This is a genomic window from Azospirillum largimobile, assembly GCF_977007025.2.
In genome coordinates, this window is record NZ_CDRMUA020000001.1 from 402,950 (window position 1) to 511,434 (window position 108,485).

At 67.6% G+C, this 108,485-nt stretch carries 116 protein-coding genes (2 of these 116 running past the window's edge); 76 read left to right on the forward strand and 40 right to left on the reverse strand.

Annotated elements, in window-relative coordinates; genetic code table 11:
- The 26 genes from rpsG to ACWPKK_RS02000 form a co-directional block, all read left to right on the forward strand.
- Positions 1–444: the 3' portion of a 30S ribosomal protein S7 gene (gene rpsG, locus ACWPKK_RS01875; protein ID WP_012973202.1), read on the forward strand. The gene continues 27 nt to the left of window position 1, outside the view; 444 of the gene's 471 nt are visible here — the last part of the coding sequence; its start codon lies off the left edge, out of view; it ends in the stop codon at positions 442–444.
- A 27-nt stretch (positions 445–471) separates the two neighbouring features.
- Positions 472–2,544, forward strand: coding sequence for an elongation factor G (gene fusA, locus ACWPKK_RS01880; protein WP_452000686.1), 2,073 nt, complete (start codon positions 472–474; stop codon positions 2,542–2,544).
- A 38-nt stretch (positions 2,545–2,582) separates the two neighbouring features.
- On the forward strand, positions 2,583–3,773 hold the full coding sequence (gene tuf / locus ACWPKK_RS01885; RefSeq protein ID WP_014246875.1) for an elongation factor Tu: 1,191 nt from the start codon (positions 2,583–2,585) through the stop codon (positions 3,771–3,773).
- A 538-nt stretch (positions 3,774–4,311) separates the two neighbouring features.
- Positions 4,312–4,620, forward strand: a complete 309-nt coding sequence (rpsJ, locus tag ACWPKK_RS01890; protein WP_012973204.1) for a 30S ribosomal protein S10 — start codon at positions 4,312–4,314, stop codon at positions 4,618–4,620.
- 59 nt (positions 4,621–4,679) lie between these two features.
- The gene (rplC, locus tag ACWPKK_RS01895) at positions 4,680–5,390 is read left to right on the forward strand and encodes a 50S ribosomal protein L3 (RefSeq protein WP_044549480.1); all 711 of its coding nucleotides are present in this window, start codon (positions 4,680–4,682) and stop codon (positions 5,388–5,390) included.
- 5 nt (positions 5,391–5,395) lie between these two features.
- Positions 5,396–6,016: a 50S ribosomal protein L4 gene (gene rplD, locus ACWPKK_RS01900; RefSeq protein WP_044549482.1), complete on the forward strand. Its 621-nt coding sequence runs from the start codon at positions 5,396–5,398 to the stop codon at positions 6,014–6,016.
- Positions 6,013–6,330, forward strand: coding sequence for a 50S ribosomal protein L23 (locus ACWPKK_RS01905; RefSeq protein WP_012973207.1), 318 nt, complete (start codon positions 6,013–6,015; stop codon positions 6,328–6,330). The genes rplD and ACWPKK_RS01905 overlap by 4 nt, the downstream gene beginning before the upstream one ends.
- 16 nt (positions 6,331–6,346) lie before the next feature.
- Positions 6,347–7,174, forward strand: coding sequence for a 50S ribosomal protein L2 (gene rplB / locus ACWPKK_RS01910; protein WP_012973208.1), 828 nt, complete (start codon positions 6,347–6,349; stop codon positions 7,172–7,174).
- A 12-nt stretch (positions 7,175–7,186) separates the two neighbouring features.
- Complete coding sequence (rpsS, locus tag ACWPKK_RS01915; protein WP_012973209.1) at positions 7,187–7,465, forward strand: 30S ribosomal protein S19; 279 nt, start codon at positions 7,187–7,189, stop codon at positions 7,463–7,465.
- Positions 7,466–7,468: 3 nt separating this feature from the next.
- Complete coding sequence (gene rplV, locus ACWPKK_RS01920) at positions 7,469–7,864, forward strand: 50S ribosomal protein L22 (protein WP_014246892.1); 396 nt, start codon at positions 7,469–7,471, stop codon at positions 7,862–7,864.
- A complete protein-coding gene (rpsC, locus tag ACWPKK_RS01925; RefSeq protein ID WP_014246893.1) occupies positions 7,864–8,613 on the forward strand; it encodes a 30S ribosomal protein S3 in 750 nt (249 codons plus the stop codon). Before rplV ends, rpsC begins: the two co-directional genes overlap by 1 nt.
- Positions 8,614–8,625: 12 nt before the next feature.
- Positions 8,626–9,057 (forward strand): 50S ribosomal protein L16, encoded by a 432-nt coding sequence (gene rplP / locus ACWPKK_RS01930; protein WP_012973212.1) that lies wholly within the window; start codon positions 8,626–8,628, stop codon positions 9,055–9,057.
- On the forward strand, positions 9,054–9,260 hold the full coding sequence (gene rpmC, locus ACWPKK_RS01935) for a 50S ribosomal protein L29 (RefSeq protein WP_012973213.1): 207 nt from the start codon (positions 9,054–9,056) through the stop codon (positions 9,258–9,260). Before rplP ends, rpmC begins: the two co-directional genes overlap by 4 nt.
- Before the next feature lie 12 nt (positions 9,261–9,272).
- A complete protein-coding gene (gene rpsQ, locus ACWPKK_RS01940) occupies positions 9,273–9,527 on the forward strand; it encodes a 30S ribosomal protein S17 (RefSeq protein ID WP_042694099.1) in 255 nt (84 codons plus the stop codon).
- Positions 9,528–9,546: 19 nt separating this feature from the next.
- Positions 9,547–9,915 (forward strand): 50S ribosomal protein L14, encoded by a 369-nt coding sequence (gene rplN, locus ACWPKK_RS01945; protein ID WP_012973215.1) that lies wholly within the window; start codon positions 9,547–9,549, stop codon positions 9,913–9,915.
- The gene (rplX, locus tag ACWPKK_RS01950) at positions 9,915–10,232 is read left to right on the forward strand and encodes a 50S ribosomal protein L24 (protein ID WP_014246896.1); all 318 of its coding nucleotides are present in this window, start codon (positions 9,915–9,917) and stop codon (positions 10,230–10,232) included. Before rplN ends, rplX begins: the two co-directional genes overlap by 1 nt.
- A gap of 10 nt (positions 10,233–10,242) precedes the next feature.
- Positions 10,243–10,785 carry a 50S ribosomal protein L5 gene (gene rplE, locus ACWPKK_RS01955; protein ID WP_014246897.1) on the forward strand — a complete coding sequence of 181 codons (543 nt, stop codon included), beginning with the start codon at positions 10,243–10,245 and terminating at the stop codon, positions 10,783–10,785.
- A 15-nt stretch (positions 10,786–10,800) separates the two neighbouring features.
- Positions 10,801–11,106 (forward strand): 30S ribosomal protein S14, encoded by a 306-nt coding sequence (rpsN, locus tag ACWPKK_RS01960; protein WP_149197556.1) that lies wholly within the window; start codon positions 10,801–10,803, stop codon positions 11,104–11,106.
- Positions 11,107–11,119: 13 nt separating this feature from the next.
- On the forward strand, positions 11,120–11,518 hold the full coding sequence (rpsH, locus tag ACWPKK_RS01965) for a 30S ribosomal protein S8 (RefSeq protein ID WP_042694090.1): 399 nt from the start codon (positions 11,120–11,122) through the stop codon (positions 11,516–11,518).
- A 13-nt stretch (positions 11,519–11,531) separates the two neighbouring features.
- Complete coding sequence (gene rplF, locus ACWPKK_RS01970; RefSeq protein ID WP_324871669.1) at positions 11,532–12,065, forward strand: 50S ribosomal protein L6; 534 nt, start codon at positions 11,532–11,534, stop codon at positions 12,063–12,065.
- 5 nt (positions 12,066–12,070) lie between these two features.
- A complete protein-coding gene (gene rplR / locus ACWPKK_RS01975) occupies positions 12,071–12,433 on the forward strand; it encodes a 50S ribosomal protein L18 (RefSeq protein ID WP_014246901.1) in 363 nt (120 codons plus the stop codon).
- Positions 12,434–12,445: 12 nt separating this feature from the next.
- Positions 12,446–13,015: a 30S ribosomal protein S5 gene (gene rpsE, locus ACWPKK_RS01980; RefSeq protein ID WP_014246902.1), complete on the forward strand. Its 570-nt coding sequence runs from the start codon at positions 12,446–12,448 to the stop codon at positions 13,013–13,015.
- A gap of 2 nt (positions 13,016–13,017) precedes the next feature.
- Entirely contained in the window at positions 13,018–13,209 is a 192-nt protein-coding gene (gene rpmD, locus ACWPKK_RS01985; protein WP_014246903.1) for a 50S ribosomal protein L30, read from the forward strand.
- A gap of 4 nt (positions 13,210–13,213) precedes the next feature.
- Entirely contained in the window at positions 13,214–13,699 is a 486-nt protein-coding gene (gene rplO, locus ACWPKK_RS01990; RefSeq protein WP_324871668.1) for a 50S ribosomal protein L15, read from the forward strand.
- 123 nt (positions 13,700–13,822) lie between these two features.
- A complete protein-coding gene (gene secY, locus ACWPKK_RS01995; protein ID WP_452000693.1) occupies positions 13,823–15,163 on the forward strand; it encodes a preprotein translocase subunit SecY in 1,341 nt (446 codons plus the stop codon).
- The gene (locus ACWPKK_RS02000) at positions 15,163–15,810 is read left to right on the forward strand and encodes an adenylate kinase (protein ID WP_452000694.1); all 648 of its coding nucleotides are present in this window, start codon (positions 15,163–15,165) and stop codon (positions 15,808–15,810) included. Before secY ends, ACWPKK_RS02000 begins: the two co-directional genes overlap by 1 nt.
- Before the next feature lie 110 nt (positions 15,811–15,920).
- Here ACWPKK_RS02000 and ACWPKK_RS02005 read toward each other — a convergent pair whose 3' ends face one another.
- From ACWPKK_RS02005 to ACWPKK_RS02015, 3 genes are all read right to left on the reverse strand, one after another.
- Complete coding sequence (locus tag ACWPKK_RS02005; protein ID WP_324871666.1) at positions 15,921–16,700, reverse strand: FadR/GntR family transcriptional regulator; 780 nt, start codon at positions 16,698–16,700, stop codon at positions 15,921–15,923.
- A 163-nt stretch (positions 16,701–16,863) separates the two neighbouring features.
- Positions 16,864–17,781 (reverse strand): DMT family transporter, encoded by a 918-nt coding sequence (locus ACWPKK_RS02010; RefSeq protein ID WP_452000696.1) that lies wholly within the window; start codon positions 17,779–17,781, stop codon positions 16,864–16,866.
- A 127-nt stretch (positions 17,782–17,908) separates the two neighbouring features.
- Entirely contained in the window at positions 17,909–18,610 is a 702-nt protein-coding gene (locus ACWPKK_RS02015; protein ID WP_452000698.1) for a hypothetical protein, read from the reverse strand.
- A 119-nt stretch (positions 18,611–18,729) separates the two neighbouring features.
- Here ACWPKK_RS02015 and ACWPKK_RS02020 point away from each other — a divergent pair, with 119 nt between their 5' ends.
- From ACWPKK_RS02020 to queC, 6 genes are all read left to right on the forward strand, one after another.
- Positions 18,730–19,632, forward strand: a complete 903-nt coding sequence (locus tag ACWPKK_RS02020; protein WP_452000700.1) for an N-formylglutamate amidohydrolase — start codon at positions 18,730–18,732, stop codon at positions 19,630–19,632.
- A gap of 19 nt (positions 19,633–19,651) precedes the next feature.
- Complete coding sequence (locus tag ACWPKK_RS02025) at positions 19,652–20,803, forward strand: carboxylate-amine ligase (protein WP_452000702.1); 1,152 nt, start codon at positions 19,652–19,654, stop codon at positions 20,801–20,803.
- Positions 20,804–20,986: 183 nt separating this feature from the next.
- Complete coding sequence (locus ACWPKK_RS02030) at positions 20,987–22,312, forward strand: O-acetylhomoserine aminocarboxypropyltransferase (protein ID WP_452000703.1); 1,326 nt, start codon at positions 20,987–20,989, stop codon at positions 22,310–22,312.
- Positions 22,313–22,322: 10 nt separating this feature from the next.
- A complete protein-coding gene (locus tag ACWPKK_RS02035) occupies positions 22,323–23,138 on the forward strand; it encodes an alpha/beta fold hydrolase (RefSeq protein ID WP_452000705.1) in 816 nt (271 codons plus the stop codon).
- A gap of 161 nt (positions 23,139–23,299) precedes the next feature.
- Entirely contained in the window at positions 23,300–25,201 is a 1,902-nt protein-coding gene (locus ACWPKK_RS02040) for a PAS domain S-box protein (RefSeq protein WP_452000707.1), read from the forward strand.
- A gap of 100 nt (positions 25,202–25,301) precedes the next feature.
- The gene (gene queC / locus ACWPKK_RS02045) at positions 25,302–26,042 is read left to right on the forward strand and encodes a 7-cyano-7-deazaguanine synthase QueC (protein WP_452000709.1); all 741 of its coding nucleotides are present in this window, start codon (positions 25,302–25,304) and stop codon (positions 26,040–26,042) included.
- A gap of 41 nt (positions 26,043–26,083) precedes the next feature.
- On the opposite strand, the gene ACWPKK_RS02050 is transcribed toward queC, so the two are convergent.
- Positions 26,084–27,064: a tripartite tricarboxylate transporter substrate binding protein gene (locus ACWPKK_RS02050; RefSeq protein WP_452004696.1), complete on the reverse strand. Its 981-nt coding sequence runs from the start codon at positions 27,062–27,064 to the stop codon at positions 26,084–26,086.
- 447 nt (positions 27,065–27,511) lie between these two features.
- Between ACWPKK_RS02050 and ACWPKK_RS02055 the strand changes: the two genes are divergently transcribed.
- The 3 genes from ACWPKK_RS02055 (at position 27,512) to ACWPKK_RS02065 (ending at position 29,840) form a co-directional block, all read left to right on the forward strand.
- Positions 27,512–27,988, forward strand: a complete 477-nt coding sequence (locus tag ACWPKK_RS02055; protein ID WP_324871656.1) for a tripartite tricarboxylate transporter TctB family protein — start codon at positions 27,512–27,514, stop codon at positions 27,986–27,988.
- Positions 27,985–29,487, forward strand: a complete 1,503-nt coding sequence (locus tag ACWPKK_RS02060) for a tripartite tricarboxylate transporter permease (RefSeq protein WP_452000710.1) — start codon at positions 27,985–27,987, stop codon at positions 29,485–29,487. The genes ACWPKK_RS02055 and ACWPKK_RS02060 overlap by 4 nt, the downstream gene beginning before the upstream one ends.
- A 119-nt stretch (positions 29,488–29,606) precedes the next feature.
- A complete protein-coding gene (locus ACWPKK_RS02065) occupies positions 29,607–29,840 on the forward strand; it encodes a hypothetical protein (RefSeq protein WP_310114868.1) in 234 nt (77 codons plus the stop codon).
- Positions 29,841–29,874: 34 nt separating this feature from the next.
- Here the strand turns inward: ACWPKK_RS02065 and ACWPKK_RS02070 are convergent, their stop codons facing one another.
- Both ACWPKK_RS02070 and ACWPKK_RS02075 read right to left on the reverse strand, forming a co-directional pair.
- Positions 29,875–30,225: a cupin domain-containing protein gene (locus ACWPKK_RS02070; protein WP_324871654.1), complete on the reverse strand. Its 351-nt coding sequence runs from the start codon at positions 30,223–30,225 to the stop codon at positions 29,875–29,877.
- Positions 30,226–30,237: 12 nt separating this feature from the next.
- Positions 30,238–30,951: an HAD family hydrolase gene (locus tag ACWPKK_RS02075; protein WP_452000713.1), complete on the reverse strand. Its 714-nt coding sequence runs from the start codon at positions 30,949–30,951 to the stop codon at positions 30,238–30,240.
- A gap of 313 nt (positions 30,952–31,264) precedes the next feature.
- Here ACWPKK_RS02075 and ACWPKK_RS02080 point away from each other — a divergent pair, with 313 nt between their 5' ends.
- Positions 31,265–31,477, forward strand: coding sequence for a DUF1127 domain-containing protein (locus ACWPKK_RS02080; RefSeq protein ID WP_324871652.1), 213 nt, complete (start codon positions 31,265–31,267; stop codon positions 31,475–31,477).
- Between the two features lie 214 nt (positions 31,478–31,691).
- Here ACWPKK_RS02080 and ACWPKK_RS02085 read toward each other — a convergent pair whose 3' ends face one another.
- Positions 31,692–32,828: a type III PLP-dependent enzyme gene (locus ACWPKK_RS02085; RefSeq protein ID WP_324871651.1), complete on the reverse strand. Its 1,137-nt coding sequence runs from the start codon at positions 32,826–32,828 to the stop codon at positions 31,692–31,694.
- A 438-nt stretch (positions 32,829–33,266) separates the two neighbouring features.
- Between ACWPKK_RS02085 and ACWPKK_RS02090 the strand changes: the two genes are divergently transcribed.
- Positions 33,267–33,839: an MgtC/SapB family protein gene (locus ACWPKK_RS02090; RefSeq protein ID WP_452000715.1), complete on the forward strand. Its 573-nt coding sequence runs from the start codon at positions 33,267–33,269 to the stop codon at positions 33,837–33,839.
- On the opposite strand, the gene ACWPKK_RS02095 is transcribed toward ACWPKK_RS02090, so the two are convergent.
- The 5 genes from ACWPKK_RS02095 to ACWPKK_RS02115 all read right to left on the reverse strand — a co-directional run bounded on the left by ACWPKK_RS02095 (position 33,805) and on the right by ACWPKK_RS02115 (position 37,874).
- Positions 33,805–35,007: a multidrug effflux MFS transporter gene (locus ACWPKK_RS02095; protein ID WP_324871649.1), complete on the reverse strand. Its 1,203-nt coding sequence runs from the start codon at positions 35,005–35,007 to the stop codon at positions 33,805–33,807. The genes ACWPKK_RS02090 and ACWPKK_RS02095 overlap by 35 nt on opposite strands.
- A 102-nt stretch (positions 35,008–35,109) precedes the next feature.
- Positions 35,110–35,286 (reverse strand): hypothetical protein, encoded by a 177-nt coding sequence (locus ACWPKK_RS02100; protein ID WP_167562457.1) that lies wholly within the window; start codon positions 35,284–35,286, stop codon positions 35,110–35,112.
- A gap of 15 nt (positions 35,287–35,301) precedes the next feature.
- Positions 35,302–36,243 carry a bifunctional riboflavin kinase/FAD synthetase gene (locus ACWPKK_RS02105; protein ID WP_324871648.1) on the reverse strand — a complete coding sequence of 314 codons (942 nt, stop codon included), beginning with the start codon at positions 36,241–36,243 and terminating at the stop codon, positions 35,302–35,304.
- Positions 36,244–36,374: 131 nt separating this feature from the next.
- Positions 36,375–36,824 (reverse strand): MaoC family dehydratase, encoded by a 450-nt coding sequence (locus ACWPKK_RS02110; protein WP_012973248.1) that lies wholly within the window; start codon positions 36,822–36,824, stop codon positions 36,375–36,377.
- A 465-nt stretch (positions 36,825–37,289) separates the two neighbouring features.
- On the reverse strand, positions 37,290–37,874 hold the full coding sequence (locus ACWPKK_RS02115; RefSeq protein WP_452000718.1) for a septal ring lytic transglycosylase RlpA family protein: 585 nt from the start codon (positions 37,872–37,874) through the stop codon (positions 37,290–37,292).
- 169 nt (positions 37,875–38,043) lie between these two features.
- Here ACWPKK_RS02115 and ACWPKK_RS02120 point away from each other — a divergent pair, with 169 nt between their 5' ends.
- Both ACWPKK_RS02120 and ACWPKK_RS02125 read left to right on the forward strand, forming a co-directional pair.
- A complete protein-coding gene (locus ACWPKK_RS02120; protein ID WP_452000720.1) occupies positions 38,044–39,078 on the forward strand; it encodes an alpha/beta hydrolase in 1,035 nt (344 codons plus the stop codon).
- Between the two features lie 30 nt (positions 39,079–39,108).
- The gene (locus ACWPKK_RS02125) at positions 39,109–40,122 is read left to right on the forward strand and encodes a DUF6352 family protein (RefSeq protein WP_452000722.1); all 1,014 of its coding nucleotides are present in this window, start codon (positions 39,109–39,111) and stop codon (positions 40,120–40,122) included.
- Between the two features lie 205 nt (positions 40,123–40,327).
- On the opposite strand, the gene ACWPKK_RS02130 is transcribed toward ACWPKK_RS02125, so the two are convergent.
- Positions 40,328–41,404, reverse strand: coding sequence for an AI-2E family transporter (locus ACWPKK_RS02130; protein ID WP_452000724.1), 1,077 nt, complete (start codon positions 41,402–41,404; stop codon positions 40,328–40,330).
- A gap of 208 nt (positions 41,405–41,612) precedes the next feature.
- Here ACWPKK_RS02130 and ACWPKK_RS02135 point away from each other — a divergent pair, with 208 nt between their 5' ends.
- Positions 41,613–42,137, forward strand: coding sequence for a CreA family protein (locus ACWPKK_RS02135; RefSeq protein ID WP_452000726.1), 525 nt, complete (start codon positions 41,613–41,615; stop codon positions 42,135–42,137).
- A gap of 30 nt (positions 42,138–42,167) precedes the next feature.
- Here ACWPKK_RS02135 and ACWPKK_RS02140 read toward each other — a convergent pair whose 3' ends face one another.
- Positions 42,168–43,136 (reverse strand): succinylglutamate desuccinylase, encoded by a 969-nt coding sequence (locus tag ACWPKK_RS02140; RefSeq protein WP_452000727.1) that lies wholly within the window; start codon positions 43,134–43,136, stop codon positions 42,168–42,170.
- Positions 43,137–43,413: 277 nt separating this feature from the next.
- Here ACWPKK_RS02140 and ACWPKK_RS02145 point away from each other — a divergent pair, with 277 nt between their 5' ends.
- Entirely contained in the window at positions 43,414–44,280 is an 867-nt protein-coding gene (locus tag ACWPKK_RS02145) for an N-formylglutamate amidohydrolase (RefSeq protein ID WP_452000729.1), read from the forward strand.
- A 56-nt stretch (positions 44,281–44,336) separates the two neighbouring features.
- Here the strand turns inward: ACWPKK_RS02145 and ACWPKK_RS02150 are convergent, their stop codons facing one another.
- Positions 44,337–44,657: a DUF1476 domain-containing protein gene (locus ACWPKK_RS02150; RefSeq protein WP_149225466.1), complete on the reverse strand. Its 321-nt coding sequence runs from the start codon at positions 44,655–44,657 to the stop codon at positions 44,337–44,339.
- A 176-nt stretch (positions 44,658–44,833) separates the two neighbouring features.
- On the opposite strand from ACWPKK_RS02150, the gene ACWPKK_RS02155 reads away from it, so the two are divergent.
- The 4 genes from ACWPKK_RS02155 (at position 44,834) to ACWPKK_RS02170 (ending at position 47,477) form a co-directional block, all read left to right on the forward strand.
- Positions 44,834–45,607, forward strand: coding sequence for an NRDE family protein (locus tag ACWPKK_RS02155; protein WP_452000731.1), 774 nt, complete (start codon positions 44,834–44,836; stop codon positions 45,605–45,607).
- A 133-nt stretch (positions 45,608–45,740) separates the two neighbouring features.
- The gene (gene purC / locus ACWPKK_RS02160) at positions 45,741–46,505 is read left to right on the forward strand and encodes a phosphoribosylaminoimidazolesuccinocarboxamide synthase (RefSeq protein WP_324865445.1); all 765 of its coding nucleotides are present in this window, start codon (positions 45,741–45,743) and stop codon (positions 46,503–46,505) included.
- A 46-nt stretch (positions 46,506–46,551) separates the two neighbouring features.
- Positions 46,552–46,794, forward strand: a complete 243-nt coding sequence (gene purS / locus ACWPKK_RS02165) for a phosphoribosylformylglycinamidine synthase subunit PurS (RefSeq protein WP_014246942.1) — start codon at positions 46,552–46,554, stop codon at positions 46,792–46,794.
- Positions 46,795–46,838: 44 nt separating this feature from the next.
- Positions 46,839–47,477 carry a DNA-3-methyladenine glycosylase family protein gene (locus ACWPKK_RS02170; RefSeq protein ID WP_452000732.1) on the forward strand — a complete coding sequence of 213 codons (639 nt, stop codon included), beginning with the start codon at positions 46,839–46,841 and terminating at the stop codon, positions 47,475–47,477.
- 112 nt (positions 47,478–47,589) lie between these two features.
- Here ACWPKK_RS02170 and ACWPKK_RS02175 read toward each other — a convergent pair whose 3' ends face one another.
- Positions 47,590–48,561: a diacylglycerol/lipid kinase family protein gene (locus ACWPKK_RS02175; RefSeq protein WP_452000734.1), complete on the reverse strand. Its 972-nt coding sequence runs from the start codon at positions 48,559–48,561 to the stop codon at positions 47,590–47,592.
- 199 nt (positions 48,562–48,760) lie between these two features.
- Between ACWPKK_RS02175 and ACWPKK_RS02180 the strand changes: the two genes are divergently transcribed.
- On the forward strand, positions 48,761–49,603 hold the full coding sequence (locus ACWPKK_RS02180) for a UDP-2,3-diacylglucosamine diphosphatase (protein ID WP_324865434.1): 843 nt from the start codon (positions 48,761–48,763) through the stop codon (positions 49,601–49,603).
- On the forward strand, positions 49,600–50,598 hold the full coding sequence (locus ACWPKK_RS02185) for a glycosyltransferase family 4 protein (protein WP_452000736.1): 999 nt from the start codon (positions 49,600–49,602) through the stop codon (positions 50,596–50,598). Before ACWPKK_RS02180 ends, ACWPKK_RS02185 begins: the two co-directional genes overlap by 4 nt.
- A 5-nt stretch (positions 50,599–50,603) precedes the next feature.
- Here the strand turns inward: ACWPKK_RS02185 and ACWPKK_RS02190 are convergent, their stop codons facing one another.
- Complete coding sequence (locus tag ACWPKK_RS02190; RefSeq protein ID WP_452000738.1) at positions 50,604–51,422, reverse strand: YoaK family protein; 819 nt, start codon at positions 51,420–51,422, stop codon at positions 50,604–50,606.
- A gap of 161 nt (positions 51,423–51,583) precedes the next feature.
- On the opposite strand from ACWPKK_RS02190, the gene ACWPKK_RS02195 reads away from it, so the two are divergent.
- The 7 genes from ACWPKK_RS02195 to ACWPKK_RS02225 all read left to right on the forward strand — a co-directional run bounded on the left by ACWPKK_RS02195 (position 51,584) and on the right by ACWPKK_RS02225 (position 57,610).
- Positions 51,584–52,195 carry a LysE family translocator gene (locus ACWPKK_RS02195; RefSeq protein WP_452000740.1) on the forward strand — a complete coding sequence of 204 codons (612 nt, stop codon included), beginning with the start codon at positions 51,584–51,586 and terminating at the stop codon, positions 52,193–52,195.
- Between the two features lie 217 nt (positions 52,196–52,412).
- On the forward strand, positions 52,413–53,303 hold the full coding sequence (locus ACWPKK_RS02200; protein WP_452000742.1) for a hypothetical protein: 891 nt from the start codon (positions 52,413–52,415) through the stop codon (positions 53,301–53,303).
- A gap of 50 nt (positions 53,304–53,353) precedes the next feature.
- Complete coding sequence (locus ACWPKK_RS02205) at positions 53,354–53,557, forward strand: hypothetical protein (RefSeq protein WP_452000743.1); 204 nt, start codon at positions 53,354–53,356, stop codon at positions 53,555–53,557.
- A gap of 165 nt (positions 53,558–53,722) precedes the next feature.
- Positions 53,723–55,009 (forward strand): 3-deoxy-D-manno-octulosonic acid transferase, encoded by a 1,287-nt coding sequence (locus ACWPKK_RS02210; RefSeq protein WP_452004698.1) that lies wholly within the window; start codon positions 53,723–53,725, stop codon positions 55,007–55,009.
- A gap of 28 nt (positions 55,010–55,037) precedes the next feature.
- Complete coding sequence (gene lpxK, locus ACWPKK_RS02215) at positions 55,038–56,036, forward strand: tetraacyldisaccharide 4'-kinase (RefSeq protein WP_452000745.1); 999 nt, start codon at positions 55,038–55,040, stop codon at positions 56,034–56,036.
- Positions 56,020–56,916: an LpxL/LpxP family acyltransferase gene (locus tag ACWPKK_RS02220; protein ID WP_452000747.1), complete on the forward strand. Its 897-nt coding sequence runs from the start codon at positions 56,020–56,022 to the stop codon at positions 56,914–56,916. Before lpxK ends, ACWPKK_RS02220 begins: the two co-directional genes overlap by 17 nt.
- A 31-nt stretch (positions 56,917–56,947) precedes the next feature.
- The gene (locus tag ACWPKK_RS02225; protein WP_452000748.1) at positions 56,948–57,610 is read left to right on the forward strand and encodes a LysE family translocator; all 663 of its coding nucleotides are present in this window, start codon (positions 56,948–56,950) and stop codon (positions 57,608–57,610) included.
- A gap of 140 nt (positions 57,611–57,750) precedes the next feature.
- Here ACWPKK_RS02225 and ACWPKK_RS02230 read toward each other — a convergent pair whose 3' ends face one another.
- Positions 57,751–58,596, reverse strand: a complete 846-nt coding sequence (locus ACWPKK_RS02230) for a BglII/BstYI family type II restriction endonuclease (RefSeq protein WP_452000749.1) — start codon at positions 58,594–58,596, stop codon at positions 57,751–57,753.
- Positions 58,597–58,786: 190 nt separating this feature from the next.
- On the opposite strand from ACWPKK_RS02230, the gene ACWPKK_RS02235 reads away from it, so the two are divergent.
- The 5 genes from ACWPKK_RS02235 to ACWPKK_RS02255 all read left to right on the forward strand — a co-directional run bounded on the left by ACWPKK_RS02235 (position 58,787) and on the right by ACWPKK_RS02255 (position 65,677).
- Complete coding sequence (locus ACWPKK_RS02235; RefSeq protein ID WP_452000751.1) at positions 58,787–61,873, forward strand: response regulator; 3,087 nt, start codon at positions 58,787–58,789, stop codon at positions 61,871–61,873.
- 227 nt (positions 61,874–62,100) lie between these two features.
- The gene (locus ACWPKK_RS02240; protein WP_452000752.1) at positions 62,101–62,952 is read left to right on the forward strand and encodes an electron transfer flavoprotein subunit beta/FixA family protein; all 852 of its coding nucleotides are present in this window, start codon (positions 62,101–62,103) and stop codon (positions 62,950–62,952) included.
- A gap of 25 nt (positions 62,953–62,977) precedes the next feature.
- On the forward strand, positions 62,978–64,057 hold the full coding sequence (locus ACWPKK_RS02245) for an electron transfer flavoprotein subunit alpha/FixB family protein (protein ID WP_452000754.1): 1,080 nt from the start codon (positions 62,978–62,980) through the stop codon (positions 64,055–64,057).
- Positions 64,058–64,085: 28 nt separating this feature from the next.
- The gene (locus tag ACWPKK_RS02250; RefSeq protein ID WP_452000756.1) at positions 64,086–65,387 is read left to right on the forward strand and encodes an FAD-dependent monooxygenase; all 1,302 of its coding nucleotides are present in this window, start codon (positions 64,086–64,088) and stop codon (positions 65,385–65,387) included.
- Positions 65,384–65,677, forward strand: coding sequence for a ferredoxin family protein (locus ACWPKK_RS02255; protein WP_452000758.1), 294 nt, complete (start codon positions 65,384–65,386; stop codon positions 65,675–65,677). Before ACWPKK_RS02250 ends, ACWPKK_RS02255 begins: the two co-directional genes overlap by 4 nt.
- 87 nt (positions 65,678–65,764) lie before the next feature.
- Here ACWPKK_RS02255 and ACWPKK_RS02260 read toward each other — a convergent pair whose 3' ends face one another.
- Positions 65,765–66,169, reverse strand: coding sequence for a response regulator (locus ACWPKK_RS02260; RefSeq protein WP_452000760.1), 405 nt, complete (start codon positions 66,167–66,169; stop codon positions 65,765–65,767).
- A 294-nt stretch (positions 66,170–66,463) separates the two neighbouring features.
- Here ACWPKK_RS02260 and ACWPKK_RS02265 point away from each other — a divergent pair, with 294 nt between their 5' ends.
- A complete protein-coding gene (locus ACWPKK_RS02265) occupies positions 66,464–66,766 on the forward strand; it encodes a hypothetical protein (protein ID WP_324865400.1) in 303 nt (100 codons plus the stop codon).
- 57 nt (positions 66,767–66,823) lie between these two features.
- Here the strand turns inward: ACWPKK_RS02265 and nifW are convergent, their stop codons facing one another.
- The 6 genes from nifW to ACWPKK_RS02295 form a co-directional block, all read right to left on the reverse strand.
- Positions 66,824–67,159 carry a nitrogenase-stabilizing/protective protein NifW gene (gene nifW, locus ACWPKK_RS02270; protein WP_310114807.1) on the reverse strand — a complete coding sequence of 112 codons (336 nt, stop codon included), beginning with the start codon at positions 67,157–67,159 and terminating at the stop codon, positions 66,824–66,826.
- 13 nt (positions 67,160–67,172) lie between these two features.
- Positions 67,173–67,997, reverse strand: a complete 825-nt coding sequence (gene cysE, locus ACWPKK_RS02275) for a serine O-acetyltransferase (RefSeq protein WP_452000762.1) — start codon at positions 67,995–67,997, stop codon at positions 67,173–67,175.
- A complete protein-coding gene (gene nifV, locus ACWPKK_RS02280; protein WP_452000764.1) occupies positions 67,994–69,115 on the reverse strand; it encodes a homocitrate synthase in 1,122 nt (373 codons plus the stop codon). The genes cysE and nifV overlap by 4 nt, the downstream gene beginning before the upstream one ends.
- A gap of 258 nt (positions 69,116–69,373) precedes the next feature.
- A complete protein-coding gene (gene nifS, locus ACWPKK_RS02285; protein ID WP_452000766.1) occupies positions 69,374–70,579 on the reverse strand; it encodes a cysteine desulfurase NifS in 1,206 nt (401 codons plus the stop codon).
- 16 nt (positions 70,580–70,595) lie between these two features.
- A complete protein-coding gene (gene nifU / locus ACWPKK_RS02290; protein WP_452000768.1) occupies positions 70,596–71,519 on the reverse strand; it encodes a Fe-S cluster assembly protein NifU in 924 nt (307 codons plus the stop codon).
- A gap of 57 nt (positions 71,520–71,576) precedes the next feature.
- Positions 71,577–71,972, reverse strand: a complete 396-nt coding sequence (locus ACWPKK_RS02295) for a HesB/IscA family protein (protein ID WP_452000769.1) — start codon at positions 71,970–71,972, stop codon at positions 71,577–71,579.
- A gap of 311 nt (positions 71,973–72,283) precedes the next feature.
- On the opposite strand from ACWPKK_RS02295, the gene ACWPKK_RS02300 reads away from it, so the two are divergent.
- Entirely contained in the window at positions 72,284–72,796 is a 513-nt protein-coding gene (locus tag ACWPKK_RS02300) for a hypothetical protein (protein ID WP_452000771.1), read from the forward strand.
- Between the two features lie 145 nt (positions 72,797–72,941).
- On the opposite strand, the gene ACWPKK_RS02305 is transcribed toward ACWPKK_RS02300, so the two are convergent.
- Positions 72,942–74,072 (reverse strand): alkene reductase, encoded by a 1,131-nt coding sequence (locus ACWPKK_RS02305; RefSeq protein ID WP_324865383.1) that lies wholly within the window; start codon positions 74,070–74,072, stop codon positions 72,942–72,944.
- 135 nt (positions 74,073–74,207) lie between these two features.
- Between ACWPKK_RS02305 and ACWPKK_RS02310 the strand changes: the two genes are divergently transcribed.
- Positions 74,208–74,873 (forward strand): TetR/AcrR family transcriptional regulator, encoded by a 666-nt coding sequence (locus ACWPKK_RS02310; protein WP_324865381.1) that lies wholly within the window; start codon positions 74,208–74,210, stop codon positions 74,871–74,873.
- Positions 74,874–74,876: 3 nt separating this feature from the next.
- Here ACWPKK_RS02310 and rarD read toward each other — a convergent pair whose 3' ends face one another.
- The 4 genes from rarD to purB form a co-directional block, all read right to left on the reverse strand.
- Complete coding sequence (gene rarD, locus ACWPKK_RS02315) at positions 74,877–75,803, reverse strand: EamA family transporter RarD (RefSeq protein ID WP_324865379.1); 927 nt, start codon at positions 75,801–75,803, stop codon at positions 74,877–74,879.
- A 161-nt stretch (positions 75,804–75,964) separates the two neighbouring features.
- On the reverse strand, positions 75,965–76,306 hold the full coding sequence (grxD, locus tag ACWPKK_RS02320) for a Grx4 family monothiol glutaredoxin (protein WP_452000774.1): 342 nt from the start codon (positions 76,304–76,306) through the stop codon (positions 75,965–75,967).
- Between the two features lie 86 nt (positions 76,307–76,392).
- Positions 76,393–76,632 (reverse strand): BolA family protein, encoded by a 240-nt coding sequence (locus tag ACWPKK_RS02325; protein WP_012973287.1) that lies wholly within the window; start codon positions 76,630–76,632, stop codon positions 76,393–76,395.
- 145 nt (positions 76,633–76,777) lie between these two features.
- A complete protein-coding gene (purB, locus tag ACWPKK_RS02330; RefSeq protein ID WP_452000776.1) occupies positions 76,778–78,073 on the reverse strand; it encodes an adenylosuccinate lyase in 1,296 nt (431 codons plus the stop codon).
- 425 nt (positions 78,074–78,498) lie between these two features.
- Here purB and ACWPKK_RS02335 point away from each other — a divergent pair, with 425 nt between their 5' ends.
- A complete protein-coding gene (locus ACWPKK_RS02335) occupies positions 78,499–81,756 on the forward strand; it encodes a bifunctional diguanylate cyclase/phosphodiesterase (protein ID WP_452000778.1) in 3,258 nt (1,085 codons plus the stop codon).
- Between the two features lie 30 nt (positions 81,757–81,786).
- Here the strand turns inward: ACWPKK_RS02335 and ACWPKK_RS02340 are convergent, their stop codons facing one another.
- Entirely contained in the window at positions 81,787–82,554 is a 768-nt protein-coding gene (locus ACWPKK_RS02340) for a M48 family metallopeptidase (RefSeq protein WP_452000779.1), read from the reverse strand.
- Between the two features lie 269 nt (positions 82,555–82,823).
- Between ACWPKK_RS02340 and ACWPKK_RS02345 the strand changes: the two genes are divergently transcribed.
- The 5 genes from ACWPKK_RS02345 to ACWPKK_RS02365 all read left to right on the forward strand — a co-directional run bounded on the left by ACWPKK_RS02345 (position 82,824) and on the right by ACWPKK_RS02365 (position 89,154).
- Positions 82,824–84,425: an ATP-binding protein gene (locus tag ACWPKK_RS02345; protein WP_452000781.1), complete on the forward strand. Its 1,602-nt coding sequence runs from the start codon at positions 82,824–82,826 to the stop codon at positions 84,423–84,425.
- Positions 84,426–84,712: 287 nt separating this feature from the next.
- Complete coding sequence (gene ugpB, locus ACWPKK_RS02350; RefSeq protein WP_452000783.1) at positions 84,713–86,065, forward strand: sn-glycerol-3-phosphate ABC transporter substrate-binding protein UgpB; 1,353 nt, start codon at positions 84,713–84,715, stop codon at positions 86,063–86,065.
- A 269-nt stretch (positions 86,066–86,334) separates the two neighbouring features.
- Entirely contained in the window at positions 86,335–87,219 is an 885-nt protein-coding gene (ugpA, locus tag ACWPKK_RS02355; RefSeq protein ID WP_452000785.1) for a sn-glycerol-3-phosphate ABC transporter permease UgpA, read from the forward strand.
- The gene (gene ugpE / locus ACWPKK_RS02360) at positions 87,216–88,064 is read left to right on the forward strand and encodes a sn-glycerol-3-phosphate ABC transporter permease UgpE (RefSeq protein WP_452000787.1); all 849 of its coding nucleotides are present in this window, start codon (positions 87,216–87,218) and stop codon (positions 88,062–88,064) included. The genes ugpA and ugpE overlap by 4 nt, the downstream gene beginning before the upstream one ends.
- Positions 88,065–88,089: 25 nt before the next feature.
- On the forward strand, positions 88,090–89,154 hold the full coding sequence (locus ACWPKK_RS02365) for a sn-glycerol-3-phosphate import ATP-binding protein UgpC (protein ID WP_452000789.1): 1,065 nt from the start codon (positions 88,090–88,092) through the stop codon (positions 89,152–89,154).
- Positions 89,155–89,163: 9 nt separating this feature from the next.
- Here ACWPKK_RS02365 and ACWPKK_RS02370 read toward each other — a convergent pair whose 3' ends face one another.
- Positions 89,164–89,352 (reverse strand): DUF1674 domain-containing protein, encoded by a 189-nt coding sequence (locus tag ACWPKK_RS02370; RefSeq protein ID WP_452000791.1) that lies wholly within the window; start codon positions 89,350–89,352, stop codon positions 89,164–89,166.
- 116 nt (positions 89,353–89,468) lie between these two features.
- On the opposite strand from ACWPKK_RS02370, the gene htpX reads away from it, so the two are divergent.
- The 3 genes from htpX (at position 89,469) to ACWPKK_RS02385 (ending at position 92,249) form a co-directional block, all read left to right on the forward strand.
- On the forward strand, positions 89,469–90,473 hold the full coding sequence (htpX, locus tag ACWPKK_RS02375) for a zinc metalloprotease HtpX (RefSeq protein ID WP_324865355.1): 1,005 nt from the start codon (positions 89,469–89,471) through the stop codon (positions 90,471–90,473).
- Between the two features lie 98 nt (positions 90,474–90,571).
- Positions 90,572–91,504 (forward strand): exopolyphosphatase, encoded by a 933-nt coding sequence (locus ACWPKK_RS02380; protein WP_452000793.1) that lies wholly within the window; start codon positions 90,572–90,574, stop codon positions 91,502–91,504.
- 25 nt (positions 91,505–91,529) lie between these two features.
- Positions 91,530–92,249, forward strand: a complete 720-nt coding sequence (locus ACWPKK_RS02385) for a hypothetical protein (protein WP_452000795.1) — start codon at positions 91,530–91,532, stop codon at positions 92,247–92,249.
- Positions 92,250–92,268: 19 nt separating this feature from the next.
- Here ACWPKK_RS02385 and ACWPKK_RS02390 read toward each other — a convergent pair whose 3' ends face one another.
- The 3 genes from ACWPKK_RS02390 to ACWPKK_RS02400 all read right to left on the reverse strand — a co-directional run bounded on the left by ACWPKK_RS02390 (position 92,269) and on the right by ACWPKK_RS02400 (position 94,928).
- A complete protein-coding gene (locus tag ACWPKK_RS02390; protein ID WP_452000797.1) occupies positions 92,269–93,156 on the reverse strand; it encodes a DMT family transporter in 888 nt (295 codons plus the stop codon).
- A 183-nt stretch (positions 93,157–93,339) separates the two neighbouring features.
- Positions 93,340–94,323, reverse strand: coding sequence for a cobalamin biosynthesis protein (locus ACWPKK_RS02395; protein WP_452000799.1), 984 nt, complete (start codon positions 94,321–94,323; stop codon positions 93,340–93,342).
- Positions 94,324–94,364: 41 nt separating this feature from the next.
- Entirely contained in the window at positions 94,365–94,928 is a 564-nt protein-coding gene (locus tag ACWPKK_RS02400; RefSeq protein ID WP_452000800.1) for an ankyrin repeat domain-containing protein, read from the reverse strand.
- Between the two features lie 114 nt (positions 94,929–95,042).
- Here ACWPKK_RS02400 and ACWPKK_RS02405 point away from each other — a divergent pair, with 114 nt between their 5' ends.
- Together ACWPKK_RS02405 and ACWPKK_RS02410 are read left to right on the forward strand one after the other, a co-directional pair.
- Positions 95,043–95,201, forward strand: coding sequence for a hypothetical protein (locus tag ACWPKK_RS02405; RefSeq protein ID WP_452000802.1), 159 nt, complete (start codon positions 95,043–95,045; stop codon positions 95,199–95,201).
- Positions 95,202–95,321: 120 nt separating this feature from the next.
- Positions 95,322–95,951 carry a hypothetical protein gene (locus tag ACWPKK_RS02410; protein WP_452000804.1) on the forward strand — a complete coding sequence of 210 codons (630 nt, stop codon included), beginning with the start codon at positions 95,322–95,324 and terminating at the stop codon, positions 95,949–95,951.
- A 12-nt stretch (positions 95,952–95,963) separates the two neighbouring features.
- Here the strand turns inward: ACWPKK_RS02410 and ACWPKK_RS02415 are convergent, their stop codons facing one another.
- Genes ACWPKK_RS02415 through ACWPKK_RS02425 form a run of 3 tightly spaced genes read right to left on the reverse strand, consistent with a single transcriptional unit; the run spans position 95,964 to position 102,549 of the window.
- The gene (locus tag ACWPKK_RS02415) at positions 95,964–97,376 is read right to left on the reverse strand and encodes a DUF1329 domain-containing protein (protein ID WP_452000806.1); all 1,413 of its coding nucleotides are present in this window, start codon (positions 97,374–97,376) and stop codon (positions 95,964–95,966) included.
- The gene (locus ACWPKK_RS02420; RefSeq protein ID WP_452000808.1) at positions 97,373–100,132 is read right to left on the reverse strand and encodes an ATP-binding protein; all 2,760 of its coding nucleotides are present in this window, start codon (positions 100,130–100,132) and stop codon (positions 97,373–97,375) included. Before ACWPKK_RS02420 ends, ACWPKK_RS02415 begins: the two co-directional genes overlap by 4 nt.
- Positions 100,129–102,549, reverse strand: coding sequence for an ATP-binding protein (locus tag ACWPKK_RS02425; RefSeq protein WP_452000810.1), 2,421 nt, complete (start codon positions 102,547–102,549; stop codon positions 100,129–100,131). Before ACWPKK_RS02425 ends, ACWPKK_RS02420 begins: the two co-directional genes overlap by 4 nt.
- A gap of 293 nt (positions 102,550–102,842) precedes the next feature.
- Between ACWPKK_RS02425 and ACWPKK_RS02430 the strand changes: the two genes are divergently transcribed.
- From ACWPKK_RS02430 to ACWPKK_RS02440, 3 genes are all read left to right on the forward strand, one after another.
- Positions 102,843–103,148, forward strand: a complete 306-nt coding sequence (locus tag ACWPKK_RS02430) for an STAS domain-containing protein (protein WP_324865334.1) — start codon at positions 102,843–102,845, stop codon at positions 103,146–103,148.
- Between the two features lie 64 nt (positions 103,149–103,212).
- Positions 103,213–104,010 carry an ATP-binding protein gene (locus tag ACWPKK_RS02435; RefSeq protein WP_324865332.1) on the forward strand — a complete coding sequence of 266 codons (798 nt, stop codon included), beginning with the start codon at positions 103,213–103,215 and terminating at the stop codon, positions 104,008–104,010.
- A gap of 10 nt (positions 104,011–104,020) precedes the next feature.
- Entirely contained in the window at positions 104,021–105,208 is a 1,188-nt protein-coding gene (locus ACWPKK_RS02440; RefSeq protein WP_452000813.1) for a PP2C family protein-serine/threonine phosphatase, read from the forward strand.
- A 19-nt stretch (positions 105,209–105,227) separates the two neighbouring features.
- Here the strand turns inward: ACWPKK_RS02440 and ACWPKK_RS02445 are convergent, their stop codons facing one another.
- Entirely contained in the window at positions 105,228–106,061 is an 834-nt protein-coding gene (locus tag ACWPKK_RS02445) for an NAD kinase (protein ID WP_452004701.1), read from the reverse strand.
- Positions 106,062–106,241: 180 nt separating this feature from the next.
- On the reverse strand, positions 106,242–108,485 hold the 3' portion of the coding sequence (gene clpA / locus ACWPKK_RS02450; protein ID WP_109075459.1) for an ATP-dependent Clp protease ATP-binding subunit ClpA. It continues 72 nt past the right edge of the window; only the last 2,244 of its 2,316 coding nucleotides appear in the window; the start codon falls outside the window, past its right edge; the stop codon is at positions 106,242–106,244.

Here is a 108,485-nt window from a genome sequence, read left to right on the forward strand (position 1 = left end):
CGTGAAGTCCTGCCGGACGCCAAGTACGGCGACCGCGTCCTGACGAAGTTCATGAACTGCCTGATGCTGGACGGCAAGAAGTCGGCCGCCGAAGGCATCGTCTACGGTGCGCTGGGCCGTATCGAGGTCAAGACCAAGAACGACCCCGTTCAGGTCTTCCACGATGCCCTCGCCAACGTGAAGCCGCACCTGGAAGTGCGCAGCCGCCGCGTCGGTGGTGCGACCTATCAGGTTCCGGTCGAGGTCCGCTCGGACCGCGCCCAGGCTCTCGCCATCCGTTGGCTGATCAGCGCCGCCCGCGCTCGCTCGGAAAACACCATGACCGAGCGTCTGTCGGGTGAGCTGCTCGATGCTGCCAGCCAGCGCGGCACCGCCGTGAAGAAGCGCGAAGATACGCACCGGATGGCGGAAGCCAACAAGGCGTTCTCGCACTACCGCTGGTAAGGTTCACGCCTGTCCTGGTGATTTTGCATGCCCCGTTCGCACGCCCTCGACCGTTACCGCAACATCGGCATCATGGCTCACATCGATGCCGGCAAGACGACGACGACCGAGCGCATCCTGTTCTATACCGGCAAGTCCTATCGCATGGGCGAGGTCAATGACGGCACCGCCGTCATGGACTGGATGGAACAGGAGCAGGAACGGGGCATCACCATCACCTCGGCGGCAACGACCTGTTTCTGGCGCGACCACCGCATCAACATCATCGACACGCCCGGCCACGTGGATTTCACCATCGAGGTCGAGCGGTCCTTGCGTGTCCTGGATGGCGCCGTTGCCATCTTCGACGCGGTTGCGGGGGTCGAGCCCCAGACGGAAACCGTGTGGCGGCAGGCCGACAAGTACGGCGTGCCGCGCATGGCATTCGTCAACAAGATGGACCGCGTCGGCGCGGATTTCGACCGCTGTGTCGTGATGATGGCTGACCGGCTTGGCGTAAAGCCGCTGGTCCTGCAGTTGCCCATCGGTGTCGAAGCGACCTTTTCCGGCATCGTCGATCTGGTCGCCATGCGCGCCACGATCTGGAAGGCCGAGACGCTCGGCGCCGAGTTCGAACACACCGACATTCCCGAGGATCTTGCCGAAGCTGCCGCAAGCGCCCGTCAGGCGCTGCTGGAGGCCGTGCTCGACCTCGACGAGGCGGCAATGGCCGCCTATCTGGAGCGGGGCGAGGAGCCTGCGCCCGACGCCCTGCGCGCGCTGATCCGCAAGGGCACGATCTCCAATGCGGTTGTCCCTGTGCTCTGCGGCTCCGCCTTCCGCAACAAGGGCATCCAGCCGATGCTGGACGCAGTGGTCGATTACCTGCCCGCACCGAACGACATCGGAGCGGTCAAGGGTCATGCCATCAATGGCGACCGCAATGAAGAGCGCGCGGCCAACGACAGCGCCCCCTTCTCCGGTCTGGCCTTCAAGGTGATGAACGACCCCTATGTCGGGACGCTCACCTTCTGCCGCATCTATTCCGGCACTGCGTCCGTCGGCGATTGGATGCTCAACCCGGTCAAGGGTGAGCGCGAGAAGATCGGCCGCATGCTGCTGATGCACGCCAACAGCCGCGAGGACATCGAGCGCGCCCACACCGGCGACATCGTGGCTTTCGCCGGCCTGGAGCACACCGCGACCGGCGACACGCTGTGCGATCCTGCCAAGCCCATCGTGCTGGAACGGCTGGACGTCCCCGAGCCCGTGATCGAAATCGTGGTCGAGCCGCGGACCGAGGCGGACCAGGAGAAGATGGCGGCGGCGCTGAACCGGCTGGGCCATGAAGACCCGTCGATGCGCGTGTCCATCGACCGCGAGAGCGGGCAGACCGTCATCCGCGGCATGGGCGAACTGCACCTCGACATCGTCGTCGACCGGATGAAGCGCGAGTTCCGCGTCGACGCCTCCGTCGGCGCACCGAAGGTGGCCTATCGTGAGACGGTGCTGCGCACGGCGGAGGTGGATCACACCCACGCCCGCCAGACTGGAGATCGTGCGCAGTTCGCGCGGGTGACGCTCAAGGTGGAATCCCTGGACCGCGGCGCCGGTTTTGTCTTCGAGAACCGCGCAGCCGCCCTGTCGCGCGACTACGTCGCCGGCGTTCAGCGGGGGCTGGAAGCCGCCAAGGGCAGCGGCGTCGTCGCCGGGTACCCGGTCGTCGACGTGAAGGTGACGCTGGTCGGCGGCGAGGCCCACGACGTCGATTCCTCGCCGCTTGCCTTCGAACTGGCGGCGCGGACCGCCTTCCGCGAGGCCATGACAAAAGCCGCTCCGGCGCTGTTGGAACCGCTGATGCGGCTCGAAATCATCACGCCGGACGACTATATGGGCGACGTCATCGGCGACCTGAACGGTCGCCGTGGACAGATCACCGGCATGGACCAGCGCGGCAACGCGCGAATCGTCACGGGACTGGTTCCCTTGGCGGCCATGTTCGGCTATGTGAATTCCCTGCGCTCCATGAGTCAGGGCCGCGCGCAGTACAGCATGCAGTTCGACCATTATGAGCCGGTGCCACAGGCCATCGCGGACGGCGTCCGCGCCAAGGTGGCCTGAAGACCGCTGGAACGATTGAGAAACGGAGAGACCAACCCATGGCCAAGGCAAAGTTCGAGCGGAACAAGCCGCACTGCAACGTTGGCACGATCGGCCACGTCGACCACGGCAAGACGTCGCTGACGGCGGCGATCACGAAGGTGCTGGCGGAGTCCGGCGGCGCCACCTTCACCGCTTACGACCAGATCGACAAGGCGCCGGAAGAGAAGGCGCGCGGCATCACGATCTCGACCGCCCACGTCGAGTACGAGACGACCAACCGCCACTACGCGCACGTCGACTGCCCGGGCCACGCCGACTACGTGAAGAACATGATCACGGGCGCTGCCCAGATGGACGGCGCGATCCTGGTCGTGTCGGCCGCCGACGGCCCGATGCCGCAGACCCGCGAGCACATCCTGCTGGCGCGCCAGGTCGGCGTTCCGGCGCTGGTGGTGTTCATGAACAAGGTCGACATGGTCGACGATCCGGAGCTGCTGGAGCTGGTCGAGCTGGAAGTTCGCGAGCTGCTGTCCTCCTACCAGTTCCCGGGCGACGACATTCCGATCACCAAGGGCTCGGCTCTGTGCGCCCTGGAAGACCGTCAGCCGGAGATCGGCCGCGACGCCGTGCTGGCGCTGATGAAGACGGTCGACGAGTACATCCCGCAGCCGGAGCGTCCGAAGGACCGTCCGTTCCTGATGCCGATCGAAGACGTGTTCTCGATCTCGGGCCGCGGCACCGTGGTGACCGGCCGTGTCGAGCGCGGCATCGTGAAGGTTGGTGACGAAGTCGAGATCGTCGGCCTGAAGGCCACGGTGAAGACGACGGTCACCGGCGTCGAGATGTTCCGCAAGCTGCTCGACTCGGGTGAGGCCGGCGACAACATCGGCGCGCTGCTGCGCGGCACCAAGCGCGAGGACGTCGAGCGCGGCCAGGTTCTGGCCAAGCCGGGTTCGATCACCCCGCACACCAAGTTCAAGGCCGAAGCCTACATCCTGACGAAGGAAGAGGGCGGCCGCCACACTCCGTTCTTCACCAACTACCGTCCGCAGTTCTACTTCCGTACGACGGACGTGACGGGCATGGTCTCGCTGCCGGAAGGCGTCGAGATGGTGATGCCGGGTGACAACGTCGCCATGGAAGTGGCTCTGATCGCCCCGATCGCCATGGACGAAGGCCTGCGCTTCGCCATCCGCGAAGGCGGCCGTACCGTCGGCGCCGGCGTCGTTGCCAAGATCGTCGAGTGATGACCGTCCGGCAGCCGCCGCAAGGTGGTCGCCGAAGCGGGCAGGATAGGGCGGCGGGAGCGATCCCGCCGCCGGTTGCAAGAGACGGGTCGTCTTCCCCCGCGAAAGCAGGCAGGGCGACCCGCCCGGTTCTAGCCATCGGGCGTCGGTGTTCGGAACCGTCCGCCTGTCGATCCAGCTTCCTCCGATCCGGGGGAGATTCAGGATTGACACGCGGGCGCTGAACGCCTAGAGATTACGCCCTCTGGATTTTGGGTTGGTGGTAGGCAGCTTCGGCCTAGACGCAGCCCGAGACGAACGGCACGGCGCGCCTCCACGGGGGCGCGCCGTCTGCTGAACGGAACATCCCCTTCGCGCATCCGCCGCGGGGGATGTTCTTTTTCGTATCGGCCCGTCGCATCGGTCACAGTGTCGCCCGTCGGCCCCGCTTGGGAGGTTCGGCGCGCGGCCTTGCGCTGTCGGCGAAGCCCCAAAGCAGCTCGTGGAGTTCCGGTGACGCGTCCGCGTCATCGCTAGAAGGTGCAAGGGACGTTTGGACATGGACAGCCAGAACATCCGCATCCGTCTGAAGGCGTTCGATCATCGCGTGCTCGACCAGTCGACCAGCGAGATCGTCAACACCGCCAAGCGGACCGGCGCGCGCGTGCGGGGCCCGATCCCCCTGCCGACGCACATCGAAAAGTTCACCGTGAACCGCTCGCCGCACATCGACAAGAAGTCGCGTGAGCAGTTCGAGATCCGCACCCACAAGCGCCTGCTCGACATCGTCGATCCGACGCCGCAGACCGTGGATGCGCTGATGAAGCTCGACCTCGCCGCCGGCGTCGACGTCGAGATCAAGCTCTGATTTTGGTTGGTAAGGGACCTCTCCACTCACGGACGTCCCTGGTCAGGAGATAAAGAACAATGCGATCCGGTTTGATCGCGCAGAAGGTCGGCATGACCCGCGTCTTCACGGACGACGGCCAGCATGTTCCGGTCACTGTGCTGAAAGTCGACAGCTGCCAGGTCGTCGCCGTTCGCACCGAGGAAAAGGATGGCTACACCGCCGTCCAGCTCGGCGCGGGCGCCATCAAGGTCAAGAACGTCAACAAGCCTGAGCGTGGGCATTTCGCCAAGGCGCGTGTGGAACCGAAGCGCAAGCTGGTCGAGTTCCGCGTCGATGCCGATGCCCTGATCGAGGTTGGCGCCGAGCTCTCGGCCGCCCACTTCGTCGCCGGCCAGTACGTCGACGTCACCGGCACCTCCATCGGCAAGGGCTTTGCCGGTGCGATGAAGCGCTGGAACTTCGGTGGTCTGCGCGCCACGCACGGCGTGTCGGTGTCGCACCGTTCGCACGGTTCGACGGGTAACCGTCAGGACCCCGGTAAGGTCTTCAAGAACAAGAAGATGGCCGGTCATCTCGGTGACGAGCGGGTTACGGTCCTGAACCTTCAGGTCGTCGCCGTCGACGAAGCTCGTGGTCTGATCATGCTCAAGGGTGCCGTCCCCGGCGCCGAGGGCGGTTGGCTGCGCATCCGTGACGCCGTCAAGAAGAAGGCTCCGGAAGGCCTGCCCTTCCCGGCCGGCATCAAGTCTGCTCCGGCGGCGGAAGCCCCGGCCGAGACGCAGGAGTGAGCGCCATGAAGGCCACGATCAAGAACCTGAACAACGAAGCCGTCGGCGAGATCGAGCTGTCGGATGCCGTGTTCGGCCTGCCGACCCGCACCGACCTGCTGGCCCGCATGGTGAACTGGCAGCTGGCCAAGCGCCGCTCCGGTAACCACAAGACCAAGGGCATCAGCGAGATCAGCGGCACGACCAAGAAGCCCTACTCGCAGAAGGGCACCGGTCGCGCTCGCCAGGGCTCCATCCGTTCGCCGCAGTTCCGCGGCGGTGCGACCATCTTCGGGCCGGTGGTGCGTTCGCACGCCCACGACCTGACGAAGAAGGTCCGCAAGCTGGCGCTCAAGACTGCCCTGTCGGCCAAGGCCGCCGAGGGCAAGCTGATCGTTCTCGAGGCTGCCGCTGCCGAGACTCACAAGACCAAGGAACTGGCCGCCCGTCTGGCCACCCTCGGCCTTACGTCCGCGCTGATCATCGATGGCTCGAACCTGGACGAGAACTTCGCCAAGGCTTCGCGCAACATCCCGCTGATCGACGTGCTGCCGGAGCAGGGCGCCAACGTCTACGACATTCTCCGCCGCGACACGCTGGTCCTGACCCGCAACGCGGTCGAGCAACTGGAGGCTCGCCTGAAATGAGCAAGCAGTCGAAACCTGCGGTGAGCCAGGAGCGGATGTACGACCTGATCCTCGCTCCCGTCATCACCGAGAAGTCGACGTTGGTGTCGGAGCACAACCAGGTCACGTTCCGCGTGCCGCTCACGGCCTCCAAGCCGGAGATCAAGGCCGCCGTTGAAGGTCTCTTCAACGTCAAGGTGACCGCGGTCAACACCCTGGTTTCCAAGGGCAAGACCAAGCGGTTCCGCGGCACCATCGGCCGTCGCTCGGACTTCAAGAAGGCCGTCGTCACCCTCGCCGAGGGTAACAAGATCGACGTGACCACGGGCATCTGAGCGGGAGTGTGATCCGATGGCTCTGAAGCAATACCGCCCGATTACGCCGTCGCTCCGCCAGCTGGTCATCGTTGACCGCTCGGAGCTGTGGAAGGGCAAGCCGGTCAAGACCCTCACCGAGGGCCTGACCAAGTCTGGTGGCCGCAACAACACCGGCCGCATCACTGCGCGCCGTATGGGTGGCGGTCATAAGCGTACCTATCGTCTGGTGGACTTCAAGCGTCGCAAGTTCGACGTTCCGGCCACCGTCGAGCGGCTCGAGTATGATCCGAACCGCACGGCCTTCATCGCGCTGATCAAGTACCAGGATGGGACCCTGTCCTACATCCTGGCGCCGCAGCGCCTGAAGGTCGGCGACACGGTGATCTCGGGCGAGCGCGTCGACGTGAAGCCCGGCAACGCCATGCCGCTGAAGAACATCCCCGTCGGTTCGATCGTGCACAACGTCGAGCTGAAGGCCGGCAAGGGTGGTCAGGTGGCTCGTTCCGCCGGTACCTACCTGCAGCTGGTCGGCCGCGACGGCGGCTACGCCCAGCTGAAGCTGCCGTCCGGCGAGCTGCGCATGGTTCGCGGCGAGTGCATGGCCACCCTTGGTGCCGTGTCCAACCCGGACCAGATGAACACCAACCTGGGCAAGGCCGGTCGCAACCGCTGGCTGGGCAAGCGTCCGTCGGTCCGTGGCGTCGCCATGAACCCGATCGACCACCCGCACGGTGGTGGTGAGGGTCGTACCTCGGGCGGCCGTCATCCGGTCACGCCGTGGGGCAAGCCGACCAAGGGCAAGAAGACTCGTCACAACAAGAAGACGGATGGCCTGATCCTGCGCCGCCGTCATTCGAAGTAAGGAGGTCGAACGATGGCACGCTCCGTTTGGAAGGGCCCGTTCGTCGACGGCTATCTGCTGAAGAAGGCGGACAAGAGCCGGGCTTCGGGCCGCAACGAGATCATCAAGATCTGGTCGCGTCGTTCGACCATCCTGCCGCAGTTCGTCGGTCTGACGTTCGGCGTCTACAACGGCCACAAGTTCCTGCCGGTTCTGGTTACCGAGCACATGATCGGTCACAAGTTCGGCGAGTTCGCTCCGACGCGGACCTTCTATGGCCACGCGGCGGACAAGAAGGCGAAGAGGAAGTAAGCCATGGGCAAGTCTGCCAATCCCAGCCGGATCGCGGAGAACGAGGCTCTGGCCCGCAATCCGATGATCCGCACCAGCCCGCGGAAGCTCAACCTCGTCGCCCAGCTGATCCGGAACATGGATGCCAGCCGCGCCGTGGCCGAGCTGACCTTCTCCAAGCGCCGCATCGCCGGCGAGGTGAAGAAGGTCCTGCAGGCCGCGATCGCGAACGCCGAGAACAACCACCAGCTCGACGTCGACCGTCTGTACGTGTCGTCGGCGACGGTCGGTCGCGCTCTGGTGATGAAGCGCTTCCACGCCCGTGCCCGCGGTCGCGGCGCCCGGGTCGAGAAGCTGTTCAGCAACCTGACGATCATCGTTCGCGAGCGTGACGCCGCCGTTGCCGAGGGGGCCGAGTAATGGGTCAGAAAATCAATCCGATCGGGCTGCGCCTCGGCATCAACCGGACCTGGGACAGCCGTTGGTTCGCCAAGCGCGACTACGCCAACCTGCTGCACCAGGACCTGAAGCTGCGTGGCTATCTGCAGGGTCGCCTGCAGCAGGCCGGTTGCTCGCGCGTCGTCATCGAACGTCCGGCCAAGAAGGCCCGCATCACCATCCACTCGGCTCGTCCGGGCGTGGTGATCGGCAAGAAGGGCGCGGACATCGAGAAGCTGCGTCAAGAGCTGTCGAAGATGACCGGCAGCGAGGTGAGCCTGAACATCGTCGAGATCCGCAAGCCGGAGATCGACGCTCGCCTCATCGCCGAGAACATCGCCAGCCAGCTCGAGCGCCGTGTGGCATTTCGTCGCGCCATGAAGCGCGCCGTGCAGTCCGCCATGCGTCTGGGCGCCCAGGGCATCCGGATCAACTGCTCGGGTCGTCTCGGCGGTGCGGAAATCGCCCGCATGGAGTGGTACCGCGAGGGCCGCGTTCCGCTGCACACCCTGCGCGCCGACATCGACTACGGTGTGGGTACCGCCAAGACCACCTACGGCACCTGCGGTGTCAAGGTGTGGGTGTTCAAGGGCGAGGTCATGGCTCACGACCCGATGGCGCAGGACAAGCGCATGGGTTCCGAGCCGGTGTCGACCGACGGCGAGCCGCGCCGCGATCGTCACGATCGCCGCGACCGTCGCGAGCGCTCCGAGCGCTCCGAACGCGAGTAAAGGGGCCGAGCGATGCTTTCTCCCAAGCGCACGAAATTCCGTAAGGCCCACAAGGGCCGCATCCACGGCAACGCCAAGGGCGGCACCGCCCTGAATTTCGGCTCCTACGGCCTGAAGGCCCTGGAGCCGGAGCGCATCACCGCCCGTCAGATCGAAGCGGCCCGCCGCGCGATCACCCGTGCGATGAAGCGTCAGGGCCGCGTCTGGATCCGCATTTTCCCGGACCTCCCCGTCTCCACCAAGCCCGCCGAAGTCCGCATGGGTTCCGGTAAGGGTTCGCCGGAGTACTGGGCGGCTCGCGTGAAGCCGGGCCGCATCCTGTTTGAACTGGACGGCGTGCCGGCAGATGTGGCAAAAACCGCCTTCGCTCTGGCGGCCGCGAAGCTGCCGATCAAGGTGAAGCTGGTGACCCGCCTGGGCGGTGTCGAGGAGACCGCGGCATGAAGGCCGTAGACATTCGTACGAAGAGCGCGGATGAGCTGAACGATCAGCTCCTCCAGCTCAAGAAGGAACAGTTCAACCTGCGTTTCCAGAAGGCCTCCGGCCAGCTGGAGAACACCGCGCGGGTGAACACGGTGCGCCGCGACATCGCCCGCATCAAGACCATCCTCGGCGAGCGTGCCCGCTCCGCCGACGCCGGCAAGTAAGGGGGATCATCCATGCCTCGCCGCGTTCTGCAGGGCACGGTGGTCAGCGACAAGTGCGACAAGACCGTTACGGTTCTTGTCGAGCGTCGTGTCATGCACCCCGTGTACAAGAAGTTCATTCGTCAGTCGAAGAAGTACGCCGCCCACGACGAGGGCAACCAGTTCAAGGTCGGCGATACCGTTTCGATCATCGAATGCCGCCCGATCTCGAAGTCCAAGCGTTGGACGGTCGTGACGGAATCCGCCGCCGACAGCGGCGCCGCGTGATAACGAAAGGTCGTAAACAATGATCCAGATGCAAACCAACCTGGAAGTCGCCGATAACAGCGGGGCGCGCCGGGTGCAGTGCATCAAGGTGCTTGGCGGGTCCAAGCGGAAGGTCGCGACCGTGGGCGACGTCATCGTCGTCTCGGTCAAGGAGGCCATTCCGAAGGGCCGCGTCAAGAAGGGCGACGTGCATCGCGCCGTCATCGTCCGCACCGCGAAGGAACTGCGTCGGGAGGACGGGTCGGCGATCCGTTTCGACCGGAACGCCGCCGTGCTGATCAACAAGCAGGGCGAGCCGATCGGCACCCGTATTTTCGGGCCGGTCACTCGTGAGCTTCGCGGCAAGAAGTTCATGAAGATCATCTCGCTGGCGCCGGAGGTGCTGTAATGGCCGCCAAGATCAAGACCAAGGACAAGGTCGTTGTCCTGACCGGCCGTGACAAGGGCAAGACCGGCGAGGTGTTGAAGGTTTTCCCGAAGGAGAACCGTGCCGTTGTGCAGGGCGTGAACGTGGTGAAGAAGCACCAGCGTGCCAGCGCCCGCTCGCAGGGTGGCATCATCGAGATGGAGGCGCCGATCAACGTCTCCAACCTCGCTCACGTCGACCCCAAGGATGGCAAGCCGACCCGCGTCGGTTTCAAGATCCTTGAGGATGGCCGCAAGGTGCGTGTCGCCAAGCGGTCCGGCGAAGTCATTGACCTGTGAGGGCCCGGGCATGACCGCACGTCTGAAAGAAGTTTACGACTCCAAGATCCGCGCCGCTCTGAAGTCGGAATTCGGCTACAAGAACGACCTGGAAGTTCCGCGGATCGAGAAGATCGTGGTCAACATGGGTGTCGGCGAGGCTGTCGCCGACTCCAAGAAGATCCAGCTCGCCGTGGCCGAGATGGCCGCCATCACCGGTCAGAAGCCGGTGGTGACCAAGTCGCGCAAGTCGATCGCTCAGTTCAAGCTGCGCGAAGGCATGGCGATCGGCTGCAAGGTCACGCTCCGTCGCGACCGCATGTACGAGTTCCTGGATCGCCTGGTGACGATTGCGTTGCCGCGCGTCCGTGACTTCCGCGGTATCCCGGGTGACAGCTTTGACGGCCGTGGCAACTACGCCATGGGCGTCAAGGAACAGATCATTTTCCCGGAGATCGATTACGACAAGATCGATCAGATCCGCGGCATGGACATCATCATCGTCACTACGGCGAAGACCGACCAGGAAGCCAAGGCTCTCCTGAAGGGCTTCGACATGCCGTTCGTGAGCTGAGGCTGGAGCACGACCATGGCTAAGACCAGTGCCATCGAAAAGAACAAGCGTCGCGCCAAGCTGGCCAAGCAGTACGCGAACAAGCGTGCGCGCCTGAAGGCAATCGCGAACGACAAGACCCTCCCGCCGGAAGAGCAATTCGCTGCCCGCCTCAAGCTGGCCGAACTGCCGCGCAACTCCTCGAAGGTGCGCGTCCGGAACCGCTGCGAAATGACCGGGCGTCCGCGCGCGTTCTATCGCAAGTTCAAGCTGTCCCGCGTCACGCTCCGCGAACTGGCCTCGACCGGCCAGATTCCGGGCATGACGAAGTCGAGCTGGTAAGGAGGGTCCGAGAATGTCTTTGAGCGATCCGCTCGGCGATATGCTGACCCGCATCCGCAACGGTCAGCACGCCCGCATGTCCGTTGTGGTTTCCCCGGCGTCGAAGCTGCGCGTCAACGTCCTGGAAGTTCTGAAGCGTGAAGGCTTCATCCGCGGCTGGTCCGAGGAAGAACTGCGTCCGGGCGTCAAGAACCTGAAGATCGAGCTGAAGTACCACGAAGGCGAGCCTGTCATTAAGCAGATCGCCCGTGTGTCGAAGCCCGGCCGTCGCGTCTACTCGAAGATCGCCGACCTGCCCCGTGTCTACAACGGGCTCGGTCTGTCGATCCTTTCGACCCCGCGTGGCGTGATGTCGGACAATGAGGCCCGCGCCGCCAACGTCGGCGGTGAAGTCCTCTGCCGCGTGTTCTAAGGGGGATTGGCAGATGTCGCGCATTGGCAAGCATCCCGTGCCGGTCCCGGCTGGCGTCGACGTGAAGGTCGACGGTCAGCAGGTGACGGCCAAGGGCAAGCTGGGGCAACTCAGCCTGACCCTGATCGACGACATCACCGCCTCGCTGGAAGACGGCAAGGTGGTGGTGAAGCCGGCAAACGACAGCAAGCGCGCCCGCGTCATGTGGGCGACCTCGCGCACCCTGATCAACAACATGGTCACCGGTGTCAGCCAGGGCTACACGATCAACCTCGAGATCAATGGCGTCGGTTACCGCGCGGCCGTGCAGGGCAAGGAGCTGGTCATGCAGCTCGGCTTCTCGCACGACGTGAAGTACCCGATCCCGGAAGGCATCACGATCAAGTGCGACAAGCCGACGGCCATCTCGGTCAGCGGCTACGACAAGCACAAGGTCGGCCAGGTGGCTGCCGAGATCCGCGGCTGGAAGAAGCCGGAGCCCTACAAGGGCAAGGGCATCAAGTACGATACCGAAACCGTCCTGCGCAAGGAAGGTAAGAAGAAGTAACCGCCATGCTGAAGCCAAAGCAACTCCACGAGCGCCGCAAGCAGCGCGTGCGCGCGCAGATTGCCAAGAAGGCCGGCGGGCGCGTTCGCCTCTCGGTCTTCCGGTCGAATCTGCACATCTACGCCCAGATCATCGACGACGAAAACGGCAAGACGCTCGCGTCTGCCTCGTCGTTGGAGAAGGAGCTGCGCGAGCAGCTCAAGCACGGCGGCAACGTCGATGCTGCCAAGCGCATCGGCGAGCTGATCGCCGAGCGCGCCAAGGCCGCTGGGATTACCGAGGTCGTCTTCGATCGCGGTGGGTATATTTACCATGGCCGGGTCAAGGCCCTGGCCGACGCCGCCCGCGAGGGCGGGCTGTCGTTCTAAGGAGGCCCGGATATGGCACGTGAACGTGGGGAGCGGGATAACCGCGACCGGCAGCCGCGCGAGCGGGAAGAAAGCGAGCTGATCGAAAAGCTCGTCGGTATCAACCGCGTCGCCAAGGTGGTCAAGGGTGGTCGTCGCTTCGGCTTCGCCGCTCTGGTCGTCGTTGGCGACGGCAAGGGCCGCGTCGGCGTCGGCTCGGGCAAGGCCCGTGAAGTGCCGGAAGCGATCCGCAAGGCGACCGATCAGGCCAAGCGCGGCATGATCCGTGTTCCGCTGCGCGAGGGCCGTACGCTGCATCACGACACCAACGGTCACTTCGGTGCCGGCAAGGTCGTGCTGCGGGCGGCTCCGGCCGGTACCGGCATCATCGCCGGTGGTCCGATGCGCGCGATCTTCGAGGCTCTCGGCGTCGCTGACGTCGTGACCAAGTCGATCGGCACGTCGAACCCGCACAACATGATCAAGGCGACCTTCGACGCCCTGACCCAGGTCACCAGCCCGCGTTCCGTCGCGGCGCGTCGCGGTCGTCGCGTGAGCGACATCCTCGGCCGTCGCGAGGCCGGCGCCGGACAGGAGGCCTGATCATGGCGGAGAAGAAGACCGTCGTCGTGACCCAGATCGGCAGCCCGATCGGCCGCAAGCACGACCAGCGCGAGACGCTGGTCGGTCTGGGTCTCAACAAGCTGCACCGGACCCGCGAGCTGGAGGACACTCCGGCCGTGCGGGGCATGATCGCCAAGGTCGCGCACCTGGTCCGCGTCGAGAACGAGGGCTGAGATCATGACCAAGCTTAACGACCTGCGTGACAACGCCGGTGCCCGCAAGGCGCGCATGCGCGTCGGCCGCGGTATCGGTTCCGGCAAGGGCAAGACCGCTGGCCGCGGCGTGAAGGGTCAGACCTCGCGCACCGGCGTGGCGATCAACGGCTTCGAAGGCGGGCAGATGCCTCTGCACCGCCGCCTGCCGAAGCGCGGTTTCCGGAACATCTTCGCCAAGGAATATTCGGTGGTTAACCTGGGCATGGTCCAGAAGGCCATCGACCTGGGCAAGCTGAATGCTTCCGAGACCATCGATGCCGCGGCGCTCAACGCTGCCGGCGTCACCGGCAAGGTGAAGAAGGACGGTGTCCGTCTGCTGGGCAAGGGCGAGCTGACCACGAAGGTTTCCTTCACGGTCGCCGGCGCGTCCAAGTCGGCGATCGAGGCCGTCGAAAAGGTGGGTGGCAGCGTCACGCTGACCGCGCCCGCCGCCGAAGCCGCCGAGTAAGGTTCCGCGTGAAGCCCGTGCTTGCGCACGGGCTTTCGTGGCACTACAAAAAGCGAAGTCGCGAGGGGCGGCCTGCGTCATGCAGTGCCGCCCCGTTCGCGCTTACGGGACAGGGATTGGACCATGGCATCAGCGGCCGAGCAGCTTGCCGCCAACATCAATTTCGGGGCTTTCTCCAAGGCGACCGAGCTGAAAAAGCGGATTTGGTTCACCTTGGCGGCCCTGATCGTCTACCGGCTGGGCACCTATATCCCGCTGCCGGGCATTGACCCGACGATTCTCAGCGACGTCTTCAAGCAGCAGGGCGGCGGCATCCTCGGCATGTTCGACATGCTGGCCGGCGGCGCGCTCAGCCGCATGACCATCTTCGCGCTCAACATCATGCCGTACATCTCGGCGTCCATCATCGTGCAGTTGCTGACCGCCGTGTCGCCGCAGATGGAGGCCATGAAGAAGGAAGGCGAGGCCGGGCGCAAGAAGCTGAACCAGTACACCCGATTCGGCACGGTGGCGCTCGCCACGGTGCAGGCCTATGGCCTCGCGGTCGGCCTTGAGGCGATGCGCAGCTCCAGCGGGGCGGCGGTCATCGATCCGGGTCTGTTCTTCCGCATCGCCACGGTCATCACGCTGGTCGGCGGCACCATGTTCCTGATGTGGCTGGGCGAGCAGATCACCGCCCGTGGCATCGGCAACGGCATCTCGCTGATCATCTTCGCCGGCATCGTCGCGGAGTTGCCGCGCGCGCTGGTCAATACGCTGGAACTCGGCCGCCAGGGTGCCTTGTCCACCCTGTTCATCATCCTGATGCTGGTCATGTCGGTCGGCGTGGTGTTCTTCATCGTCTTCATGGAGCGCGCCCAGCGCCGCCTGCTGGTGCAGTACCCCAAGCGCCAGGTCGGCAACCGGGTGTTCGGCGGCGAAGCGTCGCACCTGCCGCTGAAGATGAACACGGCCGGCGTCATCCCGCCGATCTTCGCGTCGTCGCTGCTGTTGCTGCCGCTGACCGCGGTGGGTTTCGCCGGCGGCGAGGGGCCCGAGTGGCTGCAGGCGGTGTCGCGCTATCTGGCGCATGGCACGCCGCTGTACATGCTGCTCTACGCCTCGCTGATCGTGTTCTTCTGCTTCTTCTACACGGCCATCGTCTTCAATCCGGCGGAGACGGCCGAGAATCTGCGGAAGTATGGCGGCTTCATCCCCGGCATTCGTCCCGGCAAGAACACCGCCGATCACATCGACTACGTGCTGTCCCGGCTGACGGTCATCGGCTCCGCCTACCTTGTGGCGGTTTGTCTCCTCCCTGAAATCCTGATATCCCAGCACTCGGTTCCGTTTTATTTTGGCGGCACCAGCCTGCTGATCGTGGTCACCGTCACGATGGACACGGTTGCGCAGATTCATTCCCACATGCTGGCTCACCAGTATGAGGGATTGATCAAGAAATCGAAGCTTCGGGGGAGAAAGTAATGAACCTCATACTGCTCGGTCCGCCGGGCGCCGGGAAGGGGACCCAGGCGCGCCGTCTGGAAGACACGCGTGGCTTGGTGCAGTTGTCCACGGGCGACATGCTCCGCGCCATGGTGGCGGAAGGTGGGCCGCTCGGGCAGCAGGCGAAGGAGATCATGGCCGCCGGCAAGCTGATGCCGGACGAGCTGATGGTCAGCATGATCGCCGAACGCATTTCCAAGCCCGACGTCAAGAACGGCTTCATTCTCGACGGCTTCCCGCGCACCGTGGCCCAGGCCGAGGCGCTGGACAAGATGCTGGAGGAGAAGGGCCTGAAGCTCGATCATGTGATCGAGATGCGGGTCGTCGACGATGTCCTGGTGGAGCGCATCACCGGCCGCTACACCTGCGCCAAGTGCGGCAAGGGCTATCACGACAGCTTCGAGAAGCCGAAGGTCGAGGGCGTCTGCGATGCCTGCGGCGGCACCGAATTCAAGCGGCGCGCCGACGACAATGCGGAGACGGTGACGACCCGTCTTGCCCAGTACCACCAGCAGACCGCGCCGATCCTGCCCTACTACCAGGGATGCGGCGTGTTGAAGGCGGTGGACGGCATGGCCGACATCGATGAGGTGACGAAAGAGATCGAGGCGATCCTCGCAAGCTGAGGGTCGCGTCTGGTCGAACGACGAAGGCCGCAGTCTCCGGTGGGAGGCTGCGGCCTTCGTCGTTCTTTGGTACTGGGCGGCCTTTGGTACCGGTCGGCGGGGCGGCGTCGTCAGGCGGCGGGAGTGCCGGGGGAGGGCGGGGCATCGCCCTGTGTCGCCGCCGGGGTCGCCGGCTCCTCGGTCATGGTGCGGTAGCGGGCCAGGATCCAGCCGAGATGGGCGGTGACGGCATTGGCCGCGGCATCGGGGTCGCGGCGGGCGATGGCCTGGTGGATGGCGCGGTGATGCTCGATCATCAGCGCCTCGTGGTTCTCCATGAAGGGCTCGGTGTGCTTCATCTCGACCATGTTGCCGAGGATGTCGCGGATGGTGGAGAGCAGGTGCAGATAGACCGGGCTGCCGGACGCCTGGGCGACGGCGACGTGGAAGTCCATATCGTCGGCGGCGCGGCCGCCATCCCGGTTGGTCTCGCTCATCGCCTGCAGGATGCGGCCGATCGTGTCGATCTGTTCCTGGGTCGCCCGTTCGGCGGCGCGGCGGGCTGCCCAGCTTTCCAGCGCCATGCGGATTTCGACGAGGTCGCACAGGTTCTGGTGGGTGCTGCGCACCATGGTGGTCAATGCGCCGTCCATCACCCCGGCCGATGACACCACGCGGGTGCCGCCGCCCTGGACGGCGGTCAGGAATCCCTGTGTCTTCAGCTTCTGCAGGGCCGCCCGGACCGAGACGCGGCTGACATGCAGCTGTTCGGCGAGCTGGCGTTCGCCCGGCAGACGCTCCCCCGGCACCAGCTCGCCGCGCGCGATGCGGTCGAGAAGCTGTTGAGCCACCCACTCCGAAATGCGCTGCGAGGAGGAGGGGACGTGAGCGCTGTCGTCGGTGCCGGGCACGGGTGGTTTCCCTTCGGTCGGAAAGCGGTTCATTGGCAGTTGGTAATACCGGTAGCGGTCCGGGCGGGCCGGGTCAATGGTCGACAGGCCGCCTGCGGCGCCTTGCCCGCGGGATGAAAAGACATGGCTGGCCGGTTCTCCGACCGGATAGCCCTGCCTGATGTCAGCGGCTGCCGCGCCGGGCCATCAGGATGCCCATCAGGATCACGGCGGCACCCACCGCCTGCAGCGTTCCCAGCGGTTCGTTCAGCAGGATCCAGGCGAGGATCGCGGCGGCGGCCGGCTGCAGCAGCAGGCTGACGGACGAGAAGGAGGCCGGGAGATGGGCCAGCGCGTAGGCGATAAGGCTCTGCCCGCCGGCATGGCTGAACAGCGCCAGCCCGGCCAGCACCAGCCATCCGGCGGCGGTCGCCGGCAGCATCGCCTCGCCGTCATAGAGGCCCAGCGGGAGCAGCACGGCCGCGGTGATGACGCCGCTCCAGGTCATGATGGTGGCGGTGGAGAACTCGGCGCGCAGATGCCCGACCGATAGGATGTAGCCGGCGTAGAAGACGGCGGTCAGCAGACCCAGCGCGTCGCCGAACAGATGATCGGCGCTCAGCTGGAAGCTCTGCCCCATCAGCACGACCGCTCCGCCAAGCGCCAGCAACATGCCCAGAACGAAGCGTCCGGTGATGCGCTCCTTGAACAGGAACCAGGCGGCCGGCGCGACGAAAAGCGGCGCGAAGTTGGCCAGCAGCGTGGCGTTGGCGACGGAGGTGTAGCGGATGGAGGTGTGCCAGACCGCAAGGTCGCCGGCAAAGCAGAGGCCGGCCAGGGACAGTCGGCCGTAATCGGCGAGCGATGAGGGGCGCCGGCTGGCTCGGCCGGTAGGCTGTCGCGACTCGCCGACCATCCACAGCGCCAGCACCGGGGTTGCCAGCGCCATGCGCCAGAAGCCGGTGGCGACCGGCCCGACATCCGACAGGCGGACGAAGATGGGGGCGAAGGCGATGCCGAGGGCACCCAGCAGAAGGGCGATCAGGGCGACGCGTTGCGTCCGGGATGCATGGTCGAGCGGGATGGCACTGGCGTCTGGCATGGGATCGCTTATATCCGCCGATGATTGGGCGGGCCAGCAGGACGCGCGTCATGGCTGCCGTGCGCGTCCCGGTTTCCCCTTTACGGTGTTGGGCTGGTGTATGGACCTGTTGTGGTGGCCCGATGCGTCAGCGCGGGCGGATGCGGCGCAGCGACACCGACTCGTCGTCTTCCGATCCGAAATCGTCATAGTGGATCGGGCAGCGGCCGTCCTTGCGCGGCTTGTCCTTCACCGTCGCGGGATACCACTCGCCCTTCCATTCCACCTCCACCCGCATGCCGGGCTGGCACAGCGAGGCGCCGGCCGGGTAGCCGCCGGTGTTGGCGGAAGCCGCCGGGGATTGGATCGGAGACTGGGCGGCGCCCGGCGGCATCGGGCTCAGCCTCGGCGCGGCCGCGGGAACCGGCGCGGGCTTCTCCTGGTCGCAGAAGGCGGTGCAGACCGTCCGGGCGATCACCTGACCGCCGCAGCTGCCGCCGAAACAGTCGCGATAGTCCGCCTCGCACCGCGCCTCGCAGCTGCTGTTGCCGCAGGAGTAGGAGCGGTCGAAGTCGCTGACCGACTTCTTGATCGGCTTCTTTTCCGCCTGCTGCCGGTTGACATAGGCCTGGTATTCATAGAGTGCGCGCGACCGTGCCTCGTTCACGCAGGCCTGCTGGTTCAGTCCGCAGTTCTGGCGGCAGAAATTGCGGTTCTGCTGGCACTGGTTGACGCACAGCCGCCCCTCCGCCGAACTGGGCGGGATCAGGCTGTACTGGGTCTCATAGACGGGACCGCAGGCGCTGAGCAGCGCCATCACGGCAAGGCAGAGGGAGAGCAGGCGAAGCATGCGGGATGTCTTCCGGGTGGGTTCGCGCGGAAAGGGAAGGGCAGCGTAACAGCTTGCCGATCGGGCTACCACCATCGGCCGCGCTTCCGCCCGGCGTGGCGGTTGCGTTAGTGTGGCGTATGGTTGCCTCGACCCCGCAAGACTCCCCGCACTCAGCCGGCCAATCCCATGACGGGCCGCCCGAACACCGGCAGCCGGTCACCGCGCCTGCGCCCGCCCCGCGACTCGCTGCACCGCTGCTGGGTCCCGATGATCCGCCACCGGCGACCACGCTGAATCCGGATGCGGGCGAGCCGCTGCTGCTGGTTTGCGATCATGCATCCCGTGCGATCCCCAGGGCGCTGGGCGACCTCGGCCTGCCGGAGGAGCAGCTCTGCCGCCACATCGCCTACGACATCGGCGCGGCGGAGGTGACGCGGCGGCTGGCCGCGAGGTTCGGCGCCACGGCGGTGCTGTCGGGCTTTTCCCGGCTGGTGATCGATCCGAACCGGGCGCTGGAGGATCCGACCGCGATCCCGGTGGTCAGCGACGACGTGGTGATCCCCGGCAACCGCGCGCTGGACGCCGACGAGCAGGCCCGGCGGGTCGAGGCGCTGTTCCACCCCTACCATGCGGCGGTGGCCGCGGCGCTGTCGGCCATCCGCGGGCGCGGGCAGGTGCCGGTGGTGGTGTCGGTCCACAGCTTCACCCCCGCCATGCGCGGGGTGGCGCGGCCCTGGCACATCGGCGTGCTGTGGGACAACGACCCGCGCCTGCCGGTTCCGCTGATCGAGGCGCTGACGGCCGATGGACGCTGGTGCGTCGGCGACAACCAGCCCTATTCCGGCCGCGGCACCCTGGGCGGCACGGTGGAGACCCACGCGACGCCCGCCGGCTATCCCAACGTCCTGCTGGAGGTGCGGCAGGATCTGATCGCGACGCCGGAGGGGGCCGATCTGTGGGCGCAGGTGATCGGCGACGCGCTGGAGCCGCTGCTGTCCCTGCCGTCGCTGGCCACCATCCACCATTATCCGCGGGCCTGAACACGAGATGGAAGCCGCCGTGACCGAACCGTCCTTCACCATGGGCCTGGAAGAAGAATATCTGCTGGTGGACCGCGGAACGCGCGACATCGTGCAGAGCCCGCCGGACGAGATGCTGGAGGCCTGTCAGGAACAGGCGCCGGGCCGCATCCATCCGGAATTCCTGCGCTGCCAGATCGAGGTCGGCACGCCGGTCTGCAAGACGCTGGCCGAGGCGCGGGCCGAACTGGCGGCCTTGCGCGCCACGGTGGCCGGGGTCGCCGACCGCTATGGGCTGGCGCCGATCGCCGCCTCCACCCATCCCTTCGCCGCGTGGGAGCCGCAGAAGCACACCAACCGCGACCGCTACAACATGCTGGCGCGGGATCTGGGTGCGCCGGCCCGGCGGCTGATGATCTGCGGCATGCATGTCCATATCGGGATCGAGGACGACGACCTGCGCATCGACCTGATGAACCAGGTCCGCTACTTCCTGCCGCATCTGCTGGCGCTGTCGACCTCCTCGCCCTTCTGGCGCGGGCGCGACATGGAGCGCCGCTCCTACCGGCTCAGCGTGTGGCACGAGCTGCCGCGCACCGGCATGCCCGACGGTTTCCAGAGCTACGGCGAGTATCAGAGCCACGTCGCGGTCCTGGTGAATGCCGGCGTGATCGAGGATGCCAGCAAGCTGTGGTGGGACATCCGGCCGTCCTCGCGCTTCCCCACGCTGGAGATGCGGATCACCGACATCTGCACCCGGCTGGACGATGCGGTCACGGTGGCGGCGCTCTACCGCTGCCTGCTGCGCATGCTGTGGCGGCTGAAGCTGCGCAACGTCACCTGGCGGCCCTACAAGAACCTGCTGATCGAGGAGAACCGCTGGCGGGCCCAGCGCTATGGCCTGGACAGCGGTCTGGTCGATTTCGGCCAGGGCCGCATCGTTCCCTATGCCGACCTGCTGGACGAGATCATCGAGCTGACCCGCGAGGATGCCGAACATTTCGGCTGCACCGCCGAGGTCGAGCGGGCGCGCGAGATCGTCAAGCGCGGCACCAGCGCCCATCGCCAGATCGCGATCTTCCAGGCGGCGCTCGCCGACGGCGCCGGCGAGGACGAGGCGCTGCGCCGGGTGGTGGACTGGCTGGTGGAGGAGACGATGGTGGGGGTGGCGGCCGACGGGCAGGCCGCTTGAATCCTTCCCCACGCGTTGCCCCTCCCAACCACCTTGACGCGCGCGTCATGTCTCCATACGCTTCCGCACCGTCGATGCCGCTGGAATGCGGGTTGAACAGGGCTGGCAAATAATAAGCTGACAAGCAGAGAGGGCCGCTCAACCGTTGGCGGCCCTCTTTCCAATCCAAGGGGAGGGAGGAGCATGGCCGGCGCCAAGTTCCTGAAGTTCGATACGCAGAGTCTTCATGCAGGGCAGCGGCCCGATCCGGCGACCGGGGCGCGGGCGGTTCCGATCCACCTGACTTCCTCCTACGTCTTCAGCGACGTCGATCAGGCGGCGGCCCTGTTCAACCTGGAACGGCCGGGCCACATCTATTCGCGCATCTCCAACCCCACCGTCGCGGTGCTGGAAGAGCGCTTGGCGACGCTGGAAGGCGGGGTGGGCGCCGTCTGCACCGCCAGCGGGCAGGCCGCCATGACCCTGGCGATCATGACGCTGATGGGGGCGGGCGGGCACATCGTCGCCTCCTCCTCCATCTATGGCGGCAGCCGCAACCTGCTGGCCTACACGCTGCCGCGATTCGGCATCACCACCACCTTCGTCCATCCGCGCGACCTCGACGGCATCCGCGCGGCGATCCGTCCGGAAACCCGGCTGGTCTTCGGCGAGGTGCTGGGCAATCCGGGGCTGGAGGTGCTGGACGTTCCGAAGGTCGCGGCCATCGCGCACGAGGCCGGCATCCCGCTGATGATCGATTCGACCTTCACCACCCCCTATCTCTGCCGTCCGTTCGAGCATGGCGCCGACATCGTCATGCATTCCTGCACCAAGTGGCTGAGCGGGCACGGCACCGCCATCGGTGGCGTGGTGATCGACGGCGGCCGGTTCGACTGGGAGGCTTCGGGCAAGTTCCCGACCCTGACCGAGCCCTATGCCGGCTATCACGGCATTGATTTCGCCGAGGAATACGGCCCGGCGGCCTTCATTGCCCGCGCCCGTGCCGAGGGACTGCGCGATTTCGGCGCCTGCATGAGCCCGATGAACGCCTTCCAGATCCTGCAGGGCGTGGAAACGCTGCCTCTGCGGATGAAGTGCCACATCCACAACGCCCGCAAGGTCGTCTGCTTCCTGGAAGGGGAGCTGAATGCCGCGAAGGGCGCCGTCGCCTGGGTCTCCTATCCGGAGCTGGTGGACCATCCCGACCATGCGCTTGCATCCCGGCTGCTGCCGCATGGTGCCGGATCCATCATCTCCTTCGGCATCCGCGGCAGCGGGGAGGGCGGCAGCCGCGAGGCCGGGCGCCGATTCATCGAGTCGCTGACGCTGTTCTCGCACCTCGCCAATGTCGGCGACGCCAAGTCGCTGGTCATCCATCCCGCCAGCACCACCCACGCCCAGTTGGATGCGGAGGCGCTCGCCGCCGCCGGGGTGGGGGAGGACATGATCCGCCTGTCCATCGGGCTGGAGGATTGTGAAGACCTGATCGACGACCTGAAGCAGGCGCTGCGCGCCGCCATCAAGGGCTGAGGGCCGCGCCATGCAGTTGACCGTCAACGGAACCCCCGTCTTCGTCCACACCGGCGGCCGGGAGATCGATCCCGCCCGTCCCGCAATCGTGCTGATCCACGGCGCCGGCATGGACCACAGCGTGTGGAGCCTGCAAAGCCGCTATCTCGCCCACCATGGCCGTTCGGTGCTGGCGGTCGATCTGCCGGGCCATGGCCGCTCCGGCGGGGAACCGCTGGGCAGCATCGCCGCCATCGCAGACTGGGTGATCGCCCTGCTGGATGCCGCCGGGCTGGAGCGGGCGGCGCTGATCGGCCATTCCATGGGGGCGCTGGTGGCGCTCGACGCAGCCGCCCGCCACGGCGGACGGGTGGAGGCGGTTGCGCTGCTGGGCGTGGCGGAACGCATGCCGGTGCATCCGGACCTGCTGGCCGCCGCCCATGCCGGCGAACAATCCGCCATCGAGATGGTGATCGGCTGGGGCCATGGGCCGCGCGGCCATGGCGGCGCCCAGGGCGGCAGCTGCCCGACGCCGGGCCTCGCGCTGATCCCCGGCGGTCGCCGGCTGATGGCGTCGGTCCGGCCGGGGATGTTGGGGGTCGATCTCGCGGCCTGCAACGAATACGGGCAGGGGGCGGATGCTGCGGCGTCGGTCGCCTGTCCCGCCCTGTTCCTGTTGGGAGCGCTGGACAAGATGACTCCGGCCAAAGCAGGGCGCACGCTGGCCGCGCGCGTGAAGTCTTCGCAGGTCGTCGTCCTGCCCCAGACCGGGCATATGGTGATGACCGAAGCGCCGGACGCCGTGTTGGACGCGCTGACCTCTTTCCTGTCCTTGCGGCGGGGGTGATGGTTTCAGCGGCGAAACCATCAGGGTCGAACCCGATTTTTTCTGACATCACACGTTAATGGTCGACTGCCTACTCTGACCGGCAGGATCGGATTGCCGTCCCGAAGCGTAAGGGGCGGCAATCCGGCCCAACCTATCATTGCCGGTTCGGAGGTGCCATCTTGCAGGCAGGCGAACGGTCGGTTGACGCCCCGTGCCGCATATCGGACGGGGCGGTCGCGGTGCTGTCGATGGACGGACGCGTTCTCCAGATCGGCCAAGCGGCGGCCGACGTGCTGGGTCATCCTCCCCAGGCGCTTGCCGGCGCCGCTCTGGACCTGCACATCCACCCCGAGGATCTGTGGGAGGCGCAGCAGCGGCTTCGGATCCGGGCCGCCGCCCCGGCAGGCAGCAGCGGCCGCTCGATCCTCCGCTTCCGCCATGCCGATGGCGGCTGGCACTGGCTGGAGGTGACCGTTCGCAACGAACTGGCTGATCCGGAAATCGGTGGGCTGGTCCTGACCGTCCGTGATGTCAGCGACGCCATCGCCCTGTCGGAGCGGCTGCGCGCCAGCGAGGCGCGCTATCGCACTCTGGCTGAATCGGTGCCGGTCGGCATCCTTCAGGCCGACGCGGCCGGTCAGGTGCTGTTCGCCAATGCCCGCCTTTCCGCCATCACCGGGTTGGAGTCCGACCGGCTGCTCGGCGACGGCTGGCTTGGCGCCGTCCATCCCGACGACCGGGCGCGGGTTTCCGCGGAGTGGCGGAGCGAACCGGGCCGGGAGCCGCAGCCGACCGATTTCCGCTTCCACGATCCGCAGGGGGAGGGCTCCGACCGCAGGGTGCTGTGCCAGCGCATCCCGATGGAGGATGGCGGCACCATCGCCACCATCACCGATGTCAGCGAATACCTGCACACCGCCAACGCCCTGCGCCTGTCGGAGGCGCGCAACGAGGCCATCCTCGACACGGTCGCCGAAGCCATCCTCACCGTCGACGAGGCCGGCATCCTGCTCGGCTTCAACCGCGCGGCGGAGGCGATGTTCGGTGTTCCGGCCGGGGACCTCCTTTGGCGTCCGCTCGACCGGCTTATCCCGCTGGCCCATCTGAGGGAGGAGGGCGGCGTCCGGCTGGAATTCGCGCCGAGACAGACAACGGCCCTGGTCGGCCGCGACCGTGTTGCCGAGGCGGAGCGCGCCGACGGAACGCGGTTTCCGGTGGAACTGTCGGTCAGCGCCAGCGAAGTGGAGGGACGGCGGATCTATACCGCCATCCTGCGCGACGTGACCGAACGGCGCCGGGCGGAAGCCGAGCTGCTGGCCGCCAAGGAGGCGGCCGAGGCGGCCGACCGCGCCAAATCGACCTTCATCGCCACCATGAATCATGAGCTGCGCACCCCGCTGAATGCGGTGATCGGCTTCTCCCAACTGCTGGAAGCGCGGACGGACGCCCAGCTGGAGGGTGGCTGGGGACAACATCGCGATTGCGTCGTCGCCATCAAACAGGCCGGCGAACAGCTGCTGTCCATCATCGACGACATTCTCGACATGGCGCGGGTCGAGGCCGGCGGGCTGTCGCTGGCTGATGAGCCGGTCGACCTGTCGGCGCTCGCCGCCCAACTGGTTGCCGACCTGGAGTTTCAGGCCGCCCGCCAGGGCGTGACGGTGGAGGTGGCTGCCGACGGCGATCTGCCGCCGATACGGGGCGATCGGCGTCGTCTGCGCCAGGCGCTGGGCAACCTGCTGTCCAACGCGATCAAGTTCAGCCACCCGCAAGGCAAGGTCACCCTGACCATGGCGCCTGCCGCGGATGGATGGGTGGAGCTGGCGGTGCGCGACCATGGCATCGGCATGCAGGCGGAGGACATCGCGACCGCCCTGACCCCCTTCGCTCAGGTCGACCAGACCGCCACCCGCCGGTACGAGGGGATGGGTCTCGGCCTGCCGCTCGCCTTGCGTCTGGTGGAGGCGCATGGCGGCACCTTGACGCTGGACAGCGCACCCGGTCGGGGCTGCACCGCAACCGTCCGCCTGCCGCCTTCGCGCGTCATGACCATCGAGGAAATGCTGGCGATCATGATGTGATCGCCGTGACACCCGGTCTGGCCCGATGCGCCGGGATGTGCCAAAAGCTGTCGCCATCCTTGCCCGCGATGGCGGGCGGCTTTGCAGAGGTGGATGTGCGATGGCGGGTCCGGACAAGACGATGGGTGTGCCGAAGGACGCCGTGGTGCTGGTCAGCGGCGGACTCGATTCGACCACGGTGCTCGCCATTGCCAAGGCCGAGGGCTATCGCGTCAATGCCCTCAGCTTCCGCTACGGACAGCGCCATTCGGTGGAGCTGGAGGCGGCACGGCGCGTGGTCGCGGCGATGGGGGTGGAGCGGCATGTGATCGCCGACATCGATCTGCGCGCCTTCGGCGGCTCCGCCCTGACCGACAGCATCGACGTGCCCAAGCACGGCAGCGCCGCAGACCTGGAGGCCGATCTGGGGCAGGGCATTCCCGTCACCTATGTGCCGGCGCGCAACACCGTCTTCCTGTCCTTCGCGCTGGCCTGGGCGGAAACGCTGGGAGCGTCCGACCTGTTCATCGGCGTCAACGCGCTGGATTATTCCGGCTATCCCGACTGCCGCCCGGAATACATCGCGGCCTTCGAAACCCTGGCCAACCTCGCGACCAAGGCCGGGGTGGAGGGGACGAGCCGCTTCAAGATCCATGCGCCGCTGATGACGCTGGACAAGGCCGCGATCGTCCGCCGCGGGTTGGAGCTTGGGGTGGACTACAGCCTCACCCACTCCTGCTACGATCCGACGCCGGAGGGGCTGTCCTGCGGTGCCTGCGACAGCTGTCTGTTGCGGCTGAAGGGCTTTGCCGAAGCCGGATTGAGCGACCCAATCCGTTACGGCACCGGAACGGCATCGTAACGGATAAGGTCGTTTCGCAAGCGGCCGTTATTCCTTAGGCATTACTTCCAAGGCATTTCGGTCCACAAGCTGCGGAACTCGCCGTCCAACTGCTTCAGCTCGGCGGCGAAGGCCTCTGGGCCGACGATGCGGAGCGGCTGGAAGGTCTCGCGTGCCTTGGCCTGGAACTCCGGGTCCATCGCCGCCTTGGTGATCGCCTCGATCAGGGTGCGGCGGATGTCCGGCGGCAGACCCTTCGGGGCACCGATGCCGCGCATGGACACCATGTCGATGGCATAGCCCTGTTCGCAGAAGGTCGGCAGGTCCGGCGCCATGTCCCAACGCGCCCGGCTCATCACACCCAGCATGCGCACGGGATCGCCGCCGGCGAGCCCGCGCAGCCCCTCGCCCAGATTCTGGTCGCAGATCCTGGTGTGGGAGCCCAGCATCGCGCGGTAGTTCTCGGCGCTGCCGGCGAACGGCACATGGGTCAGCTTCACCCCGGCCTGCCGTTCCAGCAACAGCATGGCGAGATGGTCGTCGGAGCCGATGCCGGTGGAGCCGACGGTGAGTGCGCCCGGATTCCCCTTCGCGAATTCCACCACGTCGGCGACCGACCGGAGCGGACTGTCGGCACGGACGGTCATCACGCCCGGATCGTCGACGATGTTCACCAGCGGGTCCAGCCGGTCCAGCCCATAGCGCGCCTGCCGTTCGATCGGGATGGTGATCAGGTTGGGCGTGTTGATGAAGCCAATCGTGTAACCGTCCGGCGCCGCATCGGCGATGGCGGCGAAGCCGATCTCGCCGCCGGCCCCCGGCCGGTTCAGGACGACGATGCGCCCGCCGCCCAGATAGCGCTCGATATAGGGCGCCGGCATCCGCGCCGTGACGTCGGTGGAGCCGCCGGCGCCATAGGCGACGACCATGGTGATCGGCTTCTCCGGATAGGCGGCCTGCACCGCGGCGGGGGAGCCCGCGAGCAACAGCATCAGGATCGCAAGCGCCGCAACCGGGAAAGACGCGGCACGGCAGCCGGCCATGCGCAGGAGGAAAGTCGCTGCTGTCATCGTTCGTCGTCCGATCCTTCGGGCTCCGCTCCCGGATGCGCCGGAGGTGCCCGTTCATCATGCGTGTATGAAGAAAGTCAGAATGTACCATAACGGGTAATATGTCGCAAATCCGGCGCAAAATGCCTTGAACTTTCCTGCAATATTCCCTCCATAACCGTGAAGGCCGACGAGAACGCGCTCGACGGAGAGATTGTCGCCGGTAATAATACAACCGGCGGAGATAGCGCCGGCGGCCGACTCGGCGGTTTTGGGCGATATCCTGAGGGGCGCAGGCTGCATTGCCCGATGAAGCGGGTGTGGCGCCCGGGCCTTCCGCCATCGCATGGCTGAGGGCGCAGGCTGCATTGCCCGATGAAGCGGGTGTGGCGCCCGGGCCTTCCGCCATCGCATGGCTGAGAGAGCGGACACATCCATCCAATGACACATACCCTGAGATCGCCCCGATCGGCCGCATCCCGGCTGAGATCGCCCCAGGATCTCGCGGCCGGACTGCTGCTCAGCGCCCTCGCCCTCGGCGGGCTCTGGCTGGCGCGCGGCTGGGAGGCGGGATCGCTGGCCATGATGCAGGCCGGGTTCTTCCCGCGGCTCGTCTGCTATCTCCTGCTGGCGGCGGGGCTGGCGACCCTCGTGCGCGGACTGACGGCGGAAGGACCGGCGACCCTGGCCTGGGCGTGGAGGCCGTCGGTCGCCATCACCGTCGCCGTGATCGCCTTCGCGGCTCTGCTCGACAGGCTGGGTCTGGTGCTCGCCATCCTGGCGCTGATCGGCATCGGCGGATTGGCCGGGCGGCCGCTGCGCCCCGGCCCCTTCACGGCCCTGTGGGCCACGCTGGCCACCAGCTGCATCGCCATCTTTTCCTGGGGACTGGGCCTGCCGCTCCAGATCTGGCCATGATGGACGTCCTCGCCAATCTCTGGCTCGGGCTGGGTGTGTCGGTCGAGCCGATGAACCTGGTCTATTGCTTCCTCGGCGCCCTGATCGGCACGCTGATCGGCGTGCTGCCCGGACTGGGGCCGACGGCGACGGTGGCCCTGCTGTTGCCGATCACCTTCTACCTGCCGCCGGTGGGGGCGCTGATCATGCTGGCCGGCATCTTCTATGGCGCCCAGTATGGCGGATCGACCACGGCCATCCTGGTGAAGCTGCCCGGCGAATCCTCCTCCGTCATGACCTGCCTGGACGGCAACGCCATGGCGCGGCAGGGTCGCGGCGGCGTCGCGCTGGCGACCGCGGCGCTGTCGTCGCTGTTCGCGGGCTGCGTCACCACCCTGGTCATCGCGCTGGCCGGTCCGCCGCTGGCCGGGATGGCTCTGGCCTTCGGTCCTTCGGAATATGTGGCGCTGATGCTGGTCGGCCTGATCGGCGCGGTTACCCTGGCCCATGGGTCGGTGGTGAAGGCGGTGGCGATGATCCTGGTCGGGCTGCTGCTGTCGATGGTCGGGACCGACGTCAATTCCGGCCAGATGCGCTTCACCTTCGACATTCCGCAACTCTATGACGGACTGGACTTCGTGCCGCTGGCGATGGGGCTGTTCGGCCTTGCCGACATCATCATCAACCTGGAGGAGACGGAAGGGCGCGGTATAGATCCGTCACCGGTCCACCGGCTGTGGCCGTCGCTGCGGGACTTAAAGGATGCCTGGCCGGCGGCGGTGCGCGGCACGGCGCTGGGCGCCTTGCTGGGAATCCTGCCGGGTGGCGGGGCGACGCTCAGCGCCTTTTCCTCCTACGCGCTGGAAAAGAAGGTGGCGCGCGATCCCTCCGCCTTCGGCAAGGGGGCCATCCAGGGAGTCGCCGGGCCGGAGGCCGCGAACAATGCCGGTGCCCAGGCCAGCTTCATCCCGATGCTGAGCCTCGGCATCCCGTCCAACGCGGTGATGGCGCTGATGGTCGGCGCCATGATGATCCACGGCATCACGCCGGGACCGCAGATCATGACCAAGCAGCCGGACCTGTTCTGGGGCATGATCGCCAGCATGCTGGTCGGCAACGTCATGCTGGTGGTGCTGAACCTGCCGCTGATCGGGCTCTGGGTGCGGCTTCTGCGCGTGCCCTATGCCTATCTGTTCCCGGCCATCCTGGTATTCTGCTGCATCGGCACCTACAGCCTGAAGAACGACGTGTTCGACGTGCTGCTGATGGCCGGCTTCGGCGTGTTCGGCTATGTGCTGAAGAAGCTGGAGTGCGATCCGGCGCCGCTGCTGCTCGGCTTCGTCCTCGGCCCCCTGCTGGAGGAGAACCTCAGCCGCGCCATGCTGTTGTCCCAGGGCGACCTGACCGTCTTCGTCACCCGCCCGATCAGCGCCGGCCTGATGGCGGTGGCCGTCGGATTGCTGGCCCTCATCCTGCTGCCGGCCTTCCGCCGCCAGCGCGAGGTGGCCTTCAAGGAATAGGGCTGGCCTTACCCGCAACCGAGTCCCTAGGCGTCATGCCATGGGATTCGGTTCTTGCCGAACAAGATAAAATTTTATATAAATGCGCTTATACTTGTTGGGGATGATGGGAGCGCATCATGGCCGCCAATGCCTGGTTCGGACGTCGGCTGACCGGTGGCGCCATGCGCGCGGTGATCCGCGAGCATCGCCGGGCCAATGCCCGTAAACGCGCGCTGACCCGTGACGTCGCCCGCCTGATGCTGGTCGCCTCCGTCCTCGTGCTCGGCGTGCTGGCGGTGGAGATCGGGCGCAAGGCTGTCACCATCATCAGCCACGGCGCCGCCCAGAACTCGGTCGAACTCACTGGTTGAACGGGGCGGCTGAGTGGGCCAGTTGAGCGGCCGTTCAGGGCAGGACCACCACATAGCGCTTGGTCGTGGCCGCAACCACGGTCCAGCTGCCTTGGAATCCCGGCTCGATGACGAAACGGTCTCCAGCCTTCAGGGTCCAGGACCGGCCATCGTCATGGGCGACGACGCTTTCGCCCTCCAGGATCTCGCAATATTCCCACTCGTCATAGACGATGCGCCAGGAACCCGGAGTCGACCGCCAGCATCCGGCGAACCGCTTGCCGTCCGCCGACTCGTAACCGTTCCAAGTCGTGAAGACGGGTGCGCCGGACAGCACGCGGTCTGCGGCCGGGCCGCCGGTTTCGGGGGTGATGCCGTCCAGGTCGGGCAGGGGAAGCAAGGTCATCGATAGGGCTCCTCACCAGGCCGCCAACAGTGCCGGCAGTTCGCGGACCGAGTCGAGGCGGCGGTAATGGTCGTCGGGCACCTCGGCCTCTTCATGGGCCCAGGTGATGGCGTAGGGGATGTGGACGGCATGGGCGCCGGTCGCCAACACCGGCAGGATATCCGAGCGCACCGAGTTGCCGACCATCAGGAAGCGCGCCGGGTCGATGCCGTGGCGGTCCATCACCCGCCGGTAGGTCGCCGGGTCCTTCTCGCTGACGATCTCCACCGCATGGAACAGCTCGGACAGGCCGGAGCGGGCGATCTTGCTTTCCTGGTCGAACAGGTCGCCCTTGGTGATCAGGACCAGCCGATGGCGGGACGCCAGCGCCTCCACCACCTCCGCCACGCCGGGCAGCAGTTCCACCGGATGGTCCAGCATCGCCTTGCCGAAGTCGATCAGGCTCTGCAGGTCGCGGGCGGCGACGTTGCCGTCGGTGACCGCGATCGCCGTCTCGATCATCGACAGGACGAAGCCCTTGATGCCGTAGCCATAGACCCGGAGGTTGGCCCGTTCCGCCTCCAGCAGGCGGCGGTCGAGGTCGGTCGGGTCGGCGGCATGGGCCAGCAGGGCGCGGAAACGGTCCTGCGTCATCGAGAAGAGCGATTCGTTGTGCCACAGCGTGTCGTCGCCATCGAACCCGATGGTGTCGAAGGTCTGGCTGCCGGGGGTATGGATGCCGCTCATGGTACTGTCCGCAGGTTCGCTCTATTGATCCGTAAGTAAAACAATACATGGACCAAGTCAGGCTGCCTTGTCCAGGGCAGGAAGGTGCGGGGGTCCATTATTGTCCGTCCACCAAACCGTAAGTATCCGGAATGACGATTTTGCCACAGATCGGTGACATTCCATGGCGAGTTCTTCGCTGCCTGCAAAGCGGGCATGTTGCCGCCGGGGGTGGCAACATGGCTGAAAGGAGCGTAATTATATTTCCACACAAGGAGGACGTGATCGCCGACCGGCGGACCCTCCATAACAAGACATCTCAGGAATCTCCATCATGGCAACCCTTCTGCATTCGGCCGAGACCGGCCACGCCACCACCACCTTCGGTCATATCGTCGAGGTCGCCTCGAACCTGCTGGGCCTGTGGCGCCAGCGCGTCGTGACCCGCCGCGAACTGGGCTATCTGGACGACCGTATGCTCCAGGACATCGGCTTCAGCCGCCTGGATGCCGAGCGCGAGATGTCGAAGCCGTTCTGGCGCGAATGAGCGCCTGCACGCCGGCCGGCGAACGCACCGGAAAAGGCCGCTTCCGTTGATCGGAAGCGGCCTTTTTCTTTGTCGGATGCCCTGGCTGCCCAGAAGATGGGCTGCTCAAAAAATAGTCGACCCGAAAAGAAAAGCCCGCCGCCGGATCGATCCGGCAGGCGGGCTTTTTCTTGGAACAACTTCGGGAAGGGCAGGGCGCCGCCCCGCCCCCTCCTCAGATGCAGTAGTGCTGCAGCGGCGCGAAGCCGTTGAAGCAGACGGCCGAGTAGGTCGTGGTGTAGGCGCCGGTGGCATGGATGCGCACGCGGTCGCCGGCCTTCAGACCCATCGGCATCTTGTAGTCGGCACGCTCGTACAGCACGTCGGCGCTGTCGCAGGTCGGGCCGGCCAGGATCACCGCCTCGCGGTCGTCTTCCGGCTCATCGCCCAGCACCTCGATCGGGTACTGGATCGCCTCGTCCATCGTCTCGGCCAGACCGCCGAACTTGCCGATGTCCAGATAGACCCAGCGCTTGGTATCCTCGGCCGACTTGCGCGACACCAGGACCACTTCGCTCTCGATGATGCCGGCGCTGCCGACCATGCCGCGGCCGGGCTCCACGATGGTTTCCGGCAGATGGTTGCCGAAGTGATTGCGCAGCGAGTCGAAGATCGCCTGACCGTAGGCGGTGCATTCCGGCACGTCGGTGCGGTAGCGGGTGGGGAAGCCGCCGCCCAGGTTGATCATGCCGAGGTCGACGCCCAGCACCTCAAGCTCGCGGAACAGCTGCGCCACCTGGAAGATGGCGTGGTCCCACTGCATCAGGTCCTTCTGCTGCGAACCGACATGGAAGGACACGCCATAGGGCTGCACGTCCATGTCGCGGGCCTTCAGCAGCAGCTCGCGCGCCATCGTCAGGTCGCAGCCGAACTTGCGCGACAGCGGCCATTCGGCGCCCTCGCCCGAGGTCAGGATGCGGCAGAAGACGCGGGCGCCGGGGGCGGCGCGCTCGATCTTCTCCAGTTCCGGCTCGCTGTCGAAGGCGAACAGGCGGACACCCAGCTCATAGGCGCGGCGGATGTCGCCTTCCTTCTTGATGGTGTTGCCGAAGGAGATGCGCTCCGGGGTGGCGCCGGCGGCCAGCGCCATCTGGATTTCCGGGACCGAGGCGCAGTCGAAGGCGGAGCCTAGACGGGCCAGCAGGCTGAGGATTTCCGCGGCCGGGTTCGCCTTCACCGCATAGAAGATGCGGGCGTCGGGCAGGGCGTCGTGCAGATCGTTGTAGTTCTGCTCGACCACGTCCAGGTCGATGACGAGGCAAGGGGTCTGCGGGCGCTGCTCTTCGAAAAAGCGCGCAATCTTCTGGGTCATCTCAGTCTCCTGGGACGCAAGATGATGGAACGGAAAGGGTGAAGTCGGGGGGAGGGAGCGGCCGGGCGGGCCGATCAGCAACTCAAAAAGCTGATCAGGCGCTCAGGCCGCCAATACTGGATTGCCCCGTACAGAACCCTGTTCTGTCCGTATGGTCCAGGAGCGGCAGATTTCGGAGACGGGTGAGCACGCGCCCACCCACAACAACATCAACCATCGTAACCTCCAAGTCGCCGCCTTGTTTAAGGGACGGTCGGGGATCACGCGTTACGTCGTTGCATAACCACATCTCGGAGACGCCGAGGGGCGGGCCAGCGGCACGTGCGCTTGCGAGTTCGCGTTACATAGATCCAACGCGATCGATTGCAAAGTGAAAAATGCCGCGTGCCCCAAAAAAGTGGCAGACCGTTTGAGGGGTCAAAAAACCGGAGTGATTTCATGGGCTTGACTACGGTTCTGACGGTGGAGGAGATCGGGTTGCGGCTGCTGGCTGCAGCCTTTTGCGGGGCGCTGCTTGGACTTGACCGGGAAATGCGCGGCAAGGCGGCCGGGTTGCGCACGCATACGCTGATATCCATCAGCTGCGCCCTGACGACTCTGGTGGCGCTGGAGTTCTATGTCGGGCTGCATGCCAGCGGCGACGAGCGGCCGAGCGACCCGGTGCGCGTCATCCAGGGCGTGGCCCAGGCGGTCGGCTTCATCAGCGCCGGCGTCATGTTCCGCTCCGGCGACAGCGTGCGCGGGGCGACCACCGCGGCGGTGATCTGGGTGGCGGGCGGGCTGGGCATCGCCTGCGGTGCCGGCTACTACCTGCTGGCGGGGATGGCGCTGGCCCTGTCCCTGATGGTGACGATCCTGTTCACCATCCTGATGGACCGCTTCCCGGAGTTCGGCAGGGAGGATGACGAGGGCCGCAGGGCCGACGACGACCGCAAGGCGCGGGAGCGCCGCCGCGCCACCCGTCCGCCGGGCCGGGTCAGGCGGATCGCCCGCCCTGCGTCGCGGGGATGACCAGCAGCCGGTGCGCCAGCAGCGCGCCCAGCCCCACCAGCCCGATGGCTCCCATCATCGGCAGGGCGCTGCCGTCGTTCATATGGCCGACGAGGATACCGACGGCGGCGGCGATGGTCATCTGCGCGAAGCCCAGCAGGGAGGAGGCGAGCCCGGCCATGGTGGCGTAGGGGCCGACCGCGTTCGCGGTGGCGTTCGGCAGGGTCAGCCCGGTGCCCAGGATGAACAGGAAGACCGGCACGACGATGGCCAGCAGGTGCAGGACCCCGGCCAGCGCCAGCAGACCGCCCACGACCCCGCCGCCCAGCGACAGGAGCGTTCCGATGCGGATCATGCGGGCGCCGCCCAGCCGCGGCGTCAGCCGACCGGCCAGGAAGGTGCCCAGCATATAGCCCAGCACCACCGCGCCGAAGCTGGCGCCATACTGCGCCGGGGTCAGGTGCAGCCGGTCGATCAGCACGAAGGACGAGCCGGAGATGAAGGAGAAAATGCCGCTGTAGGAGAAGGCGACCACCAGCACATAGCCGACGAAGCCGCGGTTGCGCAGCAGAAGCAGATAGTTGGCGGCGAGACGGCTGGGCCTCAGCGCCTCCTCGTCGCGGTGGGCGTTGGTCTCGCCCAGCATCGACCACACCGCCGCCAGGATGCCGCAAGCGAAGACGGTCAGCAGAACGAAGTTCGCGCGCCAGCCGAACCACTCCGTCAGCACGCCTCCCAGCATCGGCCCCACCGCCGGGGCCAGCGCCATCGCCATCGACATGTAGGCCAGCACCGTCGCCGCCCGGTCGCGGCCGAAGACGTCGCGCACCACCGCCCTTGCCACCACCGGCCCGCAGCAGGCCCCCAGCGCCTGGAAGAAGCGGGCGGCGATCAGCCCCTCGATGCTGGTGGTCATGGCGCAGACCGCGCTGGCCGCCAGATAGATCGCCACCCCGACCAGCAGGGTGGGGCGCCGGCCGAACCGGTCGGACATCGGGCCATAGACCAACTGCGACACCGCGAAGCCGATCAGGAAGATCGACAGCGTCATCTGCACCGTGACGACATCGGTGTCGAACACCCGGACCAGCGTCGGCAGCGACGGCAGGTAGAGGTCGGTGGACAGCGGGCCGAAGGCGACCAGGGCGGTCAACAGGACACGGATCGGCAGGGAATCTGGACGGGGCATGGTATGGCGAGCACTGCGGCGGGGGAAGCGAGGGCGGGGCCGCACTGTATCAGACGAAACCATCTCCGCCAGTGTCGATGACGGCCCGGCGGAGCCGCCACCTCACTTCGCCGGCAGCACCATGCGGATGCAGCGCGACAGCACCGTGTTGCCGGTCATCTCGCGGTAGTTCTGGATGACGACCGGCTCGGCCGCCTTGCATTGCTCCATGCTGGCGAATTCCAGCGTGGTCGGGCCGCCCTGGTTCAGGATGAACAGCAGCATCAGAACCCGTTCCATGGCGTGCCCCTCCCGTCAGCCGCCGGCCAGAACCGCGCGGGCGGCGGCGGCATCCTGAACGATCTGGTCCTTCAGCGCGTCGAAGCTGGGGAACTTCATCTCCGGCCGCAGGAAATCGATCATCTGCACCCGCAGATGCAGGTCGTACAGGTCCAGGTCGACATCGAACAGGTGGGCTTCCAGCCGGGCAACCGTGCCGTCCACGGTGGGGCGGGCGCCGAGATTGGCGACGCCGGGCAGCCAGACGGTCTCGCCGCCGCGGTCGATGCCGGCGCGCACCGCATAGACGCCGAAGGCCGGGCGCAGATACTCGCCCAGTTCGATGTTGGCGGTGGGGAAGCCGATGGTGCGGCCGCGCTGGTCGCCGTGGACGACGCGTCCCTCGATCTCCCAGGGATGGCCCAGCACATGGGTGGCCTCGCGCGGCCGGCCGGCGACCAGCGCGTCGCGCACGCGGGTGGAGGAATAGACCCCGCCCTCCGTGTCGGACACCGGACCGACCTCGGTCACGCCGAAGCCCTGGGCGCGGCCGGCGCGCAGCAGGAAGGCCGGGTCGCCCGACCGCTTGTGCCCGAACAGGAAATCATAGCCGCAGACGACATGCCGGACGCCCAGCCCGCCGATCAGGATTTCGTCGACGAAGGCCTGCGCGGTCTTGTGGCGGAAGCCGTCGTCGAAATGGCAGACGATCAGCTGGTCGACTCCCAGCGCCTCGATATGCCGGGTCTTGACGCGGAAAGGCGTCAGGCGGAAGGGCGGGTCGTCGGGACGGAAGACGCTGCGCGGGTGCGGTTCGAAAGTGACCACGGCCGACGGCGCGCCCATCTCCGCCGCAAGGCGCTGTGCGGTGCCGATGACCGTCTGATGTCCGCGGTGCACGCCGTCGAAATTGCCGAGCGCCACGACGGCGCCCCGCTCTTCGGCCGGCAGGTCGGCGGTGTGTCTGTACAGTCGCATGCGCGCCCCGGTGCTGTGGGCGGACCCCGGCGGGTCCGCTTGCTCGGGCGTCTATATAGACCGACGCCGGCGCGGGGTAAACGCGCCGGCGGTGTCCTGGCGCCCGAAGGCAGCGCTCAGGCGTCGAAAAATCAGCCGCGGGATGGGACCATCAGCAACGCTTCGCCTTCCACGACCACGGTCTCGCCGACGGTGCAGACGGTCTTGATGACGCAGCGGCGCTTTTCCGGGATTAGTTCGGTGATGGTGGCGCGGGCGGTGACGGTGTCGCCGGCGCGGACCGGCGCCTTGAACTTCAGCGTCTGGCTCATGTAGATGCAGCCCGGCCCCGGCAGCTTGGTGCCCAGCACGGCCGAGATGAAGCCGACCGTCAGCATGCCGTGGGCGATGCGGCCCTGGAACATGGTGGTGGCGGCGTATTCCTGGTTGATGTGGACCGGGTTGGTGTCGCCGGAAATGCCTGCGAACAGGACGATGTCGGCTTCCGTCACCGTCTTGGCGAAGCTTGCCGTCATGCCGACGGACAGGTCTTCGATGCAGTAGCCTTCGGTATCCTTGCGGACCTGACGCACGTCGTCCATCGCAGCAATTCCTCTTTCTCTCGGTGCCTGTTCCGGCGTCTGACGCACTGGCGCCGCGCCGTTCGCTGCAATGCGTCATGTGCGCCGCAGCGATGGGAATGGCACCACGTCTCCTCCAAAAATGCAAAAAAATCTCTAACGTTCCGCACAAGACCGTGGCCAAAACGGCTGCTTTCCGCGGCAGGCTTCCCAGTAATGGAAGGGTGCCTTGTGCAGCCGGATTACTTCGCAATGAAGGCAGAGCGGCAGAAGCGGCGTTCAATCAACAACTTAACGAAAAATCCCACCGCCTATGGCGCTTGGCCGCCAGCGTTGGCGCGACTGTGGGGCACCACCCCGCGCCGCAGTGGCAAAGTCCGTTTCATTTCAACCGATTGACTGTTTAATGACTGTTGGTTCGGCAGCGCAATAAAAGTCAGGGGATCGGCGCGGCGAATCGGGAAATGTCTTCGCCGCGCCGCAGCATTACTTGCCCGATCCGGAGTGCGACACTGTGTCGCTGCCGGTGCCGCCACTATTGCCGCTGTTTCCCTGACTGCGGGTCTCGCGGTCCGCCACCTGCCGGTCGGGGGTGAGTTGGTCTACCTTCTCCTCCACCTTGTCGCGGGCGGTGTCGGTCGGCTGCTCCGACGGCTTGACCTCCACCGTCACCGGGGCGGTCCCGTCCTCGATCATGTCCAGCTTCTTGGCGGCGGAGCGCGACAGGTCGATCACCCGGCCGTCGACATACGGGCCGCGGTCGTTGACGATGACGTCGACGCTCTTGCCGTTCTCCTCGTTCGTGACCGTGGCCTTGGAGCCGAGCGGCAGCGTGCGCGACGCCGCGGTCGACTTGTTCTGGTTCATCGGCTCGCCGCTGGCCGTGGTGCGGCCGTGGAACTTGTGGCTGTAGAAGGACGCTTCCCCCTTGTGGACGAGGACTTCCTCGCCATCCTCATGCTCGACATGCACGGGCGGAACCTTGGCCTTCTCGTTCGCCAGAACCGGGACCGCGGTCCCGCTCAGGGTCGTGGCGGCAAGCGCCAGGACGATGTTTCGCATTGTCTTCATCGGTACACCTCCAACCGCGCACCAACGCCCTGCAAGGAAAAGAGTTCCATCGCAGACCATAAGCAAGACATCGCTACTATTTCCGGTTTCGAATATCTTGACGAATTCGGAGTGGGTGGTCCGCATGGGCGCTCTTCCGGTTCTCATCACAACGCTCGGGGGAGAAAGCATGGCCGACGATTCCGCTTGGACTGTACCCGGAGGAATGCCGGACCTGAGCCATGTGGAGATGCGGTCTGTCGCGATGGGTGATGGAGTGCGGTTGCGGGTCGCCGTCTGGCCGAAGCCGGAGCGGGTCCGCGGCACTGCGCTGGTGCTGACCGGCCGCGCCGAGTTCATCGAGAAATATGCGGAGACCGCGAGCGCATTGACGGCCCGCGGCTTTCGCGTGGTGGCGGTCGACTGGCGCAACCAGGGCCTGTCGGACCGGCCGCTGGGCAACCGGCAAATCCACCACCTGACGGATTTCGCGCTGCTGGTCGACGACCTCGACTGCGTTTACCGGCAGGTGGCGGCGCCCGTCGCCGCGGAGACCGGCGGGCCGCTGATCCTGCTGGCGCATTCCATGGGCGGCCTCGTGGCGACGCTGGCGCTGGCCCGCCATGCCGGCGACGATCCCGGCCGCTATGCCGCCGTGCTGCTGGCGGCGCCGATGTACGCCATCCATACCGGACCGCTGCCGCGCCGGCTGGCTCGGGCGCTGGCCTCCCTGGGTCTCGCCTGCGGATGCGGCGCCCGCTATGCGCTGTGGCAGGGCGACTACGACCCGGCGGAGGGCATCTTCCGGCCGGACAACAAGATCACCACCGATCCCCGGCGCTACGCCGCCTTCCACACCCCCTATGCCGAGCGGCCGGAACTGCGCGTCGGCGGCGTCAGCTTCGCCTGGGTGGCGGCGGCGCTGGATGCGGAGGATGCGCTGCGCCATGGCGGTCTGCCGCTGGAGCGGGTGCGCACGCCGGTCCTGCTGCTGAGCGCGCCCGACGACCGGGTGGTCCGGGCGGAGCTTCACCGCATGGTGGCCGCCCGGCTCGGCAACGCCCATCTTGTCGAGTATCCCGGGGCGAAGCACGAGCTGCTGATGGAATGCGACGCCATCCGCGACCGGGTGTGGGCGGACATCGACGACTTCCTCGACAGGACCCTCGATCTGGCGACCGGCCACAAGACACTTGCGCAGTCCGGCGGCTCTGTCGTCGGATAGGCGCCTTCAGGACCAGAGGTGCCCCTCAGCATGACCGATTTCTGGACGGCGTCCGGCTTCCACCTGTTGACCCGCGACGCCGACAACCATCTGGCGGTGACGCCCGATTTCCTGCGCGCCTATCTGCTCCGGCCCGAGATGCGCCCGCCGGAGGAGGCCTGCGACGCCGAGCGCACGCTGCATGCCGCCTTGCTGGACGATCCGGCGCGGACGGTACCCGCTCCGCTGCTCGACGCCATCGCCGATCCGGATGCGCGGGAAAACTTCCAGGTCTGGCTGGCCTTCCGCGACCGGCTGCTGGCCGCCGGGACGCTGGAGGGCTGCTACATCCGCCTGTTCCGCGAGGGCGCCCGCGGCGTGCCGGGCCTGTTCATCGACCAGCTGGTGCATGCCATCCTGCGCGGCATCCTGGACGAGACCCCGTCGGGCCTGCGCGCCCGTGCCGGCGAGCTGTTCTTCCGCGAGCAGACGGTGTCGGTCGACGACGGCCGCGTCCGCGTCGCCGATGCCGAGACGGTGGAGACCATGGCGGCGTCCGGCGGCTTCGGCTCGCTGGGCCGACTGGTGGTGGAGGCCGGAACCGCTCCCCGCAGCGTCGATCTGGACATCCTGGACGAGACCAACCACCCGCTCTATTGGGGCCGCGACGCCCGGCACGACACCGTGCTGGACATCACCTTCGCTGCCGCCGGTCTGGACGCGCTGGCCCGTGTGCTGGAGGCCTGGGTTGGGCATTTCCTCGGCGTGACGGTCAGCATCCAGCCGGTGCAGAACATCCGCGACGACCGCTGGGTATGGCATGTCGGGCTCGACAGCGCCGCCACGGCGATCCTCAACGACCTCTACAACGGGGTGGAGGTGGGGGAGGACAGGCTGGCCCGCATCCTCGCCCTGTTCCGCCTGGACTTCGCCGACCCCGCCGCCATGCGCCCCGACCTCGCCGGCCGGCCGGTCTATCTGGGGTTGGCGATGACGGAAGGGCGGCGGCTGAAGCTGAAGCCGCAGAATTTGCTGGTGAACCTGCCGCTGGCCTCGGTGGCGTGAGGGGCGAAGTTAGACCCCCACCTATCCTCCCCCACTGGGTGGGGGAGGGACTGCCGCCACTCGCCCGCATAAGCACTTACTCCCTCCCCCGCCCAGCTCTCGCACAAAGCTTGGCTTTGTGCTGACGCGGCAGGCGGACCATAGGTCCGCTGAGAGCGGGGGAGGGTTGGGGTGGGGGCATTCGAAGCCGACGCCCCACCGTCACTCACCCCCCCAGCAAAGCCCCCACCGGCTTCAGCGGCTCGTGCGCGTCGAACAGGATCTTCAGGATCGCCAGGATCGGCACGGCCAGCAGCGCGCCGGGTATGCCCCACAGCCAGCCCCAGAACAGGATCGACACGAACACCGCGATGGGGTTCAGCGACAGCCGCCGGCCGACGATCATCGGGGTCAGGAAGTTGCCCTCGATCGTGGTCAGCGCCACGAAGGACAGGGGCGGCAGCAGGATGGTGCCGAGCCCGTCGAAGGTCAGGACCGACACCAGGAACAGGACGCCGGTCATCACCGCCGGGCCGATGAAGGGGATGTAGTTGGCCACCGCCACCAGCACCCCCCACAGGGCCGGGTTGGGCAGCCCCCACATCCACATGACCAGACCGGTGGCGACGCCCAGCACCACGTTGATCAGGGTGATGGTCAGCAGATAGGCGGCGATGTTCTGCTGCAGCGTCGCCGCGACCATGGCGTAATGCACGCGGTCGTCGACGTTGCGCATGGTGCCGATCAGCGCCTCCAGCGAATGGCGGCCTCTCGCCAGGAAGAAATACAGCAGGACCTGCAGGATCACGACATTGACGATCACCGCTTCGACCTGGCTGATCGCCTGTTCCATCAGCGACGGACCGCGCAGCACCACCTCGCGCACCGGACCACCTTCGTTGCCGGACTCCTTGGCGATCTCCTCGATCTGGCGCGAGGCCTCGCGGGCCCGTTCGATGCCGGCACGGATGTCGCCCAGCTTGAACTCCAGCTCGTGCAGGACGCGCGGCATGCGGTTCACCCATTCCGCCGCCGGAGCCGACAGGGTGTAGATCGCCAGCAGCACGCTGCCGAACAGCATGATCACCATGATGGCGGCGCCGATTCCTTCCGGAATGCCGACCCGGTAGAGTGCGCGGACCAGCGGCCGCAGCAGGAAGCTGAGGATCAGCGCCAGCATGATCGGCAGCAGGACTTCGCGTCCGAAATACAGCGCGAACAGCACGGCGATCACGAACAGGCCGACGGCGGCGATGGTCAGCGGATCGCGGCGGTGGCCGGGCGGGGGCAGGGGCTCGGTCACCGGCTCCGGCGTGCCGGGAAGCGGGGCCTCGGGCGCGGGGGGAAATGCGGGGGAAGCCGAGGCGAGCGGGCTGCGGTCTGTCATCGCGGTGGCCGGACCTCCGAAGGACGGCGCTTGACGGTGGCGCCGGACCCTCCGATCTAGGGGAGTGTTTTTCCGGGCCGCGCATCCTGCGGTCCCGCCCGTCCTTGCCGGAGACCCAGTCGCGATGCGCAGCCCGTTTCCCCTGATGAACGTTTCCGCCGGCCTTTTGGTTCTGGGCCTGCTGACAGCCGGGCTCCCGCTCCGTTCCGCGGCGGCGGACGAGGTGGTCGGCCGCTTCTCCAATGACTGGACCGGCAACGGGCTTCAGGTGCAGGCGATCGAGGATCCCGGTGTGAAGGGCGTCACCTGCCATCTGGTCGATTTCGACCGCAGCCTGATCGACCGGCTGAGCAAGGGCAACTGGTTCGAAGACCCGTCCAACGCCTCCATCGCCTGCCGCCAGACCGGGCCGGTCACCGTCGGCGACATCGAGCTGTCGCAGAAGGGGGAGGAGGTCTTCTCCGAACGGAAGAGCCTGATTTTCAAGTCGATCGCCATCCGTCGCATCTACGACCGGCCGAACGACACGCTGGTTTATGTGGTGTACAGCCGGCAGGTGAAGGACGCATCCGCCAAGATGTCGATCTCGACCGTGCCCCTGTTCAGCGCCAACGCCACCTGGACGAAGGGCAAGCCGCCGGCGAAGTGAGCGGGCCGGCCAGACCTCGAAAGTCCGGCTTCATCCCACGATCCGGCCCAGACGCACCGCCGTCTGGCCGGACTTCACCCGGCGGGCGGGCATGATCAGGACGCAGTCGTCATAGGGGGTCAGGATGGCGCGGCCGTCGTCCCAGCCGATGACGGTTCCGGCGCGGCCGATCACCTCCATGCCGACGAAGGGGGCGGTGAAGCGGAAGCGCTCGCTGGCGGCGGTGACGGCGTCGGTGACCTCGACCACCCGCTGCGGATCGGTGCGCGGGCGCAGGCGCGGGCCGTTTGCCGCCCGGCCGATCATGTCTGGATCGATCATCTCCAGGCCGAGCAGCAGGCGCAGGCAGCTTTCCAGCGCGACCGTCGCGGTCTCGGTCCGCCAATGCTGGCCGCATTCGACCAGGATCGCGGTGCGCGACCCCTCCGCCTCGGCGAAGCTGCCGTAATCAATCAGCCGCTTTCCCCCGGCATGCCCGCCGTCCGCCACCACCCAGGCCGGATAGCCGAGGCCGAGCGCCAGGTCGCGCCCGCGCGTGGTCCGGCCGCACAGGGTCAGCGGCGCCGTGTCGGCGGTCATGGAATGGAGGTCGAGCAGCAGGTCCGCCGATTCGTAGACCGGGCGCAGCACGCGGGCGCGCCGCAGCTCCACGCTGTCGCGCCGGCCGTCGAGATGGTCGGGCGACCACAACCGGTTGAAGTCCTCGTCCAGATAGCGCGAGGCGTAGGGGTTCTGGCGGTCGAAGGTGGCGTAGGCCGCGGTGTTGGCGAAAACGAAGGTCAGCCGTCCGCGCCGTGGCCGCAGCCCCATCCGCAGCAGCGCATCCAGCGCGATGGCGCCGCCCAGCTCGTTGCCGTGGACGAGCGCGTTCAGCACCACATGCGGCCCGGGCTCCTCCGCCGACAGGCTGGTGACATGGTCGATGCCGGTGTTGCCGCGCCGGTAGGGCGCGATGTCCGGCGGCGAGAGTTCGACGGGAGCGAAGAGGGGGTCGGTCAAGCGGCAGGCTCGCCAGCGGTGGGGCGCTCCGCTCAGTATGGCGAACCATGCGACTCCGCGCCAGTCCGGGGCGGGCCGGCGGCGTGGTTTTTTCGGCTGATGCGGGCGGCGCAATGTTGCGGCGGCATGGCAGGATCGTGACAGATTGCCGTCGACTGTGGCTTGACGCTTGGGTTATAGGATCCGCCGGATCCGTTTCATCGGATTCTCCGGATCAATGAAATCGGCGGTCGAGCTTGCGGTTATCACTGTGCTGGCGTCTGGTCGGGGCGGGTCGATGAGCTTCGTGATCGATGACGTTCTTGTCCGCAACGACCCGGTGGGCCATCGCCTGCCGGTCCTGTTCGATTCGCCGCACAGCGGCAGCGTCTATCCCGCCGATTTCCGGGTGGTCTGCCCGCATCCCCTGCTGCGCCAGGGCGAGGACACCCATGTGGAGGAGCTGTTCGCGGCGGCTCCCGACCATGGCGCCACCCTGCTGTGCGCCTTGTTCCCCCGCACCTGCATCGACGTGAACCGCGCGGTGGACGACATCGACCCGGCGCTGATCGACGGCGACTGGCCGGTGCCGCTCCGCCCGACCCTGCGCAGCACGCTGGGCATGGGGCTGATCCGCAGCATGCTGCGGCCGGGTGTGCCGCTCTATGACGGGAAGCTGCCGGCCGCGGCGGTGGCCGACCGCATCGACCGCTATTACCGTCCCTACCACGCGCAGATGCGGCTGGCGCTGGACGGGCTGGCGGAGCGGTTCGGCACGGTCTGGCACGTCAACTGCCATTCCATGCCGTCGTCGCTGCGTCCGGACGGGCGCGACCCGCTGGCAGCGGATTTCGTGATCGGCGACCGCGACGGCACCACCAGCGAGGCGGGATTCGTCCATCTGGTGGCGCAGACCCTGCGCGGCTTCGGCTACCGCGTGGCGATCAACGATCCGTACAAGGGCGTGGAACTGCTGGCGCGTTACGGCGATCCGTCACGCGGCCGCCATTCGATCCAGCTGGAGATCAACCGGCGCCTCTACATGAACGAGGAGACGCTGGAGCGCCATGACGGCTTTACCCGGCTGAAGGGCGACATCGACCTGCTGATCGGCCGGATCGCCGACTATGCCGGCCAGCGCATCCTGCGCCGCGCAGCGGAATAGGCCGCCCGCCGCCCCTGGTCGGGCGGCGGGTCCGCAGGACGGGACGGCCCCTCCGATCAGGCTTGCGTCACCTGCTGGCGCGCGACGTCCAGGAACTGGGCCATCTGCTTTTCCACCCGGTGGTCGGAGATGTCGACTCCACGGGCGTGCAGGTCGGCGCACAGCTTGTCCCGGATGTCGTGCGGTCCGAGCGTGGCGATGTCGGTGTCCACGATCTCGCGGGCGTAGGCTTCCGCCTCCGCCCCGGTCAGCCCCATCAGGTCGGCAGCCCATTCGCCGGCCAGCCGGTCGCGCCGTGCGCGGATGCGGAAGAGCAGATCCTCGTCGTGTTGGAACTTGGTCTCGAAGGCCTTTTCGCGGTCGTCGAAGGTCGTCATGATGACCTGCGCTCCTTTATTGGTTTCACTCCCATTTACGAGGATTATATAGCCGGGAAACGGTCGCCGTCACCGTTCCGCCGCGTCGCAGCCCCGGATATTCTGCAGAGTTTCCTACAGGCGGCGGGATACCCCCGGCCCCCCACGACAAGACGCAACAGCAGACAGGGCAAGGCATGTGCAGCGTGATTCTCCTGCGGCGACCCGACGCAACCTGGCCGCTGGTCGTCGCCGGGAACCGTGACGAGATGGCGGGGCGGCCCTGGCTGCCGCCGGCCCGCCATTGGCCCGACCGGCCCAACGTGGTCGCCGGGCTGGACGAACTGGCCGGCGGCTCCTGGATGGGGCTGAACGACGAAGGCGTGGTGGCGGTCATCCTGAACCGCTTCGGCACGCTGGGGCCGGAGGCCGGCAAGCGGTCGCGCGGCGAACTGGTGCTGGATGCGCTCGACCATGCCGACGCGGCCGATGCGGCGCGCAGCTTCGCCCATCTCGACATCCGCGCCTACCGTCCGTTCAACCTGGTGATCGCCGACAACCGCGACGCCTTCCTGGTGGTCCACCGCGGCGCCAACCCGCGCCACCGGCCGGAGGTGTCGTCGATCCCCGCCGGCGTCCACATGCTGACCGCCTTCGAACTGGACGATCCGCAGGACCCGCGCACCGCCTTCTATCGTCCGCTGTTCGAGCATGCCACGCCGCCGGCCATCGACGCCCCCGATGCGGAGTCCTTCGCCTGGGGAGGCTGGCCCGAGCTTATGGGCAGCCGCATCTGGGAGGGCACGCCGGACGAGCGCGGCGCCATGGATTTCCAGCTGCCCAGCGGCTTCGGCACCTCGTCCAGTTCGCTGCTGGCGGTGCCGCGGGTGGAGCGGCCGGACCTGAATCCCATCTGGCACTTCGCCCCCGGCCGTCCGCATGCCGTGCCCTATGCGCCGGTGGAGCTGTAAAGCGGCAGCCGCACAATCCTGTCCTCCGGCCCCCGTCGTTGTGTTCGTGCACCCGGCTTGCTATATCACTGGGGCACATTCCTGGGCCGGCAAGCTCGCTTGACCGGTCCTTACGTATTTGGACGAACACGCGATGACACGACGCCGGCGCATCTACGAAGGCAAGGCCAAGGTACTCTTCGAAGGGCCGGAGCCGGGCACCCTGGTGCAGTACTTCAAGGACGACGCCACCGCCTTCAACAACCAGAAGAAGGGCGTCATCACCGGCAAGGGGGTGCTGAACAACCGCATCTCCGAATATCTGATGAGCCGGCTGTCCGAGATCGGCGTGCCCACGCATTTCATGCGCCGCCTGAACATGCGCGAGCAGCTGGTGCGCGAGGTGGAGATCATCCCGATCGAGGTCGTCGTTCGCAACGTCGCCGCCGGCAGCCTGTCGCGCCGCTTCGGCATTCCCGAAGGCACGCCGCTGCCGCGCTCCATCATCGAATATTACTACAAGTCGGACGAGCTGAGCGACCCGATGGTCTCGGAAGAGCACATCACCGCCTTCGGCTGGGCGGCGCCGCAGGATCTCGACGACATGGTCGCGCTGTCCTTGCGCGTGAACGACTATCTGTCCGGCCTCTTCCTCGGCATCGGGCTCAAGCTGGTGGACTTCAAGCTGGAGTTCGGCCGCCTGTGGGAGAACGAGGAGATGCGGATCGTCCTGGCGGACGAGATCAGCCCCGACAACTGCCGCCTGTGGGACGTCAAGACCAACGAGAAGCTGGACAAGGACCGGTTCCGCCAGGATCTGGGCCGTGTCGAGGAAGCCTATCAGGAGGTCGCGCGGCGCCTCGGCATCCTGCCGGAAGGCGGGCCGAGCGACGTCAAGGGCCCCAAGACCATTCAGTAGTCAGCAACCACCCCTCCACCAACACCGTAAAGCGAGCGGACATCCGATGAAGGCCAAGGTTCACGTCACCCTCAAGCGCGGCGTTCTCGACCCCCAGGGCAAGGCCATTGCGCACGCGCTGCACACGCTGGGCTTCGACGGCGTCGAGGACGTCCGCGCCGGCAAGGTGATCGAGCTGCAGCTCAAGAGCACCGACGAGGCAACCGCCCGCAAAGAGGTCGAGGCGATGTGCAGCAAGCTGCTCGCCAACACCGTGATCGAGGACTACGCCATCGAGCTGGTGGCCTGAGCCACGGCTTGCGGGATGTGGAGTGCGGCCGATGAGCGTCGAGCATGAACGCTGAGCATCTGGCCGCGCTCGACCCCATTTTCGCCGAATGCGTGCGCGTCGGCGGCCCGGTGATCCGTGATTTCACCCGGCCGACCGGCTTCGTCGGCCTGCTGCGCATGGTGATGGAGCAGCAGCTCTCCACCAAGGTGGCGCTGGCGCTGTGGGCCAAGCTGCAGGACCGGCTGGGCGGCGCCGTCACGCCCGACGCCATCCTGGCGCTGGACGACGAGACGTTGCGCGCCTGCGGTTTTTCCCGCCAGAAGATCGGCTATGCCCGCGGCCTCGCCGAGGCGGTGGCGAGCGGACGGCTCGATTTCGACATCATCCATGACCTGCCGGACGAGGAGGCGATTGCCCAACTCGTCGCGCTGAAGGGTATCGGCCGCTGGAGCGCCGAGGTCTATCTGATGACCACGCTCGACCGGCCGGACATCTGGCCGATCGGCGACCTGGCGATCCAGCTGGGCGTCCAGCGCCTGAAGGGCTGGGCGGACAAGCCGACGGCGAAGCAGTTGAGCGAGGTGGCGGAGCCCTGGCGGCCCTACCGCTCGCTGGCGGCGCGGCTGGTCTGGCACCATTACGTGGCGTTGCAGGAGCAGGCGAGGGCGGCGAGGGTTGGGCGCCGGTTGCCCCCTCCCTAACCCTCCCCCGCTTCGCGGGAGAGGGAACTGCCGCTGCACTCCTGCAAAGCTCCTGCCCCCTCCACCGCGCTAGCGGGGGAGGGATGGGGAGGGGGCATCGTCAGCCAACCCCTCACCCCACCAGCACCGGCAACCGCCACCCCGCCAGCGCGATCTCCACCGGCAGCCGCGCCAGCACGTCGCCATCTCCCTGCACCGCGTCGGCGAACAGCCCGTCCCCTGCCGGCCCTTCGATGCGCACGCGCTTCGGCGTCACCACGCGATACTCCGGGAAGCGTGTCAGCCGTCCGGCGGTGACGCCCCAGACATAGCGCAACGCGTTCAGCCGCCCGCCGCGTGGGAACAGGCAGACATGCAGTTCCGGCTCCGTCAACCGCGCATCGGGCGCGCAGATGAAGCGGCCGCCGTAGAAATGCCCCTTGGCGACGATGACCGACGCCACCTCCTGCGGTTCGCCGTCATCCAGCGTCACCCGATAGCGGTGATCCGGCCGGGTCGCCAGCTGCACCAGCGTCTCCGCCACATAGGCGCCCTTGCCGATCAGCCGCTTCACCCGCGGGTCGACCCGCTCCACCACCCGCGCGTCCAGCCCGACCCCGGCCATCAGCGAGAACACCCGCCCGTTCGCCAGCGCCGGCCAGATCATCGTCCGCCGCCCGCCGGCGATCGCCGCGGCGATGCGCTCCGCATCCATGCCCAGGCCCAGCTCGGCGGCCAGCACGTTGGCGGTGCCCATCGGCACGATGCCGAGCGGCAGTGGCCGGGGTCCCGCGGCGTGGATCGCCAGCCCGTTGATGACCTCGTTGATGGTGCCGTCTCCGCCGGCCGCCACCACCGCATCGACGCTGTCTGGATCGGCCTCGCGGGCGAAGGCCTCGGCATCGCCGCGCTTGCCCGTCGGCTTGACGGCGACGCTCACCCCGCGTGCCTCCAGCCGGGAGACCACCGCGCGCAGCCGCCGCGCCCGCCGTCCACCGGCAGTCGGGTTGTGGATCACCAGCAGCCGCCGCACAGCGAGCGCCGCATCGTCTCCGCCGCCCGCGCCAACCGCCGGGCTCTCGTCCATCAGCACCGTGTCGCGCACCGATTCGCTCTCCCTGAACGGCGCACGGGGCGCCTTCTGTTGCAGAACCATGAAGGGCAGGCGGCGGTTCCATTGCAGTAAAACTGCCGATCCGTGACGAAAGCCCAAATCACTGTGACGAATAGGTGCAGGCGTTCCAAATCGTTGTCAAGGTGTGGTGCTTTCCTTTATACGGCAGTTGTCTTGATGGCCACCGGCCATGGCGACGACGGAGCGGATGATGGACGCCGTCCCAGCGGTCAAGCGCTACCGCAGCATTTGGATATCCGACGTTCATCTTGGAACGCGCGGCTGTCAGGCGGAGCTGCTTCTCGATTTCCTGAAGCACACCGAATCGGATCACCTGTTCCTGGTCGGCGACATCGTCGACGGCTGGCGGCTGAAGAAAAGCTGGTACTGGCCCCAGGCGCACAATGACGTGGTGCAGAAGATCATGCGCCGCGCCCGCAAGGGGGTGGAGGTCTATTACATCCCCGGCAACCATGACGAGGCGGCGCGCGACTATGTCGGCCTTCAGTTCGGCGGCGTGCATGTGGTCGATGAATGGGTCCACACCACCGCCGACGGCCGGCGCCTGCTGATCACCCATGGCGACAAGTTCGACGCGGTGGTGCGCTATGCCAAGTGGCTCGCCCTGCTGGGCGACCACGCCTACGTCACGCTGCTGCACGTCAACACCCTGTTCAACTGGGTGCGGCGGCGGCTGGGCTTCAACTATTGGTCGCTATCGGCCTACCTGAAGCACAAGGCCAAGACCGCGGTCGAGTTCATCGGCAAGTACGAACAGGCGCTGGGCGACGAAGCCCGCCGCCGCAAGGTCGACGGCGTCGTCTGCGGCCACATCCACACCGCCGAGATGCGCGATATCGAAGGAATCCTCTATTGCAACGACGGCGATTGGGTCGAGTCCTGTACCGCCTTGGTCGAGCACGACAGCGGCGCGCTGGAGATCATCCACTGGACGGAGGTCATGGCGCAGCGAATGCCAACCCCTGGTCCCAGTGTGGGCAAGGTGACGGCGAAGGAACGGGAAGCGGCGTGAACATCCTGATCGTCAGCGACGCCTGGCACCCGCAGGTGAACGGCGTCGTGCGCACCATCGGCACCGTCCGCGACGAGTTGGAGGCGATGGGACACAGCGTCGAGGTGATCGGTCCCGACCGCTTCCGCACCCTGCCGATGCCGACCTACCCGGAGATCCGGCTGGCGCTGGGGGCGAAGCGGCGATTGTGGGCGATGATCGACGGCATGCGGCCCGACTGCATCCACATCGCCACCGAAGGGCCGCTGGGCTTTGCCGCCCGATCCTATTGCCTGAAGCATGGCAAGCCCTTCACCACCGCCTACCACACGCGCTTTCCCGAATATGTCCGCGACCGCGCGCCGATCCCGCTGGCGCTGTCCTATGCGGTGGTCCGCCGCTTCCACAAGCCGTCCTCGGCGGTGATGGTGGCGACCCAGACCATCGAGGACGCGCTGACGCACCGTGGTTTCGTCAACATCCGCCGCTGGACCCGCGGCGTCGATACCGAACTGTTCCGGCCCCGCGCCAAGGGCTTCCTCGATCTGCCGCGGCCGGTGTCGATGTATGTCGGCCGCGTCGCGGTGGAAAAGAACCTGGAGGATTTCCTGCGCCTCGACCTGCCCGGCACCAAGGTGGTGGTCGGCGACGGCCCGGCGCGGGAAGAGCTGCAGCGCAAATACCCCGGCGTTCATTGGGTCGGCGCCAAGCATGGCGAGGATCTGGCGAAGCACTACGCCGCCGCCGACGTCTTCGTCTTCCCGTCGCGCACCGACACCTTCGGGCTGGTCCTGCTGGAGGCGCTGGCATCCGGCGTGCCGGTGGCCGCCTACCCGGTGCCGGGACCGCTGGACGTGGTCGACGGCTCCGGCGCCGGCTGCCTGGACGTGGATCTGAAGCGGGCGGTGGAAGGCGCGCTGGCGATCCCGGCGCAGATCTGCCGGGACTATGCGCTGGGCTATTCCTGGCGCCGCTCGGCCGAACAGTTCCTGTCCAACCTGCGGCCGTTCACGTAGAGGCGTCAGATCAGCGGGGGCGGCGCTTCACGGTGCCGCCCCCCGCCGTTTGTCTTGAGGCGCTGGCGCAGCAGCAGACGCGTCCGCGTCCGCGCGTCGTCCACCATGGGCACGATGGCCAGCAGCACCAGGAATGCGGCCAGCGGTACCGTCGTGACATAGCCCACATGTTTGAACCCGGCGGCCCCCGCCACCCCGCCCAGGCAGAAGGCGCCGAGCAGACCCACCAGCAGGCCCAGCCGCGGCCAGTTGGTGCGCACCGGCTGGTAGCGCGCCGACTCTGTGCCGAGGTTGATGTAGACCAGCTTGCCCAGTTCGATGCCGATGTCGGTGACGATGCCGGTCATGTGGGTGGTGCGGATCTCCGCATTGGAGATCTTGGTGACGATGGCGTTCTGCAGTCCCATGATGAAGCACAGCAGCAGAACCGTCACCGGGACGAACAGCGCCCGATGCTCGTCCAGGCTGTGGCCCAGCAGCCCGAAGCCCAGCAGCAGCAGCGCCTCCCAGAACAGCGGGTAGGCATAGACGCTGTGCATCCGGTTGTGCCGCCCCCAGTTGATCAGGATGGTGGAATAGGCCGCCCCCGACACGAAGGCCGCCACCGACGCCATCCCCGCCGCAACCGCCACGAGGTTTCCCAGCACCAGATTGTCGGCGATGGACGAGACGATGCCGGTCATGTGCGAGGTGTATTGCAGCACCGCCAGCAACCCGCCCGCATTGATCGCCCCGGCGACGAAGGCCAGCGACACGCCGAGATGGACGTTGGCCCGTCTGGTTCGCTTGCTCTCCGAGATCGCACGGAGATATGAGACCGGCATGCATCACCGCGAGGCGGGGGATTTGCATCAGGATAGCCGAGGGACGGGGTAGGGGACAATGCGACGGGATGGACTTTCCCGTCTTGCGAAACCTTCCCTTGGCGATGGTCCCGCGCCATGGTTCCATTCGGCTCTCCCACATTGGCGTGAGGTTTGCGCTCATGAGCCCCGAATTCCTCATCACCTCCCTGATCGTCGTCGCCTCGCCCGGCACCGGGGTGCTGCTCACGCTCGCGGCGGGGTTGTCGCAGGGCGCGCGGGCCAGTGCGATCACGGCGTTCGGCTGCACGCTGGGGATCGTGCCGCACATGGCTGCCGCCGTGCTCGGGCTGGCTGCGCTGCTGCACACCAGCGCCGTGGCGTTCCACGGGCTGAAGATCCTGGGCGTGCTCTATCTGCTCTACATGGCCTGGGCGACGCTGAAGGAGCAGGGGGCGCTCAGCGTCCAGGCGGAGACCGTGCGGCACCCGGCCGGGCGGATGATCCTGCGGGCGGTGCTGGTCAATGTGCTGAATCCGAAGCTGTCGATCTTCTTCCTGGCCTTCCTGCCGCAATTCGTCAGCGACGCCGATCCGCAGCCGGTCGCCCGCATGCTGGAACTCAGCGGCGTCTTCATGGCGCTGACCTTCGCGGTCTTCGTCGTCTACGGCCTGTTCGCCGCCGCGGTGCGCGATCAGGTGGTCTCCCGCCCGCGGGTGTTGGCCTGGATGCGCCGCAGCTTCGCCGCCGCCTTCGCCGCGCTGGGGGCCAAGCTGGCGCTGGCGGAGCGGTGAGCGCGAGCTTCCGGGCGCTTCTGGAACATTCATCGCGGACGTGTTCCACCATGTTCCGAAGTCACCGGCTGAGACCGGCAGCCCGCCGGTATTCTTCCTTGGCGGGCAACCGGATGGAAACATCCCTTGCCGGTTGAGATCGCTTTACAGGGTCGGGCGCTCATGCTAGCCCACATGGCGAGAAACACTCTCGGAATCCACAACCGAGGACCTTGCTATGGCCCGCCGTTCGACCGTCGCCTCCACCCGTCCGGACCGTGCTCCGGGCCGGCAGTCCGCATCGCGGGGCCTGCTCGCCGTCCTGCCATTGGTGGCCGCGGTTTCCGGCTGCGCCTCCTTCGAGGGCTATCCGGAGCGTCTGCCGGCCGAGCCGGTGGTGGTGGAGCAGGGGAGTGCCGCCGCGATTCTCGGCTGTGCCGACGAGACCTGCCGCAACACCAGGGTCGCGGCACGCATGTACGCCATCGACACCAACTTCTCGGAGTTCGAGCAGAAGCTGTTCCAGCAGATGCGCGAGGCGGGCTTCTCCACCGACGTGCTGACGCTGGGCGTCACCTCGGCCGGTGCGGCCAGCGGCGGTGCGGCAGCCAGCGTGCTGTCGGCGATCGGCGCCGGGATCACCGGCAGCCGCGCCGCGTTCGAGAAGGAGGTGCTGGGCGACAAGGCGCTGCCGGCCATTCACTCCTCCATGCGCGCCAACCGCGCCCATGTGCGCGCCCGCATCCTGACCGGTCTGTCGAAGCCGCTGAAGGACTATCCGCCCGGCATCGCGCTGACCGACCTTGAGGATTATTATTCCAGCGGAACGGTGCTGAGCGCCCTGATCGGCATCACCCAGCGCGCCGCCACCGCCGCGCACGAGGCCGAACAGCAACTCGTCAGCATCTCCGGCTTCGCCTCCACCGATGCCGCCAATTTTCTCTACGGCTATGCCGTCGCCGATGGGCTGTCGGATGCGGAGAAGCGCGACCGGTTGAACCGCATCGCCGCCCAGTACAAGGCGCAGGGGGTCGACACCCGCGGCATTGCCGCCATCAGCCTGATCCGCAACCCGGCACTCGCCGGCCAGACCGCCGCGGTGGCCCGCGGCTTCGGCTGGAAGGGCTGAGGCTTCACGCACGAAAAGCCATTGTTTCAACACTGGATGGAGGGACCGACATGGTTGTGAATTCCGACCTGAGCGAAGAGCAGGCCGATCAGATCATCGAAACGACGATGCTCGAATATCCCGCCGCCGTGACTGCGAAGACGAAGCAGAAGAACGGGCTTTGGACGGTCGTCTACAGGGTCGACGGACAAGCGGACATTGTCGTTGCCGACAATCCCACGGAGCAGGACTCCGACGGACTGCAGGAAGCCTGACCGTCCGGCTTGGGCCGGGCCGATGGCGCGCGGCTGCCCGTCGCACCGGCCCCTGTTACGGAATGCGTGCCGCGTGCTAAGGTGCCGCCGGGCGCGCTGCCGGTGTTCCGTATCAGGGGGACCGGCAACGCGCCCGTTGTCGTCCGTCTCCTGTTCCGGGCCTTGATGCTGCAATCCCTTTACCGTGGCCTGACGACCGTCGCCGGGCCGGCGGTGCGCCTCTATCTCGACCGCCGCCGCGCCGCGGGCAAGGAAGACCCCGTGCGTCAGGCGGAGCGGTTCGGCACGCCCTCGCGCCCGCGGCCGGCCGGACCGCTGCTGTGGATCCATGCGGCCAGCGTCGGCGAGGCGAATTCGGTCCTGGTCCTGATCGGCCGGCTTCTGGACGACGCGCCCGACCTGACCGTGCTGATGACCACCGGCACCGTCACCTCGGCCGAACTCATGGGACGGCGGCTGCCGGAGCGGGCGATCCATCAATATGTGCCGGTCGATCTGCCGAGTGCCGTCGACCGTTTCCTCGACCACTGGCGCCCCGACGCGGTGCTGTGGACGGAATCGGAGATCTGGCCGAACCTGCTGGCCGGCATCCGTGCCCGCTCCATTCCCGCCGCCCTGGTCAACGCCCGCATGTCGGAGCGCAGCTTCGCCCGCTGGCGCAATGCGCCGGGCTTCGTCGGCGGCCTGTTGTCGACCTTCCAGATCACGCTGGCCCAGACCGAAGGCGATGCGGAGCGGCTGCGCCGGCTGGGCGCCGCGGGAGTCGCCAGCGTCGGCAACCTGAAATTCTCCGCCGAGCCGCCGCCCGCCGCCGCCGATGCGATGGAGCCGTTGCGCGCCGCACTGGACGGCCGGCCGGTCTGGCTGCTCGCCAGTTCCCATTCGGGGGAGGAGGAGATCGCGGCGACCGTCCATGCGGCGCTGGCTCCCGCTCTGCCCGGCCTGCTGACCATCATCGTCCCCCGCCATGCCCATCGCGGCGAGGCCGTTGCCGAGCTGATGCGGGCGAGCGGACTGCCGGTGCTGCGGCGGACGGATCGCCACCTGCTGCCGGGGCCGGAGCATGCCGTCTATGTCGCCGACACGATGGGCGAGCTGGGACTGTTCTACCGCGCGGCGCCGGTGGTGTGCATGGGCGGCTCCTTCATCCCCCATGGCGGACAGAACCCGGTGGAGCCGGCGCAGCTGGGATGCGCGGTGCTCTACGGCCCGCACATGTTCAATTTCGGCGAGATCACCCACATGCTGGAGGCTGCCGGCGGCGCGCTGCCGGTCGCGGACGGCGACGCGCTGGCCCGCGAGATCCGGCGGCTGCTGACCGACGAGCGAGCGCGCGACCGCATCGTCGCGGGCGCCGCGCGGGTGACGGCGGACAACCGGCGGATCATCGACCGCGCGCTTGCGGCGCTGTCCCCGGTGCTGGGCACCGCCGGCATCCCGACCGCCGCCTGAGGGATGAGGGTGAGGGGATGACCGGCCCGTGAAGACCCCCGAATTCTGGTACAGGCCGCCCGGCTTGGCATCCTCGCTGCTGGCGCCGCTGGGCGCCCTCTATGGGCTGGCCGGACGGCGGCGCATCGCCGGCACCGTTCCGCAACGGGTCATGGCGCCGGTGGTCTGCGTCGGCAATCTGGTGGCGGGCGGGGCCGGGAAGACGCCGGTCGGGCTGGCGCTGATCGCCGCACTTCATGCCCGCGGCATTCCCGCTCATGCGCTGACCCGCGGCCATGGCGGACGGGAGGCCGGGCCTCTGCAGGTCGATCCCGTCCGCCACACCGCGGCCGATGTCGGCGACGAGGCTCTGCTGCTGGCCGGCGCCGCACCCTGCTGGGTGGCGCGCGACCGGGTGGCGGGGGCGCAGCGCGCGGTCGCCGCCGGGGCAGGGGCCATCGTCATGGATGACGGGTTCCAGAACCCGTCTCTGCACAAGGATTTGGCGCTGATCGTCGCCGACGGCGCGGTCGGCTTCGGCAATGGGCGGCTGGTGCCGGCGGGGCCGTTGCGCGAACGGGTGGCCGACGGCCTCGCCCGCGCCGACGCCCTGGTGATCCTGGGGGAGGACCGCCAAGGCCTCGCGGCGCTGGCCGGCCGGCGTCCGGTGCTGAAGGCATGGCTGGAGCCCGATCCCGGTGCCGCCGCCCGGCTCGCCGGCCGGGACGTCCTGGCCTTCGCCGGCATCGGCCGGCCCGAGAAGTTCTTCGCCACGCTGGAGGCGCTCGGAGCCCGCGTGGTGGAGCGGGTGGCCTTCGCCGACCACCATCCCTACCGCCCCGCCGAGGTCGCGGCCCTGATCGACCGCGCCGCAGCGGCGGGTGCCTTGCCCGTCACCACCGCCAAGGACGCCGTACGCCTGCCGCCGGAGCTTCGGGGCAGGGTGGACGTGCTGCCCGTCTCCGTCCGCTGGGAGGATGAGGGGGCGCTCGCCGCGCTGCTGTTCCCTGTGCTGTTGAAAGGAAGCCCCGATGGCCAAGCCGCGTAGCCCGCTGCAGCAATGGCTGACGCGCCATGTCGGCTACAAGCTGGAGGCGGCGCTCGTCTATGGCGTCTGCGGCCTGTTCCGGGCCCTGCCGCTCGACCGCGCGTCGGCGCTCGGCGGCTGGATCGGACGGACGGTCGGGCCGTTGCTGCCCAACAATGCCCGTGCCCGCCGGAACCTGACCCGCGCCTTCCCCGAGAAGAGCAAGGCGGAAATCGACGCCATCCTGAGCGGGATGTGGGACAATCTGGGCCGCACCATCGCCGAGTATCCGCATCTGGAACAGATCGGCCGCGAGCGGGTGGAACTGGTCGGCGTCGAGCATGTCGACGCGCTGCGCGAGGACGGCAAGGCCGGCATCCTGGTCTCCGGCCATCTGGCGAACTGGGAGGTGCAGTCGGTCGTTGCCCGGCTGCTCGGGCTGGAGGTGGGCGTGGTCTATCGTGCGCCCAACAACCCGATCGTCGGCGAGCTGCTGGTGAAGTTGCGCGGGGCGGCGACCGGCATGCAGATCCCCAAGGGGCCGGACGGTGCCAGGATCCTGCTGCGTCACCTGACCAAGGGCGGCCATGTCGGCATGCTGATCGACCAGAAGATGAACGACGGCATTCCCGTCCCCTTCTTCGGCCGTGACGCCATGACCGCGCCGGCCGCCGCCGTCCTCGGCATGAAGATGAAGCTGCCGCTATGCCCGGCGCGGACCGAACGGCTGGAGGGCGCGCGGTTCCGCGTCACCGTCCTGCCGCCGGAGGAATACCCGACCAGCGGCGACCGCAATGCGGATGCGCGAATTCTGATGGAACGTTTGAACCGTCTGTTGGAGGATTGGATCCGCGACAGGCCGGCGCAATGGCTGTGGATCCACCGCCGCTGGCCGGATTGACCGCTCCCCTACCGCCCGAAGGCCCGCCGCCATGACCCTGCCGCTCGACCCCCATCTGCTGCAACTCTACATGATCGCCGTCTGTGTCCTGGTCCTGGCGCCGGGACCGGATTCGCTGCTGGTGCTGACCCGCAGCATCGCCGACGGCAGGCAGGCGGGGGTGGTGGCGACGCTGGGCATCTGCGTCGGCAACATGGTGCATGCGCTGCTGGCCGCCGCCGGCATCTCCGCCCTGATCGCGGCCTCGACCACGCTCTTCGACCTGCTGCGCTATGCCGGCGGCGCCTATCTGGCGTGGATCGGCCTGCGGTCGCTGTGGAGCGTCTGGGCGAGCCGGGGCGCCGAACCCGCGCCGTCCATCGAGGCGCCCGCCTCGGCCCGCGCCGGCCGGGTGTTCGTCCAGGCGCTGCTGACGAACCTGCTGAACCCGAAGGTGATCCTGTTCCAGCTGGCCTTCGTTCCGCAATTCATCGCCCCCGCCCTGGGCCATGTGGCGCTGCAGACCTTCATCCTCGGCAGCATCATCTCGGTGCTGGGCGGCATCTATCTGGCCGGTGTCGCCGCGCTCAGCGCCGGCGCCGCCCGCCGCGTGCTGTCCAGCCCGCGGGTGCGCACGGCGCTGGACGGCATCGCCGGGGTGCTGTTCCTGGGCTTCGCGGTGCGGCTGCTGCTGACGGACCGGAAGTTCGCGTAAGGTGTCGGCTTCGGCGGCCCCCTCCCTAACCCTCCCCCGCTTCGCGGGAGAGGGGACTGCCACTGAACTTCCGCAAAGCTTCTACCCCCTCCACCGCGAAGCGGGGGAGGGATGGGGAGGGGGCAATCGCACCCCCACCCTCACCACAGATCGTCCTCGTCCTCCGCCCCCGTATCGACATCGAAGGTCGCCGCTTGCCGGACGACGGGGTGGCTGTCCTTCCATTCCTCGAAATCCGACACCACCGCCGGCCGGATGCCCAGCGCCAGAACCGGGCAGCCGCCGCCGCGGCCGGCGTCCAGCCGGTAGAGCAGCTTCTTCATCCAGGTGGTGCTGGCACCGTACTTGTTTTGGAAATTCTTCATCTCCACCCGCCGCGCCACCTCGGTGAACAGCGGGATCAGCTCGGCGCTGCGGGTCAGCAGGACGCCGGCATTGATGATGCCGCATTCGTAGAAGGTGCGGGCGGCGTAGAGGTCTCGGTCGAAGGTCTGGTCCTTGCTGTTCCATTCCAGGTCGAAGGACACGCGCTCCTTCACGAAGTCGATCTTGTGGCCGTCGATGAAGCCGTTGACCTTGTACAGCTCCTCGCGCTGGCGCTGCTCGGTCACGGTCTGGCCGCGGTTCTTGCCGGCGATGCGGCGCTTTTCCTCATGCGTCACGATCATCTTGGTGATGAACAGGTCGCCGCGGATGCGCGTCTCGTTCCAGCCCAGCGGGTTCAGCATCCGCTCCATCGTCTTGGCGATCTGCGACTTGTTGCCGCCGGATGCCACGATGTCCTCGGTGCGGATGCGGAACTCCATCAACCGCTCGGTGATCTCGCGGAACTCGGGCGTGCAGGCATAGGCCAGGATGCGGGCCGCGTTGCGGTAGCTGTGCACCTCGTACAGGTCGAGGAAGCCCGGCGGGAACAGGTCGCCCAGGTCGGGATCCCGCGCCTCGATCAGCGGGGCCTTGTCGTGGATGCAGGCAAGCAGGTTCATGACGGCACATGCGCGATGGAAAACGGCGCCACCATGGCGGCTGCCGCCCGGCAAATCCACCATTTCCACCTGATGGTTGCCGCCTCATGGCGTCGATCGGGGGCCGAACTGGCGGCCTTTCCCGCACCTATGCTAAGGTCGCCCGCGCGCCGGGGTGGAAAACGCGCGGCAAGTTCGCCGGGGGACCGTGATGAGCGACGAATTCCTGTTCGCGGAGGAGGAACCCGCCGTCGAAGTGGCGGCCGAGGCTGCCGAACCGGTCGAACCCTGGCTGATCCTGATCGTCGACGACGACCCCGCCATCCACGCCACCACCAAGATGGTGCTGCGCGGCTTCACCTTCGAAGGACGGCCGGCGCAGTTCCTGTCGGCCGCCACCGCGGCGGAAGCCCGCGGGGTGCTGCGCGACAACCCGGCCATCGCGGTGATCCTGCTCGACGTCGTGATGGAGTCGGACGATGCCGGCCTGCGGCTGGTCCGCTACATCCGCAGCGAGTTGAGCAACCGGCGGGTCCGCATCATCCTGCGCACCGGCCAGCCGGGGCAGGCGCCGGAACGCGACGTCATCCTCAGCTACGACATCAACGACTACAAATCGAAGACGGAGCTGACGGCGCAGAAGCTGTTCACCTCCGTCGTCGCGGCTTTGCGCGGCTATCAGGACATCACAGCGATCGAAGACCATCGCGAAGGGCTGGAGCGCATCCTCGACGCGTCCTCCACGCTGCTGGGCAAGCGGACGATGGCGGAGTTCGTGCGCCATGCCGTGGCGCAGATCGTCGGCGTCTGTCCGCCCGCCAATGGAATGACTTTGGGGGGGGTGGCGCTGGTCAGCCGCCTGTCCGACGGACCGCGGCCGGCGGAACCGCTGGTGCTGGGCGGTGCCGGCCGCCATGTCGGGATGGAAGGAACGCCGCTGTTCCTGGCCCTGCCGGACGAGGCGGTGCAGGCAGTGACGGCGGCGCTGGCCGACGGGCGCAACCGGTTCGAGCGCGGGCACAGCGTCCTGGTCTTCCGCTCCGCCACCCGGCGGCACGACACGGCGGTCTATCTCGGCCATGGCCGCGCGCTGACGGCGGACGAACGGCGGCTTCTGGAGGTGTTCTGCGCCAAGGTCGCCATCGGCTTCGACAACGTCCACCTCTACGAGGAACTGACCGAGCTGAACCGCAGCCTGGAAGGCCAGGTGGCGGAACGCACGCGCGACCTCGTGGCCGCGCGCGAGGCGGCGGAGGCGGCACGGTCGGAGGCGGAGGCGGCCAACCAGGCGAAGTCGCTGTTCCTGGCGACCATGAGCCATGAGATCCGCACGCCGATGAACGGCATCCAGGGCATGCTGGAACTGCTGGAACACACCAGCCTGACAGGCGACCAGCGCGAACTGGTCACCGTGGTGCGGGAATCGGCCGGCGCCCTGCTGACCATCATCAACGACATCCTGGACTTCTCGAAGATCGAGGCCGGGCGGCTGGACCTGGAACGGGTGCCGGTGGCGCTGGCCGGCGTGGTGGAGGGGGTGGCCGACACGCTGGCCCCCGGCGCGCGGGCCAAGGGCCTGTCGCTGGTCACCTATGTCGATCCCGACCTGCCGGCCGCGGTGCTGGGCGATCCGGTGCGCATCCGGCAGGTGCTGTTCAACATCGCCGGCAATGCGGTGAAGTTCACCCAGTCCGGCTCGGTCACGGTGCGGGTGGAACTGGCACATTTCGACGGCGACCGGGTCATCATCCGGGTGGCGGTGACCGACACCGGCATCGGCATCTCGGCGGAGAATCAGGTCCGCCTGTTCCGTCCCTTCACCCAGGCGGAGGTGTCGACCACCCGCCGGTTCGGCGGCACCGGTCTCGGGCTGTCGATCTGCCGGCGCCTGGCCGAGCTGATGGGCGGCGACATCGGCGTCACCAGCGAACTGAATGTCGGCTCCACCTTCTGGTTCACCTTCGCCGCCGATCTGGTCCCGGCGGAGGATGACGCCTGCCTTCAGCGGGCGCCGCTGCAGGGTGTGACGGTGCTGCTGTTGGCCGCGGATGCGAAGGAGCGCGGCTTCCTTGCCCGCTACCTGAACGCCGACGGCGCCCAGGTGGTGGAGGCCGCCGATGCCGACGCGGCATTGCACACCCTTCTGCCCACCGCCGCCTGCGACGTGCTGGTCTCCACCTTGGGCACCGACAGCGCGGCGCTGGACAGCGACCCGCGTGGCCGGGTGCGCGGCCGCGTCCTGATCGGCGGCGATGCGCTGACCGCCGGCGATACCGCTGCGCTCGGCTCCTCGGGGGGTGGGGCCGGCGCCGGAACCGTCGTCCTCGGCCGGCCGGTGCGGCGGACCAGCCTGATCCGCGCCGTCCTGGCTGCCGCCGGACGCATGCCGGCAGGGGAGGGCGGACGGGCCGATCTGCAGCCGGAGCCGGAGGAGCCGGCCGCTCCCGCCGCCGGCCGGCGGCGGCTGCCCACGGTGGAGGAGGCGCGGGCGCGGTGCCGACTGATCCTGGTGGCGGAGGATCATCCGACCAACCGGCAGGTGATCCAGCGCCAGCTCGCCTTGCTGGGCCATGTCATGGAAACCGCGGAGGACGGCGCACAGGCGTTGGCCCTGTGGCGGGCCGGCGGCCATGGCCTGCTGCTGACCGACTGCCAGATGCCGGAGTTGGACGGCATGGAACTGGCCCGCAGCATCCGGGCGGCGGAAGCGGCCGGGGGAGGTCCCCGCCTGCCCATCGTCGCCATCACCGCCAATGCGACGGAGAACGAGGCCCAGCTTTGCCTGCAGGCCGGCATGGACGAAACGCTGGCCAAGCCGGTCAGCCTCGCCGATCTGCGCCGCGTGCTCGACCGTTTCCTGCCGCCGGACGGTTACGCGGAAGGCTGGGCGGAGGAGGAGCCCGACGAGCAAGCCGCCCCGTCGCCGGAGTCCGTCGAGGCTCCGCCGGCGCTGCCGCAGGCGGCCGGCCTGCCGCCGCTCGACATGGATGCGCTGACCGCGCTGTTCGACGGTGACGCCGACTTCGTCCGCCATCTGCTGGGCGAGTTCGTCACCTCCAACCGCACCTCCCACCGTTGGCTCATCGATGCGCTGGCGGGCGAGATCTGGGACGAGGTGCGGCAGGCCGCCCACAAGCTGGCGGGGTCTTCGCGCACCGTCGGCGCCCGCGATCTCGCCGCCGCCGCAGACGCGGTGGAAATGGCAGTGATCGACCGCCGGTTGGACGGCATCGCCGCCATGGTCGCCCGCGTCGGCGTCGAACTGGACCGCGTCGTCGGCCATATCGAGGCGGTCTGATCCTCGCCCCGCGCGGGCTGTAACGAACCCGACATGGCAGCCCCCTTGTCGCCTTTGCGACAAGGTCGCGGTGCGTCCTACCTTCGGAGAATCCTGAACATTTCCCTTGGCTTGACCGGCCTTCCGCCGGCTGGCACGCCGCTTGCTGTCCTGGGTGTATCCCGGCCCGGTGCCGGCCCCAAACCCACATGCGCGTCACAGCGAGAGCGGAAGCCAAGGAGAACGGGATGCACATCGTCGTCTGTATCAAGCAGGTGCCCGACAGCGCCCAGATCCGCATCCATCCCGTCACCAACACCATCATGCGGCAGGGCGTGCCCGCCATCATCAACCCGTTCGACCTGTTCTCGCTGGAAGAAGCGCTGCGGCTGAAGGACAAGGTGGGCGCCCGCGTCACCGTGCTGACCATGGGGCCGCCGATGGCGGAGACCTCGCTGCGCAAGGCGCTGTCGCTGGGGGCCGACGACGCGGTGCTGCTGACCGACCGCAAGTTCGCCGGGTCCGACACGCTGGCGACCTCATACGCCCTGACCTCCGCGATCCAGAAGCTGGCGGAGGAGGAGCCGGTCGACATCGTCTTCTGCGGCAAGCAGACGGTCGACGGCGACACCGCCCAGGTCGGCCCCGGCATCGCCACCCGCCTCGGCTTCGAGCAGCTGACCTACATCACGAAGATCGAAGATCTGGACATCGCGTCCAAGGAGATCGTGGTTCAGCGCCGCTCCGAAGGCGGCGTCCAGGTGCTGAAGACGAAGCTGCCCTGCATGATCACCATGCTGGAGGGCACCAATACCATCCGCTTCGGCAAGATGGACGATCTGTTCCGTGCCGCCCGCTACGACCTGAAGACCTGGAGCCGCGACTTCACCGGCGCCGAAGAGGCCCGCGTCGGGCTGAAGGGCTCGCCGACCGTGGTGTCGAAGGTCTTCGTGCCGAAGCCGCGCGCCGAGAAGGCGAAGATGATCGTCGCCGACGCCGACACCCCCGATGCGCAGGCCGCCGCCGCCATCGACGCCATCTTCGGCGCCCAGCCGAAGCTGGCCGACGATTTGCTCGCCCGCGCCGCGGCCGGGCTTTGACGATCCACCCGCGGGAGACCCGACGATGAGCGAACCGAGCAAGCCCCAGGGCCGCAAGTTCCAGCTTCCCGAACACCTGAAGGTTTACAAGAACGTCTGGGTGATCGTGGAGCAGGAGCGCGGCATCGTCCACTCCGTGTCGCTGGAACTGCTGGGCGAAGCCCGCAAGCTGGCCGACAAGCTGGGGGTGGAGGTGGGAGCGGTGGTTCTGGGCGCCGAAAGCCCCGACCTGAACCGCATCTGCGGCGACGCCATCAGCTATGGCGCCGACATCGTCTACAAGGTGACGGACCCGGCGCTGGCCGACTACCGCACCGATCCCTATTGCCGCGTCATGACCGAGGTGGTGAACACCCACAAGCCCGAGATCGTGCTGCTGGGTGCCACCACGCTGGGCCGCGATCTGGCCGGCGCCATCGCCACCACGCTGGCGACCGGCCTGACCGCCGACTGCACCGAACTGGACATCTACGCCGACAACCGCTCGCTGGCCGCCACCCGGCCGACCTTCGGCGGCACGCTGCTCTGCACCATCCAGACGCTGGCCTACCGGCCGCAGATGGCGACGGTGCGCCCGCGCGTGATGGCGATGCCGGAACGCGACGACGCGCGCACCGGCCGCGTCGTCGAAATCCGACCCGATCTGCGGGAAGAGGACATCGTCACCAAGGTCCTGAACTTCATCGCCGACCGCGAGCAGAACGAGGCGCAGCTGGCCTTCGCCGACATCATCGTGTCGGCCGGCAAGGGGCTGGGCAAGGTCGAGAACATGAAACTGGTCTTCGACCTCGCCCGGGTGCTGGGCGGCGAGGTCGGCGTGACCCGCCCGCTGGTCCAGGCCGGCTGGGCCACGAATGACCGTCAGGTCGGGCAGACCGGCAAGACGGTGCGGCCCAAGCTCTACATCGCCGCCGGTATCTCCGGCGCCATCCAGCATCGGGTCGGCATGGAGAAGTCGGACCTGATCCTGGCGATCAACACCGATCCCAACGCGACGATCTTCGACTTCGCCCATCTCGGGCTGGTCGGCGACGCGCTGACGATCCTGCCGGCGCTGACCGACGCCTTCGGTCGTCGCCTCTCCGTCAACCGCATGGCCGGCTGACCGCCGGACGAGAAAGGAGCCTGTCGACATGGTCGAAAAGTTCGACGCCATCGTCATCGGTGCCGGCCCGTCCGGCAACGCCGCGACATACACGCTGGCCAAGCAGGGGCTGAAGGTGCTCCAGCTTGAGCGCGGCGAATATCCCGGCGCCAAGAACGTCCAGGGCGGCATCATGTACGCCCACGAGTTGGAGAAGATCATCCCGGATTTCCGGGACGATTGCCCGACCGAACGCCACATCATCGAACAGCGCGTCTGGCTGCTGGGCGACGACAGCTATGTCGGCACCAACTACCGGTCGGAGTCCTTCAACAGCGACAAGCCGAACCGCTACACCATCATCCGCGCCAACATCGACAAATGGTGGGGCGAGCAGATCCGCAAGGTCGGCGGCCTGCAGATCTGCGAGACCACGGTGACGGAGCTGATCCGCGACCCGTCCGGCAAGGTGATCGGTGTGCGCACCGACCGCGAGGGCGGGGAGATCCATGCCGACGTCGTCATCATGGCCGACGGCGTCAACGCCCTGCTCGCCAAGCGCGCCGGCCTTCAGGCCGAAGCGGCGCCGGAGAATGTGGCTCTGGCGGTGAAGGAAATTCTCTTCATCGATCCGGAGCTGATCCAGCAGCGCTTCGGCATCAAGGAGGATGAAGGCGTCGTCATCGAGATCATGGGCAAGGTGACCAAGGGGATGGTCGGCACCGCCTTCCTCTACACCAACAAGGAATCGCTGACGATCGGCATCGGCTGCCTGATCTCCGACTTCAAGAACGGCGATTGCCCTCCCTATAAAATGCTGGAGGATCTGAAGAACCACCCCGTCATCAAGCCGCTGATCGAAGGGGCGGAGATGAAGGAATATGCCGCCCACATGATCCCGGAGGGCGGCTACAAGGCGGTTCCGCAGCTCTACGGCGACGGCTGGATGGTGGTCGGCGATGCGGCACACTTCAACAACGCCGCCCACCGCGAGGGCTCCAACCTCGCCATGGCGTCAGGCCGGATGGCGGCGGAGACGGTGATCGAGCTGAAGGCAGCCGGCAAGGGCTACAGCGCGTCGAACCTGGCTGCCTACAAGAAGAAGCTGGACGACAGCTTCATCATGAAGGACTTGAAGAAATATCGCGAGCTGCCCGGCATCATGCACGGCAACAAGCAGTTCTTCGGCGCCTATCCCGACGAAATCACCTCCGCGGTCCACAACTGGTTCACCGTGGACAGCGTCGACAAGAAGACCAAGGAAAAGCAGATCATGAAGTCCTTCATCAAGCGCCGCTCGGTGATGGGGCTGGTCGGTGACGCAATCAAGCTGGTGAGGGCCGTGCGATGAGCATCATGGTGAAGGTCGAAGAGAAGCTCTATCAGAACCGCTACATCGTCGACGAGAGCCGGCCGCACATCCAGATCAAGAGCCTGGAGGCCTGCCAGAGCTGCGAGAAACAGGCCTGTACCTTCTGTTGCCCGGCCGCCTGCTACAGCAAGAACGAGACCGGCGGCGTGACGCTGGTGACCGACGGCTGCCTGGAATGCGGCACCTGCCGCGTCGTCTGCCAGGACAAGGGCAACATCGCCTGGGACTATCCGCGCGGCGGTTACGGCATCAGCTACAAGTTCGGCTGATCGGTTCGCGTCTGTTGTCTTGCCCCGGAACTGGATGGCCTCCGCGCGGCGACGCGCGGGGGCCGATTTGTCTTGAGCAAGGGGTAATCAGCTACTCCGCAACACCCCCGCCGCATGGTCCAGCGCCCGCTGCAGTTCCGCCGGGAAATAGGGTTTGCGGACGAAGCCGAAGGGCTCGCAGTCGGCGGCGCGGTGCCGGGTCTCGGCATCGGCGAAGGCGGAGGTGAAGATGCAGCGGATGCCGGTGCGGGCACGGATGGCCGCGGCGGCGTCGATCCCGTCGCGCGGGCCGAGCAGGCGGATGTCCATCATCACGATGTCTGGGCGCAGCCGCTCGGCCGCCCCGATCGCGGCGTCGGCATTGTCCTCGATGCCGATGACGGCGAAGCCCAGCATGCCCAGGACCTCTTCCAAAGCCATGGCGGCGAGACTTTCGTCCTCGACGATGAGGATGCGCAGGGGATGGTCGGAGGCAGGCGTAATGTCTGTCATCGTACTCGCGCGGGTGCTGTCACAAGAATTCTACAGGAGCCACGCAGTAGGCGAACCCAAAAAGCGCAGGATTATGACCAATGGTGCGGTCTGCGCCTGATGCATGGCGCTACGGGCAGGCATGGCAGCAGGTCGGCGCAGGTGCGTGAGGAGAGATCGCACGCCCTTGTTTTTCACCCCGTCGGCGTACCATCTCTGTCCCATGGCTGTTTTCAGGACCGAACATCGCGGACCTGCGCGCGTCCCTTGCGGACCATTGGCGGGGCCGCGCCCTATTCCATGAGGAGGACGGCGATGGACCTGCGTGTCTGTTTCGAAAATATGGAGAACGTCAACGTCAACGACGCGGCGATGATGAAGCACTACGCCAAGAGCTATCTGGCGGATTTCGAACCCGAATGGGCCGGATTCATCATGCTGCCCCACGACGAGACCATGCGTGCGACGATGGAGCCTGCCTGGCAGGTTCTGATCCGCGACGCTACGCCGCGGACGGAGCAGGAACTGCTGCGTTACATCGACGAGAACCCGATGGCCGCCTACCACGTCCACGTCTACCGGCGCGACGACGGCCCCAACGAGAGCAAGATCCACTGACGGCAAAGGGGGCGCGGCCGGCGCCCCCCTCCCGTCGATGTCATGGGTGCCGGCGGCTCAGCCGACCGGCGACCCCAGCAGGCTGTCCAGCGGGACGAAGCGGTCTGCCATCTTGCGCGCTTCCTCCTTGTGGACCTTGAAGGTCTTCTCCGCGATGGCGTTGGACACCATGAAATCCTGGTAGGCGCGTTCCAGATGAAAGCGGTAGCGCGCCGACATGCCTTCGTCGTCCAGCCCCTCCATCCCATGGTCCGCCGACAGGTAGTCGTGAAAGCGCTGCAGGATGTGCAGGCGGTTCACATTGACCACGCGCTGGTCATAGGTGACGTGGAAGAAGCGCAGGAAGTCTTCCGCGGTTTCTAGATCGTCGAGGTCGTCGGTGAAATCGCTCATCGTCGAAGGCTCCTCACGCGTGCTGCTGGGTGGAAGGGGAGGGGCTGCACCCCTCCTGGTCGCAGATGTTGCCACAAGAGCTGCAGGCCACACCGTCCAAACGTATATCGCTCAACCGAAATTCCGAAAGACGGACGTTTTTAGCAGAAAACTGTGACGTTTCGGTTGCGGTGTGGGCTTCCAGCCGGGCTTCGATGCGGTTGATGTGGTCGATCAGGCAGGCGATGGCCTTACCGACCGGGTCAGGCATGAGATGATGTTCCAGATCGATGCCGTGATTGGAAAGATGGCGATGCGCTTCCGGCCGCACCACCCGGCCGGGGATGCCGACCACGGTCATTCCCGGCGGTACCGGCTTGGTCACCACCGAGTTGGCGCCGACCCGCGCGTTGGTGCCGACGGTGATCGGCCCCAGGACCTTGGCGCCGGCACCGACCAGCACGCCGTCCGCCAGCGTCGGGTGCCGCTTGCCCTTGGTCCAGGAGGTGCCGCCCAGCGTCACCCCGTGATAGAGCGTCACGTCGTCGCCGATCTCCGCGGTCTCGCCGATCACCACGCCGGCACCATGGTCGATGAAGAAACGGCGGCCGATGCCGGCACCGGGATGGATGTCGATGTTGGTCACCGCGCGCGCCACATAGGACAGGAAGCGCGCCGGCCAGCGCAGCCCCCGCCGCCAGGCCGCATTGGCGAAGCGGTGGATCACCAGCGCATGGATGCCGGGATAGCAGGTCAGCACGTCGAAGACATTGCGCGCCGCAGGATCGCGGTCGAACACGCAGGCGACGTCCTCGCGCAGCAGGGCCAGAATGCCCGGGGAGCTTTTGGGCCGGGTCATGTCGCCGCCTCCAGGAAGGCGTGCAGTTCCTCGGGCGTGGGCGGCCGTTTGGCGCAGGTGGCCAGCGCGCGGACGCGCGGCAGCACCGCCTGCGCGGTGGCGTCGTCGCAGGCGATGCCGAGCCGCTCGTAGGCCAGCTTCACCGCCGCGGTGCCGGAGTGCTTGCCCAGCACGATGCGGTGTTCGCGCCCGACCTCGGCCGGGTCGAAATTCTGGTAGGTGGCGCGGTCGCGCAGCAGCCCGTCGACATGGATGCCGGCCTCGTGGGTGAAGACGGCGGCGCCGACGATCGACTTGTTGACCGCCACCGGCCGGTTGGAGGCTCGCTCCACCAGATCGCTGATGGCGCTGAGCGACCGCGTCTCCACGCCGGTGTCGATGTGGTAGAGGTGCTTCAGCGAGACCACCACCTCCTCCAGGGGGGCATTGCCGGCGCGCTCGCCCAGCCCGTTCACCGTGGTGTTGACGTGAGTGGCGCCGCCCAGCACCGCGGCCAGCGAATTGGCGTTGGCGAGGCCCAGGTCGTCATGGGCGTGGATCTCGATCTCCAGGTCGGTCGCCCGGCGCAGCCGTTCGATGCAGGCGCGCGTCTGGAAGGGGTCGAGCACGCCGAGAGTGTCGGCGAATCGGAAGCGCCGCGCGCCCGCTCCTTGCGCCACCGTGGCGGCGGCGATCAGGAAATCCATGTCGGCGCGGGAGGAATCCTCGCCGCCGACGCTGACCTCCAGCCCATGGTCGCGTGCCTGTTTCACCCGGCGCTCGATCTCCGCCAGCGCCCAGGCTCGGCTGCGCTTCAGCTTCTTCGTGATTTGGATGTCCGACACCGGCATCGAGAGGTTGACGAAGCCGACATTGCAGGACAGCGCCGCCTTCAGGTCGGCGTCGTGCATGCGGCACCACACCATCAGCCGGCCCTTCAGCCCCAGTGCGGCCACGGCGCGGATGCCCTCGCGCTCCTCCTCGCCCATGGCTGGGATGCCGATCTCCTGCTCCGGTACGCCGGCGGCGTCGAGCGCGCGGGCGATGGCGATCTTCTCGTCCAGCGTGAAGGCGACGCCCGCCGTCTGCTCGCCGTCGCGCAGCGTCGTGTCGTTGATGGTGGCGAAGGTGGTGGGCATGGGGGCACCTCGCATCGTCGTCGCCGATTGCCCCCACCCCGACCCTCCCCCGCTGGGCGGGGGAGGGGGTAGGAGCTTTGCGGAGGCTGTTGCAAAGGAGCGGCGGAGTTCCCTCCCCCGCCCAGCGGGGGAGGGTTAGGGTGGGGGCAAGCACAGCCCCCAAGGAAGTGTCGCAGGCCGGGCCGGGGACCCGCCCCGACGGGGTGTCGTCGGGCGGGGTGCCGGGACGGGCCATCGACCCGGCCTGCGATTCCGGTGTTACGAATAAACGGGTGCAAACTCCTTCGCCTTGCCCGCGTCCTGTTGCCAGTAGGGCGACAGGCTGCGCAGCTTAGCGATGATGCCCGGCACCACGGCGATGACCCGGTCGATCTCCTCCTCCGTCGTTTCGCGCGACAGGGAGAAGCGGGTGGCGCCATGGGCGGCGGTGTAGGGCACGCCCATGGCGCGCATGACGTGGCTGGGCTCCAGCGAACCCGAGGTGCAGGCGGAGCCGGAGGACGCCGCGATACCGGCCTCGTTCAGCAGCAGGAGGATCGCCTCGCCCTCGATATACTCGAAGGCGATGTTGCAGGTGTTGGGCAGGCGGTTGTCGGGGTTGCCGGTGACGAAGCAGCTCGGTACCGCCGCCAGGATCGCCTGTTCCAACTTGTCGCGCAGCGCCTTCACCCGCGTGTTCTCGTCGCCCATATGGACCAGCGCCAATTGGGCGGCGGCGCCCAGCCCGACGATTCCGGGCGCGTTCTCGGTGCCGGCGCGGCGCGAGCGCTCCTGATGGCCGCCGCGCAGCATCGGGCGGTAGCGCAGGCCGCGCTTGACGTAGAGCGCGCCGATGCCCTTGGGAGCGTGCAGCTTGTGGCCGGACAGCGACAGCATGTCGATGGCGCTGTCCGCCAGCTTCACCGGGATCTTGCCGACCGACTGCACCGCGTCGGTGTGGAAGAGGGCGCCGACCTCCTTCGCCATGCGCGCCAGTTCCTCCACCGGGAAGATCGTCCCGGTTTCGTTGTTGGCCCACATGATGGAGACGATGGCGACCCGGTCGGACAATGCTGCGCGGTAGGCCTCCATGTCGAGGTTGCCCTTGGCGTCCACGGGGATGCGGTGGACCGTGTAGCCGCGCTTCTTCTCCAGATACTCGCAGAGCGCCAGCACGCCGGGGTGTTCGACCACGCTGGTGACGATCTCGCGCTTCTTCGGATAGGCCTCCAGCGCCGACAGGATGGCGGTGTTGTCGCTTTCCGTGCCCCCGGAGGTGAAGACGATCTCGCTGTCATGGGCGGCGCCCAGCAGGGCCTGGACCTGCTTGCGCGCCCATTCGATCTTGCCGCCCACCGCGGCGCCGAAGCCGTGCATGGAGGAGGCGTTGCCGAAATGCTCGGTGAAGAGCGGCAGCATCTCCTGCAGCACTTCCGGATCGACGCGGGTGGTGGCGTTGTTGTCGAGATAGATGCCCTGGCTCATGGCGTCACGCTCCCCCTTAGTTCGCATGGGCTGGCATGAGGGACGCGGGCTTGACCCGCACGAACTCGCCGAGCTTCTCGACCAGCTTCATCTGCACGCCCATCATCGTGCCGGCCGACTGCGAACAGCCGGAGCAGGCGCCGGAGAGCCGCACATAGATGTCCTTGCCGTCGATATCGACCAGCTCAACGTCGCCGCCGTCGCGCTGGATCTGCGGGCGAATCTCCTCGATGGCGCCCATGATGACCTGCATGCGCTGGACGTTCGTCAGCTTGGGCGCCGTGGCCGGTTCGGCCTTCGGCTCCAGCGGCTTGATGGCGTCGAGCCCGACCGTGCCGGGGGCATGCTTCTTGGCGGGCTTCAACGCGCCGGTCTTCGCCAGCACCTCCTCCAGCACCTCCTCGATCTTCTCGTGGCAGGTCTGGCAGGAGCCGCCGGCCTTGGTGTAGTGGGTGACTTCCTCCAGTGTGGTCAGGCCGTTGACGGTCACCGCGCGCTCGATCATCGCGGCGTCGATGCCGAAGCATTTGCAGACCAGCTCGCCTTCCTCATGGTCGTCTTCCCACGCCTCGCCCTTGTAGTTGGCGATGGCGGCGCGCAGCGCCTCCGCACCCATGACGGAGCAGTGCATCTTCTCCGGCGGCAGGCCGCCGAGATACTCGGCGATGTCGCGGTTGGTCAGGGTCAGCGCCTCGTCCACCGTCTTGCCGATGATCATCTCGGTCAGCGCGGAGCTTGAGGCGATGGCCGAGCCGCAGCCGAAGGTCTGGAACTTCGCGTCCTGGATGATCTGGGTGTCGGGATCGACCTTCAGCATCAGACGCAGCGCGTCGCCGCAGGTGATGGAGCCGACCTCGCCGACCGCATTGGCGCTGTCCAGGACACCGGAGTTCTTCGGATTGAAGAAGTGTTCCTTGACCTTGTCGGTGTAGTTCCACATGTCGCTGCTGCCTTTCCGTGGGTGCGCGCCTTGGGGAAGATCCGTCCGGAGGCGAATTCAGTGAGTCGAGTAGGGGGCCGACGACCCGCAGCTGGACGAGGAGGTCGAGCAGGAGCCGCCACCGTCACTGCCGGCCGAGAAGGACTTGCCGCAGCCGCAGCTGCTGGTCGCGTTCGGATTGTCGAACTTGAAGCCGGAGCCCTCGATGCCCTCGACGAAATCGACCACCACGCCGCTCAGGAAGGGCTGGCTGTTGGCGTCGACGAAGATGGTGACCGGGCCGAAGCTGAGCACCGCGTCGTCATCGCCGGCCGAGGCCTCCAGCCCCATCTGGTATTTAAGGCCGGCGCAGCCGCCGTCGGTCACCGCGATCCGCAAGCCGGCGGCCGCACCGCCCGACTTCGCCAGGACCCGTTCCAGGGTGGAAACCGCCGCATCCGTCAGAGTCACCATGTCCCGCCTCCTCAAGCCGCGTTGCCGGAGATGCCGGCCGATCTGACGAGGAATAGAGCAAGGGGTGTGCCAAACAGGCAAGACGTTGATTTTCAACGATTGTCAGGTCGGGCCGGCGTGGCGAAAGTCTGACAAAGTTCCGCACACGAACCATTTTGTCGGGTTTGGCGCGTGTCGTCTTTGCGACAGCCGCGACACTTCGCCGCACAAAAATATTGTGGTCTTTCGCCGTGCCCGCGCGCGTACCATGGGGCGTCGTCGGTGCGTCGGATGATTGATTGCGTCAGCAGGAATTAGTGGCGAGGAAAGCGATGAGCGACGAACCGATCGAACTCAGGATGTCGAACGGCCGCATGGCGTTCGGCGACGTGCCGGAACAGATCGACGAACTGTTGCAGGAGGCGGTGAAGGCCCGCGACGTGCCGGACACCTGCGAGGCGCTGCTGTGGGAGGCTCATCGCAAGGGGCCTCGGGTGCTGCCGGTCTTCTATGCGCTCTACAAATTCTACTTCAACCGCAAGAAGCTGACGGACGCGGAGCGGGTGGCCCGCATCGGGCTGGATGCCGCGGCGCTCCAGGGCGGTTTTCCGGCGGACTGGTCGCAGTTGACGGCTGATTCCACCGACTGGACGGCGGCCGGGCCGGCGCGCTTCTTCCTGTTCACCATGAAGGCGCTCGCTTTCATCGAACTGCGCCGCCACAACCGCGACAAGGCGCTGGCGATCCTTGCCAAGATGGCGGAAATCGACCCGGCCGATCAGGTCGGTTACGGCACCATCGCCGCCTTGGCCCGCGGACTGGACGGAGAGGGCGGGGCGGCGTAGAGGCCGGCTCCACAAAAAAAGTCCCCCGGCCCAGGGGGGAGCCGGGCCGGGGGCAGCGGGGATTTGCGTCTCACGACGCTCTCACGACGCGCTCTCACGTCGAGAGCAATTGCGGCCCCGCCGGGGCAGGGAGGCCGCAATCCGGTCAGGCGGCGACGGATTCCAGGGCCGGATAGTCGGTGTAGCCCTTGGCGTCGCCGCCGTAATAGGTGGTGCGATCCGGTTCGGCCAGCGATGCGCCGACACGGAAGCGCACGGGCAGGTCCGGGTTGGAGATGAAGGACTCGCCGAAGCTGACCGCGTCGGCCTCACCCTTGGCGAGTGCGGCGTCGGCATCGTCGCGGCTGTATCCGCCATTCAGGATGAACGGACCCTTGAAGGCGGCGCGCAGGGCGGACGCCACATGCGGCGCACCGTCCGGCGGAGCCATGTGGTGGCCGGGCCGCCCCTCGATCACGTGCAGATAGGCGAGATTGAAGGGGTTCAGCGCCTTGGTGATCGCCAGGAAATGCGGCAGCGGGTCGCTGTCCTTCATGTCGTTGAACACGCCGGTCGGCGACAGGCGGACGCCGATGCGGTCGGCACCGACGGCATGGGCCGTGGCCTCCAGGATCTCCAGCAGGAAGCGGCAGCGGTTTTCCACCGTCCCGCCATACTGGTCGTTGCGGGTGTTGGTGCTGTCGCGCAGGAACTGGTCGATCAGATAGCCGTTGGCCGCGTGGATCTCGACGCCGTCCAGGCCGGCATCGAACACCGCGCGCTTGGCGGCATCGGCGAAATGGCGGACCAGACCGGGGATCTCGGACGTGTCCAGGGCGCGCGGCACCGGGAAGGGTTCCATGCCGGCGCCGGTGTAGAGCTGGCCCTTTGCCGCGATGGCCGACGGGGCGACCGGGGCGGCGCCGTTCGGCTGGAAGCGCGGGTGGGAGATGCGCCCGACATGCCAGAGCTGGGTGACGATCCGTCCGCCGGCATCGTGCACGGCGTCGGCCACCGCGCGCCAGGCCAGGGTCTGGGCATCGGTGTGGATGCCCGGCGTGTTGGGATACCCCTGGGCGGTGTCGCAGACCTGCGTCGCCTCGGTGATGATCAGGCCTGCCGAGGCGCGCTGCGCGTAATACTCGGCGGTCAGCGCGGTCGGGCAGTTGCCTTCGCCGGCGCGGCTGCGGGTCATCGGCGCCATGACGACGCGGTTCGGCAGCTCGATCGCGCCGAGGCGCAGCGGGGCGAACAGATCCGGGGTGGCGGTGCTGTGCAGATCGGTGCTGTGCGGCATGGCGGGACTACCCCCTGTTGGGCGAATTGGCTTGTATGTATGTGAGTACATACTTGAACCGGAGCCTGCCGCTTGTCAAGTATGTATCCACATACTTATTATCCAGCCGACGGCACCACGGGAGAGGGACGGGTTTTGGACGCAAGCAAGGACGCGGACGGCTGTTGCCCGGGCAGCGGCACCACTGACGGGGCCTGCGAGGGCGGGGTGCGCAAGCGCGACCGTGCCGCGACGGAAGGCGCGCTGCTCGACGCCGCCAAGCTGGTGTTCGCCGAACGCGGCTTCGACGCGGCGACGACGCGCGAGATCTCCGGGCGGGCCGGGGTCAACGAACAGCTGATCCAGCGCTATTTCTCAGGCAAGAGCGGGCTGCTGCTGGCGGTGGTGGAACGCTATTGGCGCGAGGAATCGGGCGGCTGCCACCTGCCGCCGCCGGACGAGGATCTGGAGACCGACCTTGCCCGCTTCCTGCACGCGCAACTGAAGCACAGCTGGGAATGCCGCGACTTCACCCGCGTGGTTCTGGCCCGCGCCCTGGTCGATCAAGCGGTTGCGGACGAAATGGCCCGCACCCTCTCGCAAAGCCGCATTCCCTGTCTGCTGAAGCGGTTGGAGGGGTTCCGCGACCGCGGCGCCATCGCCGCCGACGCCGACCTCGCCAATGTGGCGGCCGGCATCGCGACGCTCAGCTTCGGGCTGGGTTTTCTCGATCAGGTGGTGTTCGGCCGCGACGACGCCGGCATCTGCGCCATGGTCGGCACGCTGGCCCACACCATCGCCCACGGCCTGACGCCGCGGTAAAGACTACTCCGCGGCAGTTGCGGTCCGGGCGGCGGTGCGGTGGCTGTGCACCGCGTCCGCGGTGAAGACGGCCAGCGCCACCCAGATGCAGGCGAAGGTGATGGCGTGGCTGCGGGTGAAGGCCTCGCCATAGACCAGCACGCCCAGCAGAAGCTGTCCGGTCGGCCCGACATATTGCAGCAGACCGAGCGTGGTCATGGTGAGCCGGGTCGCACCGATCATGAACAGCACCAGCGGCACCGCCGTCATCGGCCCGGCCAGCACCAGCAGGGTGCTCTCGCCCCATTCATGGCCGAAGGCCCCGCTGCCGCCCAGCCACAGCAGATAGCCGAGGGCGGCCGGCAGCAGCAGCGCGGTTTCCACCAGCAGACCGACCACCGGATCGACCGCCGCCTTCTTGCGCACCAGCGCATAGAAACCGAAGGACAGCGCCAGCGACAGGGCGACCCAGGGCACGGCGCCATAGCTGACGACGAGGCTGCCGACGCCGGCCGCGGCGATGGCGACCGCCAGCATCCGCCCGCGGCTGAGCTTTTCGTTCAGGAACAGCACGCCCAGCAGCACATTGACCAGCGGGTTGATGAAGTATCCCAGGCTGGCCTCGACCAGCCGGCTGTTGACCACCGCCCAGATGAAAACGGTCCAGTTGGTGGTGACCAGCAGCGTGGTGACCAGGAAAACGCCCAGCCGGCGCCAGCTTCCCACCGCTGCCACGATCGCCGCGGGCCCACGGGTGGCCAGCACGCCGATGCCGACCAGCACCACCGTCCAGACCACGCGGTGCGCCACGATCTCCACCGCGCCGACATCGCCCAGCGATTTGAAGAAGACCGGGTTGACCAGCCCCCAGATCAGGTAGGAGGCCAGCGCCGCGACGAACGCCGCGGTTGTGGAGGTCGGGGCCTTGGCGGGCGGCGGGGTCTGAACCATACCGTCCGTTTAGCACATTGTTTGTGCAATCCGGCAGCGGGCGGACGAACATGGCCGGGCTGCGCGACCGGCATCACTCCCGCCCCGCGCCCTGTTCACTCAACAAAAAACCCCGCCGAAGCGGGGCTTTTCGTTCCGGTTCCTGGAAGACACCGGCCGTGTCAGGCGGCGGCGCCGGTGGCGACGCCCTTGTCGGCCAGCAGGGTCTGCAGCTCGCCCGACTCGTACATCTCGCGGACGATGTCGCAGCCGCCGACCAGCTCGCCCTTGACGTAGAGCTGCGGGAAGGTCGGCCAGTTCGAGTATTCCTTCAGACCCTGGCGCAGGCCCGGATCCTCCAGGATGTTGACGCCCTTGAACTTGACGCCGGTGTGGCTCAGCACCTGGACGACGGCGGCGGAGAAGCCGCACTGCGGGAACACCGGGGTCCCCTTCATGTACAGCACGACATCGTTGCCTTCGATGTCCTGCTTGATGCGCTCGACGACGTTCTGATCGACCATGACTCGATAACCCTTCCGATTTGGTCCGGCCGTGCCGGGACCATGTCCGTTGCGACTTGTATTCAGGCGCCTTCCGGCATCCGTCCTCAGGCGCCCTCGGGCACCGCGGTGGTCAGCGCCAGGGCGTGCAGTTCGCCGCCCATCTTGCCCTGCAGGGACGCGTAGACCATCTGGTGCTGCTGCACCCGGCTCTTGCCCTTGAAGGCGGCGGAGGTGACGAGCGCGGCATAGTGGTCGCCGTCGCCCCGCAGATCCGCGATCTCGACGACCGCGTCCGGGATGCCCTCCTTGATGAGCTTTTCGATCGTGGCGGCTTCCATCGCCATGGGTCCAGTCCTCGCTCTGTTCAGGATTGCCCCGCCCGGGCACATACTGGGTAGATAGAGTAGGTGCGGCCGGGCCGTTTGTCATCCACCGGCAAATATTTGCCGGAATGCGGAAGACGCCATGACGGCCCGCGCCATCAGAAGGTCACTCGCCGAAAACGCGCTTGAACACGGTGTCGACATGCTTGGTGTGGTAGGTCATGTCGAACATCGGCTCCAGCTTGTCCCGGCCGATGTGCTTGGCGATGTCGGGGTCGGCCGACAGCATGTCCAGGTAGTTGCCGCCCTTCTCCCACACCTGCATGGCGTTGCGCTGCACCGCCTTGTAGCTGTCCTCGCGGCTCATGCCGGCCTGGGTCAGCGCCAGCAGAACGCGCTGCGAGAAGACCAGACCGCCCAGATCGTCCAGGTTCTTCTGCATCCGCTCCGGATAGACCACCAGCTTTTCCATCATGCTGGTCAGGCGCACCAGGGCGAAGTCGAGCGTGACGGTAGCGTCGGGGCCGATCATGCGCTCGACCGAGCTGTGGGAGATGTCGCGCTCGTGCCACAGCGCGACGTTCTCCAGCGCCGGCACCACGGCGGAGCGCACGATGCGGGCCAGGCCGGTCAGGTTCTCCGACAGGACCGGGTTGCGCTTGTGCGGCATCGCCGACGAGCCCTTCTGGCCGGGGTGGAAATACTCCTCCGCCTCGCGCACTTCGGTGCGCTGCAGGTGGCGGATTTCCGTCGCCAGATTCTCGATGCTCGAGGCGATCACGCCCAGCACGGAGAAGTAGAAGGCATGGCGGTCGCGCGGGATGACCTGGGTCGACACCGGCTCGACCGACAGGCCCAGCTTGGCGGCGACATGTTCTTCAACCCGCGGGTCGATGTTGGCGAAGGTGCCGACGGCGCCGGAGATGGCGCAGGTGGCGATGTCCTGGCGCGCCTGGATCAGACGCTCGCGCCCGCGGGCGAAGGCGGCGTAATGGCCGGCCAGCTTCAGGCCGAAGGTCGTCGGCTCGGCATGGATGCCGTGGCTGCGGCCGATGGTGACGGTGTCCTTGTGCTCGTATGCCCGGCGCTTCAGCGCGGCCAGCAGGGCGTCCATGTCGGCCAGCAGCAGGTCGGCAGCCTGGGTCAGCTGGACGGCGAGGCAGGTGTCCAGCACATCCGACGAGGTCATGCCCTGGTGGACGAAGCGGGCCTCCGGACCGACATACTCGGCGAGGTTGGTCAGGAAGGCGATGACGTCGTGCCGGGTCTCGCGCTCGATCTCGTCGATGCGGTCGATCTCCCACTTGCCGCGCTCCCACACCGCCTTGGCGGCCTCCTTCGGGATCACGCCCAGCTCGGCCTGCGCGTCGCAGGCGTGCGCCTCGATCTCGAACCAGATGCGGAAGCGGTTTTCCGGCTCCCAGATGCGGGCCATTTCGGGGCGGGTATAGCGGGGGATCATCGGCACTCTCCGGAGGATGCGGGCGCTGGATTGAGGGTGGCTTGCGGGTCTCATAGCACGCGCGCGCGACCATAGCGGTGCCGGGGTGCGTTTTAAAGCCTCGCGATGCTCCGGTTTGCCCGTCCGGACCGGGCTGTTCGCGGCCGCATTAATCTTCGTGGTCGAATCGTTGCCCGCCGAAGGGAATCCGCGCCTAATGCTCGACAGGCGGAGTTTCCGCGATTTCCCTGTGCACTTGCGGTCGCGTCGTGGACCGGCCATCACGGAGCGAGGAAAACAGTCAAAGAGTCGCGCCCTGGTGGTTTTGATTCGCTTGCAGTTGAATCCTTGCGAGCATTAAGCAACACTTGCACAGCGCATCGGGGCCGGCCGCCTGCCGGTTTCCGCGAGTTTCATCAGATCAGGCCATCCGAAGGGAGCCCTTCTTGTCCGACCCCGTCGCCGAGCTGGTCCGTGCGCCGTCGCGCTCGTCAGACGAGGCCCGGCTCTACCGCCTGCAGTTCCTGGCGTCGATGGCGCTGGTGTCGGCGCTCGTCCTCGGGCTCGGCTTCTATTTCGTCTGGCAGCATTGGGCCGACCTTGAGCACGACCTGCAGCAGAGCGAGGCGCGCTATGTCCAGGAGCAGCATCAGGCCCTGGTGCAGGAGGTCGAGAACGCGCAGTCGTACCTGGCCTACATGCGGTCGCGCGTCGAACCGCTTCTGAAGGAGCATCTGCGCGCCCAGGTGGACGAGGCCTATGCCATCGCCCGCAGCGTCCATGACCGGGAAAAGGACATCCTGCCCGAAGCGGCGGTGAAGGAATCCATCAAGGAGACGTTGCGGCCGCTCCGCTTCTCCGGCGGGCGCGGCTACTATTTCGTCCACGGTCTGAACGGCGAGGCTGTGCTGATGCCGGTCGATCCGTCGCGGGAAGGGACATCGCCCTTCGCGGCCCCCGACCCCCAGGGTGCCGCGGTGGTGCGCGAGCTGATGCGGGCGGTCCAGGACCCCAGCCTGCGCGGCTTCGCCCGCTACCGCTGGCGCATGCCCGACGACCCGGCGCAGATGGTGGACAAGCTGGCCTTCGTCCGCCGGTTCGAACCCTTCGACTGGCTGATCGGCGCCGGCGATTCCCTGGGCGCGGTGGAGGCGCAGCTCCAGCGCGAATCGCTGGAACGGCTGCGTGCCTTCCGCTTCGGGGAGACCGGCTATATCGGCGTGCTGCGCCAGGACGGGCAGGTCCTGCTGTCGCCCACCGCGCCCGCGTCGGAAGGGATGAACGCGCGCGACCTGCCGTGGAAGACCGAACGCGACCTCGTCACCCGCCTGCTGGAGCAGGGGCGCCAGGGCGGCGGGGAGGTGCGCTACGACTGGATCCATCCGGTCACCGCGCGGCCGACGCCGAAGATGGCCTATGTCTCCGCCCCCACCGTGTGGGGCTGGATCCTGGTTGCCGGCTTCTACATCGACGACGTCGGCAAGGAGATGGAGGCCCGCCGGGCGGAAATCAGCCGCGGCGTCAACCTGCGCGTCTGGACCACGGTCGGGGTGCTGGGCGTGGCGCTGGCCGCGTCCGTCGGCGTGTCCTGGCTGGTCACCGGCTGGATCCGGCGCATCGTCGGCAGCTACCAGCTGCGCGTCCGGCACAGCGACAGCATGCTGCGCGAACGGGCGCGGCAGCTCTACCTCGCCAACTTCTTCGTCGACCATGTGTCGGAGATCGTCGTACTGGCCGATGCGAACCTGAACATCGCCTACATCAACCCCTTCGGCTGCAAGGCGCTGGGCGGGACGCTTGAGGATCTGGTGATGGGGCAGGCCGACCTGCTGAAGCGCTTCGCCGCGGAGGGCGAGGACGCGGCCAGCCATTACGAGACCGTGTACCACACCCCGGACGGCCGCACGCTGGAGCTGGAGGTCACGGCCAGCCGCATCTCCTACGAGGGTGAGGTCTACTACTCCGCCATCGCCCGCGACATCAGCGAGCGCAAGCGGGCGGAATGGCAGCTGCGGCTGTCGGCCAAGGTGTTCGACAACGCGGCCGAGGGCATGTTCGTCGCCACCGAGAACCAGAAGATCGTCGCTGCCAACGACGCCTTCGCCCGCATCACCGGCTATGACCGGGAGGAGGTGCTGGGCCGCGGTCCGGAATTCCTGCGCTCCGACCGCAATCCGCCGGGCTTCTATGAGGATCTCTGGGCGCAGCTGCGCGATAACGGCCATTGGGCCGGCGAAATCTGGAGCACCCGCAAGAACGGCGAGGTGTTTCCGGAATGGCTCAGCATCAAGGTGGTGCGGAACGAGGATGGCGCGGTCGCCAACTACATCGCCGCCTTCACCGACATCACCGAGACCCGCGCGCAGGAGGAACGCATCCGCCATCTGGCGCAGTTCGATTTCCTGACCGACCTGCCCAACCGTTTCCTGCTGCGCGACCGGCTGGACCGCGCCATGCTGGCCGCCGGTCGCCACGGCACCAAGGTGGGGTTGCTGTTCGTCGATCTCGACCGCTTCAAGACCATCAACGACAGCCTGGGCCATCAGGTCGGCGACGGGCTGCTGCGCGAGGTGGCGGAGCGGCTGCTCGGCACCGTGCGGGCCAGCGACACGGTCAGCCGCCAGGGCGGCGACGAGTTCATCATCCTCATCAGCGACATGGACAGCCCCGACGCGGCCGGCATCGTGGCGCGCAAGGTGCTGCACGCCCTGTCCGAGCCCTATCTGATCGACGGGCACGAGCTGCAGGTCACGCCCTCCATCGGCATCGCCGTCTACCCGGACGACGGCACCGGCATCGACGCGCTGCTGAAGAGCGCCGACATGGCGATGTACGCCGCCAAGGAGGCCGGGCGCGCCACTTACCAGTTCTTCACGCCCGAACTGAACCGCCGCGCCTCGGACCGGATGTGGACGGAGAACAACCTGCGCCGCGCCCTGGCCAACAACGAACTTGAGCTGCATTTCCAGCCGCAGTTCTCGCTGGACGGCCGCCGGCTGATCGGGGCGGAGGCGCTGGTGCGCTGGCGCCAGCCCGACGGCACGCTGATCATGCCCGGCCAGTTCATTCCGGTGGCCGAGGATACCGGCCTGATCCTGCCGCTGGGCGACTGGGTGCTGGGGGAGGCCTGCCGCCGCACGGCGGAACTGCTGCGCCACCAGAACCTGCTGATCGCCATCAACCTGTCGGCCGTGCAGGTGCGCCGCCCCGGACTGGCGGAGCGGGTGGCCGGCTGGCTGTCGGCCTACGGCATCCCGCCCTCGGCGCTGGAACTGGAGGTCACGGAAAGCGTCCTGATGGACGATTCCGACGTGGTGTCGGAAACCTTCTCGCAGCTGCGCGAGATGGGGGTGCCGCTCGCCATCGACGATTTCGGCACCGGCTATTCCTCGCTGGCCTATCTGAAACGCTTCCGTGTCGACAAGCTGAAGATCGATCGCAGCTTCGTCAGCGGCCTGCGCGCCGGCAACCCGGACAGCGGCGCCATCGCCGAGGCGATCATCGGCATGGCGCGCAGCTTGCGCATGCAGACGCTGGCCGAGGGGGTGGAGACGGAGGAGCAGTATCACTGCCTCGCCACCATGGGCTGCGACCAGTGCCAGGGCTATCTGCTGGGCCGCCCCATGCCCTACGATGACTTCCTGGCCTTCGTCCGGCGCGACGCCGACACGGCACAGGCGCGGTTGGCGGAAGTGGTGGAGTAGAGACCGGACTGCGCCCCGGCCGCCTCCGCGTCACCCGTACCGCAGCAGCCGCGTGCCGTTGGCCTTCAGCCAGGCCCGAGGCAGTTCGACATTCTGGCCGGCGGTCAGGCTGGCGCACAGCGCCCAGAAGCGCGGGGAATGGTTCATCTCGCGCAGATGCGCCACCTCGTGCCCGACGACATAGTCCAGCACCGGTTCCGGCGTCAGGATCAGCCGCCAGGAGAAGGACAGCCGGCCGGTGGACGAACAGCTGCCCCAGCGGCTCTTGGTGTCGCGGATGGTGACGGCGGCGATGCGGGCGCCGATGGACGCGGCCTTGACGCGGGCGCGGGTCGACAGCTCGCGCTTCGCCTCGGCGGTCAGGAAATCGCGGACGCGGCGGGCCACATGCTCCGGCTGGCCGCCGACCAGCAGGGCGCCCTCCTCGATCCGGGTCGGTCCGCGCAGGGCAGGGTCGTGGCGGATGACATGCTCGACGCCCAGGTAAGGCACGCTGGCGCCGTCGGCGAAGGGCAGGGACGGCGGCATCGCCGCCAGACGTGCCCGCAGCCAGCCGTCATGCCGGCCGACGAACTGGCGGGCGTCGGTCTCCGACACGCCGACCGGAACGACAACCTGCACCAGCCCGCGCCCGGCATCGACGCGCAGGGTCATGCGGGTGGCGCGCGCGCTCTCCCGCAACTCCAGCGGAATCGGCAGGCCTGAAATCTCCAGCGCCCGCGGCGGCTGGGGCGGCCGGGCGGCGGATCGCTTGCGTTTGCGCAAGAGGGCGGGGAGGGAAGGGCGGCGCTGCACCATGCCGTCTTATAGCGCGGCTTCGGGCGCACGCGAAAGCGTCCTGCCACCTTGGCGGTAAAGGAGTTGCGGCGCAGCCTCGGCTTAAAGCATTAGGGCCTTCGAACGAACCATAGGCTATGGGATCGACTGAGGTCACATTTGACACGATCGATCGGAGCACAAGATAAAGCAGAGGTAACGCGGCGGTCCCGGGATCCCCGTTTTTCCGGACTTGAAAGCGCCTTTTCTCTATCGTCAGTCTTCCCCGCAGTTTTGCCGAGTACATGCCGATGCCACTCATCCAAGGACAGACGCCGACCCGCGCGGACTGGTTCGACGCGCTGATGTCGGCCAACGACGCCCCCCATGCGTTGCTTGGCGAAGACGGGCGCGTGCTGGTGGCGAACCGTGCCTTCGCCGAGGCCCTTGGCCTCGCCCGGGATGCGGTGGAAGGGCGAACCCTGGCGGAGGGCGGGTTGGCGGCAGGGGCGGCCGACGCGATCGACGTGCTGCGGCGCCAAGTGCTGGCGACCGGCACGGCGGCGAGCGGTGCCGGACCGTTTCCCGGCCTCGGGGGGGCCGTGGCGCTGAGCCCGGTGCGGGATGCCGGCGGCGGCGTCCGCGCGGTGGCGCTGATCGCCGACGCCGGTGCGGCCGCCCTTGCGGAGGCGCGGGCTGATGCCGCCCAGGCGCGTGCCGACGCGGAGCGCGCCCGCACCGCCAAGGGCAAGTTCCTGTCGGCGGCGAGCCACGATCTGCGCCAGCCCTTCCAGGCGATGCACCTGTTCCATCATCTGCTGATCGGCCGGCTGACCGATCCGGCCTCCATCGAACTGGCGAACAAGCTGGAGCAGGCGATCGTCGGCGGCGAGACCCTGCTGCGCGCCCTTCTGGAGGTGTCGGCGCTGGAGGCCGGGCTGGTCACCGCCAAGCCGCAGACCTTCCCGGTCGACGAACTGCTCGCCAAGATGCTGGAGGAGTTCGGGCCGGAAGCGGAGGCCAAGGGGCTGCGCTTCAACGTCCGTCCGCTCGATGCCCAGGTCACCAGCGATCCCGTCCTGATGGAACGGCTGCTGCGGCCGATCTTGGCGAACGCCCTGCGCTACACGCTGAAGGGCGGCATCCTGCTGGCGGCGCGGCGGCGTGGCGACACCCTGCGCATCGAGGTGTGGGACACCGGCGTCGGCATCGACCCGGCCAACCATGCCGTGATCTTCGAGGACTTCCACCAGCTCGGCAACCCCGGCCGCGACCGCAAGCAGGGGCTGGGGCTGGGGCTGGCCATCGTGCGGCGGCTGGCGCAGGTGCTGGGGCATCCGGTCACGGTGCGCTCCAAGCTCGGTAAGGGCTCGGTCTTCGCGGTGGAGGTGCCGCTGTCCGGTTCCGACGGCGATCGGTCGGGCGACGAGTCCGCCGACAGCGAACCGGAACCGGCAGTCGGGACGTCAGCGTCCGCCGTCCCGGCAATGGCCGGCACGGTGCTGGTGATCGAGGATGACGCCATGCAGCTGGAAGGGATCGGCATGCTGCTGCGCGGCTGGGGCTATGCCGTCATCCCGGCCCGCGGCATCGTCGAGGCCTGCGCCGAGTTGGACAGTGCCGCCGCCGCCCCGGACCTCGTGTTGTCCGACCTGCGCCTGTCGGGGCCGGAGACCGGCATCGACGCCATCCAGGCTGTGCGCGCCCGTTGCGGCCGGCGCGTGCCGGGCGTGATCGTGACCGGCGATACCGACCCCGACCGGCTGCGCAGCGTCGACCGCAGCGGCCTCCCCCTGGTCCACAAGCCCTGCGATCCCCGGGCGCTGCGCCGCCTGCTCAGCCGCAGCCTGAAGGCGGGGGCCGGACCCGCTGCAAATGGCGGGGGCCGGCCGGACCTCGCCTGTTCGCGCTAGCCTTTCCGCGCCTGCGCATTTTCGCTCTGCAACATCCCGGCTGGCCTGATTCCCGCGTCACAAAACCGTAATACGGCGTCTTGACAGACCCAGCCGTGCATGGGCAGTGTGACGCTTAGAGCAACCAAACAATTTCGAAAGCGATCATCGGGTTATCGGTTCTTTTCGCAAGCGCAAACACATTGCCGTATGCGTCTGCCACCAAAACTTCACGAAAGCGTCGCGGGACGGCAACCCAATGCCCTCATGACAACCGCGCACCATACCGGGACAGGGAGACCCACCGCATGTTGAGCCGCCGCAAGCTTGCCCTCCTGACGGGCGCCGCCACCACCACCGCGCTGCTGTTCGCCGCCCTTCCGGGGTCCGCGCTGGCGCAATCCAAGACGGTGATCGATTTCTGGCACGGCCTGCCGCAGCCGTTGGGCGGCCAGTTGGAGCAGGTCGTCAAGGACTTCAACGACAGCCAGCAGGCGGTCCAGGTCAACGCCTCCTACAAGGGCGCTTATCCCGAGACGATGCAGGCCGCCATCGCCGCCTTCCGTGCCGGCAACGCGCCGCACGTCGTCCAGATGTTCGAGGTCGGAACGGCAACGATGATGGCCGCCGGCCCGGCGATCAAGCCGGTCTACCAGCTGATGCAGGAAACGGGGGCAGCCTTCGACGCCGACGCCTACATCCCGGCGGTGAAGGGCTATTACTCGTCCAAGGACGGCAAGATGATGGCGCTGCCGTTCAACAGCTCCAGCACCATCATGTTCTACAACAAGGACGCCTTCCAGAAGGCCGGCCTTGACCCGAACAAGCCGCCGGCGACCTGGCCGGAGATGATCGAGGCGACGAAGAAGCTGAAGGCGTCGGGCTCCACCTGCCCGATGACCACCTCCTGGCCGGTGTGGGCGCAGTTCGAACAGCTGGGCGCCATCCACAACACTCCCTTCGCCAGCCAGGCCAACGGCTTCGGCGGCCTGAACGCCGAGCTGAAGATCGATGCCCCGCTCTTCGTCAAGCATGTGCAGACGCTGATCGACATGCAGAAGGAGGGGCTGTTCAAGTATGGCGGCCGCGACAACAAGCCGGACGCCCTGTTCCCGTCGGGCGAATGCGCGATGATCCACGGCTCGTCCGGCCTGCGCAGCCGCACCACCAAGGAGGCGACCTTCGCCTGGGGCGCCGCCCCGCTGCCCTACTGGCCGGAGTTCGCCAAGGAAGGTCCGAAGAACAGCATCATCGGCGGCGCCGCCTTCTGGGTCATGACCTCGCCCAAGCGCACGCCGGCCGAATACAAGGCCGTGTCGCAGTTCTTCAGCTATCTCGCCAAGCCCGAGGTGGATGCCAAGTGGCACATGGACACCGGTTATGTCCCGGTGACGATGAAGGGCTTCGAGTTGGCCAAGGCCCAGGGCTATTACGACAAGAACCCCGGCGCCGACGTGCCGGCCGCCCAGCTGACCCGCACGCCGACCACCGAGAACAGCATGGGCCTGCGGCTGGGCAACCTGCCGGAAATCCGCAACATCGTCCAGGAAGAGCTGGAGAAGGCCTTCCAGGGCCAGCAGGACGCCAAGCAGGCGCTGGACTCCGCGGTGAAGCGCGGCAACGCCGTGCTGCGCAACTTCGAGCGCGCCAACAAGGGCTGAGTGGCTGAGCGACCCTAGGATCCCCTCTCCCCCCGCTCTCGCGCAAACCAAGTTTGCGCTGACGCGACAGGCGGACCTCCGGTCCGCCGAAAGCGGGGAGAGGGTTAGGGTGAGGGGGATGCGTGGCGTGGCTTTTTTCGACAAGCAACGTCGTAGCTCCTCGCCCAATCCACCCCATGCCTCCCCCTCACCCCGGCCCTCTCCCCGGGGGGGAGAGGGGGGTATGGGGGCCCCAAATGCGCGCCATCTAACCGACGAAAGACCATCCTTTGCAGCGTCGCGTGACATTCGACAGCCGGCTGCTGCCCTACCTGCTGCTTGCGCCGCAGGTGGCGGTGACGCTGGTGTTCTTCATCTGGCCGGCGGCCCAGGCCGTCTGGCAGTCGGTGCATCTGCAGGACGCCTTCGGCATCCGCAGCGAGTTCGTCTGGTTCGAGAATTTCGAACATGTGCTGACCGATCCGAATTACATCGACACGCTGAAGGTCACCGTGATCTTCAGCGTCGCGGTCACCGTGCTGTCGATGGGCACGGCGCTGCTGCTGGCGGTGCTGGCCGATTCCAAGATCAAGGGCGCGCGGGCCTACAAGACGCTGCTGATCTGGCCCTACGCCCTGGCGCCGGCCGTCGCGGCGGTGTTGTGGATGTTCATCTTCAATCCCGACATCGGGTCCTTCGGCCGGGCGCTGAGGGCGCTGGGGTACGACTGGGACTACCGGCTGAACGGCGGGCAGGCGCTGTGGATGGTCATCATGGCCGCCAGCTGGAAGCAGGTGGCCTACAATTTCATCTTCTTCCTGGCCGGCCTGCAGGCCATCCCGCGCTCGGTGATGGAGGCCGCCAGCATCGACGGCGCCGGTCCGGTCCGGCGGTTCTGGACCATCACCTTCCCGCTGCTGTCGCCGACCACCTTCTTCCTGCTGGTGGTCGACATGGTCTACGCCTTCTTCGAGACCTTCGGCACCATCCATGCCCTGACCCAGGGTGGGCCGGGCAAGGCGACGGAGACGCTGATCTTCCGCGTCTATCACGACGGCGTGGTCAACAACGACCTCGGCGGGTCGTCGGCCCAGTCGGTGATCCTGATGGTGATCGTCATCGCTCTGACCGCGGTGCAGTTCCGCTTCATCGAGCGCAAGGTCCATTACGCATGAAGCAGACCCGTTTCATCGATGTCGTGCCGCACATCGTCCTGATCGTCGGCGTCCTCATCTTCGCCTATCCGATCTACGTGACGCTGATCGGCTCCACCTGGGATTCCGGCACCATCGGCCGTGGCGGTCTGCCGCTGTGGCCGGGCGGGGAGGGGGCGGCCAACTATGCCCAGGCCTGGGCGGGCGAGGCGGGGGCGCGCGCCAAATACACGCCCGTGCGCACCATGATGCTGAACAGCCTGGTCATGGCCCTGGCCATCGCGTTGGGGAAGATCGCCATCTCGATCCTGTCGGCCTATGCGGTGGCCTTCTTCCGCTTCCCGCTGCGCATGGCCTTCTTCTGGCTGATCTTCATCACGCTGATGCTGCCGGTCGAGGTGCGGATCATCCCAACCTACAAGGTCGTCGCCGACCTCGACCTGATCAACACCTATGCCGGGCTGGCCATCCCGCTGATCGCGTCGGCCACCGCGACGCTGCTGTTCCGCCAGTTCTTCCTGACCATTCCGGACGAACTGCTGGAGGCCGCCAAGATCGACGGCGCCGGGCCTGTGCGCTTTTTCATCGACGTGGTCCTGCCGCTGTCGCGCACCAACATCGCCGCGCTCTTCGTCATCCTCTTCATCTATGGCTGGAACCAGTATCTCTGGCCGCTCCTGGTCACCAGCAGCGGCGACATGGAAACCATCGTGACCGGCATCACCAAGATGATCGGCACCGGCGAATCGGCCAACGACTGGAACCTCATCATGGCGACCACGGTGCTGGCGATGCTGCCGCCGGTGGCGGTGGTGGTGCTGATGCAGCGCTGGTTCGTAAAGGGCCTGGTGGACAGCGAAAAGTAAGACGCGGACGAAGGAAAGAAGAACAATGGCAACCGTTGAAATCCGCGACGTCCGCAAATCCTACGGGCCGGTCGAAGCGATCAAGGGCATCGACGTCGCGATCCGGGATGGCGAGTTCCTCGTCCTGCTTGGTCCGTCCGGCTGCGGCAAGTCCACCCTGCTGCGCATGGTCGCCGGGCTGGAGGGCATCACCGGCGGCGAGATCGCCATCGGCGGGCGCGTGGTCAACAATCTGGAGCCCAAGGACCGCGACATCGCGATGGTGTTCCAGAACTACGCGCTCTACCCGCACATGACGGTCTTCGACAACATGGCCTACGGCCTGAAGATCCGCGGGATTCCGAAGGCGGAGATCCGCACCCGCGTCGACAAGGCGGCGGAGATCCTGGAACTCGGCCGCTTCCTCGACCGCCGGCCGAGCCAGCTGTCGGGCGGCCAGCGCCAGCGTGTCGCCATGGGCCGCGCCATCGTGCGCGAGCCAGCCGCCTTCCTGTTCGACGAGCCGCTGTCCAATCTGGACGCCAAGCTGCGCACCCAGATGCGGGTGGAGATCAAGCGGCTGCAGGACCGGCTGCGCATCACCAGCCTCTACGTCACCCACGATCAGGTGGAGGCGATGACGCTGGCCGACCGCATTCTGGTGATGAACCATGGCGTCGCCGAGCAGATCGGCACGCCGCTGGAGGTCTATCAGCGTCCGGCGAGCCTGTTCGTCGCCGGCTTCATCGGCTCGCCGCCGATGAACGTTCTGGACGGCCGCATCGACGACCGTGGCGAGGCGGTGCTGCTGCCCGGCGGCCAGCGCCTCCCCCTGCCGCAGCCGCGCCCGACCGATGCCGGCCGGCCGATCAAGCTGGGCATCCGTCCGGAACATCTGGCCGCCGCGACGGAAGGTTTCTCCGTCGTGGTGGAACTGGTCGAGGCGCTCGGGGCCGACACGGTGGTCTATGGGCGCCTGCCGGACGGCGAGGCGCTGCTGGTCCGCATGGCCGGCCTGCCGAGCTGTCATACCGGCGACCGCCTGACCGTCGCCCCGCAGGCCGACGCCCTGCACCTGTTCGACGCGGTGACGGGGCGCAGGGTGGAGTGACGCTACCCCTCAGAAGTCCGAACAGCGCCCCTTGAACTCCCAGTCGCCGTAGCGGGTCGGCTCCGGCCCCTTCGGGCCGCCGATCTCGCCCGGCTTCTGTTCGGGACCCTTGGTCTCCGTGGCATCCGGAGCGGTCTGGTCGGCTACCGCCTCGGCGGCATCCTGTTGCGGCTTGGTGGGTTCGGTCATCATATCCATCGCGATACTGCGGGCATTCCGGCGGGCATCTTGAACGCGGGCTCGGATCAGGCCCATATCGGGGGCATGGCTTGGAGCGGGGCGGGTTACCCCGCTTCGGCCCATCCTGAACCGATATGGCGATCATGACCAGCTATCTGAAGACCACCATTCTCCTTGCCGGCCTGACGGCGATCTTCATGGCGGTCGGCTTCCTGCTGGGCGGCAAGACCGGCCTGATCATCGCCTTCGTCGTCGCGCTGGGCATGAACCTGTTCAGCTACTGGAATTCCGGCGACATGGTGCTGTCGATGTACGGCGCCCGCGAGGTCGACGCCTATTCGGCGCCGGAGTTCCACGGCATCGTCGCCCGGCTGGCGGAACGTGCCGGCCTGCCGATGCCGCGCGTCTACATCATCCAGAACGACCAGCCCAACGCCTTCGCCACCGGCCGCGATCCGGAGCATGCGGCGGTCGCCGCCACCACCGGCCTGCTGCAGCGCCTGACGCCGGAGGAGATCGCCGGCGTGATGGCGCATGAACTGGCCCATGTGAAGAACCGCGACACCCTGATCATGACGATCACCGCGACCATCGCCGGTGCGGTGTCGATGCTCGGCAACTTCGGCCTGTTCTTCGGCGCCTCCAGCAGCGACGAGCGGGGCGGCAACCCGCTGGGCATGGTGGGGGCGGTGCTGGCCGCCATCCTCGCCCCCATCGCCGCGACGCTGGTGCAGATGGCGATCAGCCGTACCCGCGAGTTCGAGGCCGACCGCATCGGCGCGGAAATCTGCGGCCGTCCCAACTGGCTGGCCGACGCGCTGACCAACATCCACAACAGCGCCAACCACATCCCCAATCATCAGGCGGAGGCGCATCCGGCGACCGCCCACCTGTTCATCGCCAACCCCCTCAGCGGCGCCAGCATGGCCAGCCTGTTCTCCACCCACCCCGACATGGGCGAACGGGTGGCGCGGCTGCGCGCGATGGCGGCCCAGACCGGCAGCTTCGGCAGCGGTTTTGGGGGTGGGTTCGGGGGTGGCTTTACCCCGCCGCGCGACGGCCGCTCGCCCTGGGGCGCACCGCCGCAGGGCAGCCAGGGCGGCTTCATGCCGCAGAACCGCCGCGGCCCCTGGGGCTGATCTCCGAAGCGGGCGCTGTTAAGGATTGCGCGCCGGACGGGTGGACGACTACCCTTCCGGCCAGCGCTCAACCAAGACGGCCGCCAGGGGAAGCTTGCATGTCCGAAGTCGCGAAATACCGCCTCGTCACCCGTTCCGATTTCGATGGGCTGGTCTGCGCCGTCCTGCTGAAGGATCTGGGCATCCTCGACGAGATCAAGTTCGTCCACCCCAAGGACATGCAGGACGGCAAGATCGAGATCACCGGCCGCGACATCACCACCAACCTGCCCTATGTCGAAGGCGCCCATCTGGTGTTCGACCATCACCTGTCGGAGACCATGCGCGTCGGCGAAAAGGCGAACCACATCATCGATCCCAAGGCGCCGTCCGCCGCCCGCGTCGTCTATGATTATTACGGCGGGAAGGAACGCTTCCCCACCATCTCCGACGAGATGATGCTGGCCGTCGATCAGGCCGATTCGGCCCAGTACCAGCGCGAGGACATCCTCAACCCCACCGGCTGGACCCTGCTGAACTTCATCATGGACGCGCGCACCGGCCTTGGCCGCTTCCGCGAGTTCCGGGTGTCGAACTACCAGCTGATGATGGACCTGATCGATTACTGCCGCAGCCACAGCATCGAGCAGATCCTGGAACTGCCCGACGTGAAGGAGCGGGTGGAGCTCTACACCCAGCATGCCGAGCTGTTCGTCGACCAGCTGAAGCGCTGCGCCACGGTGCGCGGCAACGTCGTCGTGCTCGACCTTCGTCGGGAGGAGACGATCTATGCCGGCAACCGTTTCATGATCTACGCGCTGTATCCCGACACCAACGTGTCGATCCATGTGCTGTGGGGCCTTAAGCAGCAGAACACGGTGCTGGCCTGCGGCAAGTCGATCCTGGACCGCAGTTCCAAGACGGACATCGGCCCGCTGATGCTGCAATATGGCGGCGGCGGCCATCAGGCGGCCGGCACCTGCCAAGTCGACAACGACCGGGCCGAAGAGGTGCTGGAGGCCATCGTCGCCCGCATGCGGGCGGACGGCTGACTTCAACCGAGCGGATCTTTAGCGATTGAGCGCCTTTCCTCCCTTCCCCGACGGCACCCTGTTCGACGCCGGCTGGCTGTCCGCCCTGTCCGACGAGGTGCCGCGGGCCGAGGCGCTCGACCGCGCCCGCCCGGTGGTCGCCGATGCCATCGCCCGCACCGACGCGGCCGGGGCGGCGGCGCTGGCCCGCATCGACGCCCTGGTGGCGGGGGCGGCGCTCGACGCCATCCCGGCCCTGCTGGCGGCCGAGACCGATGAGTTGCCGGAAGCCGCCGCGACGGCCGAACGCTCCATCCACGATTTGATGAGCCGCGTCGCCTACAAGCGGCGGGAGCTGATGCCGCTGTTCCCGGATTTGATCGAGCGGGTTTCCGCCGTCCATGCCGCGGCGGTGCAGGCCTGCGGCACGGCGCGTTGGCGGCTGATGGCGGCGCGCGCGCGGATGCAGCCGGGGCGGCCGTCCAGTCCGATCCAGGGTTCCGGCACCCGCTATGTCAAGAGCGACCGCTTCGACGCCCGTGCCGCCGAAAGCCTGCCCGCCATCGACCGCACCCGCGCCGACCGCATCCTGAAGCGGCTGGGCGAGGCCCCGGTGCCGGACGAGTTGGAGTTGCGCCCGCTGGACGGGGGCGATGACCTGTGGACCATCAAGGCCGGCGGGATCAGCCGCTTCATCCTGCGGGTCGAGCGCGACCGGCGGGGGCCGTTCTACATGGTGGAGGATGTCGGGCCGCAGCCGGCATGAACAGGGGCGGCCTGAGGGCTCACGACGCTTGCCGCAACCGCACCTGTTCCCGATAGAAGATGTAGACGCCGCTGGCGACGATCACGGTGGTGCCGGCGATGGTCGACAGGCGCAGATCCTCGCCGAACAGCATCAGCGCATAGACCGCCGCCCAGACCAGCGTCGTGTAGCCGAAGGGCGCCACGGTCGCGGCGGGGGCGGCGCTGTAGGCACGGATCAGGCAGAAATGGCTGATACCTCCCAGCGTCCCCAGCAGGATCATCAAGGCCGCCCCGGTCAGGTCCGGCGTCACCCAGTTGAAGGGCAGGGCCGCCGTACAGACCAACGTACCGGCCATGCCGGTGTAGAAGATGGTTGTTGTCGGTGAATCCACGCCCTTCAGCTTGCGCGTGGCGATCTGATACAGCGCATTGCAGAAGGCTGCACCCAGCGGCAGCGCCAGGGCCCATTGGAAGGTTCCCCCCACCGGCCCGACGATGATCAGCGCGCCGGCCATTCCGGCCAGAACACCGACCCAGCGCCGCCAGCCGACCTTCTCGCCCAGCAGCGGGACGGATAGCGCCGTCACCAGAACCGGAACGGCGGCGGCAATCGCCTGCACCTCGGCGAAGGAGATGCTGCGCAACGCCAGGACGGCAAGCAGGGTGGTCGCCAACAGCAGGCAGGAGCGGACGAGTTGCAGGGGCAGCCGGCGCGACACCATCAGATGCGGGCTGCGCCACGCGACGATGATGCCGACCAGCAGCATATGGACGGCGAAGCGCGCCCAGGCGACTTCCATCACCGGGTAGCTTTGGGCAAGGACGCGTGTGGTGGCGTCCTGGGTGACGAACAGCAGCGTGGTCAGGATCATCCAGAAGATGCCCGCGCGGCCCGAGCGCCGTTCGGCCAAGGATCGTTCGGCCAAGGATCGCTCCGCCAGCGCGGCGTCACCGGCAGCGGCAGGCGTGCCCGCAGCCGTACTCGTCTCCCCCATACCCATGGCCCCGCTTTTCCAAGGTTGCCATACTAGTATATGGACGACGCGAGGTTGCTGACCTGCCAAGGGCGTGACATTGCCGTGCCCTGTGCGCAGGGCTGCCTGGATCGGTTAGATCCCCGCCACGCCCCACAGCAGCAGCGCCACCAGCCCGACCAGCAGCAATGCTGCGACGGCGGATAGAGCGAGCGCTCGCCCGATGTCGGCGGGGGAGACGCGGGCGCGGCCGTCGCCGATCCAGCTTTCGGTGATGACGACGCCGCCGTCGCGGTGCGGGCCGCCCAGTGCGAGGCCCAGCGCGCCCGCCATCGCCGCTATGGGCCATCCCATGTTCAGCGACGGGTGCTTGCGCGCGTCGCTTCGCAGCGTGCGGAAAGCGCCGCCGGCCTTGGCGGTGCCGATGAAGGGGGCGGCGAGCGCCAGCAGCAGGCCCGCCAGCCGGGCGGGCAGGGCGTTCAGCGCGTCGTCCAGGGTCGCCGCGGTCGATCCGAAGCGGCCATGGCGGACACCGGGGCTGCCGAGTGCGGCGTCGGCGCCGTCCATCGCGGTCCAGACGAACAGGCCCGGCACGCCCAGCAGGGCATAGCCGAAGACCGGCGCAACCAGCTTGCGGTCGAAGGCGCGGGCCGCGGCCTCCACCGCCGCGCGGGCGATGCCGTGCTCGTCCAGGCCATAGACATGGCGGCGGGTCAGCGACTGGATCGCCTCCTGGCCGGGGACCACCCCGCCGCTCTCCAGCGCGCGGCGCACCGCCCGCACGCGGGTCCAGGCCGCCCGCCCGCGCAGGCCGCAGAGCAGGGCCAGCAGTTCCAGCATCCAGCCGCGGCCGATGGAGCCGACCCATTCGACCGCCAGCCCCGCCGTCACGGCGATCAGCAGCAGCGCCAGCACCACCAGCGTCCCGCGGAACAGCTGCGCCGAGGCGCCGCGCTCCGCCCGGTTCAGCCGGGCGTCGGCGGCGTTGCAGAAGCGCCGCGCAAGCCCCGCCGGGTCGGGCAGGATACGGTCCAGCCAGTCGCCGAACAGCGCGTCGATCCCCAGGGCCAACAGCACAAGCAGCAGCGGGCCGGGACCGCCGAAGGCCGAACCGAACATGGCGTCTCCGCGACTAGATAGCGTGCATCAACGGGCGCCGGTCAGCGGGCGCCCGCTTGGCGCAGCAGGGTGCCGACGCGCGCGTTGCGGCTTTCCTGCGCCCAGTTCAGGGCGGTGCGGCCGGTGAAGTCGGAGCGGTCGACCTTGGCCCCGGCCTTCAGCAGCCGGTCCACCACGTCGGCACGGCCGGCGCGGGCGGCGACCATCAGCGGGGTCATGCCCTCGCGGTTCTCCATGTCGACCTTGGCGCCCTTCTTCAGCAGCAGGTCGATCAGCTCCGGGTTGCCGTTCTCGGCGGCGGCCAGCAGCGGGGTGTTGCCGGCCTTGTCGGCGCGGTTGACGTTGGCGCCGCTGTCCAGCAGCAGGCCGGCCATCGCCGGGCTGGCCCGGTCCACTGCCGCCAACAGGGCGGTCTTGCCGTGGATGTCGGCCTGGTTGGGGTTCTCGCCCCGCAACAGGGCGCCCTTCACCTTGGCGACATCGCCATCGTTGACCGCCTGCATCAGCCCGGTGTCCTGGAACAGGCTGATCTGGGCGAGGACCGGGGCGGCGGAGCCGGCGGACAGGCCGGCGGCGAGGAGGGTGGCGAGCAGGAGCCGCTTCATGGCGGGTGTCCTTCCTTGACAGCAGAGGTGCCGGATACTAGCCAAAAGACGGGCGCCTTTGCCAGATCGGCCTTGCCTGTTCCGTGTGCGCGCCGCATCGACATGAGGACCGCCATGCTCCGCACCACGCTCCGAAACCCGCTTGCCCGCCACATCGCGCTGTTCCTGCTGGTGAAGGCCGTGCTGATCGGGCTCGGCCTCTGGTGGTTCCTGGGCGCCATGCCGGAGCCGCGCGGCGTCGTGCCTCCGCCCGCCGCGGCGGCTCGCTCCTGATCGAACGCCTCATCGGAAGCCCCAGCCAAAGTCCCGGCAAAAGCATGGGCGGAACCTTGGCTCCGCTTTGCGGTTGGATCCGGATTGTACGGACTTCCTGCGAAGCGAAGGGGTGGAGGCATGATCGAGAGCCGCGACCAGAACCCGACCACAATCGATTCCAGTGCCTGGACGGGAGACACCGGAGGGACGACGGACGCCACGGTGCGCGAAGCGGTGGCGATCTTCGACAGCCGCGAGTCCCTGCAGAACGCCATCGACGACCTGTCGCTGGCCGGTTTCCAGCGCCATGAACTGAGCCTGCTGGCCAACGACGAGACGATCCGCGAGCGGCTGGGCAGCGTGCCCGGCGATGTCGGCAGCCTCGCCCACAATCCCGACGCCCCGCGGCAGGCCTACATCTCGCCGGAGGACATCGGCAGCGGCCAGGGTGCCGCCGTCGGCTTCCCCGCCTATGTCGGCGCCATCATCGCCACCGGCGCCATCCTGGCCACCGGCGGGACGGCGCTCGCCGCCGCCGCTGCGGCTGCGGCTGCCGGGGTTGGCAGCGGGGCCGCCGGCTCCTTCCTGTCGCAATGGATCACCGACAAGCGCAACGAGCCGATGCTGCAGCATCTCAATAAGGGCGGCATCCTGCTGTGGGTCAATGTCGGCGACGCCGCCCGCGAACGCATCGCGCTCGAGGTGCTGAACCGCCACGCCACCCAGCCGGCCGAAGTCCACGACGTGCGGCAGACCGGGTCGACGTAAGCATGGGAGTCCTCACCCCCGCCGGCCCCGGCGGACCAGGGCCTCGGGGGTGAAGTCTTCCGGCTTGAGCGGCGCGTCGAACTGCGGCGGCGGCAGGCCGTTGTCCACGCCGCGGGCGACATAGCGGTCTGTGGTCAGGTCGAAGGCGAACTCCACCGTCGGGACCAGGACCGGCACCTGCCAGTGCGGGATCGGATGCGCTTCGGCGTAGCGCAGGAGTTCGCCCTTGCCGTTGTAATGCTCCGACGCCAGGACCTGCCAGCTGTCCTCGTCGAGGTAATAGGTGCGGTCGGGCAGGGCGTGCTGGAAGTTCGGCTTCAGCCGGGCGTCCACCACCCAGACCCGGTGCATCTCATAGCGCAGGAACTGCGGGTTGGGGTGGCCCGGCCACAGGATGTCCCGCACCGTCAGGCCGGGGTTGGTCAGCCGGTGGGCGTTGTAGGGCATGTACATCTCGCGCCGCGTGACCAGCGTGAAGTCGAAGCGGTCGAGCGCGCCGCTGAACATGTCCAGCATGTCGGCGGTGCAGATGCCGCCCGTCACCGGGTCCGGCGTGTCATAGGCGAAGTCGGGCGCCGGCACCACCCGGCCGCGTTCGCCCTCCCGCGCCCAGGCGCGGGTCCGCGCGGCGATTGGGTCGAGCGTCGACTGGAGCACCAGACTGCTGCCGGCCTGTTCCCGCGGTTCCACAATCGTGCGGCGGTAGAGCAGCGGCGGTGCCGCCGTGTCCCCGGCAGCGTAAGGAGAGAGGAAATCCTCGCGCAGCCGTGTCTGCGACCGCGACCCGTCGCCGGATTGGACGATGGTCATGCTGGTGCGCGACACCCGCTCGCCACGCCAGCGCAGCTTGTGGTTCCACATCGCCTGCAGCCCGTTGGCGGGGATGGGGAAGGGCACGCCGACCGCGGCATCGCGCAGGACCAGTCCGTTCGCCCCCAGCGTCGCCCGGTCGGCGTTCGCCATCGATGCGTCATAGATGCGTTGCGGGGCGGCGGCGCTGCGCCGGCAGGGGAACAGCGCCAGTTCGAAGCTTTCCGGATATTTTTCCAACAGCGCCTGTTGCCCGGCGGTCAGCCGGACCTTGTAGCGCTCCACATCGGCGGCGCCGACGGTGAACCAGCGGACATCCTCGATGTAGGGATCGGGGGAGGGGCGGCCGGGCACATAGCCGCGCGGCGCTTGGTTCAGCCCTCCGGTCCAGGCGGGGATAGCTCGCGTGCGGTTGCCGGCGCGCACCGCCCCGAAGGGCGTCAGCTCCTCGCCCAGCCGGGGCACGCCGACCTCTGTCGGGGTATTCTGGGGCGGGGTATTCTGGGGCGGGGCATTCTGGGCCCGCAACGGCGATACCGTCGTCGCCACGGTGGCGCCCAGCAGAAAGCCCAGCGCCTCCCGCCGGCTGGGGTGGCGGATCGTCGGATCGTTCATCGTGCCGGACTTTCCGCTTCGGCCAACTCCTTGCCGATGGCCTCGCAAGTCGCCGCGAAGCTGCCGCTCAGCCGGTCGGCCGCCTCCGCAAGCTGGGAAAGCGGCGCACCCTCGGCAGCGGCCTGCTCCAGCACACGGGCCGCCTCCGCCAGAGGCTTGGCACCGGCGTTGCGCGAGGAGCCTTTCAGATTGTGGGCGCAGGCCCGCATCCAGTCGCGGTCGCCGTTGCCCAGCGCCGTAACCAGATCGGCGACGATCCCGCGGCCGATGGTGACGAAATCGTCCAGCAGTTCCGCCAGCATCGCCGCATCACCCCCGCACAGCGCCCGCAGGCTGCCGAGTTCGATCAGCGCTTCAACGTCGGCCGGCGGGACAGGCAGTGGGACAGGCGGCGGGGCGGATGGCGGTGGAGCGCTCTCCGCCGCGGTCTCCGCCGCATCGGACGAAACCGACGCCGGCGGCATCCAGCGGGCGAGGGCGACGGCCAGTTGCGACAGCTCCAGCGGCTTGCTCAGCACATCGTCCATGCCGGCGGCGCGGTAGTTCTCGATGTCGGCGGGGGCGGCGTTGGCGGTGATCGCGACGATCGGCAGACGGCTGCCAAAATCCGGTTCGCCGATACCCGCCTCGGCGGCGCGGATGCGGCGGGTCAGCTCGAAGCCGTCGATCTCCGGCATCTGGACGTCGGTCAACAGCAGGGCGTAGCGGCACCGGCCCTGGCGCATGGCGTCCAGTGCAGCCAGCGCCTCCGCCCCGCCCGGAGCCATCTCCGCGGCATAGCCCAATGCCTGCAGCTGCATCAGCAGAACCTTGCGGTTCACCGGATTGTCTTCCGCCACCAGGATCAGGCGCCCTTGGGCCATCGCCTCTTCCACGCTGGGCGCGGCGGGCGCGGAAGGTTTCGTGGCGGCGGCGGTACGGCCGGCGGCGGGCGTGGAGGAGGCGCCGTCGGGGGCGGCGTCATGGGGACAGGCATGGGCGGCGGGCGGGGGAACCAGCCGCCCGGCGGCGACCGCCACTGCGCGCAGCAGCACCAGCCGGCGTATCGGGCGGCTCAGCACCACGGTGCCGGGCTCCGCGCCCCGCGTGCCGGGACGGGAGGTGGCGGACGCCTCTCCCCCCGTCTCGTGGCAGAGCAGGACCACCGGCGGCCGGGGCTCGCCGCTGCGGCGGCCGAACTCGTCGGGCGCGCAGGCCGCGGCGGGAACATGCAGCGCCTCGTCGATGGTGACGACGCCGACGGCGCATCCGGCCTCCCGCGCGACGCGGGCCTGGGTCGCCAGTTCGGGCGGGGAGGCGGCGGGCAGCACGCGGGCGCCGGCCTGTTCCAGATAGCGGGCGAGGAACCCGCGCTCGGTATCGTCGGGCACGCCCAGCAGCACCGTCAGGCCGTCCAGCCCGATGGTGTCGCTGCCGTCCTCCGCCGGGGCGGGGGCCGCCGCGCGGGCCATCGGCAGGCGCAGCCAGAAGGTGGAGCCGGCGCCGGGTTCGCTTTCCACCCCGATCTCGCCGCCCATCAGCGCGGCCAGCCGCCGGCTGATCGACAATCCAAGCCCGGTGCCGCCGAATCGCCGGGTGGTCGAACTTTCCGCCTGGGTGAAGGGCTGGAACAGGCGCTGGCAGGTGGATTCGGCGATGCCGATCCCGGTGTCGCAGACCGCGATGCGCAGCAGCGGCTCCGCGCCGCCATCGTCATTGTCAACCGCGGCTGCGGGCTCAAGTTCGGCACGCAGGACGACGCGGCCGGCCTCGGTGAACTTGATGGCGTTGCCGGCAAGATTGAACAGGATCTGGCGCAGCCGCACCGGATCGCCCAGCAGGGCCGGCGGAATCGCAGGGTCCACATAGGTCAGCAGCGCCAGCCCCTTCGCCCCGGCGGCGGGCGCCAGCGTTTCCGCCACCCCTTCGACCAATGCCGGGACCGACAGCGGCACCCGCTCCAGATCCATCTTCCCGGCTTCGATCTTCGAGAAATCCAGGATGTCGTCGATGATCCGCAACAGCGCACTGGCCGATTCGCGCATGGTGGCGACGGTATCGCGCTGATGCTCGTCCAGTTCGGTCCGTTCCAGCAGGCCGAGCATGCCCAGCACCCCGTTCATCGGCGTGCGGATCTCGTGGCTCATCGTGGCGAGGAAGGCCGATTTGGCCTTGGTCGCCTCCTCCGCCTGCTCGCGGCTTTCGCGCAGTTCGCGCGTGCGTTCAGCCACGCGGGTCTCGATCGACTGGATCTGGTCGAAGGCGCGCAACGCCGCGATCACGGCGGTGAACAGGCTTTCCGCCGACAGGTCGGCCTTCGGCTTGTAGTCGTTGATGTCGTAATCGACGATCACGTCGCGCTGCGGCGCCTGCCCCGGTTGGCCGGTGCGCAGGATGATGCGGACATCGCGGTTTCCCAGATCGTCCCTGATCCAGCGGACCAGCTTCAGGCCGGAGTCATCCTCCTCCATCACGACGTCCAGCAGGATCACGGCGATGTCGCGGCGGTGTTCCAGCACTGCGCGGGCGTCCGCCGCGGTGAAGCAGCTGACGAGTTCCAGCCGCCGCCGCTGGAAGACGACATCGGCCAGCAGCAGGCCGGTCATGGAATGGACGTCCGATTCGTCGTCCACCACCAGGATGGTCCAGGGCGGGGCGGCCGGGTCGTGCGCGGGCGCGCGCTGGACCGCCGTGGCGCCGGAGCGATCCGCAAGGCCCTCCGCCTCCTCGTCGGCGAACAGGATCTCGTCGTCGTCAAAGGCGGCGCCGGTGCTCATGCGGGGTCGGTCTCCAGCGGGACGGGCGTCGGAAGGTGGGACGGCTGTGGTTGCGGCTGCGACTGGGGGTGCGGGGCCGCCTGCGGATTGGCGGCGGTCCGCGGAATGCGCAGGGTGAAGGTAGTTCCATCGCCGGCAACGCTGTCAACCGAGATCCGCCCGCCCAGCGACTGGGTGACCAGGTTGAAGACGATGTGCAGCCCCAGCCCGCTGCCGCCCGACCCGCGCCGGGTCGTGAAGAAAGGCTCGAACACTTTGGGCAGGTTTTCCGCCGGGATGCCGACGCCGTCGTCGGCGAAGCGGATCTCCACCTCGTCGTCCGGCATCTCGTCCACGTCGATCACCATGTGCCCCTTGCAGTCGGACGGGAAGGCGTGGGTCAGCGCATTCATCACCAGGTTGGTCACCACCTGGCTGAGCGCGCCGGGGAAGCTGTCCATCTGGATGCCGGGCGAGCAGGCGATGGCGACGCGGTGGCGGCTCTTGCGCAGGGTGGGGCCGAGCGAGGTCACGACCTCCTCCAGATAGGCCAGCAGGTCGAAGCGGCGCCGCTCCTCGCTGGTCTGGTCGACGGCGACCCGCTTGAAGCTCTGGATCAGTTCGGCGGCGCGGGTCAGGTTCTGTTCGATCAGGCGGGAGGATTCGCCGGCTGTGGCGACATAGGCGGCGAGGTCGGACTTCTTCATCGTCCCGCGCTCGAACGCTTCGGCCAGGGTGCCGGTCCGTCCCGACAGATGGGTGGCGCAGCCGAAGGCGATCCCGATGGGCGTGTTGATCTCGTGCGCCACGCCGGCGACCAGCAGGGCGAGCGAGGCCATCTTCTCCGCCTGGACGAGATTGGCCTGGGTCTCCTTCAGGTCGGCATAGGCCCTCTCCAGTTCCTGCATCGCGTTGAAGATTTCCTCGGCCGACCGCGCCTCCACCGTCACGTCGGTCAGGGTGCGGACGAAGCCGCCCTCCGGCAGCGGGTTGGTGCGCACCTCCACGATCCGGCCGTCGGGGCGGCGGCGCTTAAAGGTGAAGGGCTGGTCGATGGTGCCGGCCGGCTCGTCGGGTTGGCCGCCGGGGCCGCCGTCCAACCCGCCGTGGGGGCTGCCATCCGGGCCGCCGATCCCGTAACTCAGATACAGGTCGGGATCGTCGCCCATCTCGCCGAACTCGCCCTGGCGGCGCTGGAGGGCGACCACGTCGGCGAAGCGCGGGGTGCCGGTCAGCATGTCCGGCGGGATGTTCAACAGTTCCGCCGCGCGGCTGTTCGCCATCACCACGCGGCCGCCGCCGTCGACCTTGATGATGCCCTGGTCGGTGTTGTCCAGCGTGACCTGCAGCACGTTGCGCTCGTGCGCAAGGTCCAGTTCCGCCCGCACCCGTTCGGTGACGTCCGACATGGTGCCGGTCAGCCGCCGGGCGCGGCCGTCGGGGTCGCGCTGTGCGGTGGCGCGATCCTCGATCCAGGCCCAGCGGCCATCGCGCCGGCGCATGCGGTAGACCGCGGTGTAGGCCATGGCCCGGTCGCGCAGCCGCCGCCGCGACTCGGCCATCACCCGTTCCGCTTCGTCCGGATGCAGCAGCGACGCCCAGGTCTCCGTCGTCATGGTCAGATCGTTCGGCCCGTAGCCGAGCAGGGCGGGGAACTCCTTCGACCACCAATACTGCCCGGTCCGCAGGTCGTAGTCCCAGACGGAGGAGCGGGTGGCGGTGATGGCCAGCGCCAGCCGCTGCTCGCTCTTGCGCAGGGCGGCTTCCTCCTGCCCCAGCCGAGCGAGCATGGCGTTGTGGGCCTGGATCACCCGGCCGAGCTCGTCGGAGGCGCGCCAATCCACCGGCTGAAGCCCGCCGCCGCGTTCCGATTCCAGGATGGAGGCGATCAGCCGCCGCAACGGCCGTCCCACCGTCAGCCGAAGCGCCGCCAGAGCCGCCGCGATGGTGCCGGCCAGCATCAGCAGAAGGAGGACGGCGGTGTTCACCACCTCCTGCCGCAACTGTTCACGCGCGACCTTGTGGTCGTAGTGCAGGGTGATGGTGCCGACCTGGAGGTTCTGCACCCGGATGGCGCGCCGTTCGATGTTGGCGTCGCCGCTCAAGGGGCAGCTCGGCCCCGGCCAGGCGAACAGCCCGTCGGCCAGATCGTCCGTCACCTCGACGCAGACCAGCTCGCGGTTGGCGCCGATGGCCTGGATCACGTTGCGGATCGCCTGGACGTCGAAGGTCCACAGGTTGTTGGACAACGCCGCGGCATTGATGTCGGCGATGGTCGCCACCTTGTCCCGCAGGGCCGCCTGCAGATCCTGGTAGCGGTCGTAGAAGAACAGGGCGGAAAACAGCGAGACGGTGACCACCAGGCTTGGGACCAGGATCAGCAGGAATTTTGCCGATACCGCCGGCACGCGCCGCCACGCCTCAGCGATCCTGGTCATGCACTGCCGTTCCGGACGTTCGTTGGTGCGGCACGCGGCGCGCGTGCGCCCGTCAACATGTTCTACCCCGTTGCGGACGGCGCGTCCATGGGGGTGAACCCGGGGGTGTCGCGCAGGGGAAAAGTGTCGCGCCAGGGTGAAAGGCACAATCCGTGCGGTATCCGCGCTTGAGACATACACCGGGGTTGCACTACTGTGCATAGGCGGATGTCCGGTGTTTCGCGCGCATTCGTATGAGGGCCGTCCGGACTGCACGCGCGTGGTCGGCCGGCGACCGATGGGTGAGGGGAAGTATGGAATTCAAGACGATCAGAGCCGATGCGGAGTCCGAGATCTGGCTGTCCGGGCGGATGGAGTTCACCGACCACGACCGTCTGGTCGATATCGTGACCCAGCTGCAGGACCTGGGGGGCAGCCGGGTCGTGCTCGACCTGTCGGCGCTTGAGTTCATCGACTCCGCCGGTCTCGGCATGCTGCTGATCCTGCAGGAAGAGGCGGAGACCCGGAACACGAAGCTGATCGTCCGCGGGGCGGCCGGCGACGTGAGGCGGTCGATCGAGCTCGCCCGCCTGTCCGAGATCATCACCTTCGAATATTGAACATCCGGCAGCCGGCCTTCCGCCGCCGGCAGCACCGGTCCCTTTCACTGGGGAGATTGCCGCCATGGATGCCGCCCTTCCCGACAGCCCGGCCGAACCGGCGCTCCGTGCGTTCAGCGTGCTGCGCGACCGTGTGCCGGCGGACATGGCCGCCCGGATCTTCTCCCGCTTCGACGGCACCGGGGTCGGGACGGCCTGCCTGCCGGATGCTGCGGAGGGCGTCTGTCCGGCGGTGGAGGCACAGTTGCTCGAGCGCGCGGACCGTGACCGGCTGCGCGCCGCCTTCGACCGCAGCCCTTTCCTGACGGTCGAGTTGGGGGAGGGAACCGACGAATGCGCGGCGCTCCTGGACGACTGGTCGGGCGCGCCGGCGGCGGAGCATCCGCGCCTGCCCGGATTCTACCTGTCGCTGACCACCGGCAGCGCCTATGGCCTGCAATGTCCGGTCCTGATCTGCGACGAACTGGTCCGGCGCGGGGCGCTGGACCCGCAGCGCCGGTCCAACGTGGAGCTTTGCCTGCACGAGGCGGTCGCCAACGCCATCGTCCACGGCAACCTCGGCCTGTCCAGCGCGGTCAAGGGTGAGCCCGGCGGCTATCGCCGCTTCGGCGAGATGATGCGCGACCGGCTGGGCGACCCTGCCGTGGTGCGGCGGCGGCTGGACATCTTCTGCCGCTGGAACGAGCGCAGCATCGCCATCGCCGTGGTGGACCAGGGCGGCGGCTTCGACGTCGCGCTCGCGCCGGCAACCACCGGCAACAAGGCGCGGTCGGGCCGGGGCTTCGTCTTCATGCGCACGCTGGCCTCCCGCGTGACGGTGACCGACGGCGGGCGCTGCACCGTTCTGCAGTTCGACCGCTGACGGAGCCTTCATGCCGGTTCCCGCCCTGTCGCTGTCGGACTGCCGTGTCCTGATCGTCGACGACAACGAGTTCAACCGCAAATCGCTGGCCCTGGTGATCCGCCGCGCCGGCATCACCGACATCGCCTTCGCCGAGAACGGCCGGGAAGGGCTGGCGGCCGTCGACCGCTTCCGTCCCGACCTCGTCCTGCTCGACGTCGACATGCCGGTGATGAACGGCTGGGAGATGTGCGAGGCGTTGCGCCGCAACGCGACGCATGAGGAGCTGCCGGTCCTGTTCCAGACCGCGCTGGACAGCGACGAGGAGCAGGTGCGCTGTTTCGAGGCCGGCGGCAGCGATTTCATCTCCAAGCCGATCAAACCCGGTGAATGCGTCGCCCGTGTCCGCCATCAGCTGGAAAAGCGCAAGCTGTTCAGCGATCTCGCCGCCTTCCGCGAGCGGGTCCAGCGCGAGCTTTCGCATGCCCGCGCCATGCAGACCTCGCTTCTGCCGGAAAGCCGCCGGCTGGCGGAGGTGGCCGATCGCTACGGCCTGACGTTGGACGCCCATTTCGAGACATCGTCGGAGTTGGGCGGCGATTTCTGGGGGCTCTACCCGCTGGGCGACCGCCGGCTCGGGCTTCTGATGGTCGACTTCGCCGGGCATGGCATCACCGCGGCGATCAACACCTTCCGCCTGCACACGCTGATCGACCGTTTTCCCATGCATCATGTGGCGCCGTCGCAATGGCTGGTGCAACTGAACGCCGCGTTGAAGGACGTGCTGCCGACGGGACAGTTCGCCACCGCTTTCTTCGGCATCCTCGACCTTGCCACCGACACGCTGACCTTCGCCGCGGCGGGGTCGCCCAACCCGGTGCTGGGCACGCCGGCCGGCACGAAGGGCGATGGTCCGGACATCCGGCTGCTCGATTCGGCCGGTCTGGTGCTGGGGGCCTCGCGGCGGGCACAGTATGTCGACCACAGCTTTCGCCTGCCGCGCGGCGGCTTCCTGTTCCTCTACAGCGACGCGCTGATCGAATGCGGCGGCGACGAACTCGGCCCGCTGGGGCAGGACGCCGTGCCCGACTTCGTCCGCGACGCGCTGGCCAAGGATCGCGTGCACCCGCTCGGCCCGATGATGGACAGCTTCTACGCCCGCACCCGCCTGCCCCTGCGCGACGACCTGACCGCCGTCTGGGTCGCAAGGCGGGCGTAAAGGGACGGGGAGTAAGGGGTCAGGGCGCGAACTGCTCCTTCAGGATGCGTTCCTCGAAATTCAGTTCCGGGTCGAACAGCAGGGTCAGGCCGACCTCGCGGCATTCCTGAACCTCCACCTGCAGAACCTCGCGCACTTCGGTGAAGTCGGCGACGGCGCTGACCGGGCGCTTGATCTCCTCCAGCACGTCGAAGGTGATCCGGGCGGCGTGGGGCAGAAGGGCGCCACGCCAGCGCCGCGGGCGGAAGGCGCTGATCGGGGTCAGGGCCAGGACGCCGGCGTTCAGCGGCACGATGGGGCCATGGGCCGACAGGTTGTAGGCGGTGCTGCCGGCCGGCGTCGCCACCAGGGCGCCGTCGCAGATCAGCTCCGGCAGACGGATCACCCCGTCGATCGTAATGCGCAGCTTGGCCGCCTGCCGCGTCTCGCGCAGGAGCGACACTTCGTTGATGCCCAGCGCCTCCACCCGTTCGCCATTCACCCGGGTGGCGATCATGCGCAGCGGGTGCAGGCGGACATGCTGCGATGCCACGATGCGCTCCGCCAAATCCTCCTCGCGGTAGGCGTTCAGCAGGAAGCCGACCGATCCGCGGTTCATGCCATAGACCGGTGTCGGCTGCTCGCGATCACGGGTGAGCGCCCGGTGCAGCGTTTCCAGCAGGAAGCCATCGCCGCCCAGCGCCACGATCACGTCGGCCTCGTCCGGGGTGGCGTTGCCGTAGCGGTGGACCAGCCGGGTGCGGGCGGCGCGCGCCTCGTCCGTGTCGGCGCAGGCGAAGGCGATGCGCAACGCGTCGGGCGCTGGCAGCAAGGGGGCCTGCGCATCTGCGGACTGCTGGGCGGCTGACTGCATGGCGGCGGACTGCATGGCGGCGGGATCGGTCATGGTGCCGACCATAGCGCAGTCCGGCGTTCGCGCAAAAGTATCGCGCGGTGACGAGACGATGCAAAAGAGCGCATCCGCCGGGTGGACAACAGAAAAGGGGGGCCGCGGACGGCCCCCCTTTTCACGATATGGAACGGAGCAGCCGAGTTATTCGACCATCTCCGACACCATTTCCTCGTCGTCGTCGCCCGAGGTGCGCTTCGGCCGGTTGCCCTCGGCATAGTCGAAGGCCGGCTTGTCGTCCTTGACGGTGACCTTGACCAGGCCGCCCTTGCTGAGCTTGCCGAACAGCAGCTCTTCCGCCAGCGGCTTCTTGATGTACTCCTGGATCACGCGGCCAAGCGGACGGGCGCCGTAGAGCGGGTCGTAGCCCTTCTTGCCCAGCCACTCGCGCGCCTCTTCGTTCAGCTCGATGGACACGCCGCGGTCTTCCAGCTGCGCTTCCATCTGCATGATGAACTTGTCGACGACGCGGTTGATGACCTCCTGCGTCAGCGGCGCGAACGGGATGATCGCGTCGAGACGGTTGCGGAACTCCGGCGTGAACATCTTCTCGACCGCTTCGATGTCCTCGCCGACCCGGCGGTCACGCTCGAAGCCGATGGCGGGCTTGGCCATGTCGGCGGCCCCGGCGTTCGAGGTCATGATCAGGATGACGTTGCGGAAATCGACGATCTTGCCGTTGTGGTCGGTCAGCTTGCCGTGGTCCATGATCTGCAACAGGATGTTGAACAGATCCGGGTGGGCCTTCTCGATTTCGTCCAGCAGCAGGACGCAGTGCGGGTGCTGGTCGATGGCGTCGGTCAGCATGCCGCCCTGGTCGAAGCCGACATAGCCCGGAGGTGCGCCGATCAGGCGCGACACCGTGTGCCGCTCCATATACTCCGACATGTCGAAGCGGGTCAGCTCGATGCCGAGAGTCATGGCGAGCTGGCGGGCCACCTCGGTCTTGCCGACGCCGGTCGGGCCGGTGAACAGGTAGTTGCCGATGGGCTTCTCCGGCTCGCGCAGGCCGGCCCTCGCCAGCTTGATGGCGGAGACCAGCGCGTCGATCGCCTTGTTCTGGCCGAAGACCATGGTCTTCAGGTCGCGCTCCAGGTTCAGGAGCGTTTCCTTGTCGTCGCGGCTGACCGACTTCGGCGGGATGCGGGCGATCTTGGCGACCACCGCCTCCACGTCCTTCACGCCGATCTTCTTGCGGCGCTTGTTCTCCGGCAGCAGCATCTGCGCGGCACCGACCTCGTCGATGATGTCGATGGCCTTGTCGGGCAGCTTGCGGTCGCCGATGTACTTGGCCGACAGCTCCACCGCGACGCGGATGGCGTCGTTGGTGTAGGTGACCTTGTGGTGCTTCTCGTAGTAGGGCTTCAGGCCTTGCAGGATCTTGATCGCATCCTCGACCGACGGCTCGTTGACGTCGATCTTTTGGAAGCGGCGGACCAGCGCCCGATCCTTCTCGAAGTAGCTGCGGTATTCCTTGTAGGTGGTCGACCCGATGCAGCGCAGCGAACCGGAGGCCAGCGCCGGCTTCAGCAGGTTCGAGGCATCCATCGCACCGCCCGAGGTGGCGCCGGCGCCGATCACCGTGTGAATCTCGTCGATGAAGAGGATGGCCCCCTCCGTCGCCTCGAGTTCCGACACGACGGCCTTCAGCCGCTCCTCGAAATCGCCGCGGTAGCGCGTGCCGGCCAGCAGCGAGCCCATGTCGAGCGCGAAGATGGTGGCGTTGCGCAGCACCTCCGGCACTTCCTGCTGGACGATGCGGCGGGCCAGGCCCTCGGCGATGGCGGTCTTGCCGACACCGGGGTCGCCGACATACAGCGGATTGTTCTTCGACCGCCGGCACAGGATCTGGATGGTCCGTTCGACCTCCTGCTCCCGGCCGATCAGCGGATCGATCTTCCCGCCGGACGCCTTCTTGTTCAGGTTGACACAGTAAGCCTCGAGCGCTTCGCTGCCTTTTTTCACGACCTTCTCCGCCGCCGCCTCGTCGTCAGCGCCCGAGACCCGCTTGGTTTCCGAGCGGCCCGGAGCCTTCGCGATTCCGTGAGAGATGTAGTTGACCGCGTCGAACCGGGTCATCTCCTGCTCCTGCAGGAAATAAACCGCGTGGCTCTCGCGTTCAGAGAACAAGGCGACGAGGACATTTGCTCCCGTCACCTCCTCACGTCCCGACGACTGGACGTGGATGGCCGCACGCTGCAGAACCCGTTGGAAACCAGCCGTCGGCTTGGCGTCATCGGGCCTGTTCGTGATAAGGTTCGCAAGTTCGTTGTCGAGGTAATCCGACAGTTCCGCGCGCAGTCGGTCGAGGTCGATCCCGCAAGCGCGCAAGACGGCGGTAGCATCGGAGTCTTCGGTCAACGCGAGAAGCAGATGTTCGAGCGTCGC

What these genes read in the sequence shown, in the direction of transcription:
- rpsC (WP_014246893.1), top strand. Translation starts at nt 7,864, where the DNA reads ATGGGTCAGAAAATCAATCCGATCGGGCTGCGCCTCGGCATCAACCGG.
- ugpB (WP_452000783.1), top strand. Translation starts at nt 84,713, where the DNA reads ATGTTGAGCCGCCGCAAGCTTGCCCTCCTGACGGGCGCCGCCACCACC.
- ACWPKK_RS02135 (WP_452000726.1), top strand. Translation starts at nt 41,613, where the DNA reads ATGCGCAGCCCGTTTCCCCTGATGAACGTTTCCGCCGGCCTTTTGGTT.
- ACWPKK_RS02155 (WP_452000731.1), top strand. Translation starts at nt 44,834, where the DNA reads ATGTGCAGCGTGATTCTCCTGCGGCGACCCGACGCAACCTGGCCGCTG.
- rpsE (WP_014246902.1), top strand. Translation starts at nt 12,446, where the DNA reads ATGGCACGTGAACGTGGGGAGCGGGATAACCGCGACCGGCAGCCGCGC.
- ACWPKK_RS02120 (WP_452000720.1), top strand. Translation starts at nt 38,044, where the DNA reads ATGGCCGACGATTCCGCTTGGACTGTACCCGGAGGAATGCCGGACCTG.
- rplO (WP_324871668.1), top strand. Translation starts at nt 13,214, where the DNA reads ATGACCAAGCTTAACGACCTGCGTGACAACGCCGGTGCCCGCAAGGCG.
- ACWPKK_RS02440 (WP_452000813.1), top strand. Translation starts at nt 104,021, where the DNA reads ATGCCGGTTCCCGCCCTGTCGCTGTCGGACTGCCGTGTCCTGATCGTC.
- ACWPKK_RS02305 (WP_324865383.1), bottom strand. Translation starts at nt 74,072, where the DNA reads ATGCCGCACAGCACCGATCTGCACAGCACCGCCACCCCGGATCTGTTC.
- ACWPKK_RS02060 (WP_452000710.1), top strand. Translation starts at nt 27,985, where the DNA reads ATGATGGACGTCCTCGCCAATCTCTGGCTCGGGCTGGGTGTGTCGGTC.
- ACWPKK_RS02070 (WP_324871654.1), bottom strand. Translation starts at nt 30,225, where the DNA reads ATGACCTTGCTTCCCCTGCCCGACCTGGACGGCATCACCCCCGAAACC.
- ACWPKK_RS02050 (WP_452004696.1), bottom strand. Translation starts at nt 27,064, where the DNA reads ATGGCCGGCTGCCGTGCCGCGTCTTTCCCGGTTGCGGCGCTTGCGATC.
- rpsN (WP_149197556.1), top strand. Translation starts at nt 10,801, where the DNA reads ATGGCTAAGACCAGTGCCATCGAAAAGAACAAGCGTCGCGCCAAGCTG.
- ACWPKK_RS02170 (WP_452000732.1), top strand. Translation starts at nt 46,839, where the DNA reads ATGAACGCTGAGCATCTGGCCGCGCTCGACCCCATTTTCGCCGAATGC.
- ACWPKK_RS02345 (WP_452000781.1), top strand. Translation starts at nt 82,824, where the DNA reads ATGCCACTCATCCAAGGACAGACGCCGACCCGCGCGGACTGGTTCGAC.
- ACWPKK_RS02255 (WP_452000758.1), top strand. Translation starts at nt 65,384, where the DNA reads ATGAGCATCATGGTGAAGGTCGAAGAGAAGCTCTATCAGAACCGCTAC.
- nifV (WP_452000764.1), bottom strand. Translation starts at nt 69,115, where the DNA reads ATGCCCACCACCTTCGCCACCATCAACGACACGACGCTGCGCGACGGC.
- secY (WP_452000693.1), top strand. Translation starts at nt 13,823, where the DNA reads ATGGCATCAGCGGCCGAGCAGCTTGCCGCCAACATCAATTTCGGGGCT.
- ACWPKK_RS02250 (WP_452000756.1), top strand. Translation starts at nt 64,086, where the DNA reads ATGGTCGAAAAGTTCGACGCCATCGTCATCGGTGCCGGCCCGTCCGGC.
- ACWPKK_RS02000 (WP_452000694.1), top strand. Translation starts at nt 15,163, where the DNA reads ATGAACCTCATACTGCTCGGTCCGCCGGGCGCCGGGAAGGGGACCCAG.
- ACWPKK_RS02300 (WP_452000771.1), top strand. Translation starts at nt 72,284, where the DNA reads ATGAGCGACGAACCGATCGAACTCAGGATGTCGAACGGCCGCATGGCG.
- ACWPKK_RS02445 (WP_452004701.1), bottom strand. Translation starts at nt 106,061, where the DNA reads ATGCAGTCAGCCGCCCAGCAGTCCGCAGATGCGCAGGCCCCCTTGCTG.
- ACWPKK_RS02150 (WP_149225466.1), bottom strand. Translation starts at nt 44,657, where the DNA reads ATGACGACCTTCGACGACCGCGAAAAGGCCTTCGAGACCAAGTTCCAA.
- cysE (WP_452000762.1), bottom strand. Translation starts at nt 67,997, where the DNA reads ATGACCCGGCCCAAAAGCTCCCCGGGCATTCTGGCCCTGCTGCGCGAG.
- ACWPKK_RS02410 (WP_452000804.1), top strand. Translation starts at nt 95,322, where the DNA reads ATGATCGAGAGCCGCGACCAGAACCCGACCACAATCGATTCCAGTGCC.
- rplC (WP_044549480.1), top strand. Translation starts at nt 4,680, where the DNA reads ATGCGATCCGGTTTGATCGCGCAGAAGGTCGGCATGACCCGCGTCTTC.
- nifS (WP_452000766.1), bottom strand. Translation starts at nt 70,579, where the DNA reads ATGAGCCAGGGCATCTATCTCGACAACAACGCCACCACCCGCGTCGAT.
- ACWPKK_RS02015 (WP_452000698.1), bottom strand. Translation starts at nt 18,610, where the DNA reads ATGCTTCGCCTGCTCTCCCTCTGCCTTGCCGTGATGGCGCTGCTCAGC.
- ACWPKK_RS02260 (WP_452000760.1), bottom strand. Translation starts at nt 66,169, where the DNA reads ATGACAGACATTACGCCTGCCTCCGACCATCCCCTGCGCATCCTCATC.
- purC (WP_324865445.1), top strand. Translation starts at nt 45,741, where the DNA reads ATGACACGACGCCGGCGCATCTACGAAGGCAAGGCCAAGGTACTCTTC.
- rpsS (WP_012973209.1), top strand. Translation starts at nt 7,187, where the DNA reads ATGGCACGCTCCGTTTGGAAGGGCCCGTTCGTCGACGGCTATCTGCTG.
- ACWPKK_RS02075 (WP_452000713.1), bottom strand. Translation starts at nt 30,951, where the DNA reads ATGAGCGGCATCCATACCCCCGGCAGCCAGACCTTCGACACCATCGGG.
- rplV (WP_014246892.1), top strand. Translation starts at nt 7,469, where the DNA reads ATGGGCAAGTCTGCCAATCCCAGCCGGATCGCGGAGAACGAGGCTCTG.
- ACWPKK_RS02065 (WP_310114868.1), top strand. Translation starts at nt 29,607, where the DNA reads ATGGCCGCCAATGCCTGGTTCGGACGTCGGCTGACCGGTGGCGCCATG.
- ACWPKK_RS02080 (WP_324871652.1), top strand. Translation starts at nt 31,265, where the DNA reads ATGGCAACCCTTCTGCATTCGGCCGAGACCGGCCACGCCACCACCACC.
- ACWPKK_RS02110 (WP_012973248.1), bottom strand. Translation starts at nt 36,824, where the DNA reads ATGGACGACGTGCGTCAGGTCCGCAAGGATACCGAAGGCTACTGCATC.
- nifU (WP_452000768.1), bottom strand. Translation starts at nt 71,519, where the DNA reads ATGTGGAACTACACCGACAAGGTCAAGGAACACTTCTTCAATCCGAAG.
- rpmC (WP_012973213.1), top strand. Translation starts at nt 9,054, where the DNA reads ATGAAGGCCGTAGACATTCGTACGAAGAGCGCGGATGAGCTGAACGAT.
- htpX (WP_324865355.1), top strand. Translation starts at nt 89,469, where the DNA reads ATGGCGATCATGACCAGCTATCTGAAGACCACCATTCTCCTTGCCGGC.
- queC (WP_452000709.1), top strand. Translation starts at nt 25,302, where the DNA reads ATGGCGGGTCCGGACAAGACGATGGGTGTGCCGAAGGACGCCGTGGTG.
- ACWPKK_RS02405 (WP_452000802.1), top strand. Translation starts at nt 95,043, where the DNA reads ATGCTCCGCACCACGCTCCGAAACCCGCTTGCCCGCCACATCGCGCTG.
- rpmD (WP_014246903.1), top strand. Translation starts at nt 13,018, where the DNA reads ATGGCGGAGAAGAAGACCGTCGTCGTGACCCAGATCGGCAGCCCGATC.
- ACWPKK_RS02115 (WP_452000718.1), bottom strand. Translation starts at nt 37,874, where the DNA reads ATGAAGACAATGCGAAACATCGTCCTGGCGCTTGCCGCCACGACCCTG.
- ACWPKK_RS02195 (WP_452000740.1), top strand. Translation starts at nt 51,584, where the DNA reads ATGAGCCCCGAATTCCTCATCACCTCCCTGATCGTCGTCGCCTCGCCC.
- grxD (WP_452000774.1), bottom strand. Translation starts at nt 76,306, where the DNA reads ATGGTCGATCAGAACGTCGTCGAGCGCATCAAGCAGGACATCGAAGGC.
- ACWPKK_RS02055 (WP_324871656.1), top strand. Translation starts at nt 27,512, where the DNA reads ATGACACATACCCTGAGATCGCCCCGATCGGCCGCATCCCGGCTGAGA.
- ACWPKK_RS02010 (WP_452000696.1), bottom strand. Translation starts at nt 17,781, where the DNA reads ATGCCAGACGCCAGTGCCATCCCGCTCGACCATGCATCCCGGACGCAA.
- ACWPKK_RS02240 (WP_452000752.1), top strand. Translation starts at nt 62,101, where the DNA reads ATGCACATCGTCGTCTGTATCAAGCAGGTGCCCGACAGCGCCCAGATC.
- rplX (WP_014246896.1), top strand. Translation starts at nt 9,915, where the DNA reads ATGGCCGCCAAGATCAAGACCAAGGACAAGGTCGTTGTCCTGACCGGC.
- rplN (WP_012973215.1), top strand. Translation starts at nt 9,547, where the DNA reads ATGATCCAGATGCAAACCAACCTGGAAGTCGCCGATAACAGCGGGGCG.
- ACWPKK_RS02035 (WP_452000705.1), top strand. Translation starts at nt 22,323, where the DNA reads ATGCAGTTGACCGTCAACGGAACCCCCGTCTTCGTCCACACCGGCGGC.
- rpsQ (WP_042694099.1), top strand. Translation starts at nt 9,273, where the DNA reads ATGCCTCGCCGCGTTCTGCAGGGCACGGTGGTCAGCGACAAGTGCGAC.
- ACWPKK_RS02325 (WP_012973287.1), bottom strand. Translation starts at nt 76,632, where the DNA reads ATGGCGATGGAAGCCGCCACGATCGAAAAGCTCATCAAGGAGGGCATC.
- purS (WP_014246942.1), top strand. Translation starts at nt 46,552, where the DNA reads ATGAAGGCCAAGGTTCACGTCACCCTCAAGCGCGGCGTTCTCGACCCC.
- ACWPKK_RS02435 (WP_324865332.1), top strand. Translation starts at nt 103,213, where the DNA reads ATGGATGCCGCCCTTCCCGACAGCCCGGCCGAACCGGCGCTCCGTGCG.
- ugpE (WP_452000787.1), top strand. Translation starts at nt 87,216, where the DNA reads ATGAAGCAGACCCGTTTCATCGATGTCGTGCCGCACATCGTCCTGATC.
- fusA (WP_452000686.1), top strand. Translation starts at nt 472, where the DNA reads ATGCCCCGTTCGCACGCCCTCGACCGTTACCGCAACATCGGCATCATG.
- ACWPKK_RS02105 (WP_324871648.1), bottom strand. Translation starts at nt 36,243, where the DNA reads ATGCGACTGTACAGACACACCGCCGACCTGCCGGCCGAAGAGCGGGGC.
- ACWPKK_RS02420 (WP_452000808.1), bottom strand. Translation starts at nt 100,132, where the DNA reads ATGAGCACCGGCGCCGCCTTTGACGACGACGAGATCCTGTTCGCCGAC.
- ACWPKK_RS02395 (WP_452000799.1), bottom strand. Translation starts at nt 94,323, where the DNA reads ATGTTCGGTTCGGCCTTCGGCGGTCCCGGCCCGCTGCTGCTTGTGCTG.
- rarD (WP_324865379.1), bottom strand. Translation starts at nt 75,803, where the DNA reads ATGGTTCAGACCCCGCCGCCCGCCAAGGCCCCGACCTCCACAACCGCG.
- ACWPKK_RS02030 (WP_452000703.1), top strand. Translation starts at nt 20,987, where the DNA reads ATGGCCGGCGCCAAGTTCCTGAAGTTCGATACGCAGAGTCTTCATGCA.
- ACWPKK_RS01905 (WP_012973207.1), top strand. Translation starts at nt 6,013, where the DNA reads ATGAGCAAGCAGTCGAAACCTGCGGTGAGCCAGGAGCGGATGTACGAC.
- ACWPKK_RS02085 (WP_324871651.1), bottom strand. Translation starts at nt 32,828, where the DNA reads ATGACCCAGAAGATTGCGCGCTTTTTCGAAGAGCAGCGCCCGCAGACC.
- ACWPKK_RS02415 (WP_452000806.1), bottom strand. Translation starts at nt 97,376, where the DNA reads ATGAACGATCCGACGATCCGCCACCCCAGCCGGCGGGAGGCGCTGGGC.
- rpsH (WP_042694090.1), top strand. Translation starts at nt 11,120, where the DNA reads ATGTCTTTGAGCGATCCGCTCGGCGATATGCTGACCCGCATCCGCAAC.
- rplF (WP_324871669.1), top strand. Translation starts at nt 11,532, where the DNA reads ATGTCGCGCATTGGCAAGCATCCCGTGCCGGTCCCGGCTGGCGTCGAC.
- rplD (WP_044549482.1), top strand. Translation starts at nt 5,396, where the DNA reads ATGAAGGCCACGATCAAGAACCTGAACAACGAAGCCGTCGGCGAGATC.
- ACWPKK_RS02380 (WP_452000793.1), top strand. Translation starts at nt 90,572, where the DNA reads ATGTCCGAAGTCGCGAAATACCGCCTCGTCACCCGTTCCGATTTCGAT.
- rplP (WP_012973212.1), top strand. Translation starts at nt 8,626, where the DNA reads ATGCTTTCTCCCAAGCGCACGAAATTCCGTAAGGCCCACAAGGGCCGC.
- ACWPKK_RS02235 (WP_452000751.1), top strand. Translation starts at nt 58,787, where the DNA reads ATGAGCGACGAATTCCTGTTCGCGGAGGAGGAACCCGCCGTCGAAGTG.
- rplR (WP_014246901.1), top strand. Translation starts at nt 12,071, where the DNA reads ATGCTGAAGCCAAAGCAACTCCACGAGCGCCGCAAGCAGCGCGTGCGC.
- ACWPKK_RS02180 (WP_324865434.1), top strand. Translation starts at nt 48,761, where the DNA reads ATGGCGACGACGGAGCGGATGATGGACGCCGTCCCAGCGGTCAAGCGC.
- ACWPKK_RS02245 (WP_452000754.1), top strand. Translation starts at nt 62,978, where the DNA reads ATGAGCGAACCGAGCAAGCCCCAGGGCCGCAAGTTCCAGCTTCCCGAA.
- ACWPKK_RS02225 (WP_452000748.1), top strand. Translation starts at nt 56,948, where the DNA reads ATGACCCTGCCGCTCGACCCCCATCTGCTGCAACTCTACATGATCGCC.
- rplB (WP_012973208.1), top strand. Translation starts at nt 6,347, where the DNA reads ATGGCTCTGAAGCAATACCGCCCGATTACGCCGTCGCTCCGCCAGCTG.
- rpsJ (WP_012973204.1), top strand. Translation starts at nt 4,312, where the DNA reads ATGGACAGCCAGAACATCCGCATCCGTCTGAAGGCGTTCGATCATCGC.
- ACWPKK_RS02020 (WP_452000700.1), top strand. Translation starts at nt 18,730, where the DNA reads ATGGTTGCCTCGACCCCGCAAGACTCCCCGCACTCAGCCGGCCAATCC.
- ACWPKK_RS02220 (WP_452000747.1), top strand. Translation starts at nt 56,020, where the DNA reads ATGGCCAAGCCGCGTAGCCCGCTGCAGCAATGGCTGACGCGCCATGTC.
- ACWPKK_RS02265 (WP_324865400.1), top strand. Translation starts at nt 66,464, where the DNA reads ATGGACCTGCGTGTCTGTTTCGAAAATATGGAGAACGTCAACGTCAAC.
- ACWPKK_RS02095 (WP_324871649.1), bottom strand. Translation starts at nt 35,007, where the DNA reads ATGCCCCGTCCAGATTCCCTGCCGATCCGTGTCCTGTTGACCGCCCTG.
- ACWPKK_RS02430 (WP_324865334.1), top strand. Translation starts at nt 102,843, where the DNA reads ATGGAATTCAAGACGATCAGAGCCGATGCGGAGTCCGAGATCTGGCTG.
- tuf (WP_014246875.1), top strand. Translation starts at nt 2,583, where the DNA reads ATGGCCAAGGCAAAGTTCGAGCGGAACAAGCCGCACTGCAACGTTGGC.
- ACWPKK_RS02100 (WP_167562457.1), bottom strand. Translation starts at nt 35,286, where the DNA reads ATGGAACGGGTTCTGATGCTGCTGTTCATCCTGAACCAGGGCGGCCCG.
- ACWPKK_RS02340 (WP_452000779.1), bottom strand. Translation starts at nt 82,554, where the DNA reads ATGGTGCAGCGCCGCCCTTCCCTCCCCGCCCTCTTGCGCAAACGCAAG.
- ACWPKK_RS02295 (WP_452000769.1), bottom strand. Translation starts at nt 71,972, where the DNA reads ATGGTGACTCTGACGGATGCGGCGGTTTCCACCCTGGAACGGGTCCTG.
- ACWPKK_RS02200 (WP_452000742.1), top strand. Translation starts at nt 52,413, where the DNA reads ATGGCCCGCCGTTCGACCGTCGCCTCCACCCGTCCGGACCGTGCTCCG.
- ACWPKK_RS02210 (WP_452004698.1), top strand. Translation starts at nt 53,723, where the DNA reads ATGCTGCAATCCCTTTACCGTGGCCTGACGACCGTCGCCGGGCCGGCG.
- ACWPKK_RS02090 (WP_452000715.1), top strand. Translation starts at nt 33,267, where the DNA reads ATGGGCTTGACTACGGTTCTGACGGTGGAGGAGATCGGGTTGCGGCTG.
- ACWPKK_RS02400 (WP_452000800.1), bottom strand. Translation starts at nt 94,928, where the DNA reads ATGAAGCGGCTCCTGCTCGCCACCCTCCTCGCCGCCGGCCTGTCCGCC.
- ACWPKK_RS02425 (WP_452000810.1), bottom strand. Translation starts at nt 102,549, where the DNA reads ATGACCAGGATCGCTGAGGCGTGGCGGCGCGTGCCGGCGGTATCGGCA.
- purB (WP_452000776.1), bottom strand. Translation starts at nt 78,073, where the DNA reads ATGATCCCCCGCTATACCCGCCCCGAAATGGCCCGCATCTGGGAGCCG.
- ACWPKK_RS02365 (WP_452000789.1), top strand. Translation starts at nt 88,090, where the DNA reads ATGGCAACCGTTGAAATCCGCGACGTCCGCAAATCCTACGGGCCGGTC.
- ACWPKK_RS02370 (WP_452000791.1), bottom strand. Translation starts at nt 89,352, where the DNA reads ATGGATATGATGACCGAACCCACCAAGCCGCAACAGGATGCCGCCGAG.
- nifW (WP_310114807.1), bottom strand. Translation starts at nt 67,159, where the DNA reads ATGAGCGATTTCACCGACGACCTCGACGATCTAGAAACCGCGGAAGAC.
- ACWPKK_RS02205 (WP_452000743.1), top strand. Translation starts at nt 53,354, where the DNA reads ATGGTTGTGAATTCCGACCTGAGCGAAGAGCAGGCCGATCAGATCATC.
- ACWPKK_RS02230 (WP_452000749.1), bottom strand. Translation starts at nt 58,596, where the DNA reads ATGAACCTGCTTGCCTGCATCCACGACAAGGCCCCGCTGATCGAGGCG.
- rplE (WP_014246897.1), top strand. Translation starts at nt 10,243, where the DNA reads ATGACCGCACGTCTGAAAGAAGTTTACGACTCCAAGATCCGCGCCGCT.
- ACWPKK_RS02145 (WP_452000729.1), top strand. Translation starts at nt 43,414, where the DNA reads ATGAGCTTCGTGATCGATGACGTTCTTGTCCGCAACGACCCGGTGGGC.
- ACWPKK_RS02190 (WP_452000738.1), bottom strand. Translation starts at nt 51,422, where the DNA reads ATGCCGGTCTCATATCTCCGTGCGATCTCGGAGAGCAAGCGAACCAGA.
- ACWPKK_RS02125 (WP_452000722.1), top strand. Translation starts at nt 39,109, where the DNA reads ATGACCGATTTCTGGACGGCGTCCGGCTTCCACCTGTTGACCCGCGAC.